Origin of the sequence: Pseudomonas ulcerans, assembly GCF_036324125.1 — a bacterium.
GTDB classification, from domain to species: domain Bacteria; phylum Pseudomonadota; class Gammaproteobacteria; order Pseudomonadales; family Pseudomonadaceae; genus Aquipseudomonas; species Aquipseudomonas ulcerans.
Window position 1 is genome coordinate 224546 of record NZ_JAZDQN010000001.1, and the last position, 115343, is coordinate 339888.

The following is a 115343-nucleotide window of genomic DNA, read 5'->3' on the forward strand; positions in this document are numbered from 1 at the left end:
TGTCGATGTTCGAGACATCGCCGATTTCATCCAGCATGGTCAGCACGGCTTCGTTCGCACCGCCGTGGGCAGGGCCCCACAGTGCGGCGATACCGGCGGCGATACAGGCGAACGGGTTGGCACCCGAGGAGCCCGCCAGGCGCACGGTGGAGGTGGAGGCGTTCTGCTCGTGGTCGGCGTGGAGGATGAAGATCCGGTCCATTGCCTTGGCCAGCACCGGGCTGATCGGTTTGATCTCGCACGGGGTGTTGAACATCATGTGCAGGAAGTTTTCCGCGTACGACAGGTCGTTGCGCGGGTACATCATGGGTTGGCCCATGGAGTACTTGTAGACCATCGCCGCCAGGGTCGGCATCTTGGCGACCAGGCGCACGGCGGAGATCTCGCGGTGCTGCGGGTTATTGATGTCCAGGGAGTCGTGGTAGAACGCCGACAGGGCGCCAACCACGCCGCACATGACGGCCATCGGGTGGGCATCGCGGCGGAAGCCGTTGAAGAAGGACTTCAACTGCTCGTGCACCATGGTGTGGTTCTTCACGGTGCTGACGAACTGGGCCTTCTGCTCGGCGTTCGGCAGTTCGCCGTTGAGCAGCAGGTAGCAGGTTTCGAGGTAGTCGGATTGCTGGGCGAGCTGTTCGATCGGGTAGCCGCGATGAAGCAGGATGCCCTTGTCGCCGTCGATGTAGGTGATCTTCGACTCGCAGGATGCGGTCGCCATGAAACCAGGGTCGAAAGTGAAGTGACCCGTGGCCCCCAACCCTCTAACGTCGATAACATCTGGACCAACGGTGCCGGTTAAAATGGGCAGCTCGACGGGGGCTGCGCCCTCGATGACCAACTGCGCTTTTTTGTCAGCCATGTGGCCTCCTATTAATGCTTGAAATCATCTGACAGACCCCCCACGCAGGGCCCGCACCACTATAGTGAGATAAATTCGAAAGTCAATTTGCCTAAAGCACGGTTGTAATAGGCTTTAGGCCCTGTTTTTCCTCGAAAATCCCGCCCATTTACGCCTTTTGTCCGGTAAAGGCAATGCGCTATTTGGGCTAGCCCTTCACGTTGTCATTAGTAGCCTAACTGTCTATACTCGGCACCCGACCTCCAAGGGCATGCGCGCCCGTCTCTCTGGGGGTCGCCGCTCCCTGGGTGGTGGGTACCTGACCAGTACACTTACCAACAACTTTGCCCTGCTTGCTAGGGGCTCTTCAGTGTGAAAAAAGCCGTGAAAAGCCAACGACCTGTAAACCTAGACCTAAGGACCATCAAACTCCCGATCACCGCTTACACGTCCATTCTCCACCGTATCTCCGGCGTCATCCTGTTCCTGGGCCTGGCCATAATGCTTTACGCATTGGGCAAATCCCTGGGTTCCGAGGAAGGCTTCGGTGAGGTGAAGGCGTGTCTGACCAGTCCGCTGGCCAAGTTCGTGTTCTGGGGCCTGCTGTCCGCCTTGCTGTATCACCTGGTGGCCGGTGTGCGCCATCTGATCATGGACATGGGCATCGGTGAGACGCTGGAAGGCGGCAAACTGGGCTCGAAAATTGTCATCGTCATCTCCGTGGTGGTGATCATCCTGGCGGGAGTTTGGATATGGTAACCAACGTCACGAACCTGTCGCGTTCGGGCCTCTATGACTGGATGGCGCAGCGCGTTTCTGCGGTCGTTCTCGCGGCTTATTTCATCTTCCTGATCGGCTACCTGGTAGCGCACCCTGGCATCGAGTATGCCCAGTGGCACGCTCTGTTCTCCAATAACGCGATGCGTATCTTCAGTCTGCTGGCACTGGTTGCCCTGGGCGCTCACGCCTGGGTCGGCATGTGGACCATTGCAACCGACTACCTGACCCCTATGGCGTTCGGCAAGTCGGCGACTGCGATTCGTTTCCTGTTCCAGGCGGTATGTGGTGTCGCGATGTTCGCGTACTTCGTCTGGGGTGTGCAGATTCTCTGGGGTATCTGATTCATGGCTATCATTCCAACGATTTCTTTCGACGCCATCATTGTTGGCGGCGGCGGTGCCGGCATGCGCGCTGCGCTGCAGCTGGCCCAGGGCGGTCACAAGACTGCCGTGATCACCAAGGTCTTCCCGACCCGCTCGCACACTGTATCCGCCCAGGGCGGCATCACCTGCGCCATCGCTTCGGCCGACCCGAACGACGACTGGCGCTGGCACATGTACGATACCGTCAAGGGTTCCGACTACATCGGTGACCAGGACGCTATCGAATACATGTGTCAGGAAGGCCCGGCCGCGGTCTTCGAGCTGGACCACATGGGCCTGCCGTTCTCCCGTACCGAAACCGGTCGTATCTACCAGCGTCCGTTCGGTGGCCAGTCCAAGGACTTCGGCAAGGGTGGCCAGGCCGCACGTACCTGCGCCGCTTCCGACCGTACCGGTCACGCGCTGCTGCACACCCTGTACCAGGGCAACCTGAAGGCAGGCACCACCTTCCTCAACGAGTACTACGCAGTTGACCTGGTGAAGAACCAGGACGGCGCGTTCGTCGGCGTGATCGCGATCTGCATCGAGACCGGCGAAACCCAGTACATCCGTTCGAAGGCAACTGTACTGGCTACCGGCGGTGCCGGTCGCATCTACTCGTCGACCACCAACGCCCTGATCAACACCGGTGACGGCGTGGGCATGGCCCTGCGTGCCGGCGTGCCGGTGCAGGACATCGAGATGTGGCAGTTCCACCCGACCGGCATCGCCGGCGCAGGTGTACTGGTTACCGAGGGTTGCCGCGGTGAGGGTGGCTACCTGATCAACAAGCACGGCGAGCGTTTCATGGAGCGTTATGCTCCGAACGCCAAGGACCTTGCCGGTCGTGACGTCGTCGCCCGTTCGATGGTGAAAGAGATCATCGCCGGCAACGGCTGCGGCCCTAACGGCGACCACGTGATGCTGAAGCTCGACCACCTCGGCGAGGAAGTCCTGCACAGCCGCCTGCCAGGCATCTGCGAGCTGTCCAAGACCTTCGCCCACGTCGACCCTGTCGTCGCGCCGGTTCCGGTCGTTCCAACCTGCCACTACATGATGGGCGGCGTTGCCACCAACATTCATGGCCAGGCCATCACCCAGGACGCCAACGGCCAGGACCAGATCATTCCGGGTCTGTTCGCCGTAGGTGAAGTCGCTTGCGTATCGGTGCACGGTGCCAACCGCCTGGGCGGCAACTCGCTGCTCGACCTGGTGGTCTTCGGCCGCGCTGCCGGCCTGCACCTGGAAAAAGCGCTGACCGACGGTATCGAATACCGCGACGCCAGCGACACCGACGTGGAAGTTGCCCTGAACCGTCTGAACAAGCTCAACGAGCGCACCACCGGTGAAGACGTCGCAACCCTGAAGCGCGAGCTGCAGAGCTGCATGCAGAACTACTTCGGCGTGTTCCGTACCGGCGAATACATGCAGAAGGGTATCGCCCAGCTGGCCGATCTGCGCGAGCGTATCGCCAACGTCAAGATCAACGACAAGTCCCAGGCCTTCAACACCGCGCGTATCGAAGCGCTGGAGCTGCAGAACCTGCTGGAAGTCGCCGAAGCTACCGCCATCGCGGCCGAAGTCCGTAAGGAGTCCCGCGGCGCTCACGCCCGTGAAGACTACGAAGACCGTGACGACGAAAACTGGCTGTGCCACACCCTGTACTTCCCAGGTGAGAAGCGGGTTGCCAAACGTGCAGTCAACTTCGCGCCGAAGACCGTACCGGCGTTCGAACCAAAAGTCCGGACTTACTAAGGGTGGCTGCCATGTTGCAAGTAGAAGTTTATCGTTACAACCCGGATACCGACTCGGCGCCTAAAACCCAGGTGTTCCAGGTCGATACCGGTGGCAAGGACCTGATGGTGCTGGACGTGCTGGCGCTGATCAAGGAACAGGACGAAGGTTTCTCCTACCGTCGCTCCTGCCGTGAAGGCGTTTGCGGTTCCGACGGCATGAACATCAACGGCAAGAACGGCCTGGCGTGCATCACGCCGCTGTCCGCTGTCGTAAAAGGTAACAAGTTGGTGGTGCGTCCGCTGCCAGGTTTGCCGGTTATCCGTGACCTGGTCGTCGACATGAGCATCTTCTACAAGCAGTACGAGAAGGTGAAGCCATTCCTGCAGAACGACACCCCGGCCCCGGCCATCGAGCGTCTGCAGTCGCCGGAAGAACGTGACAAGCTGGACGGTCTGTACGAGTGCATCCTGTGCGCCTGCTGCTCGACCTCTTGCCCGTCGTTCTGGTGGAACCCTGACAAGTTCCTCGGTCCAGCCGCTCTGCTGCAGGCCTATCGCTTCCTGGCCGACAGCCGCGACACCAAGACCCAGGAGCGCCTGGCGTCCCTGGATGACCCGTTCAGCGTATTCCGCTGCCGCGGGATCATGAACTGCGTGAACGTCTGCCCTAAAGGTCTGAACCCGACCAAGGCAATCGGTCACGTACGTAACATGTTGCTCCAGAGCGGTACCTGATTCTGAAAGTGTGATGTTGCAAACGTGAAGTTGTAACCGCAGTACGCCAAGGTGCGGGCACTAGCCCGCACCGAGGTGCAACCCGAGCGAGGGTCATAAGCCCGAGCTTTTACCTATGAAGATATGAGACCAGCAGGGGCATCCGGGCTGGTACCCGGTAAATCTGCGGGATCTTGCAGGCCTGGTTTTGGTGAGAAGACTCCAGGCTTACGTGGTTCTGCCGATCGAGGCCCCTAACCGAGGGTGACCAAGCATGCAAGAAAGCGTGATGCAGCGCATGTGGAACAGCGCCCACCTGTCAGGTGGTAACGCTGCATATGTGGAAGAGCTTTATGAGCTCTACCTGCACGACCCTAACGCTGTGCCAGAAGAGTGGCGCACCTACTTCCAGAAGTTGCCCGCCGAAGGCAGCACTGCTACCGATGTATCGCACTCGACGATCCGCGACCATTTCGTACTGCTGGCGAAGAACCAGCGCCGCGCCCAACCGGTATCCGCCGGGAGCGTGAGCAGTGAACACGAGAAGAAGCAGGTCGAAGTGCTGCGACTGATCCAGGCCTACCGTATGCGCGGCCACCAAGCCGCGAAGCTCGACCCCTTGGGGTTGTGGCAGCGCCCTGCGCCAGTAGACCTGTCGATCAATCATTACGGCTTGACCAATGCCGATCTTGATACGACCTTCCGTGCCGGCGACCTGTTCATCGGCAAGGAGGAGGCGAGCCTACGCGAAATCTTCGAGGCTTTGCAGCAGACATATTGTCGCACCATCGGTGCCGAGTTCACCCACATCGTCGACTCCGAGCAGCGCAGCTGGTTCCAGCAGCGTCTGGAGAGCGTGCGTGGGCGTCCATCCTTCTCCGCCGACATCCAGAGCCACCTGCTCGAGCGCGTCACCGCGGCCGAGGGCCTGGAGAAGTACCTGGGCACCAAGTACCCGGGCACCAAGCGTTTCGGCCTGGAAGGTGGCGAGAGCCTGATTCCTATGCTGGACGAAATGATCCAGCGTTCCGGCTCCTACGGCACCAAGGAAGTCGTGATCGGCATGGCCCACCGCGGCCGCCTGAACGTGCTGGTCAACACCTTCGGCAAGAACCCGCGCGAGCTGTTCGACGAGTTCGAAGGCAAGAAGAAGGTCGAGCTGGGCTCCGGTGACGTGAAGTACCACCAGGGCTTCTCTTCCAACGTGATGACCGCTGGTGGCGAAGTCCACCTGGCCATGGCATTCAACCCGTCCCACCTGGAAATCGTCTCGCCGGTGGTGGAAGGGTCCGTGCGTGCCCGCCAGGATCGCCGCAACGACGCCGTTGGCGACAAGGTCCTGCCGATCTCCATCCACGGTGACGCCGCGTTCGCGGGTCAGGGCGTGGTCATGGAAACCTTCCAGATGTCGCAGACCCGCGGTTTCAAGACCGGCGGCACCGTGCACATCGTGATCAACAACCAGGTTGGTTTCACCATCAGCAACCCGCTGGACTCCCGTTCCACCGAGTACTGCACCGACGTCGCCAAGATGATCCAGGCGCCGATCCTGCACGTGAACGGCGACGATCCGGAAGCGGTGCTGTTCGTGACCCAGCTGGCCGTCGACTACCGCATGCAGTTCAAGCGTGACGTGGTCATCGACCTGGTCTGCTACCGTCGTCGCGGCCACAACGAGGCCGACGAGCCGAACGGCACCCAGCCGCTGATGTACCAGCAGATCTCCAAGCAGCGCACCACTCGCGAACTGTACGCCGACAGCCTGGTTCAGGCCGGTCGTCTGGACGCCGAGCGTGTCCAGGCCAAGGTCGACGAGTACCGCAACGCCCTGGACAACGGCCTGCACGTGGTGAAGAGCCTGGTCAAGGAGCCGAACAAGGAACTGTTCGTCGACTGGCGTCCATACCTGGGCCACGCCTGGACTGCACGTCACGACACCCGCTTCGACCTCAAGACCTTGCAGGAACTGTCCGCCAAGCTGCTGGAACTGCCGGAAGGCTTCGTGGTTCAGCGCCAGGTCTCGAAGATCTACGAAGACCGCCAGAAGATGCAGGCCGGTGGCTTGCCGATCAACTGGGGCTATGCCGAGACCATGGCCTACGCCACCCTGCAGTTCGAAGGTCATCCGATCCGCATGACCGGCCAGGACATCGGCCGCGGCACCTTCTCGCACCGCCACGCGGTGTTGCACAGCCAGAAGGACGCCAGCACCTATATCCCGCTGCAGAACCTGTTCCCGGGCCAGCCGCGTTTCGACCTGTACGATTCGTTCCTGTCCGAAGAAGCCGTCCTGGCCTTCGAATACGGCTACTCGACCACCACGCCGAACGCGCTGGTGATCTGGGAAGCCCAGTTCGGTGACTTCGCCAACGGCGCGCAAGTGGTCGTCGACCAGTTCATCACCAGCGGCGAGCACAAGTGGGGTCGTCTGTGCGGCCTGACCATGCTGCTGCCACACGGTTATGAAGGTCAGGGCCCTGAGCACTCCTCGGCACGTCTCGAGCGCTACCTGCAGCTGTGCGCCGAGCACAACGTCCAGGTCTGCGTACCGACCACCCCGGCGCAGATCTACCATCTGCTGCGTCGCCAGGTGATCCGTCCGCTGCGCAAGCCGCTGATCGTGCTGACGCCGAAGTCGCTGCTGCGCCACAAGCTGGCCGTCTCGACCCTGGAAGACCTGGCCGAAGGTTCGTTCCAGACCGTGATCCCGGAAATCGATACCCTCGATCCGAAGAAAGTCACCCGTCTGGTCCTGTGCAGCGGCAAGGTCTACTACGATCTGCTGGAAAAACGCCGTGCCGAAGGTCGTGAAGACATCGCCATCGTGCGTATCGAACAACTGTATCCGTTCCCTGAGGACGATCTGGTCGAAATCCTCGCCCCATACACCGAGCTCAAGAATGTCGTGTGGTGCCAGGAAGAACCGATGAACCAGGGCGCCTGGTACAGCAGCCAACACCACATGCGTCGCATCCTCGGCCGTCACAACAAGGCCCTGGTGCTCGAATACGCCGGTCGTGATGCGTCTGCCGCGCCAGCCTGTGGTTACGCTTCGATGCACGCCGAGCAGCAGGAAAAACTGCTGCAAGATGCCTTCACCGTTTAATGCCTCGCGCACCTGAAACCGAATTAAGGAACCACTGATAATGGCTATCGAGATCAAAGCCCCTACTTTCCCGGAATCGGTTGCCGACGGCACCGTTGCCACCTGGCACAAGAAACCGGGCGAAGCCGTCAAGCGCGACGACCTGATCGTCGACATCGAGACCGACAAGGTCGTCCTGGAAGTACTGGCCACCGCTGACGGCGTGCTGGGCGCGATCGTCAAGAACGAAGGCGACACCGTCCTCTCCGACGAAGTCCTGGGTTCGATCGAAGCCGGCGGCGCTGCCGCTGCTGCTCCGGCTGCCGCGCCTGCCCAGGCCGCCGCTGCCGCCGACGCTGGCGAAGACGACCCGATCGCCGCTCCAGCCGCGCGCAAGCTGGCTGAAGAGAACGGCATCGACCTGGCTTCCGTTGCCGGCACTGGCAAAGGCGGTCGCGTGACCAAGGAAGACGTCGTGGCTGCCGTTGCCGCGAAGAAATCCGCTCCAGCCGCAGCACCTGCTGCCAAGCCGGCCGCTGCCGCCGCTGCTCCTGTGGTCACCGCCGCCGGCGACCGCACCGAGAAGCGCGTGCCGATGACCCGCCTGCGCGCCAAGATCGCCGAGCGCCTGGTCGAAGCCCAGTCGAACATGGCCATGCTGACCACCTTCAACGAAGTCGACATGACCGAAGTCATGGCCCTGCGTTCGAAGTACAAGGACCTGTTCGAGAAGTCCCACAACGGCGTGCGCCTGGGCTTCATGTCGTTCTTCGTCAAGGCTGCCACCGAAGCGCTGAAACGCTTCCCGGCCGTCAACGCCTCGATCGACGGCAACGACATCGTCTACCACGGCTATGCGGACGTCGGCGTTGCCGTCTCCAGTGACCGTGGCCTGGTAGTACCGGTACTGCGTAACGCCGAGTCGATGAGCCTGGCGGAAATCGAGAACGGCATCGCCACCTTCGGCAAGAAGGCCCGTGACGGCAAGCTGGCCATCGAAGAAATGACCGGCGGCACCTTCACCATCACCAACGGTGGTACCTTCGGTTCGATGATGTCGACCCCGATCGTCAACCCGCCGCAAGCCGCGATCCTCGGCATGCACAACATCATCCAGCGTCCAATGGCCGTCAACGGCCAGGTCGTGATCCGTCCGATGATGTACCTGGCGCTGTCCTACGACCACCGCCTGATCGACGGTAAAGAAGCCGTGACTTTCCTGGTGACCATCAAGAACCTGCTGGAAGACCCGGCGCGTCTGCTGCTGGATATCTAATACGCAGTCCCGGGTCGCGGGCGACGGGCCTCCCCCGGAGGTTCTCGCCTTGCGGCCCGAGGCTTGCCGCTTGAAGCTATAAAGGAATCTTTTATGAGCCAGAAGTTCGACGTAGTAGTAATTGGTGCAGGTCCTGGCGGCTACGTGGCCGCCATCAAGGCCGCGCAACTGGGCTTCTCCACTGCCTGCATCGAGAAGTACACCGATGCCGACGGCAAGCTGGCCCTGGGCGGTACCTGCCTGAACGTTGGCTGCATTCCATCCAAGGCGCTGCTGGACAGCTCCTGGAAGTACAAGGAAGCCAAAGAGAGCTTCAACGTCCACGGTATCTCCACCGGCGAAGTCAAGATGGACGTCGCCGCGATGGTTGGCCGCAAGGCTGGCATCGTCAAGAACCTGACCGGCGGCGTTGCCACCCTGTTCAAGGCCAACGGCGTCACTTCGATCCAGGGCCACGGCAAGCTGCTGGCTGGCAAGAAGGTCGAAGTCACCAAGGCTGACGGCACCACCGAGATCATCGAAGCCGAGAACGTGATCCTGGCGTCCGGTTCCCGTCCGATCGACATTCCGCCGGCTCCGGTCGACCAGAACGTCATCGTCGATTCCACCGGCGCACTGGAATTCCAATCGGTTCCGAAGCGCCTGGGCGTGATCGGTGCCGGCGTGATCGGCCTGGAGCTGGGTTCGGTCTGGGCTCGCCTGGGCGCCGAAGTCACCGTCCTGGAAGCCCTGGACACCTTCCTGATGGCTGCTGACACCGCCGTCTCCAAGGAAGCCCTGAAGACCCTGACCAAGCAAGGTCTGGACATCAAGCTGGGCGCGCGCGTCACCGGTTCCAAGGTCAACGGCGAAGAAGTCGAAGTGACCTACACCGACGCCAACGGCGAACAGAAGATCGTCTTCGACAAGCTGATCGTCGCGGTCGGCCGTCGTCCTGTCACCACCGACCTGCTGGCCGCCGACAGCGGCGTGACCATCGACGAGCGCGGTTTCGTGTTCGTTGACGATCACTGCGCCACCAGCGTTCCTGGCGTCTTCGCCATCGGTGACGTGGTTCGCGGCATGATGCTGGCGCACAAGGCCTCGGAAGAGGGCATCATGGTCGTCGAGCGCATCAAGGGCCACAAGGCCCAGATGAACTACGACCTGATCCCGTCGGTCATCTACACCCACCCGGAAATCGCGTGGGTCGGCAAGACCGAGCAAACCTTGAAGGCCGAGGGCGTTGAGGTTAACGTGGGCACCTTCCCGTTCGCGGCCAGCGGCCGTGCGATGGCTGCCAACGACACCGGTGGTTTCGTCAAGGTCATTGCCGATGCCAAGACCGACCGCGTCCTGGGTGTACACGTGATTGGCCCAAGCGCTGCCGAACTGGTGCAGCAGGGTGCAATCGCAATGGAATTCGGCACCAGTGCCGAAGACCTGGGCATGATGGTCTTCTCCCATCCGACCCTGTCCGAAGCGCTGCATGAAGCCGCGCTGGCCGTGAATGGCGGTGCCATCCACGTAGCCAACCGTAAGAAGCGTTAACTATAAGAAAACCACGGCGGTCTGCCCGTCGTGAGTCTTGCGTGCATGACTCACCGCGGAAAGTCCGCCGGACTCGAACCCCCGGAGCATACCGGGGGCAAGCGGTCACAGGTGGCGCGGCACCCCTCACGGGCGCAGCGCCGAAGCGCAGTACCTAACGAAGACGGTAAAAAGCATGAATCTTCACGAGTATCAGGGTAAGCAGCTGTTCGCTGAATACGGCCTGCCAGTTTCCAAGGGTTTCGCAGTCGACACCCCTGAAGCTGCAGCAGAAGCCTGCGACAAGATCGGCGGTTCCGAGTGGGTTGTGAAAGCCCAGGTTCACGCAGGTGGTCGCGGTAAAGCGGGCGGCGTAAAGCTGGTTCGCAGCAAGGAAGACGCCAAGGCGTTCGCTGCACAATGGTTGGGCAAGAATCTGGTCACCTACCAGACTGACGCCAACGGTCAACCGGTTTCCAAGATCCTGGTCGAATCCTGCACCGACATCGCCAAAGAGCTGTACCTGGGCGCTGTGGTCGATCGTTCGAGCCGCCGTATCGTGTTCATGGCTTCCACCGAAGGTGGCGTGGACATCGAGAAAGTCGCTCACGACACTCCTGAGAAGATTCTCAAGGCAACCATCGACCCGCTGGTCGGCGCTCAGCCGTTCCAGGGTCGCGAGCTGGCATTCCAGCTGGGTCTGGAAGGCAAGCAAGTACAACAGTTCGCCAAGATTTTCGTAGGCCTGGCCAAACTGTTCAAGGATCACGACCTGGCCCTGCTGGAAGTGAACCCGCTGGTGATCAAGGCCGACGGCGACCTGCACTGCCTCGATGCCAAGATCAACATCGACGCCAACGCCATGTACCGTCAGCCGAAGCTGAAGACCTTCCACGACCCGTCGCAGGACGACGCCCGTGAAGCCCACGCTGCCAAGTTCGAACTGAACTACGTTGCCCTCGAAGGCAACATCGGCTGCATGGTCAACGGTGCCGGCCTGGCCATGGGTACCATGGACATCGTCAACCTGCACGGCGGCAAGCCAGCCAACTTCCTCGACGTAGGCGGTGGTGCTACCAAAGAGCGCGTTACCGAAGCCTTCAAGATCATCCTGTCCGACAGCAATGTCGCGGCCGTACTGGTCAACATCTTCGGCGGCATCGTTCGCTGCGACATGATTGCCGAAGGCATCATCGGTGCAGTGAAGGAAGTCGGCGTCAAGGTACCGGTCGTCGTTCGCCTCGAAGGCAACAACGCCGAACTGGGCGCTAAAGTACTGGCAGAAAGCGGTTTGAACATCATTGCGGCCACCAGCCTGACCGACGCTGCTCAACAAGTTGTAAAAGCTGCGGAGGGCAAGTAATGAGCGTCCTGATCAATAAAGACACCAAAGTCATCTGCCAGGGCTTCACCGGCTCGCAGGGTACTTTCCACTCCGAACAAGCCATCGCCTACGGCACCAAGATGGTCGGCGGCGTCACTCCAGGCAAGGGTGGCACCACCCACCTGGGCCTGCCGGTGTTCAACACCGTCAAGGAAGCCGTGGAAGCTACCGGCGCCGACGCTTCGGTGATCTACGTTCCTGCTCCTTTCTGCAAGGACTCGATCCTGGAAGCGGCCTTCGGCGGCATCAAGCTGATCGTCTGCATCACCGAGGGTATCCCTACCCTCGACATGCTGGACGCCAAGGTCAAGTGCGACGAGCTGGGTGTTACCCTGATCGGCCCTAACTGCCCAGGCGTCATCACTCCGGGCGAGTGCAAGATCGGCATCATGCCAGGTCACATCCACCTGCCAGGCAAGGTCGGCATCGTTTCCCGTTCCGGCACCCTGACCTACGAAGCGGTCAAGCAGACCACTGACGCCGGTTTCGGTCAGTCCACCTGCGTCGGTATCGGCGGCGACCCGATCCCGGGCTCGAACTTCATCGACATCCTGAAGCTGTTCCAGGAAGACCCGAAAACCGAAGCCATCGTCATGATCGGCGAAATCGGTGGTTCGGCCGAAGAAGAAGCGGCTGCCTATATCAAGGCCAACGTGACCAAGCCAGTGGTTTCCTACATCGCCGGTGTGACTGCCCCTGCGGGCAAGCGCATGGGCCATGCTGGCGCCATCATCTCTGGCGGCAAGGGCACTGCGGACGAGAAATTCGCAGCCCTGCAGGACGCTGGCGTGAAAACCGTGCGTTCGCTGGCGGACATCGGCAAGGCCCTGGCCGAGCTGACCGGTTGGGAAGTGAAGAAGTAATTCTTCGCTGACCAGCAGAAAGAGGCCACCTTCGGGTGGCCTTTTTCGTTTATGCGGGATTGATCCGGCGCAACCGTTTGCGACATTCAGGTTCACTCATCGGACAAACTGCCCCAAGACCGTGCGCCAGAGCGGCAAATTGAGTACCATGCGCGTTCATTTCGTGTCCGCTGCCCAAAAGGAAGCGCCACGCTATAAAAGTCCGCCTCAATCAGGGTGGAAAAAACATTTCCCTAACCCAAGGGGAAATCCCTCTCTAAATTCCGATTTACGCAGTGTGGTATTTCCTTAAATGAAAGTTTTGAAAGGCCAGGACATCCTGGCGCTTGGCTTCATGACGTTCGCGTTGTTCGTCGGGGCCGGCAATATCATTTTCCCGCCAATCGTCGGTCTGCAGTCCGGTCCGCATGTATGGATGGCGGCCCTCGGCTTCCTGGTGACCGCGGTCGGTCTGCCGGTGGTCACCGTGATCGCCCTGGCCAAGGTCGGCGGCGGCATGGACGAACTGAGCAGCCCGATCGGCAAGATCGCCGGTGGCCTGCTGGCTGCTGCCGCGTACCTCGCGGTCGGCCCGTTGTTCGCCACGCCGCGTACCGCCACCGTGTCCTTCGAGGTGGGTGTAGCGCCGCTGACCGGCGAGAGCCCGCTGGCGCTGTTCATCTACAGTCTGGTGTACTTCCTGGTAGTGCTGGCCGTATCCATGTACCCGGGTAAGCTGCTGGATACCGTTGGCCGTTTCCTCGCGCCGCTGAAGATCATCGCCCTGGCCGTGCTCGGCATCGCTGCGTTCGCCCTGCCTGCCGGGACCATCGGTGATGCGCAGCCGGCCTACGTCGCCGCGCCGTTCTCGCAAGGCTTCATCCAGGGTTACCTGACCATGGATACCCTGGGCGCGCTGGTGTTCGGCATCGTCATCGTCAACGCGATCCGCTCCCGTGGTGTGGAGTCGCCGCGCCTGATCACCCGTTACGCGGTGATCGCCGGCCTGATCGCCGGTGTCGGCCTGACCCTGGTGTATATCAGCCTGTTCCGCCTGGGTGCCGGCAGCCATGACATCGCCGCCACCGCCACCAATGGCGCCGTGGTCCTGCATGCCTATGTGCAGCACACCTTCGGTTCGCTGGGTAGCGGCTTCCTTGCTGTACTGATTGCCCTGGCCTGCCTGGTCACCGCGGTCGGCCTGACTTGCGCCTGCGCCGAGTACTTCAGCCGCCTGCTGCCGCTGTCCTACCGTGCGCTGGTGGTGATCCTGGCGGCGTTCTCGCTGCTGGTCTCGAACCTCGGCCTGACCAAGCTGATCATGTTCTCGGTACCGGTGCTGACCGCCATCTACCCGCCGTGCATCGTGCTGGTGGGCCTGAGCTTCTGCAAAGGCATGTGGCACTCGCAGACCCGCATCATGGCGCCGGTCATGGCGGTGTCGCTGGTCTTTGGCGTCATCGATGCGATCAAGGGAGCTGGCCTGCAGTGGCTGCCGTCCTGGGCCGAGCACCTGCCGCTGAGCGAGCAGGGCCTGGCCTGGCTGGTGCCGTGCGTGGCGACCCTGGTGGTTGCCGTGGTCTGCGACCGCCTGCTCGGCAAGCCGCGTGAAGTGATGGCCTGACGCAGCACCACAGGGCAGGCAAGGCCACAAGCCATTGACGCCTGTCCGAGGTGATTGCGCAAAGCCCCGTCTCCTATCGAGGAGACGGGGCTTTTTTCATTCTGATCGTTTCGTTCACGTGTCTTTTTCTTTGCATCGACGTCGAAACCCCGTCACTGTCTAACGGGACCGCCCATGAGCTTCATCCAAACCAACCTGACCAACCTGCTGGCTGCCCTCTGGTTCATCGTCTGCTGGGGCGGCTACACCCGCTACGCCATCTGGAAGGGCCGCGACACCGCGTGCCTGGCCAGCGTCATGCACCTCTACCGCGAAGACTGGATGCGCCGCATGCTCCTGCGCGACAACCGCATTGCCGACGCCAGCGTGATCGGCAACCTGGAGCGCAACGCCTCGTTCTTCGCCTCCAGCACCCTGATCATCCTCGCCGGTATCCTCACCGTGCTCGGTGCCTCGGACCGTGCACTGTCGTTGCTGGCTGACCTGCCGCTGGTGCAACAGACCTCGCAGAGCATGTCGGAAATCAAACTGTTATGCCTGGCGATCGTCTTCGTCTATGCCTTCTTCACCTTCAGTTGGTGCATGCGCCAGTACAACTTCGCCGCGGTGCTGGTGGGCTCGGCGCCGATGATCGGCGAGCGCCAGGTCAGCGAGCAGGAGCGCAAGGCTTTTGCCGCGCGGGCCGCACGGGTCATCTCGCTGGCGGCCAACCAGTTCAACTTCGGCCTGCGCTCGTATTACTTCGGCATGGCCTTGCTGAGTTGGTTCGTCAGTCCCTGGGCATTCGTGGCGATGAGCACGGGGGTGGTATTGATTCTTTACCGTCGCGAGTTTCACTCGGATGTTCTGGACGTGATGGTTTATACGCCGACCGAAGCAACGGCGAGCGATCCGGTCAATGAGCCCAATACCTGAACATCACGATAACCTGGCATAAAAAAACCCGACCGAAGTCGGGTTTTTCTATTCCAGCAGTAATTACTGCTTGGCTGGCTCAGCCGGAGCGGCTGGCGCTGGGGTAGCCGGTGCGGCTTCCGGAGCTGGAGTAGCTGGTGCTGCTTCTTCAGCGGCTTTTTGTTCAGCTTCGGCGGAATCTTTGGCGGCTTCGGCGTTTTCTTTAGCGGCCTCGTTCACTTTATCCTGAGCTTCGTCCATCTTCTGCTGGGCTTGCTCGGCATGTTGTTGAGCATCCTGAGCCTTGTTTTCGCTGGCTTTGTCGCAAGCGGCGAGGCCCAGAGCGGCGGCGATCATGACGGCATAAGCAAAAGGTTTACGCATGGGGTGTTTCTCCTTGTGGAATAGCATTACTTAAACCGTTTGAGTTGTCCCTTGTGGTTTAAGTTCCGCGCACCATACAGATATATAAGTTACGGATCCATATAGACTTTTTGCTGGTCTTGTGCAGGTCCGCACAATTATGGAGAAAAGTTCGGGAATGAATGAAACACCACTGCTGGAGCGCGCCAGACGCTTCCTTTCCGCTCTGCGTCATTGCCAGAAATTGAACATTCAAGTTCATTCGGTCGATGCCGAAGGTATTGTCCTGCGCTTGCCTTATTCATCGTCGATCGTCGGTAACCCGCAGACTGGAGCCATCCACGGCGGTGCCATCACCACTCTGATGGACACCGCGCTGGGCATGGCCACCCTCTGTTCGTTGCCCGAATTCGAAGTGTGCCCGACCCTCGACCTGCGCATCGACTACATGAGCCCCGGTGTCGCCGACCAGGACGTATACGGCCATGCCCACTGCTACCGGGTCAGCCGCGATGTGATCTTCATCCGTGGCACCGCCTTCCAGGACGACCCCGAACAGCCCATTGCCCAGGTGGTGGGCACCTACATGCGCCTGGGCAAGGACATCAAGGGCGGCATCAACTTCGCCCGCAAGCTCAAGGGGGAGACGCAATGATCCCCGCCGACATTCACCAGCAACTGCGCGAGGCGCACAGCCGCGGCGACTACTCCGCCTTGCTGCAACTGATCCCCTATGCCGGCCTGATCGGCATCGAATGCAGCCGCGACGGCGATGACCTGCTGTTCCGCCTGCCAGCCAATCCGGACAACATCGGCAACCCGTTGCTGCCGGCCATCCATGGCGGGGTGATCGCCGGATTCATGGAGTTGTCGGCAGCGCTGTACCTGCTGATCTTCAGCGAGAGCGCGAGCATCCCGAAGATCATCGACTTCTCCATCGATTACCTGCGCGCCGGCCACTTCCGCGACACCTACGCCCGCTGCCAGCTATGGCGCCAGGGCCGCCGGGTGACCAACGTGGCGATCACGGCCTGGCAGGGTGATGCCAACGAGCCCATCGCCACGGCCCGCGCGCATTTCAAGATCAAAGAACTGAGTGCGCCCTTGAAATAGTCCATCGCGGCCCCATCTGCTGTTCATCCCGCCGCGACTGGCGTCGGGCGCGCCCGGAAGGCCGCCTGCCAGCGTGACCAATGCCATCAGATCGGAGTTTTGAAGACCATGAGTGTGGAGACTCAAAAAGAAACCCTGGGCTTCCAGACCGAGGTGAAGCAACTGCTGCACCTCATGATCCATTCGCTGTACTCGAACAAGGAAATCTTCCTTCGCGAACTGATTTCCAACGCCTCCGACGCCGTCGACAAGCTGCGCTTCGAAGCGCTGGCCAAGCCTGAGCTGCTCGAAGGCGGTGCCGACCTGAAGATCCGCGTCAGCTTCGACAAGGACGCCAACACCGTCACCCTCGAAGACAACGGCATCGGCATGAGCCGCGAGGAAGTGATCGCGCACCTCGGCACCATCGCCAAGTCCGGCACTGCCGACTTCATGAAGAACCTCACCGGCGACCAGAAGAAGGACTCGCACCTGATCGGGCAGTTTGGCGTGGGCTTCTACTCCGCGTTCATCGTCGCCGACCAGGTCGACGTGTTCAGCCGCCGTGCCGGTGCGCCTGCCGCCGAAGGCGTGCACTGGTCGTCGAAAGGCGAGGGTGACTTCGAAGTCGCCACCGTCGACAAGGCCGAGCGCGGCACCCGCATCGTCCTGCACCTGAAGAAGGGTGAGGAAGAGTTCGCCGATGGCTGGCGCCTGCGCAATATCGTCAAGAAATACTCCGACCATATCGCCCTGCCAATCGAGTTGCCGAAGCAGGCCGAAGCCGCCGAAGGCGAGGAAAAGCCGGCCGAGGAATGGGAAACCGTCAACCGCGCCAGCGCCCTGTGGACCCGTCCGCGTACCGAGATCAAGGACGAGGAATACCAGGAGTTCTACAAGCACATCGGCCATGACTTCGAGAACCCGCTGGCCTGGAGCCACAACAAGGTCGAAGGCAAGCTGGAATACAACTCGCTGCTGTACGTTCCGGCCCGCGCGCCGTTCGACCTGTACCAGCGCGAAGCGCCACGCGGCCTGAAGCTGTACGTGCAGCGCGTGTTCATCATGGACCAGGCGGAATCCTTCCTGCCGCTGTACCTGCGCTTCATCAAGGGCGTGGTCGATTCCAACGACCTGTCGCTGAACGTCTCCCGCGAGATCCTGCAGAAAGACCCGATCATCGATTCGATGAAGTCGGCGCTGACCAAGCGCGTGCTGGACATGCTGGAGAAGCTGGCGAAGAACGAACCCGAGCAGTACAAGGCGTTCTGGAAGAACTTCGGCCAGGTCCTCAAGGAAGGCCCGGCGGAAGACTTCGCCAACAAGGAGAAGATCGCCGGCCTGCTGCGCTTCGCCTCGACCCACGAAGAGGGCGGCGAGCAGAGCGTCTCCCTGGCCGACTACCTGGCCCGCGCCAAGGAAGGCCAGGACAAGATCTACTTCCTCACCGGCGAGTCCTACGCGCAGGTGAAGAACAGCCCGCACCTGGAAGTCTTCCGCAAGAAAGGCATCGAGGTGTTGCTGCTGACCGACCGTATCGACGAGTGGCTGATGAGCTACCTCAACGAGTTCGACGGCAAGAGCTTCGTCGACGTCGCCCGCGGCGACCTGGACCTGGGCAAGCTGGACTCGGAAGAGGACAAGAAGGCCCAGGAAGAGATCGCCAAGGACAAGGAAGGCCTGGTGGAGCGCCTCAAGGCCGCGCTGGGCGACAGCGTCAGCGAAGTGCGTGTGTCGCACCGCCTGACCGACTCGCCGGCGATCCTCGCCATCGGCGAACAGGACCTCGGCCTGCAGATGCGCCAGATCCTCGAAGCCAGCGGGCAGAAGGTCCCGGACTCCAAGCCGATCTTCGAGTTCAACCCGAGCCACCCGCTGATCGAGAAGCTGGACAACGAGCAGAGCGAAGACCGTTTCGCCGACTTCTCGCATATCCTCTTCGACCAGGCCGCGCTGGCCGCGGGCGACAGCCTGAAGGACCCGGCCGCCTACGTGCGCCGGCTGAACAAGCTGCTGGTCGAGTTGTCGGTTTGATGTAGTTGCAGGAAAGCCCGCTTCGGCGGGCTTTTTTCATGGTGCAAGGAGAATCGAATGAGCAATGTGACGATCGAATCGCTGGTCTACCACGTCGGTGGCCACGCCTACGAGAGCCGTCTGGTCTATACCCATGGCGCGCTGCAGCAGCCGGCGCTGGTGATGGCGCCGAACTGGATGGGCATCAGCGAGGGCGCCGAGCGTATCGCCCGTGCCGTGGCTGAAAAGGGTTACGTGGTGCTGATCGCCGACCTCTATGGCCAGTCGGTACGGCCGCAGAACGCCGAAGAGGCCGGTGCGGCGATGATGCCGCTGAAGAACGACCGTGCCGAGCTGCGCAAACGCATGCAGGCGGCGCTGGCGCAACTGCTTGGGCAGTCGAAGGCGGTGCTGGCCCCGGGCAAGCTGGCCGCATTCGGTTTCTGCTTCGGTGGTTGCTGCGCTCTGGAGCTGGCCCGTGATGGCGCTCCGCTGCAGGCGGCGGTGTCGTTCCATGGCACCCTCGATACCCCGAATCCGGCGGATGCGCAGAACATCAAGGGTTCGGTACTGGTGCTGCACGGCGCGGCCGACCCTCTGGTGCCGAAGGAGCAACTGCCGGCGTTCGAGGCCGAGATGGACGCGGCAGGCGTGGATTGGCAACTGCTCAGCTACGGTGGTGCGGTGCACTCGTTCACCGATCCGGCGGCGAATGTGCCGGGCAAGATGATGTACGACGCGCGCACCGCCAAGCGGGCGTTCGCGGCCATGCACGATCTGCTGGACGAAGTGTTCAAGGCTTGATGGCCTCATCGCGGGCGTTGCCCGCGATTGCCGGCTTCAGGGCAGCTCGATTCTGCCGGATTCACCCGGAACCACCGGCCAGTCCTTGGCTGCCCACTTCTGCCGGGCTTGCTCGATCAGGGTCGGGTCACTCGCCACGAAATTCCAGTTCATCCGCCTTGGCCCATCCAGCGGCGCGCCACCGATGATCGCCAGGTGGCACGCGCCATCGGCATACAGGCTCGCTTCCTCGCCCTCGGCCAGTATCACCAGGGTCTGCGGCTCCAGCGCCTCGCCATCCAGGCTCGCCTCTCCGGACAACAGATACACCGCCCGCTCGTGATGTTCGGTCGGCACGCACAGGGTCGTCGCTGCCTCCATGAACACCTCGGCGTAAAGGGTAGGGGAGAGCACCGGCACCGGTGATTCCAGGCAGAAGCCGCTGCCGGCGATCATGCGGATCCGCACGCCCAGCGCCTCGCTCACCGGCAGGCTGGCGGCGCTGTGATGGCTGTAGTGCCCGTCCCCTTGCTCCCGCTCCTTCGGCGAAGCCAGCCAGACTTGCAGGCCATGCAGGCGCGAGCCCTGTTCCAGCAGGTCCGCCGGTGTGCGTTCGACATGGGCGATCGCCGCCCCGGCCGTCATCCAGCTGACTTCGCCAGGCAGCACCCGCTGCTCCGAACCCAGGCTGTCCTTGTGCAGCAGCTCGCCCTCGAACAGATAGGTCAGGGTCGACAGGCCGATATGCGGATGCTGGCGGATATCCATGCCGTGGCCCGGCGCATAGTCGGTCTCCAGCATATGGTCGAAGAATACGAAGGGGCCGACGCTGCGGCACTTCGCCGAAGGCAGCGGACGCAGGATCGGCTGGCCCTCCACCGATTCGGCGCGCGGGCGGATTACCAGGGGCGAGGTCATGACGGCTTCCAGAGGCGATTAGATCGGCCCAGCATAGCGAACCGCTGTCAGAGATGCGCGGTCTACCCTATCCGAAGCATGACGAAGGGGGGTAGGAATGCTCGCACGAACCTTGGCGGGACTGCTGTTCGGAGGGCTCTTGGTCGCCGAAGCGCAAGCCCGGGACTACCGCTACAGCGACGCCCATCTGCATTACGTCGATTTCTTCCAGGAAAGCGAGGGCATGCCGGCGCTGCTGGAGGCCATGGACAAGGCGGGCATCGAGCAGTCGATGATCAGCGGCATCCCCGTGGCGAAGAAATGGCACGAGGACGAGCCCAAGCGTCCGCGCTACTACGCTGGCGATGACGCCGACGCCTACTGGTACAGCGCCACCGACATCTATGTCGCCGCAGCACTGGAAAAGCTGCCGCCCGAGCAGCGCAAGCGCTTCCATCCGTTCCTGTCCGGCTTCAACCCGGTGGACAAGAACGCCGTGACCCACATCGAGCGCATGCTGGAACTGTATCCCGGGCTGTGGCAGGGCATCGGCGAGGTGTTCACCCGCCACGACGACCTCACCGCCCTTACCAGCGGTGACACGCCAAGGGCCAACAACGAGGCGATGACCCGCATCTATCACCTGGCCGCCGAACAGGATCTGCCGGTATTGCTGCACTCCAACATCACCTCCAAGCGCGAGCGCAACCCGCTGTACCTGGCGGAGATCGAGGAGCCGCTGCGCAACCACCCGCACACGCGCTTCATCTGGGCCCATGCCGGCAGCAGCATGGAGATCCACCGGCACCAGACGCAGATGGACTTCCTGCGGCCGACCCTGGAGCGTCTGTTGGAGGACTATCCGAACCTGTATGTCGACCTCTCCTGGAGCGTACTGCAGCCTTACCTGCTCGATGACCAGGGCAAGCCTCGGGCCGAGTGGCTGGCCCTGGTCAAGCGCTTTCCCGAGCGCTTCATGCTGGGTTCCGACGTGGTCGGGCGCTTCGGCAGTCTCGGCGAGCAGTTGCATGGATTCGAGCCGTTCCTTGACGCCTTGTCCGAGGACATCGCGCGCAAGGTGGCTCGCGACAACTTCCTCGCGGTGTTGCCGAAGCCACGTTGAGCGGGACTGTCATCAGCCTGTCATGCCCGAGTCATAGTCTGCCGCGATCCACAACAAAGGAAGCGCAGTATGTTGACGAGCCGTTTTAGCGCCCTGGTCGGGCTGATGTGCATCGCTGGCCTGGCCCACGCCGAAGTCCGCGTGCAGGGACCGGTGGAATACGGGGTGTTCGAGACCAACATCAAGAACCCCCAGCCCGGCGAGCGGGTGATCACCATGAGCAGCCAGAACATCCAGGCCACCGACGTGGTTCCGGCAAAGCTGGGCAGCAAGTTCGGCATCCGCTATCGCCTTGAAGGCAAGACCGCCGACGATACCCCGCTGACCCTGCTATACCTCACCCCGGGTATCGTCACCCCGGACGGCAAGCGCCACGACAAGTTCGAAGTGGTGCAGAAGCTGGTGCCGGGCGCCCCGCAGGACGTGATGGCCTACGAATTCACCGAGCATCACGAAGCGGTGCCGGGCGAGTGGCACTTCATGGTGTTCCAGGGCGATCGCCTGCTGGCGGAGAAACGTTTCACCGTGCGCTGATGCATGGCGGCAATTTGCTGTCGAAATCACCAGGCGATTTGATATCACCATTTCTTCTTACGCAAAAATCCAACGGTCCGATACCTTCTAAAAAGACTGTCAGCTGCCGACCTGCGCAGCCTTTTCGGAAGGAACCGTGCGATGAGTCTGAGAAGCTTGAACATAGCGCCGCGGGCGGGCCTGGGGTTCGGCTTGCTGGCAGTGCTGGTGGTGACCCTGGGCCTGTTCGCGCTGGCGCAGATGTCCAGCATGCGCGAGCAGTCCGACGAGGTGGAGAACAACTGGCTGCCCAGCGTGATCAACGTCGGCACCATGAGCCAGGACATGCTGCGGATCCGCGCGTTGACCTTGCGCCTGCTGGTCAACCGCGATCCGACGGTGCAGCAGCAGAACGTTGCCCGCATCGAATCCCTCAAGCAGGCCCTGGCCAAGGCACAGGGCGAGTATGACGCGCTGATCGTGCTGCCCGAGGAGCGAACCCTGTTCGATCGCTACCGGGAGCTGCAGAAGCAGTATCTGGAGATGCAGTCGCAGGTCGTTCGCCTGGCCACCAGCAATCAGATCCAGGCGGCGGAGACGCTGGTCAACGGTGACATGAACCAGTTGGCCGACACCCTCACCGCCACCCTCAACGAACTGATCGAGCTCAACAACCAGCATGCCCACATGGCGACCGACAAGGCGCAGGCGGTGTACGTCAGTGCGCGGTTGTGGGTGATGGTCCTGCTTGCGGGCTCGCTGGTACTGACGGTCATCCTGGCCTATGTATTGACTCGCAGCATCGTCCATCCCCTGGCGCAGTCGCTGCAGGTGGCCGAGGTGGTGGCCACTGGCGACCTGACCCCGCAGATCAGCATCCAGGGGCGTGACGAGCCGGCGCGCCTGCTGGTGGCGCTGAAGAAGATGCAGCAGAGCCTGCGCGACACCATCGGACGCATTTCCGACTCGTCGAACCAGCTGGCTTCGGCCTCGGAAGAGCTCAGCGCGGTGACCGAGGATGCCACCCGCGGACTACAGCAACAAACCCAGGAAATCGAACAGGCGGCCACGGCGGTGAACCAGATGACCGCTGCGGTGGAGGAAGTGGCCAGCAATGCCGTGGCGACCTCGGAGGCTTCCCGCGAGTCCGATCGCATTGCTCGCGAGGGGCAGGCCCGGGTGCAGCAGACCGTGGTGTCGATCGAAGAGCTGGCGGCGGGGGTGAGCAACAACGTCGACGAGGTCGGGCAACTGGCCGAGCAGGTGCACGGGATTTCCAAGGTGCTCGATGTGATCGGCTCCATCGCCGAGCAGACCAACCTGCTGGCGCTCAATGCCGCGATCGAGGCGGCGCGGGCCGGGGATGCCGGGCGCGGTTTCGCCGTGGTGGCGGACGAGGTGCGGGCATTGGCTCATCGTACCCAGCAGTCGACCCGGGAAATCGAGCAGATGATCGAGGGTATCCAGCAAGGTACGGATCGCGCCGTGGATGGCATGCAGCAAACCCGCGAGCGGGCGCGCAATACCCTGGATGGCGCCCATGCGGCGGGGGCGGCGCTGGAAGAGATCGCCGCGGCGATCAGCCGGATCAACGAGCGCAACCTGGTGATCGCCAGCGCTTCCGAGCAGCAGGCTCAGGTGGCGCGGGAGGTGGACCGCAACCTGACCAATATCCGCGACCTGGCCCTGCAGAGCTCGGCGGGTGCGAGCCAGACGGTGGAGGCGAGCCAGGCGCTGTCGCAGCTGGCGGTGGATCTGAATACCCTGGTGCGGCGCTTCTCTGTGTAAGGGGGCGCGGACCCTGTGGGAGCGGGTTCACCCGCGATTGCTATGGTGGATTCACTACCGTAATCGCGGGTGAACCCGCTCCTACAGGGCCTGTGAGTCCCCTCCACAAACAAAAACGCCCCGAACCAAGTCGGGGCGTTTTCATTGCAAGGGGCTAAGCCTTACTTGCCTTCCCAGCGCTTCAGCACCAGGGTGGCATTGGTGCCGCCGAAACCGAAGCTGTTGCTCATCACGGTGTCGATCTTGGCGTTCTCGCGGGTTTCACGGATCACCGGCAGATCGGCGACTTCCGGATCCAGCTCGTCGATATTGGCGGAACCGGCGATGAACTTGCCTTCCATCATCAGCAGGCAGTAGATCGCTTCGTGCACGCCAGCGGCGCCCAGGGAGTGGCCGGACAGGCTCTTGGTCGAGCTGATGGCCGGGGCCTTGTCGCCGAACACTTCACGCACGCCCTTCATTTCCGCGACGTCGCCGACCGGGGTCGAGGTGCCGTGGGTGTTCAGGTAGTCGATCGGGGTGTCGACGGTGGACAGCGCCTGCTGCATGCAGCGGATCGCGCCTTCGCCGCTCGGGGCAACCATGTCGTAGCCATCGGAAGTGGCGCCGTAGCCGACGATTTCCGCGTAGATCTTGGCGCCACGGGCCAGGGCGTGTTCCAGCTCCTCGACCACCACCATGCCGCCACCGCCAGCGATGACGAAGCCATCACGGTCGGCGTCGTAGGCACGGGAAGCCTTGCTCGGCTCTTCGTTGCGCTTGGTGGACAGGGCGCCCATGGCGTCGAACAGGAACGACTGGCTCCAATGCTCTTCTTCACCGCCGCCGGCGAAGACGATGTCCTGCTTGCCCCACTGGATCTGCTCCATGGCAGTACCGATGCAGTGCGCGGAGGTGGCGCAGGCCGAGGAGATCGAGTAGTTGATGCCCTTGATCTTGAACGGGGTGGCCAGGCACGCGGAAACGGTGCTGCCCATGGTGCGGGTCACGCGGTACGGACCGACGCGCTTGACGCCTTTCTCGCGCAGGGTGTCCAGCGCTTCCATCTGGTTCAGGGTCGAGGCGCCGCCGGAGCCGGCAACCAGGCCGGTACGCGGGTTGGAGATCTGCTCTTCGGTCAGGCCGGAGTCCTTGATCGCGTCCTGCATCGCCAGGTAGGCGTAGGCTGCGGCGTGGCCGACGAAGCGGTAGACCTTGCGGTCGATCAGTTCTTCGAGGTTGAGGTCGATGGAGCCGGAAACCTGGCTGCGCAGCCCCATTTCCTTGTATTCCGGGTTGAAACGGATGCCCGGACGGCTTTTACGCAGGTTTTCGGAGACGGTCTCTTTGTCATTGCCCAGGCAGGAAACGATGCCCAGACCGGTGATTACGACGCGGCGCATACGAATAACCCTTAGAAATTGTCAGTGGAGGTGAAGACACCGACGCGAAGACCTTCGGCGGTGTAGATCTCGCGACCGTCGACGCTGACCGAGCCATCGGCGATGGCCATGTTCAGCTTGCCCTTCAGGACGCGCTTGATATGGATGTTGTAGGTAACCTTCTTGGCCGACGGCAGTACCTGGCCGAAGAACTTCACTTCGCCCGAACCCAGGGCGCGGCCGCGGCCCGGCAGGCCCTGCCAGCCGAGGAAGAAGCCGACCAGCTGCCACATGGCGTCGAGGCCCAGGCAGCCCGGCATCACCGGATCGCCTTCGAAGTGGCAGGCGAAGAACCACAGGTCCGGATTGATATCCAGCTCGGCGACCAACTCACCTTTGCCGTACTTGCCACCCTCGGCACTGATGTGGGTGATGCGATCCACCATCAGCATGTTGGGGGCGGGCAGTTGCGCGTTACCTGGGCCGAACAGCTCACCGCGACTGCAGCGCAGCAGGTCTTCCCGGGTAAAGGCGTTTTGTTTGGTCATGCGAGCTCCTCAATAATCCTCGTGCGGCACGGGGCAGTTCTTCCCGATCCGTCCCAGAGCCCTTGGCCTGAGGCGGCAGCCTACTCATAGACTATTGCGTTGTGGTGAAAGTCACAGCACAGGGACGAAGATGTACACTTGTGCACTGAAATTTTTCCGACAGACCTTTCTTAGGTCGGTTCCGGCCTGTAAGACTGCCGCAATTTAGCATTATTCGCCAGTCGCGACTGCCTGATCGGGTAGCCAACGGTGCAGAATCTGCTGCAAATCGGTCCGTTTGAAGGGCTTGGCCAGGTAATCGTTCATTCCCGCTGCCAGGCAGCGTTCGCGGTCGCCCTGCAAGGCGTTGGCGGTCAGGGCGATGATCGGCAGGTCGCGGCCCTGGGGCATCTGCCGCAGGCGTCGGGTTGCCTCGTAGCCATCGACCACCGGCAGCCGGCAATCCATCAATACTGCAGCGAAGCGCTGCCGGGCCACCAGGCTGATGACCTGGGCGCCATCGGCGACGACGCAGACTTCGAAGCCGAGGCTGCGCAACATGGCCTGGATCACCGCCTGGTTCACCGGATTGTCCTCCACCAGCAGTACCGAGCGGCCGTTGGCGCCGTCGCCCGCCTCGGCATTGCCGGGCAACGCGTCCGGGTGCTCGCGCAGGCGCAGGGTCAGGGGCATTTCCAGGGTGAAGGTCGAGCCTTCGCCCTCACGGCTTTCGGCGCGCAGGCTGCCGCCCATGCGCTCGGCCAGGTTGCGCGCGATGGACAGCCCCAGGCCGGTGCCGCCATAGCGCCGGGAAATCGAGCTGTCAGCCTGCTGGAAGGCGACGAACATGGTTTCCAGGCGGGCGTTGTCGATGCCGATGCCGGTGTCGCGCACCGCGCAGGTGAACCAGATCAACTGGCGGTCGAGCACCTGCCAGCGCGGCATCACCCGCACGCTGCCGTGCTCGGTGAACTTCAGCGCGTTGCCGATCAGGTTGACCAGCACCTGGCGGATCCGCGTCGGGTCGCCGCACACCAGCAATTGCTCCAGGCCCTCCGGCATCTCCAGCTCCAGGGCCAGCTGGCGCTGTTGCGCGGTATGCAGAAATGATTGCACACAATTTCCGATCAGCTCCGCCAGGTTGAAGTCGATCTGTTCCAGCTGCAGCGCCGTGCGCTCGATACGCGAGAAGTCGAGGATGTCGTTGATGACCTTGAGCAGGTGCCCGGTGGATTCGCTGGCCACCGCACTGTATTCCGCCTGCTCGTCGCTCAGCTCGGTGGTCTGCAGCAGTTGCAGCATGCCCAGCACGCCGTTCATCGGCGTGCGCAGTTCGTGGCTCATCATTGCCAGGAACTCCGACTTGGCCTTGTTCGCCTGCTCGGCTTCCTCGCGGGCCTGGACCATCTGCGCCATGGCCTGCTGCTGCTCGTGGGAGGCGAGGGCCAGGCCGCTGGCGAGGTTGTTGATATGCCGGGCCAGGTGTCCCAGCTCGCTGTCGTCCACCACTGGCAGCGGCGTGTCGAAGTCGCCTTTCTGGATCGCCTTGACCGCGTGGCCCATGTCGGCAATCGGCGTCGACAGGCTGCGCGCCAGGCGCCGGGCGAGGAGGAAGGTGAAGAGCAGGGCGAACAGGGCGAGGATCCCGGCCTTGATCACGATTTCCTGCTGGCGCTGGCTGAAGGCGTCATCGGACATGCCGACGATCACCCGGCCCAGGTAGTCGTCGGCGGTGATGCTCGGCGCTGTCCTGGTGTTGTTGATGAAGTCGCTGTCGAGGCTGATGCGTTGCAGGCGGATGGGCGCCTGGAACACTTCCACCTGCTGCGCGCGGTTGACGTGCTCGTCGGGCTGCTCGACATAGACCAGGATGTGGTTGGCGTTGTCCTGCACTTCCAGGAAGCGCACGTGAGGAATGCTCAGGGTGGCGCGCATCAGGCCTTCCAGCACCTCGTCGTTGCCGGAGATCACCCCGTACTCCGAGGCCGGGGCCAACTGGTTGGCGATCAGCTGCCCGGTATGGTTCAGCTCCTGGCGCAGGTCCTGGATCCGTACGAAGGTGAAGAAACTGATCAGCAGCAGGGTCAGCACCAGCGCCGGGCCGAGGCTGATGATCTGGGTGCGGGTACTGATGTCCCAGTTTTTCATCGGGCGGGTTCTCCTGCGGACACGGCCTGGCGGGCCGCCTCGGGATCGATCGACTCGATACCCAGGGCGCGGGCCACCTGCTGGTTGCCGGAAACGCTGAAATGTTCGGGGTAATGCGCGCGCGGCCATTTCTCCGCGGGCTGGTCGAGCAGGCGGTCGAGCACCGCCAGCCAGTCGCTCTGGTCGCTGAGGGTGCTGGCCAGGGCGCCGGCGCGGACGAAGCCGGCGTTGGGCCCGATCAGCGCCATCTGCCGCGAGTAGGCGCTGAGCAGCACGTTCTTCGCGGTCTTCGGGTTGTACAGCTGCGGGTCGTCGAGGCCCAGCAGTACATCGGTGTCCTTGAGCAGGGTCTGCAACGGCCGGTTGTCGCGCAGGTCGGGCCAGGGTTGGGCGTCGATTTCCAGGCCCAGGGGCCGCGCGGCGTGGCGCAGTTCATCGAGGAGGAAGCGGCTTTGCTCGCTGTACAGCACGCCGACCCGGCGCGCCTGCGGCAGCAGGTAGTGGATCAGGCGCAATTGCCGTTCCAGCGGCGGATCGCTCCACAGCAGGCTGAGGTAGGGCGGGCGCAGGCCGCCGAGGCGCTGCTGGGCCTGGACCCGGCTGATGCGCAGCACCAGCGCCGGCGGCCCGGCGGGCTCGCGCAGGCGCCAGTCGAGGGCTTCGGGGTCGAGCAGGATCAGCCGCGTGTCGCCTTTCAGCTGGGCGGGCGAGGGCAGTTGCGCCAGGGGCACGAAGTGCACCTTGTCCGCCGGGCGGCGGGCGCCGAGGGCATCGACGAAGTCGCGCACGCCGCTGCTGTCCTGGGCGCCGGTGAGCAGGATCTCGCCGGCCGCGAGCGCTGCCATGGGCCAGATCAGGACCAGGAGCAGGCAGCGTCGCCACAGGCGCATCAGAATTCCAGCTCCGCGCTGAAATACAGCAGGTGGCGACTGTCGTAGCGGTTGTCGAGGGTGGTGGTGGGCTGGTCGTCGAGCCGTTGCTGCAGGGTGCCGGCCAGTTCCAGGCCGGCGCCGTCGAGGGTGAAGCGCTTGGCCACGCGCAGGTCCAGGCGTTCGAAACGGTACTGGTTCAGGGCGTCGTCTCCGTAATAGAAGAGGGCGCTGGACCAGCCCCGTCCCCAGTCGCGCATCCAGCCGGCGGAGCCGCTGTTGCGTGCACTGAGGCGCTGGTCGTCGGGGTTGCTGGCCGCAGCGTCGACGTAAGCGTAGGTCAGGCGCAGGCGATCGGCGGCGTTCAGGCGCCAGTCCAGTTGCGCCTCGCTGCCCTGGAAGCGGGCCTTGTTGCTGTTGCTGGCGATGTACTGGTTGTTGCGCAGCGGCTCGCTGATCATGCCGCTGATCTCGTCGTAGAACAGCTTGATGTCGACGCTCAGGTCGAGATCGGCAAAGTAACCGTTGTAGCCCAGCTCCCGCGAGCGCATCAGTTCCTGGTCGAGGTTGCCCGGGCCACGGGTCTTGACGAAGTACTCGGCGGTGCTCTGGCCGAACGCCGGCGGCGACAGGTTGCTGACCCGGTAGCTCCAGTTGACGTTGTTCTCGAACATGTCCGGCGAGCGCACCGCCTCGGAGTACACCGCGCGCAGGCCATGGCGCGGGGTGATCAGGTAGTTCACCGCCAGCCGCGGGGTCAGCGAGTCGCGGGCCAGCCGCGAGCTCTCGTACATGGCGCCGCCCTGGACGATCCAGTGCTCGTCGACCCGCCATTCCAGCTGGCCGAACAGGCGCCAGGTCTGGTCGTCGAGGCTGCCGTTGAAGTAGGTCTCGGAGTCGGCACGGTCGTAGCGATAGTTGATCCCGCTGACCAGGCGCAGGTTGTCGGCCAGGCTCAGGGTGTCCTGGATTTCCAGGTCGTAGCGGGTTTCCCGGGTGCTTTGGTCGACGTCGCCGCAGACCACGTTCTTGCCGCCGTTGTTCCACTGCGTGCCGACCTGGTTGGCCAGGCCCTGCAACACCGGATCGGCGTTCGGCGGCGGGTTGTTGGCGTTGCGTGCCACCTGCTCGGCATAGTCCGGGTTGAGCTGCCACAGGCGGGTCAGTTCCGGGCTGAAGGCAATCTGTGCATCGCAGGCGCGCCACACCTGCTGGCGGTCCCAGTGCTGGGCAGAACCCTGCACGTACAGGCTGTGGCTCGAATCGAAATCGATGTTCCAGCGTACTGAACCTGCGTAGTCCTTGGCCTTGGCGTCGGCGTTGTCGCCGCGCTGGGTGACGTAGGGGAACACCGGCTGGTAGGTGTATGGGCGCTGGTTGGTGCCTTCCTTGGCCGACAGTTGCCAGTCGATGCTCTGGCTCGGGTCCAGGGTATGGCTGGCACTGATGTTGAAGCGGGTCAGGCGCCGGCTGTCGCGGTAGTCGTCGCCAAAGCGGTTCTCGTCGAAGCCGTCGTCCTGCATCCCGGACAGCGACAGGCGCAGGTCGCCGCCGTCCCAGCCCATGCCCTGGCTGGCATAGAAGTCATCGATGCCGCGCTGGCCGCGGGTCACCTTGAGGCGGGTGCCGTGGCTGTCGGCCGGGCTGCGGGTAAGGATGTTGACCACCGCCATCAGCGCGTTGGCGCCATAGCTGACGGTGTTCGGCCCGCGGAACACTTCGATGCGCTCGATGTCTTCCATGGCCAGGGGAATGTCGCTCCAGTCCACCGTGGCCAGGCCGGCGCGGTACACCGAACGGCCGTCGATCAGCACCTGCATGCGCCGGGCGTCGTTGACGTTGCTGCCGTGGTAGTTGACCGTCGGCTGGTTGCCGGCGCCGTAGCCGATCATCATCCCCGGCACCAGGCGCAGCAGCTCGGGGATGTCGCGGGCGCCGCTGGCGCGGATCAGCTCGGCATCGAGCACGGTCATGCTGCCGGGTACCGCGGCGGGGGATTGTTTCAGGCGGGTGGCGGTCAATACTTCGGGCAGGGCCTGGCTGTCGACGAACAGATCGTCGGCCATGGCGTGCCCGCCGAGCAGGGCGGCCAGCAGCAGGAAAGGGCGTGGAGTGCGTGGGCCAGGAAACACGGAGCGGCCTTGGTTGGCTGGACAAGCCGGCATGTTAACCGAGTAGCCGGCATTTTCCAGTGATCTGGCGCTGGTGGTGGCACCGGCGCGCCGTATAATGCCGGCTTCGCCACTTATTTATGGTTTTTGACGGATTGGATATGACTGAACAGCAACCTGTTGCAGTTCTGGGAGGCGGGAGTTTCGGCACCGCCGTGGCGAACCTGCTGGCCGAAAATGGCGTCGGGGTACGGCAATGGATGCGCGACCCCGAACAGGCCGAGGCCATGCGCACGACCCGGGAGAACCCGCGTTACCTCAAGGGCATCAAGGTCCACCCGGGCGTCGACCCGGTCAGCGACCTGCTGCCGGTGCTGCAGGGCAGCCAGCTGATTTTCGTCGCCCTGCCGTCCAGCGCCCTGCGCAGCGTGCTGGCGCCCCACGCCGATTTGCTCGAAGGCAAGCTGCTGGTCAGCCTGACCAAGGGCATCGAGGCGCACACCTTCAAGCTGATGAGCCAGATCCTCGAAGACATCGCGCCCAAGGCGCGCATCGGCGTGCTGTCCGGGCCGAACCTGGCGCGGGAGATCGCCGAGCACGCGCTGACTGCCACCGTGGTCGCCAGCGAGGACGAAGAACTCTGCCAGCGCGTCCAGGCCGTGCTGCACGGCCGCACCTTCCGCGTCTACGCCAGCGCCGACCGCTTCGGTGTCGAGCTGGGCGGGGCGCTGAAGAACGTCTACGCGATCATCGCCGGCATGGCGGTGGCCCTGGGCATGGGCGAGAACACCAAGAGCATGCTGATCACCCGCGCCCTCGCCGAAATGACCCGCTTCGCCGTGAGCCAGGGTGCCAACCCCATGACCTTCCTCGGCCTGGCCGGGGTCGGCGACCTGATCGTCACCTGTTCCTCGCCCAAGAGCCGCAACTACCAGGTCGGCCACGCCCTCGGCCAGGGCCTCAGCCTGGAAGAGGCGGTCAACCGCCTCGGCGAGGTGGCCGAAGGGGTCAACACCCTCAAGGTGCTCAAGGCCAAGTCCCAGGAAGTCCAGGTCTACATGCCGCTGGTAGCCGGCCTGCACGCGATCCTGTTCGAGGGCCGTACCCTGGCCCAGGTCATCGAGCTGCTGATGCGCGGCGAACCGAAGACCGACGTCGATTTCATTTCCACCAGTGGTTTCAACTGAACCAGACAGGAGCACCCAGATGAGCGAATCCCCCAACCAGATGCAGCGTGAGTCCATCGTCCTTCGCGTGCTGTGGATGTTGTTGTTCCTGCTGGTCTGGCAGGTGGCCGTGACCCTGCTCGGCGCCCTGGTCCTGGTGCAACTGGTGTATCGCCTGGTCTACGGCGCGCCCAGCGGCAGCCTGATGAACTTCGGCGACAGCCTCAGCCAGTTCCTCGCCCAGATCGGCCGTTTCGGCAGCTTCCACACCGAGCAGAAACCCTGGCCGTTCGCCGACTGGCCGACCCCGCGCCCGGCCGACGGCGAAGCGCCGCACAGCGTGCCACCGGCAGCGCACCCGGTGCGTGACGAGGAGCCGAAGCTGTGAAGGTCTGGGTGCTGCGCCACGGCGAGGCCGAGCCCCAGGCCCGCAGTGACGCCCAGCGCAACCTCACCGACCATGGCCGCAAGCAGGTGCTGCGCAGCGCCGCGCACCTGCTCGGCCAGCCCCTCGATGCGATCCTCGCCAGTCCCTATGTGCGGGCGCAGCAGACCGCCGGCCTGGTGCATGACGCGCTGGGCTTCGCCGAGCCGCTGCGCACCGTGTCCTGGCTGACCCCGGACAGCGATCCCGACCGGGTCGTCGCCGAGCTCGACGCCCTTGGCCTGGAGCATGTCCTGCTGGTCAGCCACCAGCCGCTGGTGAGCTCTCTGCTCGGCCTGCTCGGCCACGGTAGCCGCCACGCCGGCGAACCGATGAGCACCGCCAGCCTGGCCGAGCTGCAAGGCGATGCGCCACTGGCCGGCCTGATGACCTTGCTCAGCCTGCGCCACGCCTGAAGTTACGACGGCGGGCCTGCAGTGCGCAGGCCCGCCGTTGTTCAGTGATAACTGATGGTGAAGTTCAACGCCCCCTTGGCCGACCCCGGCTTCACCGCCTCGCTCGCCTCCGTCTGGTAATAGCGCGCAGTGAAGGGCAACACCGTCTCGCCGCTGGGCGAGATGGCCTGCAGCGGCACGTTCTGGTTGAGCTGCACCGGGGTGACGCCATCGCCCATCAGCATCTGGATCGCCACGCCCTCTGCCGATGAATCGTCACTCAGGCCGAAGATGCCGCGGGCGGCATCGATCGGCTGCGAGCCCAAGGCGCCCTCCAGGCGGATATGCGCGGTGGCAACGCCGTTCTCCGGATCATCCTCGCAGTCGCTGAGGGTGATGGTGAAGGGCACCGCCGGCGTGGCGAAGCCGGGGCCGGTGAAGTCCTGGCTGTCCCATTCGCCCAGTTCCACCGGGTCGGCGCTGACCGGGTTGGTCGGCAGGCTGCACTGCGACTGGATCACCGCGCCGTGCAAACGCCAGCCCCAGGCCCTGCCCACGTCGCTTGCGGTGGCACTCCACAGTTCGCTGCCATCGATGACGTTGATACCCGGCGGGATGGGGCCGATCTTGATCAGGGTGATGAAGCTGCGAATCCCGGCCACTTCGGCGAAGAACTGCGTGAAGTGATCGATGACGGCGTCGAAGGGCACGATCGGTTCGCCGAGCGGCCTCCAGGCATTGGAGTATTCCCCGGCGAAGGGGTGTGCCAGCCTGAGGCGCACGCCGACCCCGGGAATGCTGGTTTCCAGGACCCTGCCGGTGAGGTCCTCGCCGTTGAGCGGCGGCAGCGGATCCGGAAACACCTTGGCCGTGGCCCGGGCATGCAGGTTGAGCACGTGCGGGCCGTCCCAGCGGAAGCAGGACAGGATGGCGCCGACATCGTTGCCGCCATACCACACCGCGTCCACCGGGCCGATGGGCGTGCCGATGGGGGCATCCCGGGGGACGTGGTAGGTGCCGATGTCGATGGTGTAGGTGGACGGTCCCGGTGGCCGGATCTCACTCCAGCGGCAGATTTCCTCGTCATCCGGGATCGGGTTCGGCGGGTCGCTCGCCCGGGCCTGGGGATGGATGAACAGGGTCAGGGCGGCGCAAGCCAGCAAGGCGCGGGTCGGTAGCGTCATGGGATTCTCGAAGAAGGTCACAAGGTCATTGGCAGGTCAGGGATTGCAGGTGATAGCCCTGGCGGTTGGTCATGCGCCGGGTGTCGATCGGCAGGCGGCACTGCTGCACGGGATTGCTGCCCCAGCGGATGTCCAGTTCCTGGCGGGCGGTCTCGCTGCTCAGCATCACCTGGCCGGCCTGGGCCACCAGGCCCAGCACCTCGCCGTCGGTGTTGCGCACCTGGGTGCCGAAGGGCAGGGGCTGGTCGTCGCCGCCGCGCAGGGTCAGCAGCACGCGGTTGATGGTGCGCACCTCGAATGTGGCCTTGACCACCGCACCGCGGCGCGGCACCCATTGCGTGGCACCGTTGGCGATCTCCACTTCCGGGCCGAGCAGGTCGGTTTCCAGGGCGATGCGGTTGACCCGGTACGGGCGCAGGTGCGGCATCAGGGCAAAGCCGCTGGCGTTGGTGCGCAGCCCGTGGCTGTTCATGATGCCGACGCCGGCGGTCTGCGGGACTTCCACCAGGCCCATGGTCTCGCCCAGGTACGGGCCCAGGACCAGGCCGCGGTCATGCAGCAGCAGCGCGCCGCTGGCATTGACCGACAGCGAGCGGTAGTCGCTGCCCTGGGTCAGGCCGCCGCCGACGCTGCCGTAGGTACCCTGATAGCCCAGCGCCAGGGCGCCGGAGCGCCGTTGTTGCGCGTCGCTGGCCACCGAGGCGCGGTAGTTCACCCGGGTCTGGTCGAGGCTGCCGTTGAGGCTGGCGCGCTGGCTGTAGCGCTCGCCATCGTGCAGCAGGTCGAAGGAGGCGCTGGCGGCGCGGCCGAAGTCCAGAGGCAGGGTCACGCTGAGGCCGAACTGGCGATCCGAGTCGTGGCGTTCGTCGCTCAGCGACTGCGAGGCGTAGAAGTTGTAGCTGACGCCCTTGTACTGGGTGTTGAAGTTGAACTGGAACTGGCGCTGCTGGTAGTCGCTGCGCCAGTAGTCTTGCTGCGACAGGGTCAGGTTGATGGCGCTGTGGCTGCCGATGTTCTGGTACAGCGCTGCCTCCAGTCGGCTGCGCCGGCTGCCGTGATAACGGCTGCTGCGGCTGCGCTCGCGCACGGCTTCGTCGAAGTCGCGGTAGCCCTCGGTGGAGTAGCGATAGCCGGCGAAACGCAGGTTGGTGCGGCTGGCGAAGGACTTGCCGTACTTGAGGGCGTAGCTCATGCCGGTCACCTGGTGCCCGTCGAGGGCATCCACGTCCGCCCGGGAATGGGTCAGGTCCAGGGCCAGGGCACCGAAGGCGCCGAGGTCGCGGGCCAGGCCGAGGTTGCCGGCGCGGTAGAAGTCGCTGGCCATCGCCCCGCCATACAGGGTCGAGTCCCAGACGCCGCCGACCGCCAGGGTGCCTTGCCAGAGTAGCGGGCTATCGAGGTTGCCACTGGCGTTGTAGCGCCCGGCCGCCAGGCTGTAGCGCCAGACATCCTCGCGCAACAGGTTGCTCAGGGTCGAGTAGGGCTGGGTGAAGCGCCGCACCTGGCCGTCGGCCTCGGTGAGGATGATCTCCAGCTCGCCGCTGCCGGCGACGGTGCTCAGGTCGTCGATCTGGTACGGGCCGGGGCTGACGTAGGTGGTGTAGATCGGATAGCCGTTCTGGCGGATTTCCAGGCGTGCCCGGGTGTAGGCCACGCCGCGCACGATCGGCGCATAGCCCTGCTGGCGGTCGGAGAGCATGCCCAGGTCGCTGGCCACCAGCGCGCCGGTGATCGGCACGCTGCGAAACACGTCGCCACTGGTGAAGGTTTCGCCCAGGGTGAGGTTGGCGCGGGTGCCGGGAAGGTCTCGCTGCAGGTAGGTGTAGGCGCTGCTCCAGCGCCGTTCACCCTGTTCGTCCTGGCGCAGCGACTGGTTGCTGCGCAGGCGCCAGGCGCCGAGATTGAGCCCGCCGCTGAGGTTCACGTCCTGGCTGTCGTTGTGGCCGGCGTGGCGGTTGTGGCCTTGCTGTGCCGACACCTGGTAGTTGATGAACGCCGCATTGATACCGGCATCCCAGTCCTCCTCGGAGATGCCGGCAGAGGCATCGCGGCGCAGGTAGAACTGGGGGATGGAAATCGCCAGCTGCAGCTGGCTGCCATCGAAGTCCACGCGCGCACCGTCGAGAGCGCCGGGAAGATCGGCGCAACCCTCAAGCAGACGCTGGGGATGTTCCAGGCTGTCGAGGCGGATGCCGAACTGCCGCACCAGCTCGGCGGGCAGGCAGGGCACCAGGCCACCCTTGGCACTTTCGTTGAACTCGACCGGGTGCTGGCCAAGGCTGTGGGCATTGACCAGCACCTCGACCGTGTAGCTGCCCGGCGCCAGCAGGCGGTGGCTGGCCAGGTGCTGCAAGGCCAGGCTGCCGGCATCGGGATCCTGGCCGGGGGCTTGCTGCATGAAGCTGGCCTCGAAGCCCAGCGGGGCGTTGGCCAGGGCCGGCTGCGTGGCGGGGAGGGTGAGGCCGCCGCTGGCGAGCAGCAGGCGAAACAGGGGCGGGCGGGAGATCAGGCTCCATCGCCGTGGAGAGGAAGGCATGGTCATGCTCCTGGCGCTGAAAGGAGGTGGGTCAAGAGCCCGGGCGCACGGCGACGGTGAGCGGTTTGCTGTAGCCGCCGTAATCGTTGATCGCGGCGAAGGTCACCTGCAGTCGGGTGCCGAGCCGCTGGCTGGCCAGCGGGTAGGTCTGGCGTGACAGCGGCGCGACCATGGGCGCGTCCTCGGGGCGGATCGTCCGTTCGCCATCCAGCAGTTCGAGGCGACTGAAGGAAAAGTGGAACGGGGTCGGGTTGTGCACCACCAGCCGGGGCTGGCCGTCATGGCGTTCGATCGACCAGTGCAGTTCGCCGAGGCGGCTCATCGGATCGTTGCCCAATTGCACCGGCCGGTAGAACAGCTTGATGCGGGTGCGCAGGGCGATGTTCAGCACGTTGCTGGCGCCATCCCGCGCCTCGGGGATTTCCTGGACGTTGAAGAAGAACAGCGACTCGCGGTCCTCTGGCAAGGTGGCGGGCAGGGCATTGATCTGCACCAGTTGCTCGGTGCCCGGGTCGAGGCGGAACAAGGGCGGCGAGGCGATCAGTGGCACGGCGGTGGTGGTGTCGTCGGCATCGGTATTGACCCAGGTCTGCACGGCGAAGGTGCTGCGGCTGGGGTTGTTGACCACCAGCGAGACATTGCGCTTGTCGCTGTCGAACACCACGCGGGTGCTGTTCAGGCTCAGGGCGGCGTGGCCGGCCGGCAGCCAGGCGAGCAACGCCAGCGTGGCCGCGGCGAGCGGCCAGGCAGGTCGGTGAAAGAGGGGCATCGGGGGACTACCTGTGCGGGTGGTGGCCCGCGGGCGCAAGGGGGGAACGCTCGCGGGCGCCGGGGTCAGTTGATGGCGACGACGAAGGCGACGTCGGCATCCGCCGCACCGGCGGTGACGGTGGCGGCGGTGGACTGGTACACGGCGGTGAAGTACAGCTCGGTGCTGTCTTCGTCATTCAGGGGATAGGCGGCGGACGCCTCGCCGTTCTTCACCAGGGCACCGCTGCGGTCCTTGATCGCCACGGCGACACCGGTGGCGGCGCCGCCGATGGTCTTGATCGCGTACAGCGAGCCGTCGGCACCGGCGCCGCCCTGGATGCCGTTGAAGGTCACGGTGGCGGTGTTCGGGTTTTCCGGGTCCAGGCCGCAGGCGGCACCGCCCGGCACGCGCATGGCGAAGCTGCGCCCGCCCGACTCGCTGCCGACGGCGGTGAAGTCGCTGGTCAGCGGCGCGCCCATCTGCACCAGGTTGCCGACGGTGCCGCTGTCCGGGTTGACGATCTCGATGGGGCAGGTGCTGCCGTTGATCTTGCCGTTGAAGTTGATGGTGCCGGTGTTGGCGAAGGCGGAAGTTCCGCCGAGCAGGAGGGAAAGTGCTAATAGAGTGCGTTTCATGGGTTTACCTGAACGAAAAGGATTGTCCGAAGTTGAACTTCGGGTGTTGTTTTGAAAATTGTTACATGTAGTAGGAATCTTCCTTTTTGAACAAAGGATCGCCCTACAGGGTGCGGATCTTATGGGGGATTTTTTGAGGGGTATGTAGGAAAAGTTGGCTGTTATTTGTTGAATTAGAGTGCCAGTCAGTGGGAGGGGTATTTACGCATTAAAAAAACGGGACCGAACAGTGATGGTCGGTCCCGGGTAATGTGCGTCGTGATTAGAGATTTATGGCGAGAGGAACGAATGTCCCGGTTCCCTGCCAACGACCCTCAGGTGTGCCTTTGTAGTTACCCACCGAGATGTACGAGGACGCGTGCTTGGGCTGAGTTTGCGCTGGGGCTTTTTGCACTTGTTGCACACTAACCTTTGGCGCTGGCGGGGCAACGGGAACGTCCACTATTGAAGGAGCAGGCGAATTGAATGGCGTGTCGTGAGTGCCTTCGTACGACGCTGCGTTGGAGTTTGTCCGGCTAGGGCTGGGACTAACCGGATTCTGGGTGCGGATCTCCGCGCCTCTTGGCACAGGCCAAAGTTCTGCCGGTCTATATTCCTGGCCCGGTTCCAACGGCTGTTGGCGGAAATCCCTGTTCGGATCTGCTGGCTCGCCGCCACTCTGAGTGCTGTTCCTCCGACTCCCACCCGGCTGATCTTTCGGCGTCTTGTTGCCCCATTTGCTCTTGGCTTTACCCCCCAGGAAGGCCAGCCCGGCAACGGCGCTCAGAGCGTAACCGATGGCCGTCAGTTCCTCGTTTTCCAGGAGTACACCCGCCGCCGAGGTCCCCACGGCAGCTATGGCGACGCCTGTCAGCGCTACGCCCATGGCGAACTTGAGGGTCAATAGGGGGGCGGCCAGCAGTGGCAGGGCGATAGTCATCACGCCCACTGCTGCGATGACTGCCCCAAGCACAGGCAGCCAGTCCATCCAGCTTTTCTTCTTGGTCGGCTGTTCCGGTGGATCGATGTAATCCGGGTCCCAGTCCCGCGCCTGTCCGGTGCTGTGCCCGCTGGGGTCGCGGAAGCGCACCGGGTTGCCCAGGCAATACATGTAGGGGTTGAGCCCGCCTTCGCCGAACGGGCTGAGGGAATCCGGGCTGTGGAAGCGCATCAGCGCCGGGTTGTAGGCGCGGTAGCCGCGGCCCAGCAGGTACCAGCCGGTGCCCGCTTCGCGCAGTTCGCCGTTGAACGCCAGCAGGCATTCCAGGCGCTGTTCCTCGGCCTGTTCGCCATAGGCGCTGTATACCGCCTCGCGCACGCCGGCGGCGAGGCTTTCGCCGATCACGCTGGGGCTGGCGTCGGTGAGCAGGAGCATGGTGCGCTCATGGTCGTTCAGCTCCTGCTGGCCGAGGGGCTGGCCGGCGTGGCTGAAGTAGTGCACCTGCACGCCGTCGCGCAGGGTGTAGCTGACCTCGAAGTCCTTGTAGAAGCGCAGGGTTTCCGGCTCGTCGCCATTGCGCACGCCCACCAGGTGCTGGTGGCCGTCGTAGCGATAGGCGGCGGTGGTGCGGCTGCCGTCGGCGCTGGTCACTTTCAGCAGGCGGCCCTGGCTGTCGTACTCCAGGCCCTGGCCCTGTTCGTCGTTGAGCTGGTTGCCGTCCGCGTCGTAGTTGAAGGCCTGGCTCTCGGGGTAGCCGCCTTCGGTATAGGAGTGCTCCACCAGGGTCAGCTGGCAGCTGTCGTCGTCGGCATAGGTGTACTTGGCGAGATCTCCATCGCCATTGGCGAAGGTAGTCTGGCAGCGCGTGATGTTGTTCAGCGTATCGAGGCGGAACATTTGCGCGGTGATAGCGTTGCCATAGCGATCGGTGGGCAGGCGCTCGCCGGAGCAGTGGTATTCCGTGAGGCGGCCGCGCACGTCATAGGTGAACTCCTCGAACAACAGGCTGCGCCCGCTCATTTCCAGGTGGCGGCTGCACAACTGGTCGTCGTCGCGCCAGACGTGGGTCAGGGTACGTGGCGGGCCGTCGTTGAGGGTCAGGGTGCGCAGATGGATGCGGTCGAGGCTGTCGTACTGGTTCTCGCTGACCAGCTTGTCGCCGCTGCCCAGGTCGGTGGTGGTGGTGAGGTGCTGGCGGCCATCGGCGTCGTATTCGAACCTGGCCTGCAGCTGGCCCTGGGTCATGCATTCGAGGCGGCCGAGGTCGTCGTAGATGTAGTGGGTCTCCAGGCCGTTTTCGACGCGCAGCGTGGCCATGCCGAGCAGCGAGCACTCGTGGCGGGTTTCGTGGGTGCTGCCGTCGGCATCGATCCAGGTTTCCTTTTCCAGGTGGCCGAGGTCGGTGTAGATGTATTCGCGGGCACCGGCGCCGTTGCTGGCGCTGTCGATGCCGCCGTTCTTCTTGTCGTAGTTGAAGGTCGAGGTGCTGTCGGGCGCGACGATCTGCTTTGGCTGGTCGCCGAGGTCGGCTTCGTAGAAGTACTCGATGACATTCTTCGCCGGCGTGGTGCGCTTGCTCACCCGGGTCTGCTGGCCTTCGTACTGGTAGCCCTCGACCCGCGGCCCGACGGTGAGGCTGGTGAGCCGTTGCAGGCCGTCGAAGGTGCGCTCGCCCACCAGCAGCTCGGTCTCCGGGTCGCCGCCGGGGGTGACCTTGATGGCGGTGGCCAGGTCGCCCGTGCTGTGGGCGGCAAAGGTGCGGGCCACCAGGGTGTTGTCGGGCAGGCGGGTGCTCTCGACACGACCGCGGATGTCGTAGGTGTAGTGGGTGGTCCGGGTTTCCTCGGCGAGCTCCTGGTCTTCCTGGACACAGCGGCCCTGGCCGTCGTAGGTGAACACCTGGCGGCCGACCACGTTCTTCCCGTCCCGGCGCTCGATCCAGTCGGGCTTGTCGAAGCGGTTGAACTGGGTAATGGTCATCTGGCTGATGCCGGGCTCCTGCGCCGCGCTTTCCCGCCAGCTTGTGCGCAGGTCGCCGCCCTCGCCGAAGGGTGTGAACTCGGTGACCTGGGCGACCCCGTCCGGCCCGGTGACGCGGCATTGCTCGCCCCAGTCATCGTACTGGTAGGTGGTGGTCCGGGTGATTTCCCGCGTGTCGATCCAGTCATGGCGGCTCTCTTCGCTCAGTTGCCCCATGCCGTCGTAGACCGCGCTGTAGATCCTGCGCCATTCGCTACCTTGCCTGCATTCGGTGAGCACCAGGTGGCCGACGCCGTCGTAGTGGTTCCTGGTCTGCACGCCCTTGACCGTGGTCAGGGTCTGGGTGGCGTGCTGGCCATCGGCGGCAACCAGCTGCTGCTCGACGGTACTGCTGGCGACGAAGTCGGTGTCCGGTGCCACGGTCTGCTGCACCAGGCGGCGCAGGCTGTCGTACTTGAAGACCATCTGTACCCCGTTCTCATCCTCGCCCTGCAGCGGCTCGCCGTGGACCAGCGACTGTTCCTGGACCATGGTCCGGCTCACGCCGTCAAAGCCGGTGAAGGTCTCCTCGCAGTGCAGGGTGTCCTGGTCGAGCAGCTTGTTGCGTGCTTTCTCGTAGCGGAAGTCGGTGGTCGAGCAGGTACCGTTGAAGGTGCTCACCGATTGCAACTGGCGACCGTGCAGGTACGGATTGTCCGGTGTCGAGTAACGCTTGTGCAGGTTGTGCTGCACCAGGGTTTCCTTGTCGCCGCGCTCCTCGTAGAGGAATTCCTCGCACATGCCCAGCATCTCCGGCAACGGTGCGCCGTCCAGGGGCGGCAGGGCCTCGTAGCGGTAGCGGTTGATGACCACGGGGGCATCGCCGCGGGCATCGGCTGGCGGGGTGACCCTGGTTTCCTTGACGTAATGGACGAAGCCATTGGGGTCCGCCGGGCAGCCGTCCTCGCCGTCCTTGTCGTAGTAGGTGGTGCGCTTGGTGACGCCGTTGGCCTTGATCTCCAGCACGATGTTGCCGTGATCGTCGAATTCGGTGGTGGCCGTTTCGCTGCGAGCCTTGGTCGAGTCGTTGGCCATTTCCCAGCGGTTTTCCACGGTATGGGGCGCCTGGAAATTAGTCGGTTGCTGCTCGAACGGCACGTCCTTGGCGTGGTAGGTATTGATGGTTTTCTTGACGCACTGGCCCTGGGTGATCACCTCGTCGGTGAGCAGGTGGAAGCGGTTGTAGACGCGCTTCACGGTGCGCAGCTCCTTGCCGTCGAGCATGTGCTTGGCGGTGCTGTCGTACACGTAGGTGTGGGTGACCTTGTACAGCTGGTCGAGGCCGTCGTCGGTCCAGTCGACGTTGGCGCCATTGCCGAGGAAGTTTTCCACCGAGTACACGTACCGGGTTTCCAGGGCCGCCTTGCCGCTGCCGGGGCTGACCAGGTGGCGGGTGATCCGCGGCAGATTCGGCGGCGGCTCCTTGCCCGGGAACTGGTGTCCCTCGTCGCGGTACTCGATGGTCTCGTGGGCGCCTTGCGGGGTCTTCACCGAGGTGATGCAGGTGCGCCCGCGGATCAGTTCGTAGGCGAAGCGCCAGGACGCCTGCTCTTCCACCGGCAGGATGATTTCCATCACCCGGCGCTCGGTGAGCTTCATCACGTAGCGGGTCAGCGGCTTGTCGTCGAAGGGCGGCAGCAGCAGCTTGACTTCGTGGTCGCTGCGCGAAATGCGCAGCAGGTCACCTTGGGCATCGCCGATGCTAGCCAGGCGCTGCCCGCCGTTGAACGATTCCCAGGTCAGCTCGATGCTGTGCCCGGTGGGGGTGTAGATGCGGTGGGGCACTGCAATGCGCTGGTCCTCGATGCCGCCGGCCTTGAGCACCTCCACCAGGCCACTGCGGTGGACGATGCGCCAGGTGTCGTTGCCGTCGTCGAAGAAGCGGAAGCTATCGATCTTCTTTTCCTTGATCGGCGGTTCGCCGCCGTCGGTGCCGGTGACCTTGAACGATTCGCCGGTGTACAGCGAGAGCATCCGGTTGGGAATGCGGAACTGGCTCAGCCTCAGGGTCCAGCCGATGCCGTAGCCGCTGTCGTCGGGGTTGAGCTGGCTGAAGTCGAGCCTGATCGGCAGGTCGGGGCCGTTCAGGGCGTTGGCCCGCAGCTCGGGCAGCTCGATGGACATCGTGTACTGGCCCGTGCGCGGGTCGACGCTGCCCTTGACCGGATAGTTGAACGCGTTGGAGCTGACGTTGCTGTTGGTGGTCATGTCCAGGACCCTCCTGAAGGTGGATAGACAAGCGGGCGGGCGTTGGCCCCGGCCTGGCTCAGGGCGGCGGCAGGCGGTAGAGGGTGCCGCAGCGGTATTGGGTCTCGGAGTTCTCGTCGTGGCCGTGGCGGCGCCCGATCAGGACCTTGTTGATGTCGCACTCGAACATATGGTTTTTTTCCGGTACCTCCGCGCTCCAGGTGTCAGGACGCACCTCCAGACGGTCGTTGCCAATCCAGGCCTCGGCGCAGGTGTAGCGGGTTTTGCCGGTCTCGCTACCATCATGTTCGCGGCCGGTCATCACGGTATTTACCGGGCAGACGTAGTAGCTGTCGTTCTCGTCCTGCCCCTCGTCCTCGCGGTGATTCTTCAGGGTCACGCCCTCGGACGCCTGGCTGGCGGTGGCGCAGCGGTAGTCCGTTTTCTTCTCTTCGTCCCCGATATGGGCGCGACCGATCATGATGAAGTCGCCTCCGCAATGAAACTTCGAGTCTTCTTCACTCCCTGCCCCCTGCCAGGCACGGGGTGCGGTGCCGATGGGCGCGACTGCCATGGGCCTGGTACTGCGTGAGTTGATCACGCGGATGCACGACAGCTTGTCCAGGGCATTGATGCTGTCGCCGTTGATGTACTTGTCCACCAGCTGTATGCCAACGGCGAGAATCTCGCCATTGGCGTGGGTGTACGGGAAGGCCATGGTGAATGCTTCGGGCTGGGTGACTTTCTTTATGGTCTTCAACTTGAACCAGAAACTGTTCTTTGCCGGTTCCGACGACGTCTGGCAGGTTTCGCTGTCGGTGAAGATGATCTGCGTTGCCGACGGCAGGTTGTAGAAACCGATTTCCCGGGCTTTGTTGTTGAGGGACTTGCATGGCGACAAGTCGGCCGAGAACTCCCACTGGCGGTCCAGGCCGCTGCCGGTGGGGCCGACCGGGATGTTGCAGTGGCGGTTGCTATTGTCGCGCACGCTGACATGGCCCTGGGTATCGTCATTGAGCGGGACGGGCGTCTGGGCGAAGACGGGCGCGACGAGGCCGAGCAACAGACTGCCGATGAGTGTGATGTTCATGGTGACCTGGCCTTTTTGGTTGGCACTCGGGAGCGGTGGAAAGTGCGTCAGGGATCAATACAGCGTGGAGCAGAGATACTCGGTCGGCTTCGTTTCATCGCCTTCGTGCCATCGGCCAGTCATGACCTGGTTGTCCGCGCATTCGACTTCACCGTGGTACTCCTCGTCCTCCACGCGGATCCATTTCACGTTGTGCACGACGCTCATCTGGTTGCCCCAGTAGTCAATGGGCTTTCCGCAGTAATACCAGGTGTAGCCATTTTCATCCTTTGAGTGGCCGCGGCCGACCATGACTTCGTCATCCGGGCAGACAAACCTTCTGCCGTGGTGTTCGGGGATCTTGGTGGATTGATGAATTTCCGTGATCTTTATGTCCTGGTACTGGAAGACCTTGCCGCAACGATACTTGGTGGGGAAGTCTTCGGCGTCCCAGTGGTGTCGCCCGATCAGAACCTCGTCGTTCTTGCACGTGAAGTCGTGGGCAGCTTCATCCACCTCCGCAGACCAAGGCAGCCTGGTTACCGTGGCCGGCGCGCGCGGCTCCCGGGATTCTGGCGGCTGGGCACAGGCGGACAACAGTGAGGCGATCAGCAGGGCGGACAATCCGCCGAACAGCGAGTGATTGGAGAAATGCAGGTTCATGTCGGGCTCCTTGCGGTCCGGTGGTGCGGAGACTGTTGCATTTCAGTAGATACCCGTCCGGAAGGCTTGCCTACTTGGCAGAACTGCTAGGTTGCGCCGGGCAACGGGGGCGGCTGTACTGAGCGGGAACCTCCACCCCGGGGATCGCCGCATGTCCGATGCCTACGCCGAGCTGATCGAGTGGTTGCAGCAGACCTCACGCACCTATGGCTGGGGCGCCCTGCTGGCCTGGGACCGCAGCAAGGTCAACAGCCTGTTGCTGCAGCAGTACATCGCCGCCTTCGACAGTGGCCACTACCTGCCGGCCTTCACCGACCTGATCGTCACCTCGACGCTGACCGCCGAATATATCCACGACTACACCCTGGACTATCCACGGCTGTCCTTCGAGAACGCGACGGTCCTGGACCCCAAGGCACGCCTGCGCATGCAGGTGATCGGCGGCCTGCAACTGTCGCTGCAGCACCTCGGTGGCGACAGTTCGCGGATCTACCAGATCGCGGCGGTGGATGTGCTCGATGGCCGTTCGCTGTACATGAACCTGGCGCTGATGCAGACCCCCGGCAGCACGGGTTCGGCGGGCAAGGTGGTGCTCAACCTGGTGAAGGGCGGCGACTTCGAGCTGACCTTCGCCCGCAGCGAGCAGGAGCGCTGGCTGGGCGGCGACTATTTTCGCCAGCAGTTCGAGTCGCTCCACGACGACCAGAAGATCCTCGTCCTTGGCGAGCTGGGCGCCCCCGACGGGCAGGTACTGGAACCGGCGAGTTTCTATATCAGTACCCATGGCAAGGCCGGTGAGCCGGAGCAGGGTGCGGTGCTGTTCTTCATCAGGATGGCGGACGACGAGAATGGCGGCCTGCCGCCCACCGACGGCGACCTGCGCTACCTGCTGGAGGGCGGTTACTCCTGCGCGATGCTGCTGGGGCGGGATTACCTGATGCGACGGTTGTTCATTCCCGCCTGCAAGCGCTTTGTCGGTAATGGCCGGCCCTTTTCCGCGGCCTCGAACGAGAACGAGCCGGAAGGGCCGACCCATTACCTGCGCGCCGCCAAAGGCGCTCTGCAACACTTCTCCTTTTTGCAAGGCTCGGCGTTTTTCAGCGAAGTGTCCCTCTACAGGGTCGAGTTGCCGCTGAAGGCCGCTGAATGCAGTTTCGAACTGAGTTTCTCGAGCCTGAACATCTATTTGAACTGGCGCGGTATTCATCATGCGGCTGCTTACCTGACGACCCGTGACGGCAAAAGCACGATTGCTGATGCGCGAATCCGGTTCGAGTTCAAGCGCAAGCTGCTTGTCGAACTGGGCAGGAACGAAGGGCGGGTATCGTTCCGGCAGGAGCACGTCGGTACCTTGAACGACTGCCATTTCAGTATCACCAGCGACGCTGGCATTCCCGGCGCCATGAACAAGTTCCGCGAAGAGATCAGCGGCACCCTGGAGCAGAAGCTCATTGGGGAGGTCGACGCTGGGTTCAAGTCCCTCCTTGGCACACTGGTGGAAATCGACCTCGACCAGATGATCGGCCTGCTGTTCCACCGGCGTGAAGACCTGCGGTTCGAGAAAGCCGGATTCACCCGTGACCTGGTGCTGTTCGGCCATATGCAGCCGTTCTCGCAGAGCTTTCACGTGCGACCGATGGAACGGGTCATGGGGCCGGCCGAGAGCCAGCTGTTCATCACCTGGCCGACACGCATGCCGAGTTGGAGTGTGGAAGGTCTTTCCGGCCAGGGCGGCCCGGTTGGCAGCATCAATGGCTTCGGGTTCTATACCGCGCCCGCAGCGGATCAGTTGCCGAGGGGAGGCCTGCGGGTGAAGGTCACGGCCACCTTCGACGGCTACGCCAGCAGTGCCCTGGTCACGGTGTTGCCGGGCGATATCACGGTCAACCCGCTGGTGATGGTACACACCGCCGGCGCGCTCGACGACGGTCGGGAAATGAGCGCGGGTACCCGCGGTGGCGGGCAGTTGATCTGGGAGATGAGCCTGAACTCCGGCGGGCGCATCGAGCCCAGCAGCGAGCCGGACGGCGACCACACCTACTTCCCCGGCCCTGTGCAGCCGGACCTGGTCTACTCGATCGATGAAGTGCGGGTGACCAACCTGGCGACCTCGCGGATACAGACGGCTTATGTGCTGCTGTTGCACCAGGCGCTTGTGGTCGTGGTCACGGCACGTCGCGGCACTGGCGACACGGTGCAGTTGCGGGCGTTCCTGCAGGGTGACGAGCACCCCGAGATGGCCCGTGAATGGGCGGTGCTGCTCGGTGGCGGCAGCGTCGACCAGGCTTCCGGGGTGTTCACGCCGGATGATTCGCCGCATCGCTTCGCCATCGTCACCGTGCGGCTGGAAATCGGAGGGAATGTCTGGCTGGACGGTTTCATCCTGCTGCCGCTGCCATTCATCGAACTGCCGGCCTGGGGCGAGCCTCCCGGGGCGCTGCCTGCCCATCGAGGCTGAAAGCGCTCGCCCGGTGACACGACCTTCTGGTTGGCACTCGGGGGCGGCAGCACTGAGCGGGAACTTCCACCAGGAGATCGCCGCATGTCCGATGCCTACGCCGAGCTGATCGAGTGGTTGCAGGAGGCCTCGCGTACCTATGGCTGGGGCGCCCTGCTGGCCTGGGACCGCAGCAAGGTCAACAGCCTGCTGCTGCAGCAGTACATCGCCGCCTTCGACAGCGGCCACTACCTGCCGGCCTTCACCGACCTGATCGTCACCTCGACGCTGACCGCCGAATACATCCACGACTACACCCTGGACTATCCGCGGCTGTCCTTCGAGACCGCGACGGTCCTGGACCCCAAGGCACGCCTGCGCATGCAGGTGATCGGCGGCCTGCAACTGTCGCTGCAGCACCTCGGTGGCGACAGTTCGCGGATCTACCAGATCGCGGCGGTGGATGTGCTCGATGGCCGTTCGCTGTACATGAACCTGGCGCTGATGCAGACCCCCGGCAGCACGGGTTCGGCGGGCAAGGTGGTGCTCAACCTGGTGAAGGGCGGCGAGTTCGAGCTGACCTTCGCCCGCAGCGAGCAGGAGCGCTGGCTGGGCGGTGATTACTTTCGCCAGCAGTTCGAGCTGCTCGACGACGACCAGAAGATCCTCGTCCTTGGCGAGCTGGGCGCCCCCGACGGGCAGGTACTGGAACCGGCGAGTTTCTATATCAGCACCCATGGCAAGGCCGATGAGCCGGAGCAGGGCGCGGTGCTGTTCTTCATCAGGATGAAGGACGACGGGAATGGCGGCCTGCCGCCCACCGACGGCGACCTCCACTACCTGCTGGAAGGCGGTTATTCCTGCGCCATGCTGCTGGGGCGGGATTACCTGATGCGACGGCTGTTCATCCCGGCTTGCGAGCGCTTTGTCGGTTGGCTCGGGTTCTTTGCTGCGGCGCCGAACGAGAACGAGCCGCAAGGGCCGACACATTACCTGCGGGCCGCCGTCGGCTTCTTGCAGATCTACCGCTTTTCGCAAGGCTCGGCATTTTTCAGGGAAGTGTCGCTGCCGACTATCGAGTTGCCGCTGAAGGCCGCCGAATGCAGTTTCCATCTGAGTTTCACCAGCCAGGTCATCCAGTTGCACTGGCGCGGCATTCATCATGAGGATGCCTTCCTGCTGACCCATGACGACAGGAACACCAGTGTCCAGGCGCGAATCCAGTTCGAGGTCAAGCGCAACCTGCGTGTCGACCTCGAGGGCAGCGATGGGCGGTTGTCGTTTCCGCAGGTGCACATCGGCACCTTGAGCGACTGCGAGGTCACGCTCACCAGCGACGGCACCATTCCCGGCGCCATGAACAAGTTCAGGCTGGAGGTCAGCCGCTTCCTGCAGCAAGAGCTCATGGCCCACGTCGAGACCGGGTTCCAGCGCTTCCTGGACACACTGGTGGATATCGACCTCGACCAGCTGACCGGCCTGCTGTTCCACCGACGTGAAGACCTGCGTTTCGAGACAGCCGGATGCCCTCGCGACCTGGTGCTGTTCGGCAAGATGCAGCCGTTCTCGCAGAGCTTCCACGTGCGGCCGATGGAGCTGGTCATGGGGCCTTCCGAGACCCAGTGGTTCAGCACCTGGCCGACACGGGTGCCGAGGTGGAGCGTGGAAAGCCTCTCCGGCCAGGGCGGCCCGGTTGGCAGCATCAATGGCTTCGGGTTCTATACCGCGCCCGAGACGGATCAGTTACCGAGGGGAGGCCTGCGGGTGAAGGTCACGGCCACCTTCGACGACTACGCCAGCAGTGCCCTGGTCACGGTGTTGCCGGGCGATATCACGGTCAACCCGCTGGTGATGGTGCACACCGCCGGCGCGCTCGACGACGGTCGTGAAATGAGCGCGGGTACCCGCGGTGGCGGGCAGTTGATCTGGGAGATGAGCCTGAACTCCGGCGGGCGCATCGAGCCCAGCAGCGAGCCGGACGGCGACCACACCTACTTCCCCGGCCCTGTGCAGCCGGACCTGGTCTACTCGATCGATGAAGTGCGGGTGACCAACCTGGCGACCTCGCGGATACAGACGGCTTATGTGCTGCTGTTGCACCAGGCGCTTGTCGTCGTGGTCACTGCGCGTCGCGCTACTGGCGACACGGTGCAGTTGCGGGCATTCCTGCAGGGTGAGGAGCATCCCGAGATGGCCCGTGAATGGGCGGTGCTGCTCGGTGGCGGCAGCGTTGACCCGGCGTCGGGGGTGTTCACCCCGGATGATTCGCCGCATCGCTTCGCCATCGTCACCGTGCGGCTTGATACCGGATTCAATTTCTGGCTGGACGGATTCATCCTGCTGCCGCTGCCATTCATCGAGCTGCCGGCCTGGGGCGATCCTCCCGGGGCGCGGCCTGCCCATCGCTGGTGAAAGCGCTCGCCCAGGGACCTTTGCAATCAAGCGTAAACCGCTATAGCGGATTGGCAACCTGATAGTTCTGCCAGTACCGCCGTCGCCGTCCGGGGTGTAAAAAAATCCCATCACGTCGCATGCCTTCGCATGCATTCCGGCACGGTTACAGGACCAGACCATGAGCGAGTTCCCGGCGCCTTCCATCCCGCTGATGGACGAACACAACACCATCGACCTGGACGAGGTGGGTGCTGCCCTGCTGACCTGGGTCAAGTATCCGGGCATGGCCCTGGGCGACGTGGTGTTTCCCAACTGGCGGGGCTGCGCAGCGGACCAGCAGGCCCATGACATGGCCGGGTTCCCCATCGAGGTGTCCGAGGACAGCGGCTACGACCCCACCCTGGGTTTGCCGGTACCCATCCCCATGACCGTGCTCGGCAACCTGGACCAGGGCTGGGTCCTGTATTCCTACTCCGCGGCGTTGCAGGGCGGCGCCGAAGGCCCCGAGTCGCTGCGCCAGTTCTGCTATGTCGGCGTGCGTCCGCAGCTGGCGGCGCTGCTGCCGGTGACACAGATGCGCGACTCCCATGACCTCACGCTGGACCCCGACCAGATCATTGGCACCAGCACTGCTGCGGTGGTCCCGCCCTACCAGGCGATGCGTGTGGATGACAAGGTGACCCTGACCTTCGCCGGCTACTTCGACGACGGTGAGCTCGATGAGAAGTGGACCGAGCACAAGATCCTGAAGGTCGCGGATCTTGGCAAGCCGCTGCTGTGGAAGGTGCCCAAGGGGCAGTTGACCTGGATCGAGGACGGTCATGCCGAGGTCGGCTACCGCATCGACTATGCAAGCGAGCAGGGCAGCAGCCAGTCGCCGCTGCAGACCTTCCGCATCCGTGCCGAGGAAACGGCACGCCTGGCCGCACCCTGGGTCGAGGACCACGAGGCCGGTGAAGACCTCGACCCCGGGCATTTTCCCGAGGGCCTGGTGGTGCGTGTCGAGCCCTGGGCAGACATGCGCGACGGCGACCAGCTGCTTCTGCACTGGCTCTCCGAACGCGAGGCAGACAGTGTGGTCAAGGCCTTGCGCATCGATCCGTCGATGGTCGACAGCGGCATCGTCATGCTGCGCATCGAGCCGGAATGGCTGCTGGCCAATGTCGGCAGCGAAGTGCGCCTGCTCTACCAGTACGCCCGTGAAGGCCTGGCCCAGACTGGCGAAGCCCTGCTCCTGAACATCCGCCTGCCGCTGGACCTGCAGCCGCCTGTCGTTGAAGACGCCACCGCCGAAGGCGGCAGCGGCGAGAACAAGGGCGTCCTGCTGGCGGTTGCAGCCTTGCAAGGCATTCATGTCGACGTGCCGGCGACGGTCATGCTGCCGCCGGGTGCGCGCCTGGAAATGCATTGGGACGGCCACCCGGCCGGTGGCAAACATGTCACCAGCACGCCGGTCGGGGGTGACGGACGGCGCTTCCATATCCCGGCCACTGCCATCGCGGCCAATATCGCTGCGGACGACAGCAGGCGTTTCGAGGTGTTCTACCGGGTGCTGCTCGCCGACGAGCCGCCCCTCGATTCCCGACCCTTCAACCTGCGCATCTCACCGGTGGACGAGGGGCGTTATCCCCCCATGCAATGCGTCCAGGCAGGCGGCACTACCTTGTCCCTTGCCCGGGTGCCGGCGGAGGGCGCCGACCTGACGCTGGACTGGTGGTACTTCATGGCCGAGGGGCAGTTGCTGACCCTGGAAGCCAAGGGCGTTACCCCCGGGGCGCAACCGGTCACCCGGGTGGTGCGCAACGCGCAACCGGTGAGCGCGGACGAGTTCGCCGCGCGGAGCATCGACGCGAAGCTGGACAAGGCGTTCCTTGCCTCCCTGTGGATCGACCAGGACTTCCGCCTCACGGCCCGGGTGAGCTACGACGGCGGCGAAAGCCAGATCCTGTTCCCAGATACCAGTCTCAAGCTGACGGCCTGATGGCGGGCACGGTTGCAGTTGTGAAATGCCACACACTGACAGAGGACAAGCACCATGGAATCCAAAGTGCCCACAGAACAGTTCCTGGACTGGCTTCGCGGGAACCCACGGACTGATGGCTGGGACTGCATCGTCGCCTACGACCGGGCCAAGACCAACAGGGTCCTGCGCCAGGAGTACATCGAGCGCTTCGACAGCGGCTCCTACCTGGAGCCGATCTCCGGCACCATCCAGACCTCCAACCTCACCACCGAGATCATCTACGACTACATCCTCGATGCCGGTCGCCTGTCGTTCGAGAACGCCAGCATCGTCTATTCCGAGGCGCGCCTGACCATGCGCATCGTCAGTGGCGCGCAGGTGTCGCTGGAAAAGGGGCCCGGCAGCCTGGTGAAGCAGGTGGCACGGATCACCGCCATCGATGCGCTGGCGGGGCCGTCGCTGCTCATGAACATCAACCTGCTCGAAGTGGAGGGAGAGATCGAGGATACCGGGCGGGTGTGGATGAACCTGCTGAAGGCCTTCGATGTCGAGTTGACCTTTGCCCGCTACGAGGAAGAAAGGGTTGCAGGCGGCGAGTACCTCATCAACTACTTCAAGGGTTTGGATGAGGATAAGCAGATACTGATTCTCAATGAACTGACGCGCGACCGTAACCAGTACATCAGTCCCAAGCAGTTCTACGTCCGCACCCATCCTGCTCCCGGTGGACGGGATCGTGATTCGGCCTTCTATGGTTCGGGCGCCGTGTACCTGTTCATCACTACCGAAGATGGCGACAACGGCAAGACTCCGGTGGAAGACGAGGACATGACCTACCTTCTGCCGGACGACAGCTCGGCCACCATGCTCCTTGGCCACAAGTTCCTCATGGGCAAGATCTTTGCCGATGGCTGCCGGGCGATCGCCGACGCCGGCAGCGAGTTCGACTATGTGCTGGAAGGACCGGAAGGGGACTTCGTCGATCAGCTCAAGGTGCTCGAAGGGACGCGCACCGGCGAGGAGATCAGCAGCCAGGCCGAGTTCTACAACACCCTCCAGGTCTGGCCGGTGTTCCCCCTGGCTTCCGACCAGTCGCAGATGTTCTGCACCTTCAGTGACGATCGCATTCATGTCGAGTGGAAAGGCCATGCAGAGGCGAAGTCGTACATCGAGACCTCGACCGGTGCCAACTCGGACCTGCCGATCGAGGTGTCCTGGCATGTGATCCGCTCGTTCGGGGTGGTCCTCGACCCGGCCAAGGGCACGGTCAGCGTGGTGCCGCTGGACGACACCGATCTGAAGATCCTCAAGGTGGCGCCTGGTGCCAATTCCGATCGGCTGGACATCTCCGAAAAATTCTACCTGGTCGCTGCTGTCCTGGAGCCGCAGTTGATGGCACAGCTGTGGGACACCCTCGCGGTATTCGGCGAGCCGGCCAAGGAGATCGATGTCTTCCGCCTCAACAGCCTGTTGTTCAAGGGCGGCGACGCAGTGGTGATCGACAGCGTGCACCTGCCCGGGGACATGGCGCTGTTCGGCCAGGTGTCGCCGACCCTGACCGAGTTCGCCATCGAGCCGCTGGAGGCGATCACCGGCCCGGGGCGCCAGTTGCCGTTCAAGACGGTGCCACACCGTGACGACGTGGTGTGGGAGGTCGAGGCCGTGCCGGGCTCCACCGGGCCTACCGGCAGCATCAGCGCCGACGGCGTGTACACCTCGCCGCCGCTGGAGGATATCGAAGGCACCTTCACCCGGGTCAAGGTCCGCGCCACCGCCGGCGAGTACCGCCAGACCGCACTGGCCACCGTGGTGACCCGCGACCTCAATCTCAACCCGATTATCCAGATCTGCCCGGCCGGCGATCCGACCGGACGCCCCCTGTCGGCCAACGGCCTGAACGGCAGCGAGCTGAAGTGGACCATCGCCGACCCGAGCAACGGCGCGCGGGTCGAGCCCAGCGACGAGGAGTACGGCGACCATTTGTTCTACCCCGGCCCTCCCGCAGCCATTCCCGGCGTCACCATCGAGGAGGTGGTGGTGGAGAACCTGGACACCAGGACCAAGCAATCGAGCTACGTAGTGGTGGTTCACGGCGAACCCGCCCTGAGACTCGCCTACGAAGAGGTCGGCACAGGCAAGGTGCAGATGAAGGCTTACCTGCAAGGCCAGGAGCCGGTGGGGGTGCCAATCGAGTGGAAGATCCTGCTCGGTTCCGGAAGCATCGACGCCGATGGGGTGCTGACGGTCGATGACAAAGGGCAATACAAGTTCTGCGTGATCATCTGCGATATCAGCTTCGGCGGCATCCTGTTCACGGGCTGGCTGCTGCTGCCCATGCCGCTGGTCAACCTGGACGAAGCGTTGCGCATCCAGCGGATGTGCATCGGCGGCGACACGAGCGAAACCTGAAGGAGGACCGATCATGTCCGAGCACACCCTGGAACAACTGCTGGCGCGCATGCGCGACAAGCCGATCACCCTCGGCTGGGGGGCGATTGCGGCCTTTGGCCGCGACCGGCTGAATGACTTCCTGCGCCAGCAATTCGTGGCGGGCAATGGCGATTTTCGCCTGGCCCAGCCCTTCAGTGCCCAGGTGGCGCTGGACCCCACCGGGGTGGCCACGGCCACCCTGACCGACCTGGTGTTCGGCCCGCCCCAGGTGTCGTTCGAGTCGTCCGCGCTGCCGGGTTCCCACGTTACCCTGAACCTCGCGGTGGTCGCCGGCAGCTTCAGCGTGATCGGTACAGCCACCGGTATGCCGCCGCGACTGGCCCACAGTTTCGATTTCAGCGAGCAGGGCGGCTTTCGCTTTCACATGAAGCTGGACCTGTCGACCATCGTCGCCGAGGTCGACCGCAGCGGACGCTTTGCCCTCGACCTGGCCAATGGCGAGAAATGGAGCTGCAACCTGGTGGAGGAGTGGCCGGCACAGGAGCTGCTCGGTGCGGCCGTGGCGAATTTCTTCAAGGGGCTGCCGGCCAACAACCGCACCTTCGAACTGGGCGGCCTGGACTTCAACGGCTATCACCCGTTGAGCGCGGTGTCCTTCCACCTCTGTGCCCAGCGTTTGCCGGGCGCCGAGGATGGCGACGGCGCGCTGATGGTGTTCTGCCGCCTCAAGGGCCTCAACCAGAAGGGCGGCCTGCCGGCGGACGAAGACGACCTCCCGTACCTGATTCCCACCGACCGCGCAAACGGCAAGCCACTGTACTCGGCCGCGCTGGTGCTCAACCACGAGCTGATCGAATGGGTCGACGAGGATCAGCTGGAGCTGCTCAGGCACATGCTCTTCCCCGGCCAGCAGGTCTTCGTCGAAGCGGCGGACGGGCGCCATGAGCCCCATGACCTGCTGATTCTCGGCAATGTGCCGGAAACCCCGCAGAGCGTGGCGATCGAGCCGCTCTACTCCAGCGTCAAGGCCGGCGGGCAGCGCCAGTTCCGCCTGCTTCGGGGCGATGGCAGCGAGATCAGCGGCGCCCTGTGGAGCACTCGCAGCCTGGACAGCCCGCTGGCGGTGGGCAGCGTCAGTTCCAGCGGCCTGTACACCGCCCCGGCGGCCACCCTGCTGAGCCGCGACGCCGTACCCGCCCTGGTGGTTGCCGAATACATGCAGGACAACCAGTTGCAGCGCGTTACGGCGATGGTGACGGGGCGCAGCGGGCTGATGAGCGTGTTGCCGCGGATCAGCGTGGTGGGGCACCTGGACGATCCGGTGGATATCCATGCCTCGACCCTGAGTGGCGGCGACGTGCAGTGGGAACTGCTGGAACCGCAACTGGGCACGCTGGAGGTGAAGGCCGACGGTCACGCCGTGTACACCCGGCCCGCCAGCGTGGAGCCGCTGATCACCCTGCAGAAGATCCGCTGTACCGACCGGGTGACCGGCGAGCGCATCGAGTCGGCCATGGTGGTGCTGCGTGCCGGTCCGGCAGGGGTGGTGGAACCCGCGTTCGTGCCGTCGATTCGCCGTGGCAGCGTGGTGCCGTTCCACAGCACCAATATCCCGGACGCAATGGCGCACTGGCGCGTGATCGGTGAGGGGACGGTCGACGAACACGGCCTGTTCACCCCCCCGGAGCACGTCACCTCGCTGGTCAGCCTGGTGCTCTGCGACCTGAAGCCGGACCCGTCGGGACCGGCGGTGATCACCGGCTATGCGGTGGTCCAGCTGTCCGAGGCGCGCGAGCAGTTGCACTGGAGGACACTCGCCAAGTTCAGCGTGACGGCGCCGGGGGACTTGCGCCAGTGCTATATCAACGGCATGCAGCAGATCCCGCTGGTGATCGAGGTGACCACCGATCCGGTCAAGGTCAACGATATCGATATCTATATTCCCCTGAGCGACAGCGAACTGGCCTCGATGCGCCTGGTGGCCCTCGGCAGCAGCGAGATCCCGTTCCTGCCGTCCGCCCAGGACGGCATCGAACACGACAGCCCGGAGCCCTACGCCACCCATTCGCGCAAGAACCGCTTCCACCTGTATTCGCCCACCGTGGCCGGGCTCAACGCGCATCAGCCGTTGCCGCAGACACGCGCCCCCGGCCAGCGTTTTCGCGAAATCTTCCTGCATGTCCGCGCCGAGGGTTCGCGAACCTTCCACGCGCGCTTCCAGGACGACCTGGGTGGCATACACGACTCGAACGAAGAAGTGACCGAGGGACACGAGATCGAGATCACCGGCGAACAGATCCCGGCAGTGGACCCGATCGTGGGGCCCAACCGCGACTTCGACATCGTTCGCACCCGGGTCTTCAACGGCCCCGGCACGGACGGGCCGAACGGCGACGACCCGTTCAACTTCCGCCTGACGTCGGTGGACTACTGGGACGTGATCTACAAGCGAAACAGCCTCTACACGGTGCCGTTCTCGACCCTGGAGGTCGAGAGCAACGCTTCGACCCTGCAGTGGGAAAGCGAGCAGATGGACGAGACCTTCTTCAGCTTCACCGGCTATGGCTTCTATCCGTACCCGGGCCCGGGCAACGACAAGCCGCCGGTCAGGCTGGAGTTCGATCCGTACTTCCGCGCCCTCGACCGCAATGCCGCGGGCACGCCGATTCGCCAGGACTTCGAGGACAGCCACCGACCCTCGCCCGGCGAACTGATGGTGAGCCTGCACCGGTCGATGGACATGACGTACTGGTACGACGAGATGGCCGAGGGTGACGAGAACCGTATGTATCGCCAGATGCTCGACGGCCCGGTGGTGTTCGTCATGCGCGACGTGGAGGGCAACCGTCACCGCCTGCAGGTGGGCTTCCCTTCGCCGAGCCTGATCGACAGTCGCAACACGCTGGTGCTCAACATCCAGTAGCGCCTTAGTCCATGGGTGGGGCCGGCGGCAGGGTGCCGGGCCCTGTCGCCCTTTCGTTTCATGGGGTATTTCGCGATGACCACTTCTTCCGTTGTCAGCTCCAATGCCTTCAACTTCATGAGCTACATGAACAACAGTGTCGACCCGCGCACCGGTCAGTACACCTTGTCCATCGACCTGCCCGAGCTCAAGGCCAATGCCCTGGCGGGGCCGGACGTGCCGCTGCGGCTCGACTTCAACCCGCTCAATACCCTGGACAGCGGTTTCGGCCTGGGCTGGAACCTGCGCCTGAGCCAGTTCAACCCGAACAACCGGATGCTCTCCCTGCATACCGGGGAGAGTTTCAAGGTCACCGGCACCGACGGCAACGAGCCGGTGATCAAGGAGAGGAAACTCGACACCTTCCGCTTTTTCATCGATGACGACGAGACCTACCGGGTGGTGCACAAGTCCGGCCTGGTGGAAATCCTCAAGGTCATGGGCATCGGCGCCAACCGGATCGCCTTGCCGCGCTGGATCCTCGGGCCTTCCGGGCATCAGGTGGAACTGGGCTACGCCAGCTTCAATGGCATGCAGCGCCTGGCCAGCGTCGCCGACGCCAGCGGCGAATTGCTGCGCATCACCCGCACCGACAACAGCCTCAGGCTGCTGCTGCCGCCGTTCGACGACGATCCGTTGAAGCGCTTCGAGATGAAGCTGACCAGTGGCCTGGTGATGGACATCGTCCTGCCGGTGCCCGAGCGCGCGTCCTGGCGTTTTCGCTACGAGCCCATTCGCGGCGTCATTTGCGTGCGGGAGGTCAGCACGCCGCTGGGCGGTCGTGAGTACATCGAGTACAACGACCCCGGTCATGCTTTTCCGGGCAATACGGGGCGGGCGAACCTGCCGCGGGTCACCGAGCATCGCATCGATCCGGGCTCGGGCCAGGATGTGCTGGTCACCCGCTATGCCTATTCGAACGAGAACTTCCTCGGCAACGGCGCCAACATCTCCTGGGATGACGATGGCCTCGACCAGCTGTACAAGGTCACCTACACCTACGAGTACACCAGCACGGCCAGCCACCTGCTCGACGGGCAGAAGGTGCGCGAGGTCAAGCGCACCTTCAACCGCTTCCACCTGATGACCGAGGAAGTCACCCAGCAGGGCAAGTGCGTCAAGCGCGTCGGCACCGAGTATCACCAGCGCGACGTGCCCTTCGACCAGCAGCCGGCGATCTTCCAGTTGCCGAAGCGGGTCGAGACCCGCTGGGAGATGGAGGGGGATGCGACCAGGTTCCGCGTGGAAACCGTCGAGACCGAGTTCGACATCCATGGCAACCCGACCCTGGAAGTCCAGGCCAACGGCGTACGCACCGCCAGCCTGTACTACGCGGCAGACGGCGAAGACGGCTGCCCGCCGGATCCGGACAAGTTCGTCCGCCACCTCAAGGAGCAGACGGTCACCCCGGCCAGCGGCGGCGAGGGTGACGCACCGGTGCTGACCACGCACTACCGCTACCAGGAACTGCCGCCCCTGGCCGGCGCGGCGAAGAATCCCTGGCTGGTGTTGGCCTTTGAAGAATTGTCGGACCGCGGCACGCCGCTGCAGCAGGTTCACCACGAGTACCATGACCAGCCCGCCGACAGCCTGCTGCATGGTCGGCTGTTCAGCGAAGGCAAGACCCTCAACGGGCTGAGCACCTTCACCGACTACCGCTACGAGGTGCTGCCGGCCGAGGGCGTGCTGCAGACCCAGGAAACCCTGACCGGCTTCGACAAGACCAGCAAGACCCTCGTCCTGCAACATGCCTTGCTGATCGGCGAGCCGGTGCAGACCCATGATGACAACGACGTGGTGATCCGCTACGCCTACGACAGCCTGCGGCGCATCACCGCGGAAACCGTGGCGCCGGACAGCGATTTCGAGGCGACCCGCACCTACGCCTACACCCTCACCAGCGTGGATGGGCAGAAGGCGGTGCAGGAGACCACCGACGTCAAGGGCGTGCAGACCCGCAACTGGGTCGACGGGCTCAACCGCCAGGTCCTCGAACAGCGCCAGGATGTCGATGGCGACGGCACCTGGCGCGACACCTCCAGTGCGCACCATGACGGCCTCGGCCAACTGGACGAGGCCTGCGAGTTCGACTGGCTGGCTGAAGGAGCGCTGGCGTTGCGGCACCGCTATGCCTACGACGACTGGGGCCAGCAGCGCGCCGACAAGGGGCCGGATGACGTGGTCAGCATCGAGGAGACCGACCCGATCGGCACGCCGGCCTGGCGCGGGCCTGTCACCCGCACCTGGCAGGAGAGTGCCAATCGCCGCTCGCGCAGCGGCGAGACAGTGACCTGGGTGAACCTGTTCGGCAAGCCGGCGCGCAGCGAGCGTCTCGACAGCAAGGGCGAGCAGGTCAGCCTGCACGAGTATTTCTACGATGGCCTGGGGCGCACCCGGCGCGAGGTGGATGCCCTCGACCACACCACCACCTTCGCCTACGACGCCTTCGACCGGCTGGTGGAGAACGTCCTGCCCGGTGGCGCGGTGGTCAGCCGGCGTTTCGTCGAGCACAGCGACGAAGATCTGCCGACCCATATCAGCGTCGACGGCCAGGAGCTGGGCCAGCAGCATTTCGATGGGCTGTCGCGCATGGTCGAGAGCATCACCGGCGGGCGCAAGCGGGTCTTCGAGTACGAGCCGGGGCGCATGCAGCCGACCACCGTGACCACCCCGGCAGGGGTGCCGATCACCTACGATTACCAGCCGCAGCTCGGCGAGGATCCGATGCGCCGCGAGCTGGCGCCCGGGGTCGCGGCGACCTATGAATACGACCTGCAGAACGCCCGCCTGCTCCATTGCGAAGAGCAGGGGCAGATTCTTGAGCGGGAGTATTTCAGCACCGGCGACCTGAGCCTGGAACGCCGCTTCGAGGATGGCCAGGTCTACGAGATGACCTACCGCTACAGCCTGCGTGGCCGCCTGCTGGGTTACACCGATGTGCTCGGCCAGGTCCAGTCCTACGAGTACGACAGCGCAGGGCGCCTGGTGCGCACCGAGCTGGACGCCATCGCCTCGTCCTTCACCTACGATGCCCTGGGGCGCTTGCACCTTATCGACACCCGGGACAGCGACCAGCAGGTGCAGGTGACCCTGGAGTACGACGACTTCGCCCGGGAGACCTTGCGCCACTTCGACTTCGGCACGTCCACCCAGGCGCTGAGCCAGGAATGGAACGCCGTGGACCGCCTGACCAGGCGGACCCTGCTGGAGGATGGGGAGCTACTGCGCGACGAGGACTACGGGTACGACGAGCGCAACCGCCTGACCGACTACAGCTGCACCGGCGAGCCACCGCTGGACGCCTACGGGCAGCCGGTGCAGGCGCAACTGTTCCGCTTCGATGCCATGGACAACATCACCCGGGTGTTGACCACCTTCCCAGGCGGACAGAACCGCGCCGACTACCACTACGACAATGCCGACGACCCGACCCAGTTGACCAGCGTGAGCAACGATCACGAAGCCTATCCGGCGGAGATCCTGCTGAGCTACGACGCCGATGGCAACCTGGTGAGCGACGAGCAGGGCCGCCAGCTCGACTACGATGCCCTCGGCCGCCTGGTCAGCGTCGGCGAGGGCAATGGCGTGCTGTCCGGCAGCTACCGCTACGACCCGCTGGACCGCCTCGCCAGCCTTGGCGGTGGTGCCGAGGTGGAGCAGCGCTTCTACCGCGAGGAAGAGCTGGCCAATGTGCTGCAGGGCGACAGTGGCAGTACCTTCGTGCGCGGCGCCGGCAACCTGCTGGCGGAGCGGCAGTCCGGGGCAGCCGACCTGCTGCTGGGCTGCGACCAGAAGAACACCGTGCTGCGCGAGAACGTGGCGGGGCAGGGCACCAGCCTGGCCTATACCGCCCATGGCTACCGCAGTCCGGCGGTTCGCGCCCGACTCGGCTTCAATGGCGAATTCGAGGAAAGGGAGGCAGGTGGGCAACTGCTGGGAAAGGATACCGACGCTACAGCCCGGTCTTGATGAAGTTCAGCGGGGCGGACAATCTCAGTCCGTTCGGCGCGGGTGGGTTGAATGCGTATGCGTACTGCAATGGGGATCCGCTGAACTTGAGCGATCCGAGCGGGCATGCGGCTCCCTGGCAACCCCTCCTCGCGATGCTGTTCGGGGTGGTGAGCGTGGGAGCAGGGACGATGGCCGCGTTTTCGGAAGGCGAACAACGCAATGTCCTGATTGGTGTGGCGGCGATTACCGGAGTGATGAGCGTGGGGCTGGCTGGCAGCACCCTGTTGAAAGGTGGTCGGACCGCTCCGGCCGCTGGTTCTGGTCAGCGTGCTGCGGGCGCCGGGAAAACCGCGCCCGCAGCGGGCGGAAAATCTGCGTCGGGGAAAGGCGTGAAAGGAGGAAAAGGGGACGATGGAAGTGAGGCTCGTGCTATCAGTGATGGGATCGATCAATACCAAGAGCTTAGGCCCCGGCTGACGCCGGAAGGTTACGCCCAACTAGGTCTGGATCGCGTTGGGGGAGGCCAGCCGATTCTCGTCAAGAGCAACGTCGCGGTTCCCAACCCCGTCCCGATGGGTAATCGGAACACTCAACTCAGTGGCATCTCCCGGCAGACTTCAAACATCCGATCGTAGTGAGCCCGTTTGCCTGCGCGTTCCCCTGCCGCCTCCTTGAAAAAGGGGCGGCTTTCTCATTTCCTGACTGCTCCCGACCTGTCATTTCTGCCAGTTACGCCCTTTCCCCGCCAGGTTTTAAATGGCTTCACGGCTGTTCGATCCGCAACGGTAGCCACCGTTTCCTCGACGGCCGAACACATGGAGAGGGTGACCACTATGTCCCAGTCTGAACAGCAGCGCCTGGCCGAACAGTCCCGCAGCGCATTCCGCAAGGCCCAGGTGCAGCGCCACCGCACCCGGCAGGACCTGGCGCCGCCAACCCTGGCCGCCGGAATCATCGTCGACCCGGAGGACGGCACATTGGACAAGAACGCCTTGCTCAATGATCTCGCCGTCACCATCCAGGCCTATGACAGTGCCGAAGACCTGTATCCCGGCGATATCGACACGGTGTACCTGGAATGGGCAGAGGCGGGCAGCGGCGATTTCGAGGTGTACGCCCAGACGGAAGTCACCCCGCCGCTCGAGGGTGTGTTCCCGCTCACCTTGCATCTTCCGAAGGAGCAAATGGAAAAGGATGGTGCCTACGACCTGCGCTACCGGGTGCATCAATACAACGACGAACAGGCGGAATCGCCCCCACTCACCGTGATCTGCGATGGCACCGCGCCCTGGGGCTGGACGGACGAAGAACCGCCGGCGATGGTCATGCCCGACGTGCCGATCACCGATCAATACCTGACGGACAATCCGGCCGGCGTGGTCGGGACCATCCCCGACTATGCCGACCGTCAACCCAAGGACTTCGTGGTGTACTGGTGGTTGAAGGACCCGATTCCCGAAGACATCACCGAGATCGACATCGCCGGCTATCACGAAGTGACAGGTACGCCGGCGCAGATCACCGTCGATCCGAGCGTAGTGCAAGCGGTGGGGGACGGCGGCTGTTACCTCGCCTACGCCTTGATCGACAAGGCACACAACCGTAGCCGCATTTCCTTCCCCACGCCGGTGGCGGTCGCTCTCGGGCCGTTGCCCACCAACCTGGCGCCGCCGGAGGTTCCGCTGGCCAGCGACGGCTTGATCAACCTGATGGATGCCTACCTCGGGGTCGTGGTGCATATCCCGCTGTATGCGGGCTGGAAAGCCACCGACCGGGTCGAGGTCAAGTGGGGTGCGACGGATCTCTATGCCGAGGATGTCGGCTCGCAACCGGGGCCGGAGATCCAGGTACGGGTGCCTTCGGCCACCCTGCGTGCGGAGTATGGCGATGCCACCGGGATCAAGAACACCAGCGTCAGCTACCGCATCCTGCGCGGAACCGTGCCGTTCGACGCGCCTGCCGCGCAGGTGGACGTGGACTTTTCCTATATCGGCCCGCCACGGCCGGAGCCCGACCTGACCTGGCCGGATCCGGTGAACGGCGACCTGACCCAGCTCGACACCTATGGCGCTACCGACAATACCTTCAACCACCTGACCAGGGAGGACAGCGGGCAGCCGGCGAAGCAGAATACCTACCTCTTCGCGGGGGCCCAGGTGGACGACTTCATCGAGTTCTACTGGGGAGACGAACTGGCGTTCACCTACACCGTCGCGGGGTTCGAACAGCCCGGGGACGAAATCGCGGCGCAGATTCCCTGGGAGGTCATCCAGAGGAAAGGCAATGGCGCGCAGGTTCCCGTGCACTACCGGATCGGCTCGCCAACCTCCAACAACAAACAGCACTCCAAGACCTACCACGTCCTCGTCGAGGCGGTCGTCCTTACCCCGCCAGCCCCCCAATACCTGGGGCTCAATCCGGCGAATGGCTGGCTGACCTGTGTGTCGCTGTACGAGGACCCGGCCAATCCGCATCCGCTGGAGCCCTGCGTTCGCGTCCAGGTCCCCGATCTCAGCCAATGGCTCCAGGAGGGCGACACCGTGACCTTGACCTGGACCCCCTGGGATCGCCGCGCGCCTGGCGAAGGGCAGGTCATCACCGACGCGATACTCGAAGAGCCCATCGTGCTGGACGCCGAGCATCCCGCCACCGGCTTCATCTGGCGTGTGCCCTATGAAGAGCACATTCTTCCCATCTATCAACCGGGTACAAGTCGCGACGGGCGTGGGGTGACCACGTACACCTTCACGCACGAGGGGGAGCCGGTGACGTCACTGGAAGTCGAGGCGGCGGTCTCGATGCATATCCCTGGGGCTTCATGCCCTATTCCTCCCCCTGTGGGACGCAAATAGTCGGAGGAAAGCCAGCGCCCGCGGATTTCCGCGGGCGCTGGCTTGTCGAATTGGCTGCTATATTCTGAGGATTATTCCTACATAAAATTTGGGTTGTCGTCTGTAGTCTCGCCGGCCTTTGCGAGTGAACCCGGTTGCTTGTCCAGCTTGGTTTGCCGCTGTTGCCAATTGTCCTGCGAGAGCTATTACCGATGCCTATGACTTCACCGTTCACACTCCGCCCGTTGGTCCGCGTGTTGAAACTCGCGGCCATTGCACCGCTGGTGCTGGCCAGCGAACAGGCGTTCGCCGGACTGATCATCGGCGACGAGACCATCGATGGCAGCGATCCTGTCGACAGCTATGTAGTAAGCCCCGGGTCGAGCCTTACGGCCAATGGCGCCACCACGCGGGATATCCGCGTCGAGGCGGGCGGCAGCGTGACACTCAATGGCAGCACGGTGACCGCCACCGGTGCTGCGGGTGTGATCCTGGCCAATGCCACGGGGACCATCTCCGGCAGTACCATCAGCAGCGATAGCACCGGCCTGTCCGTGGGGCGCACCGGAGCGGATGGATCGACTGCGAGTGTGATGAACAGCACCATTACCGGTGGTGATCGCGGCATCGGGGTGTCCACCAACAGCACGCTGTACCTGGAAAACACCACGGTCACCGGCACCGAAGCGAACAGCCAGGGGATCCAGCTGTTCGGCGGCCGCGTCGATGCGGTGGGCAGCACCATCACCGGTGGCGACATGGGCATCCGCATCCGTCTCGACCCGTCCCTGGCCGGCGACGCCACCCTCAACCTGGATGGCACCCATGTCGAGGGCAAGACCGGCGCCGCCATCGTCGTCGGCACCGTTCCTACCCAGGAAGCTACCGCGGAGATCTTCGTTGGCAACGGCTCCACCCTGGTGGGCGGCGACGGCAACGTGCTCAAGGTGCTCAGCGGCTCTACCGGCAACATGACCGTGGACAACAGCCATCTGGTGGGCAACGTGGTCGCCGAGGACGGCGCCACCGCCAACCTGACCCTGCAGAACCACGCCACCCTGACCGGCTCGCTGGAAAACGTCGCCAGCCTCACCCTGGCCAGCCAAGGCCAGTGGAACATGATCGAGGACGACGAGGTCGGCGAACTGATGATGAACGGCGGTGCGGTCAAGTTCGGCGAGGCCGACGCCTATTACCGCCTGACCGTGGAGAATCTCTCCGGCAACGGCACCTTCATCATGGACACCGACTTCTCCACCGGGCAGACCGACTTCCTGGAAATCACCGGTGAAGCCACGGGCGACCACAAGGTGCTGGTAGGCAGCAGCGGTGCCGATCCGACCAAGGACGGGCAGATCCACCTGATCCACAGCGCCTCGGGCGATGCGAAGTTTTCCCTGCTCAATGGCCAGGTCGACCTCGGCACCTTCTCCTACGACCTGATCCAGGACGGCGACAACTGGTACCTGGATGCCTCGATGCGGAGCATCAGCCCGGGCGCGCAGACCATGCTGGGCCTGTTCAACGCCGCGCCGACCGTCTGGTACGGCGAGCTGACCACACTGCGCAGCCGCATGGGCGAGCTGCGCATGAACGGCGGCAAGGCCGGCGCCTGGATGCGCAGCTACAGCAACAAGTACGACGTCGCGGCCTCGTCCGGCACCGCCTACAAGCAGGTGCAGCAAGGCCTGTCGTTCGGTGCCGACGCGCCGCTGCCGTTCGGCGACGGCCACTGGCTGGTGGGCCTGCTGGCCGGCTACAGCGATTCGGACCTGAACCTGGCCCGCGGTTCCACCGGCCAGGTCAACAGCTACTACGTCGGCGGCTACACCACCTGGCTGGATCCGAGCAGCGGCTACTACTTCGACGCGGTGCTCAAGTTCAACCGCCTGCAGAACGAGTCCAAGGTCAACCTCAGCGACGGCAACCGGGCCAAGGGCGACTACGACAACCACGCCGTGGGCACCTCGCTGGAGTTCGGCCGCCATATCAAGCTGGCGCAGGGGTGGTATGTCGAGCCGTACACCCAGGTGTCCGGCGTGGTGATCCAGGGCAAGGACTACAGCCTGGACAACGACATGCGCGCCGAAGGCGAACGCACCCACTCCCTGCTGGGCAAGGTCGGTACCACCGTTGGCCGCAACATCGACCTCGGCGAAGGCCGCCTGATCCAGCCGTACCTGCGGGTCGCCTACGCCCATGAGTTCGCCACCAACAACCAGGTGAACATCAACGACAACCGCTTCAACAACGACTTGTCCGGTTCCCGTGGCGAGCTGGGGGCGGGAGTGGCGGTAGCGCTGGCGCAGAACCTGCAGTTGCACGCCGACTTCGACTACAGCAACGGCGAGCATATCGAACAGCCGTGGGGTGCCAGCGTCGGCTTGCGCTACAACTGGTAAGCCGTGTCCGGGGTCGCGCAAGGCGACCCTTCGACCTGTCGCGGACCCTCGGGTACGCGGCAGGTTTTGCGTTTCTGCGGACCTGATAGTTCTGCCAGTTATGCCCCTGCTGTTCTTGCCGGAAAATGGACTCCGACACCCGTTCGTTCGGGAACCGACCCGCTTTCTTGAGGAGAGCCACCGATGTCGCGTCCTTCCAACACCGAGCCCCTGGTGCTCGCGCCTGCCGTTGTCGAAGCCCTGCTGGACGATATAGAAGGCGGCCAGCCCAACCTGCTGCCGTTCGAGGACACCCTGGCGCCGTTGCGCGTGGAGATTCCGATGTGGGGCAACTCGGACCCCACGGCGGACGCCCCCGAAACCCTGCTTCTGCTGTGGAACGGCAACGAGGTCGGCAAGCGCATCTGGACCACCCCGGTGCAGCCGGGCGAGCTGTTCCTCGACATCGCCAGCGAGCATCTGGCGGAGGGCGTACAGAGCCTCGAGTACTGGGTGAAGATCTACAACGGCGAGAGCGCCTACGGCCAGCCGTTGCCGATCACCATCGACAAGACCGCGCCGGTGCTGGGCGCGGACCAGGGGGCGCTGCTGTTCCGGCAGGAGGTCGTGGACCATGGCGTGACGGTGAAGTACCTGGAGCAGAACGGGGACGAGGTGCAAGCGGAAATCCCCACGTACCGCGAGGCCCGGGCCGGCGATGTGCTCACCTGGTACTGGGACACGCAGCCCTTCGAATTCAACCAGGTGGGCTCGCGCACCCTGGGCCTCGACGACATCGGCCAGCCGCTGTACCTGACCTTCGCTGGCGCGATGATTCGCGAGCGTGGTGATGGCACGCGCTATGTCCACTATCAGGTGCAGGACCGCGCCGGCACTCCACCCGCCGCGTCGCGTCCGGTAGGGCTGGAGGTGTGCGCCACGCCGATCCCGCGTGAGCTGCCGTGGCTGAATGTGATCGAGGCCGATGGCATCGGCGAGCAGCAGGTGCTCGATCCGGACAAGGCCGTGCGCAGCGACATCCAGGTGGCGCTCGATCCGGACACGGTGATCCATCCGGGGGAGGAGGTCTGGGTGCAGTGGGGCGAGCCCGGCACCTTCGGCGCCTTCCGCGGCCGCCTCGACACCGAGGCCGACCCGCGTGCTTGCTGGATCCCCAAGGCCAACATCGCCATCGCCATCGGCAAGACCCCGGTGCTGTACTACGAAGTGATCAGCGCCGAAGAGTTGCTGCCTTCCACGCCGCAGTCGGTGCGCGTGCTGACCTTCCCGGTGGGCAGCATGCCCACGGTGCAATGCGCCGGACACATGGGTAACGGCACCCTGAGCCTGGCCGGGGTGCCGGCCAGCGGCGCGAAACTCACCCTGCAATGGTGGAAGCTGATGAGCACCGACCAGATGGTGCGCATCGTGGTCAGCGGGATCTCGACCACAAGCGGCAGCATCAGCTACGAGGCGCTACGCGATCACCGGGTGACCCAGGCGGAGCTGGGCGTTGGCATCGGCGCGAACGGCAAGGTGGTGATCGCCAAGGCGTTCCTGGCCCAGCTCATGCTCGACCAGGCGTTCAGCGTGAGGGTGTATGTGAGTTTCGACCTGGGGGAAACCTGGCCTCTGGAGGTGGCGCCGAACTTTCCGACGCTCAAGCCACGCCTGGTCTCCTGACATCTGGCCGGGGCCAGCGTGGTCGCTGGCCGCCGCAGTGGGTTCAGCGCAGCTTGATCAGGCCCAGGGCCAGGGCCTTGAGCATCGCCGCGCTACGGGAGGTCACGCCGAACTTTCGGCGGATGTTGCAGAAGTGGAAATTCACCGCCGATTCGCTGCATTGCAGGATGTGGGCGATCTCCCAGGAGGTCTTGCCTTCGGCACTCCACTGCAGGACGACTTTCTCTCGCAGCGTCAGCCGGACCAGCTCCTGCGGAATCAGTTGGGCGCTTTTGGCGGGGGCGCGGAGCTGGCTGGCGCCCAGTGTTGGAGATGCGTACATGGGGAGACTCCTGGCATTTGTTCGAATGTGAATCCTTCGGCAATCGATTCGACCGGGACGGTACGGGGACATTTATATCGCCGTTTGCGCCTGTTGAAACCTGACAAAAATATCAGTCGGCACCCCCTCGAATGTCCCTTCGCCGGCGCTGCCGGGCCAGTGCCCACCTGATATTTTTGTCAGTTGTTGCGCGTCTGGCGACTTGCTAGCGTGAGGCTGTACGAGGTGCACTCTATGCGAGGAGGAAACCATGACTGCACGTGACGGACTGCATACCCGTTCGACGGATCTGCGTCAGGTACTGGATGAGTGCAACTTCAACTACCACCTGGACTTCGCCGAGTTCCAGGTCCTCCACGACGCCGCCGATGCGCGTTTCGACGCCTTGGTCCGGCGTTATGGTCATCGCCGTGAATCCCAGCAATTGCAGCAGTTTCAGCTGGCCTGCGAGCAGATGGCGAAGATGCTCCAGGTGTCCTGCCTGGCCATGCAACGGGCCCAGCTCGGCGAGCAGGAGCGCCACCAGGTGCGCGAGGCCTACGAGTACCAGGTGGCCTATATCCAGGCCTGCATGCACCGTTCGTTCGAGGGCTTCTGAGTCGGCGGGAACCGGCGTTGCCGGCCCTTGCCGCCGCATTCCCTGACCGGAGTGCCATCCCCGATGGCTGTTACAGGCATTGCCGGCGTACCAGTGGTTGCGGACAATCACTGTCAGTTTTTGCCGCCCCGGGCCGTCCGATATGTCGCAACAGATCTTCTTCGCCCACGCCAACGGCTTTCCCTCGGCCACCTACGGCAAGTTGTTCGCCGGACTGGCGCCGGACTACCAGGTCCAGCATTTGCCCCAGCATGCCCATGACCCGCGCTTTCCGGTGGGTGACAACTGGCTGCTGCTGGTCGACGAGCTGATCCACCATCTTGAACAACAGCCCGAGCCGGTCTGGGGCGTTGGCCATTCCCTCGGTGGCGTTCTTCACCTGCATGCGGCGCTGCGTCGACCGCAGCTGTACCGCGGCGTGGTGATGCTCGATTCGCCGGTGCTGACCCTCGCCGACCAGTGGCTGATCCGCCTGGCCAAGCGCCTGGGCTTCATCGACCGGATCACCCCGGCCGGGCGTACCGAGGGGCGCCGCGAGGCCTTCGACGACCTCGACCAGGCCCGTGCCTACTTCTCCGGCAAGTCGCTGTTTCGCGCGTTCGACCCGGAGTGCCTGGAGGCGTACGTGCAACATGGCCTGAAACCGCAAGGCGAGGGCTGGCGGCTGAGCTTCGACCCGGCCATCGAGATGCAGATCTACCGCAGCATCCCGCATACCCGCCCGGCCCATCCGGGGCAACTCAAGGTGCCGCTGGCCATGGTCCGGGGCCGCGACAGCCGCATCGTCCGCGCCCATCATGCGCAGGCGGTGCAGCGCATGCCGCTGGGGGAAAACCACAGTGTTGCCGGCGGACACATGTTCCCGCTGGAACGTCCGCAGGAAACCGCGCAACTGATCCGCACCCTGTTCCAGCGCTGGCAGGAGAAGCAGGCATGAGTCATCCCGTCGAAGAAGTCCGCCTGGACCTGGGCCATATCGAACTGGCCGCGCATCTGTACGGGCCGCCGGACGGGCGCCCGGTGATCGCCCTGCATGGCTGGCTGGACAACGCCAACAGCTTCGCCCGCCTGGCACCCAGGCTGCACGGGCTGCGTATCGTCGCCCTGGATTTCGCCGGCCACGGATACTCCGGGCACCGTCCGCCGGGCGCCGGCTACGCCTTGGCGGACTATGCCCACGATGTCCTGCGGGTGGCGGGGCAACTGGGCTGGGAGCGCTTTTCCCTGCTCGGCCATTCGCTGGGGGCGATCGTCTCGGTGATCCTCGCCGGCAGCGTGCCGGAGCGGATCGTGCGCCTGGCGCTGATCGACGGCGTCATCCCGCCCGGGGCCTCGGCCCAGGACGCTGCCGAGCGCATGGGCATGGCCCTGGAGGCGCAGCTGCGCCACGACAGCAAGCGCAAGTCGGTGTATGCCGAGCTGGATCGGGCGGTGGAAGCGCGCATGAAGGGCATGGTCGCGGTCACCCGCGAGGCCGCAGAATTACTCGCTCAGCGCGGCCTGGTGCCGGTACCCGGCGGTTTCAGCTGGCGCAGCGACAGCCGGCTGACCCTGCCGTCGCCGTTGCGCATGAGCGAGGAGCAGGCGATGAGCTTTGTCCGTCGCGTTGCCTGCCCGACCACCCTGGTGGTGGCCGACGACGGCATGCTGGCGCGCAACACGACCTTGCTGGAGCAGCTACCCTTCACCCTGGAACACCTCCCCGGTGGCCATCACCTGCACCTGAACGATGAAGCCGGGGCAACGCTTGTTGCAGACTGTTTCAATCGCTTCTTTGCCATTCCTTGACTTGTATCGGGCAACTGTCGAGGCTTGGCGGGTTTTGATCAGGGAGACAATCATGACCCAGCACGACAGCCGCCCCCTTTTCCTTGGCCACGCCGGATTCGCCGGCGGGGTTCGCCGATGAGTGCCGTCCGTAGCCTTCTTGCCGGCCTGCTGCTGGTCGCTGGCGCGGCCCAGGCCGCCGGCGAATTGCCGATTCCCCAGGATTCCAAGGTGGTCGACCAACGCTCCGCGACCGACCAGGAGCGCATCTACCCACTGGGTGCGCTGCGCAAGATCAGCGGCCAGTTGCGCATGGACGGCAGGATCGAGGCCCGCGGCGACATCCGCTCGATGACCTGGGAACTGCCGCCCGAGCGGCGCGCCGAGGAGGCCTTCAACGCCGCCCGCGAGGCGCTGCAGGCCGATGGCGGTTACCCGCTGTTCTGGTGCGAGCGACGTGACTGTGGCGAAAACAGCCTGTGGAACAACGAGATCTTCGGCAGCGCCCGGCTCTCCGGTTCCGACCAGGACCAGTTCTACATCCTCCTGCGCCGTTCCGGCGAAAACGACGACACCCTGGTGGCGCTCTACGCCATCACCCGCGGCAACAAGCGGGCCTACCTGCATGCCGAACAGTTCGAGGCCAATGCGCCGCTGGGCGAAGTGCTGCCGACCCCGGCCACGGTCCTGCGCGAGTTGCGCAGCACCGGCAAGCTCGACTATCCGGACCTCGGTGGCGAGCCGCCGCAAGCCTGGGTGGCCTTGCTGGCGCGCAGCCTGAATCTGGACAGCAGCCTGCGGGTCAGCCTGACGGGGGCCCAGGCCACGGCGTGGAGCGAGCAGTTGAGTGGCGCCGGCGTGCGCGCGGCGCGGCTGGAAACTGGTGACAAGCCGGCGGCCGGCCTGCATGTGGAACTGATCCGCTAGATCCTCAGATGCAGAGAACAGGTCTAAAGGGTGACGAGGACCCTGTAGGAGCGGGTTCACCCGCGATTGCGGTAGTGGATTCGCCGACGTAATCGCGGGTGAACCCGCTCCCACAAGTCCTCGCTGAACCAATGAGTCATGCGGTGTTCCATGAGAGCTGGCTCCTACAGGGTCATCTGCGGCAAGCCCGAAAAAATGAATGTTTCTTGAGAGAAGGCCCCATGCTCAACAACGATCGCCTGCTGGTGCAGATTCTCCTGCTGGCACTTCTGGGCGCGGCCCTGTGGGTCATGGCCCCGTTCATTTCCGCGCTGCTCTGGGGCGCGATCCTGGCCTATGCCAGCTGGCCGCTGATGCGTCTGGTGACGCGCCTGTGCGGTGGGCGCGAGACCCTGGCGGCGAGCTTCCTCACCACCCTCTGGCTGATCCTCGTGGCGCTGCCGCTGGTCTGGCTCGGCTTCAACCTGGCCGACCACGTGCGCGACGCCACCGCGTTCATCCGCGACGTGCAGGTCGACGGCCTGCCGGATCCGCCCGCCTGGCTGGGCAGCGTGCCACTGGTGGGGGAGCGCCTGGTGGGCTACTGGAACACCATCGACCAGCAAGGCGCGGCACTGCTGGCCACGGTCAAGCCCTACCTCGGCCAGGTCGGCAACTGGCTGCTGGCGCGCAGCGCGCAGATCGGCAGCGGCATCGTCGAGCTGATCCTCAGCCTGGTCTTCGTGTTCTTCTTCTACCGCGACGGGCCGCGCCTGTCGGCCTTCGTCCTGCGCCTGCTGGAGCGTCTGGTGGGCGATCGCGGCCCGTACTACCTGGGCCTGGTCGCCGGCACCGTGCAGCGGGTGGTCAATGGCGTGATCGGTACCGCTGCGGCCCAGGCCCTGCTGGCGCTGATCGGCTTCCTTATCGCCGGGGTTCCGGGGGCGCTGGTCCTCGGCCTGGTCACCTTCATGCTCAGCCTGATCCCCATGGGCCCGCCGCTGGCGTGGATTCCCGCCACCGCCTGGCTGGCCTGGAAGGGCGAGTACGGCATGGCGGTGTTCCTCGGCATCTGGGGCACCTTCATCATCAGCGGCGTGGACAACGTGCTCAAGCCCTACCTGATCAGCCGCGGTGGCGACCTGCCGCTGGTGATCGTGCTGCTCGGGGTCTTCGGCGGCCTGCTGGCCTTCGGCTTCATCGGCCTGTTCATCGGCCCGACCCTGTTGGCGGTGGGCTACAGCCTGCTGGTGGATTGGTCGAACCATAACCATCCGGAAAACCGCGCCGCGTAGATCGGTCGGCCTTCAATCCAGCTCCAGCTTGGCCTCGATGCGGTCCAGATGCAGGTGCATCAGGCGCAGCGCGGCCTCGCTGTCACCGTCTTCCAGCGCATCCACCAGCGCCGCGTGTTCCTCCCACGCGCAATGCTCGCAACCATGCTGCTCGTACTTGGCGATGATCAGCGAGGTCATCGGCACCAGGCCGTTGAGAAATCGGGTCAGCGGTGCGTTGTCGGCGATTTCCGCAAGTTTCAGGTGGAACTCGCCGCCAAGGCGAATGGCCGTGCAACGCTGCCCCTGTTCGTGGCTCAGGCGCTCGCGGGCGATCAGCTCGCGCAGCTGGCGCAGTTGCCCCGGCCGCGAGCGCCGGGCGGCCAGTTCGATCAAGGTGGTTTCAGCCAGGCGCCGGGCGCTCAACACCTGGCGCGCCTGCTCCGGGTCCGGCGCCGCCAGGCGCGCGGTATGGGCCGGGCGCTGGACGATGACCTGCTGGTCCGACAGGCGTCCCAGCACCCGACGGATCACCGTGCGGCTGACGCCGAAGGCCTCGCCCAGGGCCAGTTCGGTCAAGGGCGTGCCTGGGGTCAGGCGCTGTTCGAGGATGGCGTCGAACAGCTGCGGATAGATTTCTTCCGCGGACATCCGGCGTCCGCCGCCAGCCATGAGGAAGGGCAGGGAGGTGTTCATCTTCGCGCTCCTGGATTCAGTGGCCCGGCTGTTCGTCCGGGATCTTCAGTTCGATGCCCATGCGCCGGCCTTCCTGGAGGATGTGCCGGCGCATCTGCGCGCTGGCCTGGGCGCTGTCCTTGTTGCGGATGGCGCGCACCACCGCTTCGTTCTCTTCCAGCCGCGCGGCCAGGTGCTCGGGAGACTTGCGCAGGACCTGGGCGCTCTGCTTGAGGGCGTTGCTGGTCTGCTGCACCACGCTCTGGAAGATCGGGTTGGAGGTCAGGGCGAACAGCGCCTCGTGGAAGGCGATGTAGGCACTGACCCCGGCCTCGGCATCGTCGGCGTCGAGGGCTTCGCGCATGTCCATCAGGGTCAGGCGCAACTGCCCGGTTTCCTGGCTGCTGATGGATTGCGCCACCAGCCCGACGATGAAGGGTTCGAGGGTGTAGCGCAGTTGCAGCACGTCCTCCAGGCTGGCCTCGGCCACCGTGGCCGGGACCAGCACCGGCTCGGCGCTGTCGGCGTCGAGCACCAGCACGCCCTTGCCGGGCATCGAGCGGACCAGGCCGAGGGTTTCCAGCACGGTCACCGCTTCGCGCAGGCTCGGCCGGCTGATGCCCAGCTGTTCGGCCAGCTCGCGCTGCCCCGGGAGCATCTCGCCGGAGCGCCATTGTCCACGGGCCAGGGCCTGGCGCAGTTTGTCGACGACTGCGTTGACGACGGTCGATGAAGTGATCACGGGGCGCTCCACGAGATATCAGTCATGTTTCAGAACTCTTGTTGATGGGCCGTCTTGCGTGGCTGGAAGCCATAGCCCTGCTTGCCGCTGAGCACGTTGTTGGCGCGCTCCATGTCGATGTCCTTTTCCCAGCGGGCGATGGCCACGGTAGCCACGCAGTTGCCGATGAGGTTGGTCAGGGCGCGGCCGATGCCCATGAACCAGTCCACCGCCAGTACCAGCACCAGGCCGACCACGGGAATCGCCGGGATCGCGGTGAGGGTCGCGGCGAGGATCACCAGGGCCGAGCCCGGAATGCCGTGGGCGCCCTTGGAGGTCACCAGCGACACCAGGAGGATGGTCAGCAGGTCGGTCATGGCCAGCGGCGTGCCGGTGGCGTTGGCAATGAACACGATGGCCAGGGTCAGGTAGATGGAGAAGCCATCGAGGTTGAACGAGTAGCCGGTCGGGATCACCAGGCCCACGGTGGAGCTGCCGATGCCCAGGTGCTCCAGCTTGCGCATGATCTGCGGCAGTACGGCGTCGGATGAAGCGGTACCGAGGACGATGGTCAGCTCTTCGCGCAGGTACTTGAGGAAGGGCAGCATCTTCAGGCCCGACACGCGCATCACCACGCCGAGGATGATCAGCACGAAGCCGGCGCAGGTGAGGTAGAACAGGGCCACCAGGCCGCCCAGGTGCTGCAGCGAGTCGAGGCCGTACTTGCTGGTGGTGAAGGCGATGGCGCCGAACACGCCGATCGGCGCCAGGCGCACGATCATGCCCATGATGCGGAAGATGACGTGGCTCAGCTCGTTGATCAGCCGCGAGATGCCCGAGGCGGACTCGCCCACCAGGTTCAGCGCGCTGCCGAACAGTACCGAGAACAGCAGGACCTGGAGGATGTTGTTGTCGGCGAAGGCACCGATCACCGAAGAGGGGATCAGGTCCATGAGGAACTGCGTGGTGCTGTGGATGTGCTGGCCGCGTTCGGCGAGGGCGCCGGCGTCGCTGGTGGAGAGCTGGTCCAGGTGGATGTTGGCGCCGCTGCCGATACCGGTGCTGAAGGCGAACACCAGGCCCAGGACCAAGGCGATGGTGGTCAGGATTTCGAAGTAGATCACCGATTTCAGGCCGATGCGCCCGACCTTCTTAAGGTCGCCGGCACCGGAGATGCCGCTGACCACGACGCAGAACACGATCAGGCCGATCAGCATCTTGATCAGCTTGATGAAACCGTCACCGAGGGGTTTGAGTTGCAGGGAGAGGTCGGGGAAGCTCAGACCGCAGACAATGCCGAGCAACAGGCCGAGCACTACTTGGAGGAAGATCGAACGCGAGCACCATTTGAGCATGGGAGGGATCTCTGATCGGTGTCCGGCTGCCGCGAAGGGCGCGTCGGACTTAATTATTGTGGTCTTACCGGTATGTCCAGTGCGGGGCCAATATACGCCCGGTTTTTCCGGGTTCGCAAGGGGTTGGCGATAATTGGTTTTACCGGTCTGACCAGTTGAGATGCAATGCGGGTGTTTTTTGTTGGTGCGCGAACCATTCTGTCGCGGCTTCCCTACGGCTCCGACAGCGCCTGATCGACCGCAGCGATCAGCTTGCTCAAGTCTTTGCGGGGGGCTTTGTGGATGACACCGAACAGGTACGCGCGTTGTTGGTCTTCGCTGTCGAGGTCGGTGAAAAAGGCGGTGAGCTGGACGCCCAGGATGCGGGCAAAAACGAACAGGGCTTCGACGCTGGGGGTGTAGGTGCCGGTCTCAAAGCGGCTGATCGTCTTGGGGTCGAATCCGGCTTTCTCCCCCAGCTCAGCCTGGGTGAGCCCGGCGACCTTGCGATAGCGTCGGATGGCTGACCCCAAACTTGAAATTTCCATCGCTCAATTCCCTTTTAGAATCAAGAACTTAACGACAAAATATTTTAGAGGACAACCTCCTGTGCCATCACCTTGGATTGCAAAAGGTGATGCATTTCGTAGAATTTGCAACCTGGACAGGTTTTCCCGCAGCGGGTTTTGCAGAGAACAACCCGAGTTTTTCCTGCGGCTCATGGAGCTTTAACGTGCGTCCCGACTTGCCAATTACTGCCGTGGATCAGACATTTCCGAGGCGGCACCATGGATGAAACCTACCGCACGGCGGTGGATGCCGCTGCGATCTTCTCCGAGACCGACCTCGACGGCCGCATCACCTACGTCAACGACCAGTTCTGTGCCGTCTCCGGCTACAGCCGCGAGGAACTGCTCGGGGCCGACCACCGCATGCTCAATTCAGGCCAGCACGAACCACAGGTGTTCAGTGAAATGTGGCGCGCCCTGACGTCCGGGCAGGTGTGGAAGGGCGAGTTGTGCAACCGCGCCAAGGACGGTTCGCTGTACTGGGTCGACAGCACTATCGTGCCGCTGTTCGATCGCGATACCGGTCAGGTGCGCAAGTACGCCTCGATCCGCTTCGACGTCACCCACAAGCGCCAGTTGCTGCACACCCTGCAATGGCGGGTCGGCCACGACATGCTCACCGGCTTGCCCAACCGCTCCTGTCTTGGCGAGCTGCTCGACGAGGCGCTGCAGCGCGCCCGCGCGACCAAGACCCGGCTGGCCGTGTGCATGCTCGACCTGGACGGCTTCAAGGCGGTCAACGACGGCTACGGGCATGACAGCGGCGACCTGCTGCTGGTGGAGGTGGCGCGGCGCCTGAAGCGCTTCCTCGGCGCGGGTGATGCGGTGGCGCGGCTGTCCGGCGACGAGTTCGTGATGATCCTCGGCGACCTGCAGGGGCCGCCCTGCCTGCAGGACATCCTCGAACGGGTGCTGCGGGCGATCGCCGTGCCCTGCGTGATCCGCGGACGCTCCATCAGCGTCAGCGCCAGCATCGGCGTGACCCAGTTCCCCGGCGACAACGACGACGCCGACACCCTGCTGCGGCATGCCGACCAGGCCATGTACCTGGCCAAGCAGCGCGGGCGCAATCGTTACCACCTGTTCGACGTGTCGCTGGACAAGGAGGTCAAGGCCACCCACCAGACCGTCGAGCAGGTGCGCCACGCCCTGCACCACGGGGACCTGTCGCTGTACTACCAGCCCAAGGTCAACATGCGCAGCGGCGCGGTGGTGGGTTTCGAGGCACTGTTGCGCTGGAACCATCCGGTGCGCGGGGTGATTCCGCCGGGAGACTTCCTGCCGCTGGTGGAGCGTACCGACCTGATTGTCGATATCGGCGAATGGGTGATCGACCGCGCCCTGGCGCAGATGGAGCAGTGGCAGACCATCGGCTGTCGCTGGCCGGTGAGCGTCAATATCGCTGCGCGGCATTTCCAGCGTTCCGACTTCGTTACCCGCCTGCAACGCTTGCTGGCCAGGCATGCCTCGGTGGCGCCGCAGATGCTCGACCTGGAGATCGTCGAATCGGTGGCCATCGAGAATATCCAGCGGGTCAGCGATTGCCTGGAAGCCTGCCAGCGCCTCGGCGTGCGTTTTTCGCTGGACGATTTCGGCACCGGGTATTCGTCGCTGAGCTACCTCAAGCGCCTGCCGACGCAAACCATGAAGATCGACAAATCGTTCATCCAGGACATTCTCCACGACCAGGATGACCTGGCCCTGACCCGTGCGGTGATCGGCCTGGCCCAGGCGTTCGACCGCCAGGTGATCGCCGAGGGCGTGGAGACCGTGGCCCATGGCGAGTTGCTGATGGACCTGGGCTGCGACGTGGCCCAGGGCTACGGCATCTCGCGGCCGATGCCGGCGGGGCAGGTGGTGGAGTGGGTGGAGCGGTTCGAGCAGCCGCGGGAATGGCGGGTCAAGGCGCTGGCTGCAGGGGTATCAACGCGGTCAGTGTAGGAGCGGATTTATCCGCGATCGGCGGCGAAGCCGTCGTAAACCCGGTGTCCTCGGTTTTTCAGGTAGATATGGGACTTAGGTTCTACGACGGCTGCGCCGCCGATCGCGGATGAATCCGCTCCCACAGGGTCGCGGATGCCCGGCTATTTACGTGCGACAGGAAGATACCTAGAGCTGCGGCGCGGTGTTCTTCACCACCGCCAGCTCCGGATGCGCCACCAGCTTGTCGATATGCAGTTCGTCATTATTCATCCAGGTCTCGGTGAGCACCCGGTAATGCTCCATGTCGCGGCAGCGCATGCGCAGGCTGTAGTCGAAATGCCCGCTGATCAGCTGGCATTCGAACACCTGCGGACAGGCCCGTACACAGGCCTCGAACGCCTTCTGCGCCGACCTGCCGCTCTGGTTCGACAACGCCACCAGGACCAGCAGCGACAACCCCGGCGAAACCATCTGCACATCGATGATCGCCCCGTAGCCGCGGATCACCCCGCGTCGCTCCAGCTTGCGCACCCGTTCCAGGCAGGGCCTGGGGGTCAGGTGCACCAGTGACGAGAGCTTCTCGTAGGTGATGCGCCCGTTATGCCGCAGCACGTCGATGATCGCTTCGTCGATGCGGTCCAGCGGCGGCGTGGCGTGGGAGGAGTTGGCCTTGGTATCCATGGTGGCGATGTTTCACTTCAAGCGGTTGGAAAGGAATTGCTGCAGGCGCTCGCTCTGCGGCTGGTCGAGAATGCTCGCGCTTCCCTGTTCCTCGACCAGTCCCTGATGCAGGAACAGCACCTGGCTGGACACCTGGCGGGCAAAGCCCATCTCGTGGGTGACCATGAGCATGGTACGACCTTCCTCGGCCAGCGTCTGTATCACCTTGAGGACTTCTCCTACGAGCTCTGGGTCAAGGGCTGACGTCGGTTCGTCGAAGAGGATGATCTCCGGCTCCATCGCCAGGGCCCGGGCGATGGCTACACGCTGTTGCTGGCCGCCGGAGAGGAACGCCGGGTACTGGTCCGCAGCCCGCGCCGGCAGGCCGACCTTGTCCAGGTAGGTGCGCGCCCGCGCCTCGGCTTCCTGCTGGCTGACCCCGAGCACCCGGCGCGGGGCCAGGGTGATGTTTTCCAGCACGGTCATGTGGCTCCACAGGTTGAAGTGCTGGAACACCATGGACAGGCGCGTGCGCAGGTTCTGCAACTGCGCCGGGTTCGGGCCGCGGCCCGGGCGCATTTCGATGGTCTGGTCGTCGAGGGTGATGGCGCCGGCTTCCGGCTGTTCGAGGAAATTGATGCAGCGCAGGAAGGTGCTCTTGCCCGAGCCGCTGGCGCCGATCAGGCTGATCACGTCGCCCTTGCGCGCTTGCAGCGAGACGCCCTTGAGCACCTCGTGGTCGCCATAGCGCTTGTGCAGCGAATCCACCGTCAGCTTGATCGCGGCGCTGTGGGCGGCGGCGACGGGTTGCGCGGTGAAGGTGGGTTGAATCGACAAGGCGTGTGCGGAAGTGGTCATGGGTCAGCCTCGGGAAGGAACGAGAAAACGCATCCAGCGTCGTTCGGCCAGGCGGAACAGCCCGACCAGCGCGAAGGACAGCAGCATGTACAGGAGCGCGGCGATACCGAAGGCCTGGAAGGTCAGGAAGGTCGCGGCGTTGGCGTCGCGGGCCACCTTGAGCACATCGGCGATGGTCGCGGTGAAGGCCAGCGAGGTGGCGTGCAGCATCAGGATCAGTTCGTTGCTGTAGGCCGGCAGCGAACGGCGCAGCGCCGCCGGCAGGATCACGAACAGGTCGAGCTTCCAGCCATGCAGGCCATAGGCCTGGGCCGCCTCGATCTCGCCATGGGGGATGTTGCGGATCGCCCCGGCGAAGATCTCCACGGTGTAGGCGCAGGTGTTGAGGACGAAGGCCAGCAGGGTGCAGTTCAGCGCGTTGCGGAAGAAGCGGTCGAGCATCTCGTGGTCGCGCACTACTTCCAGGCCATACAGGCCGGTGTAGCAGATGAGCAACTGGATATAGAGCGGCGTGCCCCGGAACAGGTAGGTGTAGAACTCCACCGGCAAGCGCAGCCACGGCTTGCGCGAGACTCGCGCCAGGGCCAGGGGCAGCGAGAGGAAGAAGCCGACGACCATGGTCACCACGAACAGCCACAGGGTCATGGCCAGCCCGGAGATGCCGGCACCATCGTGGTACAGGTAGGCCAGGCCGTATTCCTGAATCAGTTCGATCATGATGTCAGCCCCTTGATGCCGGTGTTGAAGCGCCGCTCAAGCCGCTTGAACAGGCGATTGGAGAGGGTGGTGATCAGCAGGTAGACCAGCCCGGCGATGATCAGGAAATACAGGACGTTGTTGGTACTCTTGCCGGCGTTCTGCGCGGCTTTCACCAGGTCGGCGAGGCCGATGATCGACACCAGCGCGGTGGACTTGAGCAGCACCAGCCAGTTGTTGCCCAGCCCCGGCAGGGCGAAGCGCATCAGTTGCGGGAACAGCACCAGGCGAAAACGCTGCAGGCGGCTCAGGCCATAGGCGGTAGCTGCTTCCAGTTGTCCGGCGGGCACGCTGAGGATCGCGCCGCGGAAATTCTCGGTGAAGTAGGCACCGTAGATGAAGCCGAGGGTCAGCACGCCGGCGGCGAACGGATCGATCTCGAAGTAGCCCCAGCCCATCCATTCGGTGAAGTCGTTGAGCCAGATCTGGAAGGTGTAGAAGATCAGCAGGATCAGCACGAGGTCGGGGACACTGCGGATCAGCGTGGTGTAGAGGGTGGCGGGCAGGCGCAGCAGACGGATCGGCGAGAGCTTGGCGCTGGCGCCGAGCAGCCCCAGCAGCAGGCTCAGGGCCAGGGACAGCAGCGCCAGCTTCACGGTCATCCAGGCGCCTTGCGCCAACAGCGGGCCGAAGCCCTGCAGGCTGAGGGCCTGCAAGCCGACAGAGTGGAGGAAGTCGTTCACGGGAAAATCTCGATGGGCGCTCGCGGTGTCGCCGACCAGGCCCAGGGCCCGGGCGGCGCGCGGCGGGGTTACTCGTTGTAGATATCCAGGTCGCCGACATACTTCTGCTGGATCTTCTGGAAGGTGCCATCGGCCAGCACCGCCGCGATGCCCTTGTTCAGCAGGGCCTTGAGTTCCGCATCGTTCTTGCGCACGCCCATGGCGATGTCCAGTGGCAGGGTCGGGTCCTTGATCGCCGGGCCGCTCTGGAAGTCGGCGCCCTCGGGCTTGGTGAGGAAGTTGAGCTGGGCTTCCAGCTTGTCGGTGACGGTGGCGTCGAGGCGGCCGTTCATCAGGTCGGCGTAGTTCTGGTCCTGGGCCTGGTAGGCCTTCACCTGGGCGCCCAGTGGCGCGAGCTTGGCGCGGGCGTAGGCTTCCTGCAGCGAGCCTTGCAGCACGCCGACGGTCTTGCCCTTGAGGGATTCCGGGGTATCGCCGAAACCGGCGCCCTTGCGCACGATCACCGAGGTCGGGCTGAGGAACAGGCGATCACTGAAGTCGATCTGCTTCAGGCGTGCCGGGGTCACGGCCATGGACGACATGATGGCGTCGAACTTGCGCGCGCGCAGGGCCGGGATCATGCCGTCGAACTCGTTGTGCACCCAGGTGCATTTGACTTCCAGCTTGGCGCAGATGGCATTGCCCAGCTCGATGTCGAAGCCCTGCAGGCTGCCGTCGGCGGCGACGGATTCGAAGGGGGGATATTCGGGGAAGACGCCAAAGCGGATTTCTTTCCATTCCTGGGCCTGGGCCGCGCTGGCGCAGAGTGGCAGGAGCAGGACGCCGAGAAGTTTTCGCAGCGAAGTCATAGTGATGGTCCCTGTGTTTTGTAGTTGGAAATAGGGCAGTGAAACGCTTCGTAGGCCTGGGCCTCGTGGTCTTGTAATGACTCTTCGGTCGGGGCTCAGGATGCGCGATGGCAGCGGTTTTTTTGTGTCGTTCGGGCCGGTGCTGGCTACCGGAATATGCTGTTCCCGAACCATTGACAGCCGATTCGGCTGGAACACCTCCTGTTTTGGCTTTGCAACAGCGTTTTCCGATCCGCCGCAGGCTCGCCGCGGCGGATTCGGCTGGCTCAGGCGCGCTTCTTCTCGACTGCGGATGCCGCGGGTCGAAGCAGGGCGTAGAGGTCTTTCGGATCGTCCAGGTCCGGTACCAGCGCGATCTCGCTGCCGATGTCCAGGGCCTTGGCCACGTCCAGCACATAGCGCAGCGCCGAGTAGTCCTCGATGGCGAAGCCGACGGAGTCGAACAGGGTCACCTGGCCGGCGCTTTCACGTCCCTGGATGTCGCTATTGACGATCTGCCAGAACTCGGTCACCGGCGAGTCGGCCGGCATCTGCTGGATCTCGCCTTCGATGCGGCTCTGCGGCTCGTATTCGACGATCACCCGCGCGCGCTCGACGATGTCGCGGTGCAGTTCGGTCTTGCCCGGGCAGTCGCCGCCGACGGCATTGAGGTGCATGCCTGGCTCGATCATCTCTGGAGTGAGGATGGTGGCGCAGGCCTTGTCGGCGGTTACCGTGGTGACGATGTCGGCGCCACGCACCGCTTCCGCCACCGAGGCAGCCTTGACCAGGCGGATGCCCGGATAGCCGGCGAGGTTGGCAGCCAGCTTGGCGGTGGCCTGCGGGTCGAGGTCGTACAGGCGGATTTCCTCGATGCCGAGCAGGGCATGGAAGGCGATGGCCTGGAACTCGCTCTGCGAGCCGTTGCCGATCAGCGCCATGCTGCGGCTGCCAAGGCGGGCCAGGTAGCGTGCGGCCAGGGCCGAGGTGGCGGCGGTGCGGATCGCCGTGGTCAGGGTCATTTCGCTGAGCAGCAGCGGCTTGCCGGTGTCGACATCGCCGAGGGCGCCGAAGGCCATCACGGTGAGCATGCCGTGGCGGGTGTTCTTCGGATGGCCGTTGACGTATTTGAACGCGTAGAGGTTGGCGTCGGAGGCGGGCATCAGTTCGATCACCCCGTCCGGCGAGTGGTTGGCCACCCGCGCGCATTTCTCGAAGTCGTGCCAGCGCAGGTAATCCTGGCGGATGTACTCGGCCATTTCTTCCAGGCACGTGGTCAGGCCCTTGCGGGCGACCAGGTGGCTGAGGTCGGTCACGTCGATATAGCGGGTCATGATGGCTTCCTTCTTCTGGGCGGTTTCAGTTGCGAACGGGCAGGTGCACTTCGGCGAGCATGCAGCGCGCGCTGCCTCCGCCAATGCGTTCGATATGGTCGATGTTCACCACCACCGGGTGGCTGTGGCGCTCGGCCTGGCGGCGCTGCGCCGGGCTCAGCGAGGTCCAGGCACTACGCGACATCACCAGCAGCGGCTGGCCCTGCTTGTCGTGGACTTCGAGCATGTTGCCGGCGAAACCTTCGAGCTGGTCGAAGTCGAGGGCGAGGATGTCCTTGCCGGTGTCGCGCAGGCTGCGCTCCAGGGTGTAGCGTTCGGCGGCGTTGGGCAGGGCGTCGAGGCAGACCACGGCGAGCTGGCGGCCGACGCTCATCATCACGTTGCTGTGGTAGATCGGTGCCTGGTGACGGTCGACGGCATGGAACACGCAGAGGCGGTAGTCCAGGCGCTCGGCGAACGCGCGCAGGGCCTCGCCGTGGGTGCGCCCGGAATGACAGGCGTAGCTGATGCGGTGTTCGCGGTCGAGGACCATGCTGCCGGTGCCTTCGAGGAAGATTTCCTGTTGCTCCAGCGGGCTGAGGTCGATGGTGTTGCGGATGGCGAAGCGTTCGTCGAGCACCCGCAGCACGCCCTTGTCCCGCTCCAGGCGGCGGTTGCGGCCTTCCATGGGGTAGAGCACCAGGCTGCCGTCGGCGTGGCTGCTCCACCAGTTGTTGGGGAAGATCGAGTCGGGGGTGTGCGGGGCCGGAGTGTCCTGCACCACCAGGACTTCGACGCCGTGCTGGCGCAGGGTGTCGACATAGCCGTCGAACTCTTCCAGCGCTTTCTGCTGTGCGGCTTCGGCGTCCAGCACGGGCTTCTGGAAGCGGTTGTTGAGGGCGGTGTCCGGGTTGAAGGCGAACCGCGCCGGGCGGATCATCAGGACCGTATTTGTTGTTTGCATCGGGGCACGCATCCGGGGTTGGCGATGCGTCCATTGTCCTCCCGCTGGCGCTGCAATCCCGGCTGAAGCGCGTGGGGCGCCCAGCCGGGAAAGCTGAAACCGAGGGTTCGGCAGCCGAATCGGCTGTGGCCGTTCAGTCGTGGATCGTCGCCAGTTCCCGGGCCAGTTGCAGGGCGGTGCGGGCGCTGTGTTCGCCGGCGACCAGGTGGCTGAAAGGGATGTCGATCATGCGGTTCTCGCGCACCGCGCGCAGGTGCGACAGGGCCGGGTGCTTGCGCAGGTAGTCGCGCTTGGCGCTGGCCGGGGACCAGACCGCATCGGCCAGCAGGAGCACGTCCGGGTCCTGGCGCAGCAGGGTCTCGGCATCCACCGTGACCCGGTGCAGGTCGATGTCGGCGAAGATATTGCGCCCGCCGGCCACGGCGATCAGCTCGGTGACGAAGCCGCGGCTGCCTTCGCTGTCCAGGCCCTGGGTCTCGCTATCCAGGTAGAAGACGCGCAGCGGCTTGTGGGTGGCGGCGAGGGTGCGGGCCTGCTGCAGGTCGGCTCGCTGGCGGGCGATCACTGTTTCGGCGCGGTCCTGGCGGCCGAGCAGGGCGCCGAGGGTGCGCAGGTCATGTTCGATGGCGTCGAAGCCGGAAGCGGGCGGGGCGGCGCAGGCGTCTTCCAGCAGGTAGCTGGCGATGCCGAGGCGGACCAGGTCGTGGCGTGAGCCGACGCCGTCGCGAAAGGCGCTGGCGAAGCCTCCGACCACCAGGTCGAAGCGTCCGGCGTAGAAGACTTCCTGGGAGGGGTACTGGCGCGACAGCAAGGGGACGCCGCGGTAGCGGTTTTCCTTCAGGGCGCCGACGTCGTCATCTATATAGCTGACTGCGGCCAGAGCCGGGCCGGCATCCAGTGCCAGCAGCAGGTCGGCGGCGTGCTGGTTGAGGGCAAGGATGCGCTGTGGTCCGGGGGCCTTGTGGGTCCAGGTCTCGCCGCAGTTCTGGTAGTCGAGGGCATTCGCGCTGGAGCAGGCCAGGAGCAATAGCCACGTCAGGTGCTTCATGGGCCGTCTCCGTTGAGCAGCAGGTCGCGTACCGGGCGACCGTCCACCAGGTGTTCGCGGACCAGGCGCCGGGCGTCGTCGTGGCTGGCGATGCGGTACCAGCAGCGGTCCGGATACACCGTTGCCACCGGGCCGAGGTTGCAGGGGAACTGGCAATGGGTGCGGGTCAGCAGGACGCCGTCGGCGGTCTCCATGCGTTGCGCGGCCAGCAGCTCGTTGCGCACCGTCTTCCAGACTTTCAGGGCGCCGCGCAGGGTGCAGCGGGGGCCGGTGCAGAGCATGACGTGGCGGGCGTGGTCAGGGATGTGCGACCACTCGGGGTTGCTGGGGATGTCCTGTTCGTTCATGGGCTGTCCTTCGAATTCCGTCGAGGCGACGCGTACGCTGTGGTAGCCCACGACGTACGCTTCCATCACAAAGCGCCTCAGAAGCTGTAGGTGTACCGCGCTTCGGCCGTGAACGGCCGGCCCAGGTTGCTTACCCGTGGCGAGCTGGAATCCATGCTGGTGGTGTAGTCACGGTCCAGCAGGTTCTCCAGCAACAGGCTCAGGCGATGCTGGCGCTGGCCATCCAGGTAGCGGTAGGCGTCGGCATCGACCACGGTGTAGTGGCCATAGTCGATATCCCGCGGGCTGATCACGCTGCCGATGTAGCGCACCGCCGCACCCGCGCCCCACATGCGGTCGGCGGACTCGTAGCCGATCCGGCTGCGGGCGAAGTAATGCGGGATGTTGTTGATGGTCGCCCCATTGCGCGACTCGGTGAGGTTGCGGGTCATGTCCGCCTGCACCTGCCAGCGGTCGCTGAGCTGCACCTGGCCGTTGAGCTCGAAACCGCGCACGGTGATTTCGCCGTCGCCGTTGACCCACTGGCTGTCGACGATGGTGATCAGGTCCTCGATGCGACGATGGAACAACGTGCCGCTGACGCTGTAGGGCTGGCCGTTGACCAGGTTGCTGTAGTCCAGGCCCAGTTCGGCGTTGCGGCTTTTCTCCGCCTTGAGGTTGGGGTTGCCCATCTCGTCGCCCGGCTCGTTGACGTACAGCTGCTCGGCATTCGGCAGCTTGTAGGCCGAGCCGAACTGGCCGCGCAGCTTGAGGTGGTCGGTGAGGTCGTAGAGCGAGGTGAGCATGCCCACGGTGGCACTGTCGCCGCCGCTCAGGTGCTCGCGGCGCACGCCGATGCTCGGGTGCCAGTCGGGCAGGGCGGTGATCTCGGGGCGCAGTTGCACATACAGGGCATGGGCTTCGGCCTGGTTCTGGTCGATCTTCAGGACATCGTCCTTGCCCTTGTAGAACTGGTTGTCGGTGCCGAACACCAGGGTGTGGTTGCCGGGCAGGATCGCCGTGCCTTCGGCTTGCACGCCCCAGTCGCTGAAGCCCCAGTAGTCGTTGTGGTTGACCACCCGGGTGCTGCCGTCGGTGTTGTTGTAGACCCGGTTGTAGTTGGTGTCCCAGTCGTTCATGTGGCCCTTGACGAAGTAGCTGAAGTCTTCGTTCAGGTGTTGCTGGAAGGTCGCCGTGGCGATCTGCTGGACCCGGTCGTTGGTGGTGTTGCGGTTGGAGGTCGGGCGCAGGAAGTCAAGGCTGGCGGCGCTGTACTGGTAGAACAGCTCCAGACGGCTGTCGTCTCCAAAGCTCTGCGCGGCCTTGGCGCCGAAGGTGTTGACCTCGTAGCTGCGCTTGCGGTCACTCACCGTCGCAGCGATATCGCTGCTGCGGTACGGCTGGTAGCCCTCGGAAATGTTGTGGCTGACGTAGGCGAGCAGGCCGAGGTCGCCGAAACCGTTGCTGAAGATGCGTTCGATGCGCCCGTCGCCGTTGCGCCCGGCGAAGCTGTCGACGCCCAGGTTGACCTGGCCGGAGGCATCGCGGGACTGGGCATTGCGGGTGACGATGTTGATCACCCCGGACACCGCCTGGGTACCGAACAGCAGGCTCTGGCCGCCCTTGAGCACTTCGATGCCTTCGATCGCCGCGGCGGGCAGGGTATCGATGTAGATGCCGCCGTAGAGGCGGTTGTTCAGGCGCACGCCGTCGAGGAGGATCAGCGTGTCGTCGTTGCGCCCGCCCAGCAGCGAGTAGGTACCGTAGTCGAACGGGCCCTGCTTGGGCGCGACGTACAGGCCAGGGATGAACATCTGCAGGACGCGGGTGATATCGGCGCTGGGGCCGGCGCGTTCGATCTGCTCGCGCTCGACCACTTCGACCTTGCTGCCGTAGCGGGCCATCTGCGCGATGGTGTTGGATTCCACTGGCGGCGCCGAGACGATCTGCTGGTCCAGGGTGAGTGCATCGGCCGCGTGCAGCAGCGTGGGGCTGCCGAGCAGGCAACCGAGTAGCGCGCGGGCGATTGGAGTGAAGGATGTGTTGCTCATTGACTTCTCGAAAGGAATTTTCGGGAAGCGCACAGGAGGGTACTGGCGAACGCGCGCCAGGTTACCGGCTCGTGCCCGCCCACCGCAGGTTTGCCAAATGACTGACGAATCCGTTCTCCAGTCGTGATGCTTCAGGCCGGTCTCCGGGCTTGCGAGGATGGAAGCCATTCGCCTTCCCATGCGTCATGCGCACAGTGGCCTGGTTGAATGCTTCACTCGCTTACCGTTGCGGGGGCAGCGCCGGACTGGTCGCAAGGACGCACCGGCTTCCCGTTTCACCTGCCGCGCGGCGGCGGCAGACACCTGAAACGGGCGGCATCTGACCATCGGGATGACCGTTCGTCAACCATGGGCTTTTTTGCGGGCAAAAAAAACGGCACCGCCAAGGGTGCCGTTGCTGTATCGCCGGTCAGCTTATTGATGCAGTTCTTCGGCGGCGTACAGGGTGTTTTCCAGCAGGCAGGCGCGGGTCATCGGGCCGACGCCGCCCGGAACCGGGGTGATCCAGCCGGCGCGGGGCAGGGCGGTCTCGTAGACCACGTCGCCGACCAGCTTGCCGTCTTCCTGGCGGTTGATGCCGACGTCGATGACGATAGCGCCTTCCTTGATCCACTCACCCTTGACCAGGCCTGGCTTGCCGGCGGCCACTACCACCAGGTCGGCACGGCCGACGTGACCGGCGAGGTCCTTGGTGAAACGGTGGGTGACGGTGACGGTGCAGCCGGCCAGCAGCAGTTCCATGGCCATCGGGCGGCCGACGATATTGGAGGCGCCGACGACCACGGCGTTCATGCCGTAGAGGTCCTGGCCGGTGCTTTGCAGCAGGGTCATGATGCCTTTCGGGGTGCACGGGCGCAGCAGCGGGATGCGCTGGGCCAGGCGGCCGATGTTGTACGGGTGGAAACCGTCGACGTCCTTGTCCGGGCGGATGCGCTCCAGCAGCAGGGAGGCGTCGAGGTGGGCCGGCAACGGCAGTTGCAGGAGGATGCCGTCGATGTTCGCGTCATCGTTGAGGCGATCGATCAGGTCGGTCAGTTCCTGCTGGCTGGTGCTGCTCGGCAGGTCGAAGGCTTGCGAAATGAAGCCGACTTCCTCGCAGTCCTTGCGCTTGTGCGATACATACACCTGGGAGGCGGGGTCGGTGCCAACCAGGATCACCGCCAGGCCGGGGGTCCGCAGACCTTGCTGGCGACGTTCAACGACACGTTGGGCGATCTGCTGGCGCAGGCTGGCGGCGATCGCCTTGCCGTCGATAAGTTGTGCAGTCATGACGGGTGATTAACCATCGAGAGAAAAAAAGAGCGCGCATTCTCTCATGAGCAGGGCGAAGGGCAAAGGCGCTTGGTCCGGCAATTGCCCTAAGCCCTTCAATAAAATGAAATTTTCCGAGAAATATGTTGACGGTGTGACAGGTGGTCTATAAGATTCGCCTCACTTGTCGGGCAGGGCCTAGCACTGGTTAGCAAGGTCGGGCAGAATGAGCGGATTTTGGCTTGTTCGGTACGGCTAAACGTTAATTTGTAATCGCAAGCGAAAGCAGATTAAATATGCGCCCGTAGCTCAGCTGGATAGAGCATCCGCCTTCTAAGCGGATGGTCGCAGGTTCGAGTCCTGCCGGGTGCGCCAATCAAGGCAGCTTTGGCACAAGTAGCAGATGCAATATGGTGGACGTAGCTCAGTTGGTAGAGCGCAGGATTGTGATTCCTGTGGTCGAGGGTTCGATTCCCTTCGTCCACCCCATATTCTGAAAGGCGCCTGATGAAAGTCTGGCGCCTTTGCTTTAAATGCTTCACGCGGACGTGGTGAAATTGGTAGACACACTGGATTTAGGTTCCAGCGGCGCAAGCTGTAAGAGTTCGAGTCTCTTCGTCCGCACCATTCAAGTCTTCACCGCCCGTCACTGAGGTGTGAGAAGGTCGCAAGTCAGCAACAAATGGTGGACGTAGCTCAGTTGGTAGAGCGCAGGATTGTGATTCCTGTGGTCGAGGGTTCGATTCCCTTCGTCCACCCCATATTCAGAAAGGCGCCTGGTGAGAACCAGGCGCCTTTTCGTTTTTTGGGGTCGTGAAATGAAAAGGCAGCCTTGGTGTGGCTGCCTTTTTCATTTGTTCGTCGTGCTCTCGTGGCGTTTACTGCGTGTTGACGCTCAGGGTTGCGCGGTCTTGCGTTTTCGGCGCATCGACATCACAGGCGGCCTCGCTGATCGCCCTTGACAGCGAACCTTTGAAGATCGGCGTGGGCTCGTCATCCGGGCGAGCGTCTGCCAGGCCTTTCAGTGACGTGCTGGAGCCCATGAAGCGTACTGTGCGGGAAATGCAATCGAACTGACGGGCGGAGAAGCTCGTTCCGCTGAGGCCTGTGCGTTGGGTGATTACCGAGAGTCTCCCGGGATTGCCGCTGACCTTGACGATCACGTACTGCGCATCTGGGTCGAATGAAGCTTGCAGGGGTGTAGCAGCGGCGATAGAGCAGGGGAAAGCCCAGGCGCTGACCATCAGGAGTTTCTTCAACACGGTTACGTCCTTGCGGTGTTGATCACCAGGCATGTCAAAGTGGTAATTGGGAATGAAACGCATTTGTGGCGTTGATTGATACTAGATTAATGGCCCGGAACACGCATTTGCAAACTTCCTCCCGAGAATTTGTAAGAAAAATCTCTTTTTTGCGTGGATTGTGGATGAGCGGTCGGCGTTTCTTCCGAGCTGTAATGGCTATAAGGTTCGAGCAAAAGCTGATAGATTTCAGCTCGTTGATTAAGTGTCGGTACGCCATCAGGCAGGTAGAAGGATGATTGCGAAAGAGCAACGCCAGGCAGTCGCACTGGAGCGTTTCGCGCAGGCCAATCCGCAGTTGCTGGCGGAAATCGCTTCGTTGAGCGAGGTCGAGCGGCGTCAGCAGCTTGAGTGGGCGTTCGAAGATGAAGCTCGGGGGCAGGGTATCGAGCCTTGGGAACTGGCCTTGCGCCTGATCGCCGAATCGCCGGAAGAACTGCAGGCCATGTGCCTGGAGGTTCATCGCGAGGTGGCGGAGACTCTGGGAATGAGCTGGGATGAGTACTGCGATTTCAATGAAGTCGACGGTCCTGCTTCCTGATCGCCACGCCGAATGTTTTTTATTTGGAAAGAGTGCGCGGCATTTGCTGTGCCACCGTCTGGTTCAATGTCGAAATCAATGAAGGTCGGTGCCATTCGCCTCCGGGTCGAACAGGGTGACTTCTGGTGGCTGAGCTACTAGAATGCTTGCCCTTGATTCTGGAGTCGGGTATCGCCGGCTAACGTCTGTGCAACGAGGAATATTCATGCAAGTTTCTGTTGAAAATACTTCCGCTCTCGAGCGTCGTATGACCATCGCCGTTCCGGCAGAGCGCGTCGAGACCGAAGTCAACAAGCGTCTGCAACAGACTGCCCGTCGCGCCAAGGTTCCAGGCTTCCGTCCTGGCAAAGTGCCTATGAGCGTGATCCGTCAGCGTTATGAAGATGCTGCCCGTCAGGAAGCGTTCGGTGATCTGGTCCAGGCTTCCTTCTACGAAGCCGTGGTCGAGCAGAAGCTGAACCCGGCTGGCGCTCCTGCCGTCGAGCCGAAATCGTTCGAGAAAGGCAAGGACCTGGAATTCGTCGCCATCTTCGAAGTCTTCCCTGAGTTCACCGTTGCCGGCTTCGACTCGATCGCCGTCGAGCGCCTGAGCGCCGACGTCAGCGACGCCGACCTGGACAACATGCTGGAAGTCCTGCGCAAGCAGAACACCCGTTTCGAAGCCGCCGAGCGTGCTGCCCAGAACGAAGACCAGTTGAACATCGACTTCGTCGGCAAGATCGACGGCGAAGCCTTCGCTGGCGGTTCCGCCAAGGGCACTCAGCTGGTACTGGGCTCCGGCCGCATGATCCCGGGCTTCGAAGAAGGCCTGGTCGGCGCCAAGGCAGGTGAAGAACGCGTTCTGACCCTGAACTTCCCCGAGGACTACCAGAACCTCGACCTGGCTGGCAAAGCCGCCGAGTTCACCGTTACCGTCAACAGCGTTTCCGAGCCGAAGCTGCCTGAGCTGAACGAAGAGTTCTTCGCCCAGTTCGGCATCAAGGAAACCGGTCTGGACGGCTTCCGCACCGAAGTTCGCAAGAACATGGAGCGTGAACTGCGCCAGGCGATCAAGACCAAGGTCAAGAACCAGGTAATGGACGGCCTGCTGGCTGCCAACCCGATCGAAGTGCCGAAGGCCCTGCTGGAAAACGAAGTGAACCGTCTGCGCGTGCAGGCCGTTCAGCAGTTCGGTGGCAACATCAAGCCTGAGCAACTGCCGGCCGAGCTGTTCGAAGAGCAAGCCAAGCGCCGTGTCGTGCTGGGCCTGATCGTCGCCGAAGTGGTCAAGCAGAACGAACTGAAGCCGGACGAAGACCGCGTTCGCGAACTGATCCAGGAAATGGCCTCGGCCTACCAGGAGCCAGAACAAGTCGTGGCCTGGTACTACAAGAACGACCAGCAAATGAACGAAGTCCGTTCGGTTGTGCTGGAAGAGCAAGTTGTAGATACTGTCCTGCAGAAAGCGACTGTGACCGACAAGTCGGTCTCGTACGAAGAAGCTGTCAAGCCAGCACAGGCACCTGCCGCCGCTGAGTGATTTCCTCCTTCGTAGGAAAACCCCACAAGCCAGCCTTCGCGCTGGCTTGTGCGTATTCAAGCCATGACTATTTGGGAGTGAGTGCAGGACATGTCCCGCAATTCTTATATTCAGCAGAGCTCTGACATCCAGGCCGCCGGTGGCCTGGTCCCGATGGTTATCGAGCAGTCCGCCCGTGGCGAACGCGCCTATGACATCTACTCGCGCCTGTTGAAGGAGCGTGTGATCTTCCTGGTGGGTCCGGTAGAGGACTACATGGCCAACCTGGTAGTGGCGCAACTGCTGTTCCTTGAAGCGGAAAACCCGGACAAGGATATCCATCTGTACATCAACTCCCCGGGTGGTTCGGTGACTGCTGGCATGTCGATCTACGACACCATGCAGTTCATCAAGCCGGACGTCTCCACCATCTGCATTGGCCAGGCCTGCAGCATGGGCGCGTTCCTGCTGGCCGCCGGTGCCGCTGGCAAGCGTCACTGCCTGCCGAACTCGCGGGTGATGATCCACCAGCCGCTGGGCGGCTTCCAGGGCCAGGCGACCGACATCGAGATCCACGCCCAGGAAATCCTCAATATCAAGTCGCGCCTGAACGAGCTGCTGGCCCATCACACCGGCCAGGATCTCGAGACCATCAAGCGCGATACCGAACGTGACAACTTCATGAGCGCCCAGCGCGCGGCCGAGTACGGCCTGATCGACTCGGTCTACGACAAGCGGCAACTGGCGTCCTGATCCCGGGTGCCAGAGCGGGTAGGCGCGGAAAGTGCCTACCCGCGGACTTGAAAAAGCCCGCAATTGCCTTCATCTTGTGTTGCAAGCCTACCGGATTGGATCGATCGAATGACTGACACCCGTAACGGCGAGGACAACGGCAAATTGCTCTATTGCTCCTTCTGCGGCAAAAGCCAGCATGAAGTGCGCAAGTTGATTGCCGGCCCCTCGGTATTTATCTGCGACGAGTGCGTCGACCTGTGCAATGACATCATCCGTGAGGAGGTGCAGGAAGCCCAGGCCGAGAGCAGCGCGCATAAATTGCCTTCGCCGAAAGAAATCAGCGCCATCCTGGACCAGTACGTCATTGGTCAGGAGCGCGCGAAAAAGGTTCTGGCCGTAGCGGTGTACAACCACTACAAGCGTCTGAACCAACGCGACAAGAAAGCCGACGACGTCGAACTGGGCAAGAGCAACATCCTGCTCATCGGCCCGACTGGCTCGGGCAAGACCCTTCTCGCGGAAACCCTCGCTCGCCTGCTGAATGTACCGTTCACCATCGCCGATGCCACCACCCTGACCGAAGCCGGTTACGTGGGTGAAGACGTCGAGAACATCATTCAGAAGTTGCTGCAGAAGTGTGACTACGACGTGGAAAAGGCCCAGATGGGCATTGTCTACATCGACGAAATCGACAAGATCTCGCGCAAGTCCGACAACCCGTCGATCACGCGCGACGTCTCGGGCGAAGGCGTGCAGCAGGCGCTGCTGAAGCTGATCGAGGGCACCGTTGCCTCGGTTCCGCCGCAAGGTGGACGCAAGCATCCGCAGCAGGAGTTCCTGCAGGTCGATACGCGCAACATTCTGTTCATCTGCGGTGGCGCATTCTCCGGTCTGGAGAAGGTCATCCAGCAGCGTTCCACCCGTGGCGGCATCGGCTTCGGCGCCGAAGTCCGCAGCAAGGAGGAAGGCAAGAAGGTGGGCGAGTCGCTGCGTGAGGTCGAGCCGGACGATCTGGTCAAGTTCGGCCTGATTCCGGAATTCGTCGGCCGTCTGCCGGTCCTGGCGACCCTGGACGAGCTGGACGAGGCTGCACTGATGCAGATCCTGACCGAGCCGAAGAACGCCTTGACCAAGCAGTACGGCAAGCTGTTCGAGATGGAAGGTGTGGACCTGGAGTTCCGCAGCGATGCGCTGAAGTCCGTTGCCCGCAAGGCGCTGGAGCGCAAGACCGGTGCTCGTGGCCTGCGTTCGATCCTCGAGGGCATCCTGCTCGACACCATGTACGAGATTCCTTCGCAGAAGGACGTCAGCAAGGTGGTGATCGACGAGAGCGTCATCGATGGCACTTCGCAGCCGCTGCTCATCTATGAGAACAGCGAGCCGCCAGCCAAGGCCGCGCCAGACGCTTGAGTCTGCAAGGCAGCGAAAACCAGCAAGGGGCCTACGGGCCCCTTTGCTTTTCCTGTCATGGAGCTTGTTTTTTTCCGGGGCTGCCCCCACATTGTCTCCAAGCTCAAATTTCCATCGGATTACGGCCACAAGGCCGCTGTAGAGGCGAAATCATGAAGACAACCCTCGACTTGCCTCTTTTGCCATTGCGCGACGTCGTTGTTTACCCGCACATGGTCATCCCGCTGTTCGTGGGGCGTGAAAAGTCCATCGAAGCCCTTGAGGCCGCGATGACCGGTGAGAAGCAAATCCTTTTGCTCGCTCAGAAGAATCCCGCCGATGACGATCCGGGTGAAGACGCCCTGTATCGTGTCGGCACCATCGCCACCGTCCTCCAGCTGCTGAAATTGCCCGATGGCACCGTCAAGGTGCTGGTCGAGGGCGAGCAGCGCGGCGCTGTCGAGCGTTTCGTCGAGGTGGAAGGGCATATTCGTGCCGAAGTCACCCTGATCGAGGAGACCGACGCCGCCGACCGCGAGTCCGAAGTCTTCGTGCGTAGCCTGCTGTCCCAGTTCGAGCAATACGTGCAACTGGGCAAGAAGGTGCCGGCCGAGGTCCTGTCCTCCCTCAACAGCATCGATGAGCCGGGCCGCCTGGTCGACACCATGGCCGCGCACATGGCCCTGAAGATCGAGCAGAAGCAGGAAATCCTCGAGATCATCGACCTTGCCACCCGTGTCGAGCACGTGCTGGCACTGCTGGATGCGGAAATCGACCTGCTGCAGGTCGAGAAGCGCATTCGTGGCCGGGTCAAGAAACAGATGGAGCGCAGTCAGCGCGAGTACTACCTGAATGAGCAGATGAAGGCCATTCAGAAAGAGCTCGGCGACAGCGACGAAGGTCACAATGAAGTCGAGGAACTGAAGAAGCGCCTCGAAGCCGCCGGCCTGCCCAAGGACGCCTATGCCAAGGCCCAGGCCGAGCTGAACAAGCTCAAGCAGATGTCGCCGATGTCTGCCGAAGCCACTGTGGTGCGTTCGTACCTCGACTGGCTGGTGCAGGTGCCGTGGAAGGCGCAGAGCAAGGTGCGCATGGACCTGGCCAAGGCCGAGGAAATCCTCGACGCCGACCACTACGGCCTGGAAGAGGTCAAGGAGCGTATCCTCGAGTACCTCGCGGTACAGAAACGCGTGAAGAAGATTCGCGGTCCGGTGCTGTGCCTGGTCGGTCCGCCCGGCGTGGGCAAGACCTCGCTGGCCGAGTCGATCGCCAGCGCCACCAACCGCAAGTTCGTGCGCATGGCTCTCGGTGGCGTGCGTGACGAGGCCGAGATCCGTGGTCACCGCCGCACCTACATCGGTTCGATGCCGGGCCGCCTGATCCAGAAGATGACCAAGGTGGGCGTGCGCAACCCGCTGTTCCTGCTCGACGAGATCGACAAGATGGGCAGCGACATGCGCGGCGATCCGGCTTCGGCGCTGCTGGAAGTGCTCGACCCCGAGCAGAACCACAATTTCAACGATCACTACCTGGAAGTCGACTATGACCTCTCGGATGTGATGTTCCTTTGCACCTCCAACTCGATGAACATCCCGCCGGCGCTGCTGGACCGGATGGAAGTCATCCGTCTGCCGGGCTACACCGAGGACGAGAAGATCAACATCGCGGTCAAGTACCTGGTGCCGAAACAGGTCAAGGCCAACGGCCTGAAGAAGACCGAGCTGGAGGTCGACGAGTCGGCGATTCGCGACATCATCCGCTACTACACCCGGGAAGCCGGCGTGCGTGGCCTGGAGCGCCAGATCGCCAAGGTCTGCCGCAAGGTGGTCAAGGAGTACATCGGACAGAAGCAGGTGGTGGTCAAGGTCGACAGCGAGTGCCTGGAGCACTTCCTCGGCGTGCGCAAGTTCCGCTACGGTCTCGCCGAGCAGCAGGACCAGGTGGGTCAGGTTACCGGTCTGGCCTGGACCCAGGTCGGTGGCGAACTGCTGACCATCGAGGCTGCTGTCATTCCGGGCAAGGGGCAGTTGATCAAGACCGGCTCGCTGGGCGATGTCATGGTCGAATCGATCACTGCCGCGCAGACCGTGGTCCGCAGCCGTGCGCAGAGCCTGGGTATTCCGGCCGATTTCCACGAGAAGCGCGACACCCACATCCACATGCCGGAAGGCGCGACGCCGAAGGATGGTCCAAGTGCCGGTATCGGCATGTGCACCGCCCTGGTTTCCGCGCTGACCCAGATCCCGGTGCGTGCCGATGTAGCCATGACTGGCGAAATCACCCTGCGTGGCCAGGTGTTGGCGATCGGTGGCCTGAAGGAGAAATTGCTCGCTGCCCACCGTGGTGGAATCAAGACAGTGATCATTCCGGAAGAAAACGTGCGTGATCTGAAAGAAATTCCTGACAATATTAAGCAGGATCTTCAGATTAAGCCGGTCAAATGGATTGACGAAGTCCTCCAAATTGCGCTGCAATACGCCCCGGAGCCCTTGCCGGATGTGGCTCCCGAGATTGTCGCCAAGGATGAAAAACGCGACGGTGATTCCAAGGAACGGATTAGCACGCATTAATCAGTATTCAGCCAGGTGGTCTGTCTGACCGTTTTCCAGGTCCTTGCTGTAACAGGCACTAAAGTGTCACGGATCACTTGGCATTGATTTCAGCTTTACATTACATAGTTAGAAACAAACTCAAATAGAGATAAGGGGACTTAGAGTGAACAAGTCGGAACTGATTGACGCTGTAGCTGATAACGCTGATATCCCGAAAGCTGTCGCTGGCCGTGTCCTGGACGCTGTCATCGAATCCATCACCGGTGCTCTGAAAGACGGTGACTCGGTGGTTCTGGTCGGCTTTGGTACCTTCTCGGTCACTGACCGTCCAGCCCGTACCGGTCGCAACCCGCAAACCGGCAAGACTCTGGAAATCCCTGCTGCCAAGAAGCCTGGCTTCAAGGCTGGCAAGGCGCTGAAAGAAGCCGTCAACTGAGACGCTTCCTTCAGGCTTTCGCCTAATCGGATCAGCTCCCGCGGCTGATCCGAACGCGAAGCGGACACGAACATGAAGTCGCCCGCTTCGCCGTTACGAGAAGGCGCATCCCCGGATGCGCCTTTCTTCTATCAGGACTCTACCCACGCTCCGCGGTTGTGCAGCCGCCACAGCCGTTTCTGGGGGACGCATGCTGCAAAATATCAGGGACAATTCACAAGGTTGGATTGCCAAGACCATCATCGGTGTCATCGTGGTACTGATGGCGCTGACCGGTTTCGACGCCATCTTCCAGGCCGTCAGCCACAACAAGGATGCTGCCAAGGTCAACGGTGACACCATCAGCCAGAACGAGCTGAGCCAGGCGGTCGACACGCAACGCCGGCAATTGATGCAACGCCTGGGCAAGGACTTCGATCCTTCCCTGCTGGACGACAAGATGCTCCGCGAAGCCGCGCTGAAGGGGCTGATCGAGCGTCAACTGCTGCTCCAGGGCGCTCACGACGCCAAGTTCTCCTTCTCCGAAGCCGCCCTCGACCAGGTGATCCTGCAGACCCCTGAATTCCAGGTGGACGGCAAGTTCAGTGCCGAGCGCTTCGACCAGGTCATTCGCCAGCTGGGCTATGGCCGTATGCAGTTCCGCGAGATGCTCGCCCAGGAAATGCTGATCGGCCAACTGCGCGCCGGTCTTGCCGGTAGCGGTTTCGTCACTGACACCCAGGTCGACGCCTTCGCCCGCCTGGAAAAGCAAACCCGTGACTTCGCTTCGCTGACCTTCAAGGCCGACCCGGCTGCCGTCAAGGTTACCGACGAGCAGATCAAGGCCCACTACGATCAGCACGCCAAGGAATTCATGAGCCCCGACCAGGTCGTCATCGACTACGTCGAGCTTAAGAAGGCCGCGTTCTTCGATCAGGTCAAGGTCAGCGACGACGAACTGCAGGCGCTGTACCAGAAGGAAATTGCCAACCTCGCCGAGCAGCGCCATGCCGCGCACATCCTCGTCGAAGTCAACGACCAGCAGGACGATGCCCAGGCCAAGGCCCGCATTGCCGATGTCCAGCAGCGCCTGGCCAAGGGCGAGGACTTCGCCGCGCTGGCCAAGGAGTTCTCGCAGGATCCGGGTTCGGCCAACAACGGTGGTGACCTCGGCTATGCCGGCAAGGGTGTCTACGACCCGGCCTTCGAAGACGCGCTGTATGCGTTGAACAAGGACCAGGTGTCCGAGCCGGTGCGTACCGAGTTCGGTTACCACTTGATCAAGCTGCTGGGCGTGCAGGCACCTGAGGTGCCGACCTTCGCCAGCCTGAAGGACAAGCTGACCCGCGAACTGAAGACCCAGCAGGTCGAACAGCGCTTTGTCGAAGCCAGCAAGCAGCTCGAAGACTCCGCCTTCGAAGCGTCCGACCTGGCCCAGCCAGCCCAGGACCTGGGCCTGAAGGTGCAGACCTCGGCGCCGTTCGGTCGCGAGGGTGGCGATGGCATCACTGCCAACCGCCAGGTGATCCAGGCCGCGTTCAGCGCCGAAGTGATGGATGAAGGTGCAAACAGCTCGGCGATCGAGCTGGACCCGGAGACCGTCGTGGTGGTCCGCGTCAAGGAGCATCGCAAGCCTGAACAACTGCCACTGGAAGCTGTTTCTGGTCCGATCCATGATCACCTGGCCCAGGAGCAGGCTACCGCCGCCGTGAAGAGCAAGACCGAGGCCCTGGTCGCCGGCCTGCGCGATGGCAAGGTTGCCTACCAGCCGGTGCAGGACGGCCAGGCCTGGAAAGTCCAGGAAGCGGCTACCCGCATGCAGGAAGGTGTCGACCCGGCCGAGCTGCAGGCGCTGTTCCGCATGAGCAAGCCCGAGGCCAAGGACAAGCCGGTGTACTCCACCGTTACCCTGGCCGATGGCAGTGTCGTCGTGCTGCGCCTCAATGGCGTCAACGAAGGCAGCGCGGCCAGTGCGGAAGAGAAGGGCGAATACCGTCGCTACCTCGCTTCCCGTGCCGGTCAGCAGGACTTCGCGGCCTACCGCAAGCAGCTGGAAGCCAGTGCGGAGATCACTCGTTACTGAGTGGTGCCCGCCGCAACAGGAAAGGCCGCGAGAGCGGCCTTTTTTATTGATCGGGGAATGAGCCCGAGAGGGCGACAACAATCCTGCAGACAAAAGAAAAGGCCGCATTCGCGGCCTTTTCCCTTTCCCGGAGTCTTACTCCGAGATATCGCCCATGGCAGTGGTGTTGAAGCCACCGTCCACGTACATGATTTCACCGCTGACACCCGACGCCAGGTCGGAGCAGAGGAAGGCGCCGGCATTGCCGACTTCCTCGATGGTGACGTTGCGGCGCAGCGGGGTCTGCGCTTCGTTGGCGGCCAGCATCTTGCGGAAGCTCTTGATGCCGGAAGCGGCCAGGGTACGGATCGGACCTGCGGAAATGGCGTTGACGCGAGTGCCTTCCGGGCCGAGGCTGCCGGCCAGGTAGCGAACGCCGGCTTCCAGGCTGGCCTTGGCCATGCCCATGACGTTGTAGTTAGGCATGGTGCGCTCTGCGCCCAGGTACGACAGGGTCAGCAGGCTGCCGTTGCGGCCTTTCATCATTTCGCGACCGGCCTTGGCCAGGGCGACGAAGCTGTAGGCGCTGATGTCGTGGGCGATACGGAAGCCTTCGCGGGTGGTGACTTCGGTGAAGTCGCCGTCCAGCTGGTCGCCCGGGGCGAAGCCCACGGAGTGCACGATGCAGTCCAGGCCATCCCACTTCTTGCTCAGTTCCTCGAAGACCTTGGCGATGTCGTCATCGTTGGCAACGTCGCAAGGGAAGCACAGCTCAGGGTTGGAGCCCCAGCCGGCGGCGAATTCTTCGACACGGCCCTTGAGCTTTTCGTTCTGGTAGGTGAAGGCAAGCTCTGCCCCCTCGCGATGCATGGCGGCAGCGATGCCGGATGCGATGGACAGTTTGCTGGCGACACCGACGATCAGGACGCGCTTACCGGCGAGAAAACCCATGTGTTGTTCCTCTTCAGGTTATATCGACAGCCGTGGGAGCCAGGAAAGCGGCCTCCAGCAGCTGCTGTGTATAAGTATGTTGTGGTGCGGCGAAAATCTCCGCGGCCGGACCTTGTTCCACCACCTGGCCCTGCTTGACCACCATCAACTGGTGGCTGAGCGCCTTGACCACCGCCAGGTCGTGGCTGATGAACAGGTAGGTCAGGTTGTACTTGGTCTGCAGCGCACGCAGCAGTTCCACCACCTGGCGCTGAACCGTGCGATCGAGCGCCGAGGTGGGCTCGTCCAGCAGGATCAGTGCCGGTTTCAATACCAGTGCCCGGGCAATGGCAATCCGTTGTCGTTGGCCTCCGGAAAACTCGTGAGGGTAGCGGTGCCGGGTTTCCGGGTCCAGACCTACTTCCCTGAGCGCCTCCATGATGGCCTGTTCCTGTTCCGCCTCCGTGCCTATCCGATGAATGCGCAGGCCTTCCCCGACAATGTCGCTCACGCACATGCGTGGGCTGAGACTGCCGAAGGGGTCCTGGAAGACCACCTGCATCTCCCGCCGCAGCGGGCGCACCTGCTGCTGGCTCATGCCGTCCAGCCGCTGGTTCTCGAAGCGGATGGCGCCCTTGCTGCCGATCAGGCGCAGGATCGCCAGACCCAGCGTAGATTTGCCCGAGCCACTTTCGCCAACGATGCCCAGGGTCTGGCCTTGGGGCAGGCTGAAGTTGATGCCGTCCACCGCCTTGACGTGGTCGACGGTACGGCGCAGCAGGCCTTTCTTGATCGGGAACCAGACACGCAGGTCCTCGACTTCCAGCAGCGGCGCGCCCTCCGGGTTGGCGGCGGGCTTGCCGCTGGGCTCGGCACCGAGCAGCATTTTCGTGTACGGATGCTGCGGCGCGCGGAACAGTTCTTCACACGACGCCTGTTCGACGATGCAACCGCGCTGCATGACACATACGCGGTGCGCAATTCTTTTCACCAGGTTCAGATCGTGACTGATGAGTAGCAGCGCCATGCCCAGCTTGGCCTGCAAACGCTTCAACAATTCGAGGATCTTCAACTGGACAGTGACGTCCAGGGCGGTGGTCGGCTCGTCGGCGATCAGCAGTTCCGGCTCGTTGGCCAGGGCCATGGCGATCATCACCCGCTGGCGCTGGCCGCCAGAGAGCTCGTGGGGCAGGGCCTTGAGGCGTTTTAGCGGATCCGGGATGCCCACCAGCTCCAGCAGTTCCAGGGTCCGCGCCGTGGCTTCCTTGCCGCGCAGGCCCTTGTGCAGCATCAGCACTTCGTTGATTTGCTTCTCGATGTTGTGCAGCGGGTTCAGCGAGGTCATCGGCTCCTGGAAGATCATCGCGATGCGGTTGCCACGGATATGGCGCATCTTCTTTTCGTCCAGGTGCAGCAGGTCCTGGTTGTCGTAGCGGATGCTCCCGGCCGGGTGCCGCGCCAGCGGGTAGGGCAGCAGGCGCAGGATGGAGTGGGCGGTGACCGATTTGCCCGAACCGCTTTCGCCGACCAGGGCCAAGGTCTCGCCGCGGCGGATATCGAAGCTGACGCTTTCCACCACGCGCTGCTGCTGGGCGCCGCTGACGAACTCGACGGCAAGGTCGCGTACTTCGATCAAGGTGTCCTTGTTCATGTCATTTCCTCGGGTCGAAGGCATCGCGGGCGGATTCGCCGATGAATACCAGCAGGCTGAGCATCAGGGCGAGCACGGCGAAGGCGCTGATGCCCAGCCACGGCGCTTGCAGATTGGATTTGCCCTGGGCCACCAGCTCGCCCAGGGACGGCGCGCCCGGCGGCAGGCCGAAGCCGAGGAAGTCCAGGGCGGTCAGGGTGCCGATGGCGCCGGTGAGGATGAATGGCAGGAAGGTCATGGTCGAGACCATGGCGTTGGGCAGGATGTGCCGGTACATGATCGCCGCGTTCTGCATGCCCAGCGCCCGTGCAGCACGCACGTATTCCAGGTTGCGTCCGCGAAGGAACTCGGCACGGACCACGTCCACCAGGCTCATCCACGAGAACAGCAGCATGATCCCCAGCAACCACCAGAAGTTAGGCTGCACGAAGCTGGCGAGGATGATCAGCAGGTACAGCACCGGCAGCCCCGACCAGATTTCCAGGAAGCGCTGCCCGGCCAGGTCGACCCAGCCGCCATAGAAGCCCTGGAGGGCGCCGGCGATCACGCCGATGATGGAACTGAGCACGGTCAGGGTCAGGGCGAACAGCACCGAGATGCGGAAGCCGTAGATCACCCTTGCCAGCACGTCGCGGCCCTGGTCGTCGGTGCCCAGCCAGTTCTGCGCCGAGGGCGGGGCAGGGGCGGGGACCTTGAGGTCGTAGTTGATGCTCTGGTAGCTGAACGGGATCGGCGCCCACAGCACCCAGCTCTGCTTCTTCTCCAGCAGGTCGCGGATGTACGGGCTCTTGTAGTTGGCTTCCAGGGGGAATTCGCCGCCGAAGGTGGTTTCCGGGTAGCGCTTGAACGCCGGGAAGTACCACTCGCCGTCGTAGCGCACCGCCAGCGGCTTGTCGTTGGCGATCAGCTCGGCACCCAGGCTCAGGCCGAACAGGATCAGGAACAACCATAGCGACCACCAGCCGCGGCGGTTGGCCTTGAAGCGCTCGAAGCGGCGGCGATTGAGAGGGGACAGGTTCATCTCAGTGCTCCCGGCTTTCGAAGTCGATGCGTGGATCGACCAGGGTGTAGGTCAGGTCGCCGATCAGTTTCACCACCAGCCCCAGCAGGGTGAAGATGAACAGGGTGCCGAAGACCACCGGGTAGTCGCGGTTGATCGCTGCCTCGAAGCTCATCAGGCCGAGGCCGTCGAGGGAGAAGATCACTTCCACCAGCAGCGAGCCGGTGAAGAAGATACCGATGAACGCCGAGGGGAAACCGGCGATCACCAGCAGCATGGCGTTGCGGAACACATGCCCGTAGAGTACGCGGTTTGGCGTCAGGCCCTTGGCCTTGGCGGTGACCACGTACTGCTTGTTGATCTCGTCGAGGAAGCTGTTCTTGGTCAGCAGGGTCATGGTGGCGAAGTTGCCGATCACCAGCGCGGTGATCGGCAGGGCCAGGTGCCAGAAGTAGTCGCCGATCTTGCCCCAGGTGCTCAGTTCGTCGAAGTTGCTTGATGTCAGCCCGCGCAACGGGAACCAGTCCAGGTAGCTACCACCGGCGAAGACCACGATCAGCAGGATGGCGAAGAGGAAGGCCGGGATGGCGTAGCCGATGATGATCGCCGAGCTGGTCCAGACGTCGAAATGGCTGCCGTGCCGGGTGGCCTTGGCGATCCCCAGGGGGATCGACACCAGGTACATGATCAGCGTGCTCCACAGGCCTAGGGAGATCGACACCGGGAGCTTCTCGGCGATCAGGTCGACCACCTTGGCATCGCGGAAGAAGCTGTCGCCGAAGTCCAGGCTGGCGTAGTTCTTGAGCATGATCCACAGCCGTTCCGGCGCCGACTTGTCGAAGCCGTACATGCGCTCGATTTCCTTGATCAGTGCCGGATCGAGGCCTTGCGCGCCACGGTAGTTGGAGCCGGCCACGGAGACTTCGGCACCGCCGCCGGCAATCCGGCTGGTGGCGCCCTCGAAGCCTTCGAGCTTGGCGATCATCTGCTCCACCGGGCCGCCGGGCGCGGCCTGGATGATGACGAAGTTGATGATCAGGATGCCGAACAGGGTCGGGATGATCAGCAGCAGGCGCCGCAGGATGTAGGCGAGCATGTCACTGCTCCCCGTGCGCGGCGGCTTCTTCCGCCTCTGTCACCGGGGCGGCCGGCGTCACCTCGGGCTTGATCCACCAGGTGTTGATGCCGATGTCGTACTTGGGCGGCGTGGCAGGGTGGCCGATATGGTTCCAGTAGGCGACGCGCCAGGTCTTGATGTGCCAGTTGGGCACCACGTAGAAGCCCCACAGCAGCACGCGGTCGAGGGCGCGGGTGTGGGCTACCAGGCTCTGCCGCGAGTCGGCATTGATCAGCGATTCCACCAGGCTGTCCACGGCCGGGTCCTTGAGCCCCATGTAGTTGCGGCTGCCGGGGTTGTCGGCGCTGCTGCTCTGCCAGAACTCGCGCTGCTCGTTGCCCGGCGAGTTGGACTGCGGGAAGCCGCCGACGATCATGTCGAAGTCCCGCGAGCGCAGACGGTTGATGTACTCGGCGACGTCGACCCGGCGGATGTTCAGGGTGATGCCGAGGTCGGCGAGGTTGCGCTTGTAGGGCAGGAGGATGCGCTCGAACTCGGTCTGGGCGAGGAGGAACTCGATGGTCAGCGGCTTGCCCTGGGCGTCCACCATCTTGTCGTTCTCGATGCGCCAGCCGGCTTCCTGCAGCAGCTTGTAGGCCTGGCGCTGCTGATTGCGGATCATGCCGCTGGCATCGGTGACCGGGTTCTTGAAGGCTTCGCTGAATACCTGTTCGGGAATCTTGCCGCGCAGCGGTTCGAGGAGCTTCAGCTCGTCCTCGCCAGGCAGGCCCTTCGCTGCCATTTCCGAGTTCTCGAAGTAGCTGTCGGTGCGGGTGTAGGCACCGTTGAACAACTGCTTGTTGGTCCATTCGAAGTCCAGCAGCAGGCTAAGCGCCTGGCGTACCCGTACATCCTGGAACACCGGGCGGCGCAGGTTGAAGACGAAGCCCTGCATGCCGGTCGGCGTGCCATTGGGGATCTCCTCGCGGATCAGGCGCTTTTCCCGTACTGCTGGGATGTTGTAGGCCGTGGCCCAGTTCTTCGCGCTGGTTTCGAACCAGTAGTCGAACTGCCCGGCCTTGAGCGCTTCCAGGGCCACGGTGTTGTCGCGGTAGTAGTCGACGGTGATGGTGTCGAAGTTGTAGAAGCCGCGGTTGATCGGCAGGTCCTTGCCCCAATAGTTCCTGTCTCGCTCAAGGCGGATCGAACGCCCGGGCTTGACCTCGGCGACCTTGTACGGCCCGCTGCCCACTGGGGTTTCCAGCCCGCCCTTGGCGAAGTCGCGGCCCTCCCAGACATGCTTGGGCAGCACCGCGATCTGCCCGAGGATCAGCGGCAGCTCGCGGTTGTTGCCGTGCTTGAACTTGAACAGCACCCGCAGCGGGTCTTCGGCGACCACTTCGGCGACGTCGGCGTAATAGCCGCGGAACAGCGGCGCACCGCTTTTCATCAGGGTGTTGAAGGTGAACACCACATCTTCCGCACGCACCGGCTGGCCATCCTGGAAGCGTGCTTCGGGGCGCAGGTAGAAGCGTACCCAACTGTTGTCCGGAGCCTTTTCGATCTGTTTCGCCAGCAGGCCGTACTCGGTGAACGGCTCGTCGAGACTGGCGCGGGCCAGGGTGTCGTAGACCAGCTCGATGTTGTCCGCCGGCACGCCCTTGCTGATGAATGGGTTGAGGCTGTCGAAGCTGCCGAAGCCATTCTGGCGGAAGATGCCGCCTTTGGGCGCGTCGGGGTTCACGTAGTCGAAATGCTTGAAGTCGGCCGGATACTTCGGCGCTTCGTTGTACAGGGTCAGCGCATGTTGCGGTGCTGCCAGGGTCGGCAGGCTCAGGCCAGCCAGCAGCAGGCCGCCGAGCAACTGGCGCAGACGGGGCATTGGCATCATTGGGCGTTCTCCGAAGGCTTGAGCCACCAGGTATTCAGCCCCAGGGTGTAGGGCGGCGTGGTGACGAAGGCGAACCGGTTGCGGTAGGCCAGGCGGTGATAGTCGAGATACCAGTTGGGGATCATGTAGTGCTGCCACAGCAGCACGCGGTCCAGGGCGCGGGTCGCGGCCACCTGGTCATCGCGGGTCTGCGCGGCGAGCAGGGCGTCGAGCAGGTGGTCGACCACCAGGCTGTTCACGCCAGCGTAGTTCTTGCTGCCCTTGGTGCCGGCCTGGCTGGAATGGAAGTACTGCCATTGTTCGAGGCCGGGGCTGAGGGTCTGGGTCAGGGTCATCAGGATCATATCGAAATCGAACTGGTCGAGACGCTGCTTGTACTGGGCCCGGTCGACAGTGCGCAGACGCGCGTCGATGCCGATGCTGGCGAGGTTCTCCACATAAGGCTGGAGAATCCGCTCAAGGTTCGGATTGACCAGGAGGATTTCCAGCTTGAGTGGCTGGCCATTGCTGTTCAGCAGGCGTTGGCCGCTGAGTTTCCAGCCAGCCTGGCCAAGCAGGTCGAGGGCCTGGCGCAGGTTGTCACGGCCGACGCCACGGCCATCGGTCTGGCTCACCGCGAAGGGCTGGGTAAAGAGCCCGGGCGGCAACTGCTCGCGCCATGGCGCCAGCAGCAGCCATTCCTTGCCCACCGGCAGGCCGTCCGCCGTGAACTCGCTGTTGGGGTAGAAACTGGTGGCCCTGCGATAGGCGCTGCTGAACAGGGCGCGGTTGGTCCACTCGAAGTCGAACATCAGGCCCAGGGCCTGGCGGACCCGGCGATCGGCGAAGGCCGCACGGCGGCTGTTCATGAACAGGCCCTGGGTCTGGGTCGGAATCTGGTGCTTGACCTGCGCCTTTATCACATCGCCGCGCCGCACGGCCGGGAAGTTGTAGCCGTTGGCCCAGTTCTTCGCCTGGTGCTCGATATAGATGTCGAACTCGCCGGCCTTGAAGGCTTCGAAGGCCACGTCGCTGTCGCGGTAGAACTCGTACTCGACGCGGTCGAAGTTGTACTTGCCGCGATTGACTGCCAGGTCCTTGCCCCACCAGTCCTTGACCCGCTCGAACACCAGGCGCCGGCCCGGTTGCACTTCGCTGATGCGATAGGGGCCGCTGCCCAGCGGTGGTTCGAACGTGGTGGCCTTGAAGTCGCGACCTTTCCAGTAGTGCTGCGGCAGTACCGGCATCTCGCCGAGACGGAGGATCAGCAAGGGGTTGCCGGCACGCTTGAAGACGAAGCGGATGCGCTGCGGATTGAGCACGTCGACCCGTTCCACCTCCTGCAGGTTGGTGCGGTAGATCGGGTGACCCTCCTTGAGCAGGGTGCGGTAGGAGAACGCCACATCCGCCGCGGTGATCGGCTTGCCGTCGTGGAAGCGCGCTTCCGGACGCAGGTTGAACACCACCCAGCTGCGGTCCTCGCTGTATTCCACGGAGCGGGCGATCAGTCCGTAGCTGGAAGTCGCCTCGTCGCCGGAAGGGTCGTACTGGCCGGTGCCGACCATCAGGGTTTCATTGAGCTCGTTGACCCCGTACTGCAGGAAGTTCGGCGTGGTCACCGGACTGCTGCCCTTGAAGGTGTAGGGGTTGAGGGTATCGAAGGTACCGAATGCCATGGCGCGCAAGGTGCCGCCCTTGGGCGCTTGCGGATTGACCCAGTCGAAGTGGGTGAACTTGGCGGGGTACTTGAGCGTGCCGAACTGGGCGTAACCGTGACTTTCGGTGATGGTGGCGCCCGCGGGAAAGCTCAAGACCAGGCTGAGTGACAGCAGGAGGGGACGTATCAAGTCGGCGATCCGATCCAGGCGGCTTGGGCTTTATGGTTCCTACAGTAACAGCTTGTATCAGCAGGAAAAAGAGCGCGCCCGTGGCGTCCATGCACCGCCCGTGGGCGGTATCAGTGCGGCAGGTAGACGGTCAGGGTCTGGCCTGGCTTCAGTGCCTGGCCGCTGCGCGGATTCCAGCGTTTGAGGTGTTGCATTTCCACGTTGAAGCGTTTGGCGACCAGGTACAGCGAATCGCCCTTCTGTACCTTGTACTGCGTCGCGCGCTGCTTGCCGTTGGCGGTCGATGAAGAGGGCTTGGCCGCAGACGCCACGGTGATCGGCTGCTTGCTCTGCAGAACCAGCGTCTGGCCAGCTTTCACGCGGTTGCCACTGATCTTGTTCCAGCGCTGCAGGTCCTTGACGCTGACCCGGTTGGCCTTGGCGATGCTGCCCAGACTGTCGCCGCGCTTGACCCGGTAGCGCACGCTGCGGGTCGCCGGGGCGCTGGCTTCGGCCAGCGCCGCCTCGAACACTGCGGCCTTGGGTTGCAGGGCCAGCAGTTCTTCGGGTTTCATGCTCGACAGGCTGCTGGTCAGCAGTTGTGCCTTGGCGGTCGGTACCAGCAGTTGCTGGGGGCCGTCCACGGTCATGCGTTTCTTGAAGGCCGGGTTGAGCTGGAACAGCTCGTCCTCGTCGATCTCGGCCAGGGCGGCGACTCGCGAAAGGTCGAGACGGTCCTTGATCGCGACGGCTTCGAAGTAGGGTTCGTTGGCGATCGGGTTGAGGTTCACACCATAGGCATCCGGCGTCAGTACCACTTGGGACAGGGCCAGCAGCTTCGGCACGTAGTCACGTGTTTCCTGGGGCAGGGGCAGGTTCCAGTAGTCGGTGGGCAGGCCGAGGCGCTCGTTGCGCTCGATGGCCCGGCTGACCGTGCCTTCGCCGGCGTTGTAGGCCGCCAGGGCCAGCAGCCAGTCGCCGTTGAACATGTCGTGCAGGCGGGTCAGGTAGTCCAGCGCGGCGTTGGTCGACGCGGTGATGTCGCGGCGACCATCGTAGAAGCGGGTCTGGCGCAGGTTGTAGTGACGCCCGGTGGACGGGATGAACTGCCACAGGCCGACCGCATGGGCGCGGGAGTAGGCCATGGGGTTGTAGGCGCTCTCGATGGCTGGCAGCAGGGCCAGTTCCAGCGGCATGTCGCGTTCTTCGAGGCGTTCGACGATGTAGTGGATATACAGGCTGCCACGGTCGCCGGCGGTTTCGAGGAAGGTCGGGTTGCTGGCGAACCACAGGCGCTGTTGCTCGATGCGCGGGTTGACGCCGATGTCGTCCTGCAGCTGGAAGCCCTGGCGAATGCGCTCCCAGACGTCCTGCGGCGCCTGCTCCGCAGGCTTGGCCTGGACGAACACAGGCTTGGGCTTGACGCGGGGCTGGACGTGCATGCGAACGCTTTCGTTGTCGCCCATGTGGCTGGTGCTCTGGCAGCCCACGAGAGTGGCTGTCAGGCCGAGCGCAACGGCCTGTGCCAGGCGCGTCAGGGCGACGGGGGTGAAGGTTCTGCGGCTATTGGACGACATTGGCTGGGACAGAGTTCCGGGCGAAAATGTCGGGCGATTCTAGAAAGCGCCCCCAACCGGGTCAACCTTTCAGAACTGTGCGGTCATCAAGCGGCCATCTTCAGAAGCTATCCTTCCATGCCCGCAACCCAGCAAAAACAGCACTTGGCGTAGGGTTTAAGCCCCCCGTCCGTTCGTCTGCTTTTTCTTTAACGGATGTTTCGCCGACCCTCAGGAAGGGGTTGGTCAGGCGCTCAAGGCCGATGGTTGATGGCAACGTGATGCGATTTTCGGCCCGCAAACGGGTAACTTCCTCGAATCGTGCGATAACGTGCGGATTGCTCGGTTCGACCGCACAAGCGAAGCGCAGGTTGCCCAAGGTGTATTCGTGGGCGCAGAACACCTGCGTGGCCTCGGGCAGGGCCGCCAGACGCTGCAAGGAAGCGTGCATTTGTGCGGGTGTTCCTTCGAACAGTCGTCCACAGCCGGCGGCGAAGAGGGTGTCGCCGCTGAACAGCAGGGGTGTCGCCGGCTGGTCGCTGAAGTAGGCGATATGCCCCAGGGTGTGGCCAGGCACCGCGAAGACCTGAAAATCCACGTCGAGCACCCGCACCACGGCGTTGTCTTCAAGTGCCGTGTCCCGCCCCGGGATGTGTTCGCTGGCAGGCCCGCAGACCCGCGCTCCGGTGGCGGCCTTGAGCGCTTCGACGCCACCGACATGGTCATGGTGATGGTGGGTGATGAGGATGTCTTCCAGGCGCCAATCCGCATGCTGTCCAAGCCAGGCGAGCACCGGCGCGGCGTCGCCCGGGTCGACCACGGCGCAGCGGCGGCTGGCGGGGTCCTGCAACAACCAGATGTAGTTGTCACTGAAAGCGGGCAAGGCTTCTATCTGTATCATCGAGCGATTCGCCAAACGTGGGACAAGGGTGCATCTTAGTAGCTATGTGCGCTGTCGAGAACCGTCGAGGGATAACGCAATGACCGATCAAGCCTTCGCCCAGGCCGATCCGCAATGGCTCGAACTGATCAGCCAGGCCCGTGACTGGTTCGCCGGTCCCCTGGGGCAATTGATGCTCGCCGAGGAGCAACGCCTGCTGGAAGAGGAACTGGGCCGCTACTTCGGCGGCTATCTGGTGCATTACGGGCCGTGCGCCGAAGCTCCGCCCACCGCGCCGCAAGTGCAGCGCAACGTGCGCCTCGGCGCACCGCTGCCCGGGGTCGAGATCGTCTGCGAGGAGCAGGCCTGGCCTCTGAGCGAGCACGCGGCCGACGTCGTGGTGCTGCAGCATGGCCTGGACTTCTCGCTGTCGCCCCATGGCCTGCTGCGCGAAGCGGCCAGCAGCGTGCGCCCGGGCGGGCACCTGCTGATCGTCGGGATCAACCCCTGGAGCAGTTGGGGCCTGCGCCGGGCGTTCGCCCACGATGCGTTGCGCAAGGCCCGCTGCATCTCGCCGTCGCGGGTCGGCGACTGGCTCAACCTGCTTGGCTTTGCGCTGGAGAAACGCCGGTTCGGGTGCTATCGTCCGCCGCTTGCCTCGCCGGCCTGGCAGGCCCGGCTGGCGGGGTGGGAGCGTCTTGCCGGACGCTGGCAGGGCTCCGGTGGCGGTGTCTACCTGCTGGTGGCACGCAAGATGGTGGTCGGCCTGCGTCCGCTGCGCCAGGAGCGCCGCGAACCGATGGGCAAGCTGATTCCCTTGCCGCTGGCCAAGGTCAATCGACAGGCCCCCCACCCCGAAGGCAGACCCTTCAACGATGAATAAGGCTGTACATGAGCGATAGCGTGGAGATCTACACCGATGGCGCCTGCAAGGGCAATCCCGGCCCGGGCGGCTGGGGTGTGCTGTTGGTCTACAAGGGCGTGGAGAAGGAACTCTGGGGTGGCGAACGCGAGACCACCAACAACCGCATGGAGCTGATGGCGGCGATCAAGGGCCTCGAATCCCTGCGCCGAGAGTGCGAGGTACTCTTGGTCACCGACTCGCAGTATGTGATGAAGGGCATCACCGAGTGGATGACCAACTGGAAGAAGCGCGGCTGGAAGACTGCGGCCAAGGAACCGGTGAAGAACGCTGACCTCTGGCAGTTGCTCGACGAGCAGGTCAACCGGCACAAGGTTACCTGGAAATGGGTGCGCGGGCACATCGGCCACCACGGCAACGAGCGCGCCGACCAGTTGGCCAATCGCGGGGTCGACGAAGTTCGTGGCCTGCGCTGATGAATCTCCGGGACGCGGCGGCGAAGCTGGGTTAAGATTCGCCGCTTTCAGCAACACGGCAGGAGATCACCGACGTGGATTTGCATGACAACAGGTCGGTAGTCCTCGATACCGAAACCACCGGTATGCCGGTCGGCGATGGCCACCGCATCATCGAGATCGGTTGCATCGAGCTGGTCGGTCGCCGCATGACCGGGCGCCACTTCCACGTCTACCTGCAACCGGACCGTCCGAGTGACGAGGGCGCCATCGGCGTCCATGGCATTACCGACGCCTTCCTCGTGGACAAGCCGCGCTTCGCCGATGTCGCCGACGAGTTCTTCGAGTTCATCCAGGGCGCACGCCTGATCATCCACAACGCGGCGTTCGACGTTGGCTTCATCAACAACGAATACGCCTTGCTTGGCCAGCATGATCGCGCGGATATCTCGCAGCACTGCGAGATCCTCGACACCCTGATGATGGCCCGCGAACGCCATCCGGGCCAGCGCAACAACCTCGACGCGCTGTGCAAACGCTACGGTATCGACAACTCCGGCCGTGAGTTGCACGGCGCGCTGCTTGACTCCGAGTTGCTGGCGGATGTCTTCCTCGCCATGACCGGGGGCCAGACCAGCCTGTCCCTGGCCGGTCATGATGGTGAAGGTGAGGGTGCAGGTACCCAGGGCAGCGAGATCCGTCGCCTGCCGGCGAGCCGCCAGCCGGGCCGCATCATCCGCGCGACCCCCGAAGAGCTGGAGGCCCATGTCGCCCGCCTCGAAGCCGTCGCCAAGTCCGCTGGCGGCCCCGCCCTCTGGCAGCAAATGGCAGAAGCCAACTGAGGCATTTCCCGCACGTCATGGCGGCGACCTTCTACCCTGAAATGAACGGCCCACGAGGCCTCCCGCAGGAAGAAGGTAGCGCCGTCCATGTACAAGGACCTCAAGTTTCCCGTTCTCATCGTTCACCGTGACATCAAGTCCGACACCGTAGCCGGCGACCGCGTCCGCGGTATTGCCCAGGAACTGGCCCAGGACGGTTTCACCATCCTCAGTGCCATCGACTATGCCGAAGGCCGCCTGGTCGCCGCGACCCACCACGGGCTGGCGTGCATGCTGATCGCCGCCGAGGGCGCGGGTGAAAGCACCCACCTGCTGCAGAACATGGTCGAGCTGATCCGCCTCGCCCGTTCTCGCGCACCGCATCTGCCGATATTCGCCCTGGGCGAGCAGGTCACCCTGGAAAATGCCCCTGCCGATGCCATGAGCGAACTGAACCAGTTGCGCGGCATCCTCTATCTGTTCGAAGACACCGTGCCCTTCCTCGCCCGCCAGGTGGCCCGCGCCGCGCACAACTACCTGGATGGTTTGCTGCCGCCCTTCTTCAAGGCGCTGGTGCAGCACACCGCGCAATCCAACTATTCCTGGCACACCCCGGGCCACGGCGGCGGTGTGGCTTACCGCAAAAGCCCGGTGGGGCAGGCCTTCCATCAGTTCTTCGGCGAGAACACCTTGCGCTCCGACCTGTCGGTCTCGGTGCCGGAACTGGGTTCGTTGCTCGACCACACCGGTCCGTTGGCCGAGGCCGAGTTCCGTGCAGCGCGCAACTTCGGCGCCGACCACACCTTCTTCGTGATCAACGGAACCTCGACGGCGAACAAGATCGTCTGGCACTCGATGGTCGGTCGCGACGACCTGGTGCTGGTGGATCGCAACTGCCACAAGTCGGTGTTGCACGCGATCATCATGACCGGCGCGATTCCCCTGTACCTGTGCCCGGAGCGCAACGAACTGGGGATCATCGGGCCGATTCCGCTCAGCGAGTTCAGTCCCGAGTCGATCCAGGCCAAGGTGTTCGCCAATCCTCTGACCAAGGATCGCGAGCCAAGGGTGAAGATGGCCGTGGTGACCAACTCCACCTACGACGGCCTGTGCTACAACGCCGAACTGATCAAGCAGACCCTTGGCAACAGTGTCGAAGTGTTGCACTTCGACGAGGCTTGGTATGCCTATGCCGCCTTCCACGAATTCTTCACCGGGCGCTATGCCATGGGTACCTCGCGCAGCGCAGACAGTCCACTGGTGTTCAGCACCCACTCCACCCACAAGCTGCTCGCTGCCTTCAGCCAGGCCTCGATGATCCATGTGCAGGATGGCGGGCGCCGGCAACTGGATCGCGACCGTTTCAACGAAGCCTTCATGATGCATATCTCCACCTCGCCGCAATACAGCATCCTGGCTTCGCTGGATGTGTCCTCGGCGATGATGGAAGGGCCGGCGGGGCGTTCGCTGCTCCAGGAAATGTTCGACGAGGCCCTGAGTTTTCGCCGCGCCCTGGCCAACCTGCGCGAGCACCTGCCAGCAGAGGACTGGTGGTTCAGTGTCTGGCAGCCGCCGCGGGTCGAGGGCATCCACCGCGTTGCCACCGAGGACTGGCTGCTGGAGCCGCAGGCGCAATGGCACGGCTTCGGCGATGTCAGCGAGGACTATGTGCTGCTCGATCCGATCAAGGTGACCCTGGTCATGCCCGGCCTGGATGCCGGCGGCAGCCTCGATCGGCACGGCATTCCGGCGGCGGTGGTGAGCAAGTTCCTCTGGGAGCGCGGGCTGGTGGTGGAGAAGACCGGGCTGTATTCGTTCCTGGTGCTGTTCTCCATGGGCATTACCAAGGGCAAGTGGAGCACGCTGCTCACCGAACTGCTGGAGTTCAAGCGCAACTACGACGCCAATACCGAGCTGAACCAGAGCCTGCCCTGCGTCGCCAGCCAGGACCCGCAGCGCTATCGCGGCATGGGCCTGCGGGACCTCTGTGACCAGTTGCATGCCTGCTACCGCAGCAACGCCACCGCCAAGCAGCTCAAACGCCTTTACACGCGCTTGCCGGAGGTGGTGATGAAACCCGCCGACGCCTACGACAAGCTGGTGCGTGGCGAGGTCGAAGCGGTACCCATCGAGCACCTGCTTGGGCGTATCGCCGCAGTGATGCTGGTGCCGTACCCGCCGGGCATTCCGTTGATCATGCCTGGCGAACGCTTCACCGAGGCAACGCGCTCGATCATCGATTACCTCGCCTTCGCGCGTGCCTTCGACAGTGGATTCCCTGGCTTCGTGGCTGACGTCCACGGTCTGCAACATGAGGAAATAGATGGCCAGCGGCTCTACACCGTGGACTGCGTCAAGGAGTAGCGGACCCGGTTGGCGGCGTGGTGCTAGAATCCGCCGCTTGAATTCAGGAGGTACACGCGTGCGCAAAGTGGCGGTGGTAATGGCGTTGCTGGCCCTGGCCGGTTGTGACAACGATGCGGAGCGGGTGCACAAGCAGGTCGCCGAACAGCTGCAGAACCCGAAGACGGCCAAGTTCGCCAACGTGCGGTTCAACACCCAGGGCGATATCTGCGGTCAGTTCCGCGGCAAGGACGACGCTGGCAACTACCTGCCGTATCGCAGCTACGTGGCCATCAAGAAGGGCGCGGAATACGACATCATCATCGACGACGGCAGCAACAGCCTGCGCATCCGCGAGGTCTGCGGTGGCGCCGACCTGCAGCGCCGCGCCGATGCCATCGCCGCCGAGCCGGCACCGCAAGGCTGGGATGTGGAGATCGTCCAAGGGCCGAACATGGGCGCGGTGACCGACATGACCGCCCGCCTGATCGAGAAGGGCATCCCGTCCTCCGTGGTCTATCGCGACGGCAAGCCGGTGGTCCTGCTCGGTCCCTACCAGGAAAAGGCCGAGGCCGAGGCCAGCAAGACCGATGTAATGGCTCGCCTGGGTACCGATTCTGTGGTGATCCAGCACGACGCCCCGCGCTGATCAGCCCCGCAGCGCTCTGCGACAGGTGCTCCCGCGTTTGTCGGGCTATGCTCAGGATGAAGCAGTTCCATCGATGAGTGCAGCAACGGTGAGGAGGGGGCCATGTCCACGCTGGAGCGAGCCATTGCGGTTGCAGCCCGGGCCCATGAAGGGCATCGGGACAATGCAGGTGCGGCGTACATCCTGCATCCCTTGCGGGTGATGCTGCGGGTCTCCACCACCGAGCAGCGCATCGTCGCGGTGCTGCACGAGGTGCTGCGGGAGTCCCCCATGACCCTGTCCGACCTGGCGCGCGAGGGGTTCGCGCTGAAGATCCTCGCTGCGGTGCAGGCCCTCAGCCCGCGTGGCGGCGAGAGCGACGAGGATTTCGTCGTGCGCGTAGGCAGCGATCCGCTGGCACGGGTGGTCAAGCTGGCGGACCTGGCCGATGAAAGCGACCTGGCCCGCATCGTCATCCCCGGCCCCGCCGATATCGCCCATCTGCAACGTTGCCAGCAGGCCAGCGCCTACCTGCAGGCGCTGGCCTGAGGTTCAACTGCAGGCCTTGAGAT

General features: G+C 63.8%; 91 protein-coding genes, 4 tRNA genes, 1 pseudogene and 1 riboswitch (2 of these 97 running past the window's edge). Of the genes and pseudogenes, 55 read left to right on the forward strand and 41 right to left on the reverse strand.

The window, feature by feature from the left end:
• Positions 1-859: the 5' portion of a citrate synthase gene (gene gltA / locus V0R59_RS01080; protein ID WP_330074228.1), read on the reverse strand. 431 nt of this gene lie to the left of the window's left edge; only the first 859 of its 1290 coding nucleotides appear in the window; the start codon lies at positions 857-859; its stop codon lies off the left edge, out of view.
• A gap of 351 nt (positions 860-1210) precedes the next feature.
• On the opposite strand from gltA, the gene sdhC reads away from it, so the two are divergent.
• The 11 genes from sdhC to V0R59_RS01135 all read left to right on the forward strand — a co-directional run bounded on the left by sdhC (position 1211) and on the right by V0R59_RS01135 (position 15065).
• Entirely contained in the window at positions 1211-1597 is a 387-nt protein-coding gene (sdhC, locus tag V0R59_RS01085) for a succinate dehydrogenase, cytochrome b556 subunit (protein WP_330074229.1), read from the forward strand.
• Complete coding sequence (sdhD, locus tag V0R59_RS01090; RefSeq protein WP_009396297.1) at positions 1591-1959, forward strand: succinate dehydrogenase, hydrophobic membrane anchor protein; 369 nt, start codon at positions 1591-1593, stop codon at positions 1957-1959. Before sdhC ends, sdhD begins: the two co-directional genes overlap by 7 nt.
• Positions 1960-1962: 3 nt before the next feature.
• Complete coding sequence (sdhA, locus tag V0R59_RS01095; RefSeq protein ID WP_330074230.1) at positions 1963-3735, forward strand: succinate dehydrogenase flavoprotein subunit; 1773 nt, start codon at positions 1963-1965, stop codon at positions 3733-3735.
• A gap of 11 nt (positions 3736-3746) precedes the next feature.
• Complete coding sequence (locus tag V0R59_RS01100) at positions 3747-4451, forward strand: succinate dehydrogenase iron-sulfur subunit (protein ID WP_330074231.1); 705 nt, start codon at positions 3747-3749, stop codon at positions 4449-4451.
• A gap of 253 nt (positions 4452-4704) precedes the next feature.
• On the forward strand, positions 4705-7536 hold the full coding sequence (locus V0R59_RS01105) for a 2-oxoglutarate dehydrogenase E1 component (protein WP_330074232.1): 2832 nt from the start codon (positions 4705-4707) through the stop codon (positions 7534-7536).
• Between the two features lie 40 nt (positions 7537-7576).
• A complete protein-coding gene (gene odhB / locus V0R59_RS01110; protein ID WP_330074233.1) occupies positions 7577-8791 on the forward strand; it encodes a 2-oxoglutarate dehydrogenase complex dihydrolipoyllysine-residue succinyltransferase in 1215 nt (404 codons plus the stop codon).
• Between the two features lie 93 nt (positions 8792-8884).
• On the forward strand, positions 8885-10321 hold the full coding sequence (lpdA, locus tag V0R59_RS01115; protein WP_330074234.1) for a dihydrolipoyl dehydrogenase: 1437 nt from the start codon (positions 8885-8887) through the stop codon (positions 10319-10321).
• Positions 10322-10496: 175 nt separating this feature from the next.
• Entirely contained in the window at positions 10497-11663 is a 1167-nt protein-coding gene (gene sucC, locus V0R59_RS01120) for an ADP-forming succinate--CoA ligase subunit beta (RefSeq protein WP_023629628.1), read from the forward strand.
• Entirely contained in the window at positions 11663-12547 is an 885-nt protein-coding gene (gene sucD / locus V0R59_RS01125; protein ID WP_004376004.1) for a succinate--CoA ligase subunit alpha, read from the forward strand. Before sucC ends, sucD begins: the two co-directional genes overlap by 1 nt.
• Positions 12548-12839: 292 nt before the next feature.
• Positions 12840-14150, forward strand: coding sequence for a branched-chain amino acid transport system II carrier protein (gene brnQ / locus V0R59_RS01130; protein ID WP_330074235.1), 1311 nt, complete (start codon positions 12840-12842; stop codon positions 14148-14150).
• 174 nt (positions 14151-14324) lie between these two features.
• Positions 14325-15065: a DUF599 domain-containing protein gene (locus V0R59_RS01135; protein ID WP_330074236.1), complete on the forward strand. Its 741-nt coding sequence runs from the start codon at positions 14325-14327 to the stop codon at positions 15063-15065.
• 63 nt (positions 15066-15128) lie between these two features.
• Here V0R59_RS01135 and V0R59_RS01140 read toward each other — a convergent pair whose 3' ends face one another.
• Complete coding sequence (locus V0R59_RS01140; protein WP_330074237.1) at positions 15129-15428, reverse strand: hypothetical protein; 300 nt, start codon at positions 15426-15428, stop codon at positions 15129-15131.
• Positions 15429-15585: 157 nt separating this feature from the next.
• Between V0R59_RS01140 and V0R59_RS01145 the strand changes: the two genes are divergently transcribed.
• From V0R59_RS01145 to V0R59_RS01160, 4 genes are all read left to right on the forward strand, one after another.
• Entirely contained in the window at positions 15586-16062 is a 477-nt protein-coding gene (locus tag V0R59_RS01145; protein WP_330074238.1) for a PaaI family thioesterase, read from the forward strand.
• The gene (locus tag V0R59_RS01150; RefSeq protein ID WP_330074239.1) at positions 16059-16520 is read left to right on the forward strand and encodes a PaaI family thioesterase; all 462 of its coding nucleotides are present in this window, start codon (positions 16059-16061) and stop codon (positions 16518-16520) included. Before V0R59_RS01145 ends, V0R59_RS01150 begins: the two co-directional genes overlap by 4 nt.
• Positions 16521-16628: 108 nt before the next feature.
• The gene (htpG, locus tag V0R59_RS01155) at positions 16629-18533 is read left to right on the forward strand and encodes a molecular chaperone HtpG (RefSeq protein WP_330074240.1); all 1905 of its coding nucleotides are present in this window, start codon (positions 16629-16631) and stop codon (positions 18531-18533) included.
• 57 nt (positions 18534-18590) lie between these two features.
• On the forward strand, positions 18591-19316 hold the full coding sequence (locus V0R59_RS01160) for a dienelactone hydrolase family protein (protein ID WP_330074241.1): 726 nt from the start codon (positions 18591-18593) through the stop codon (positions 19314-19316).
• 36 nt (positions 19317-19352) lie between these two features.
• Here V0R59_RS01160 and V0R59_RS01165 read toward each other — a convergent pair whose 3' ends face one another.
• On the reverse strand, positions 19353-20213 hold the full coding sequence (locus tag V0R59_RS01165; protein WP_330074242.1) for a pirin family protein: 861 nt from the start codon (positions 20211-20213) through the stop codon (positions 19353-19355).
• A 97-nt stretch (positions 20214-20310) separates the two neighbouring features.
• Between V0R59_RS01165 and V0R59_RS01170 the strand changes: the two genes are divergently transcribed.
• The 4 genes and pseudogenes from V0R59_RS01170 (at position 20311) to V0R59_RS31820 (ending at position 23616) form a co-directional block, all read left to right on the forward strand.
• The gene (locus tag V0R59_RS01170) at positions 20311-21315 is read left to right on the forward strand and encodes an amidohydrolase family protein (protein WP_330074243.1); all 1005 of its coding nucleotides are present in this window, start codon (positions 20311-20313) and stop codon (positions 21313-21315) included.
• Between the two features lie 69 nt (positions 21316-21384).
• Positions 21385-21849, forward strand: a complete 465-nt coding sequence (locus tag V0R59_RS01175; protein WP_330074244.1) for a DUF3859 domain-containing protein — start codon at positions 21385-21387, stop codon at positions 21847-21849.
• A gap of 141 nt (positions 21850-21990) precedes the next feature.
• Positions 21991-22761 (forward strand): annotated as a pseudogene (locus V0R59_RS31815) (MCP four helix bundle domain-containing protein); the annotation flags it as partial.
• Positions 22753-23616, forward strand: a complete 864-nt coding sequence (locus V0R59_RS31820) for a methyl-accepting chemotaxis protein (RefSeq protein ID WP_408005189.1) — start codon at positions 22753-22755, stop codon at positions 23614-23616. The pseudogene V0R59_RS31815 and the gene V0R59_RS31820, both read left to right, overlap by 9 nt.
• 161 nt (positions 23617-23777) lie before the next feature.
• On the opposite strand, the gene fabB is transcribed toward V0R59_RS31820, so the two are convergent.
• From fabB to V0R59_RS01205, 5 genes are all read right to left on the reverse strand, one after another.
• Positions 23778-24998, reverse strand: a complete 1221-nt coding sequence (gene fabB, locus V0R59_RS01185) for a beta-ketoacyl-ACP synthase I (protein ID WP_330074246.1) — start codon at positions 24996-24998, stop codon at positions 23778-23780.
• 11 nt (positions 24999-25009) lie between these two features.
• The gene (gene fabA, locus V0R59_RS01190; protein ID WP_330074247.1) at positions 25010-25525 is read right to left on the reverse strand and encodes a 3-hydroxyacyl-[acyl-carrier-protein] dehydratase FabA; all 516 of its coding nucleotides are present in this window, start codon (positions 25523-25525) and stop codon (positions 25010-25012) included.
• 210 nt (positions 25526-25735) lie between these two features.
• Entirely contained in the window at positions 25736-27652 is a 1917-nt protein-coding gene (locus tag V0R59_RS01195) for a response regulator (RefSeq protein ID WP_330074248.1), read from the reverse strand.
• Complete coding sequence (locus V0R59_RS01200; protein WP_330074249.1) at positions 27649-28542, reverse strand: ABC transporter substrate-binding protein; 894 nt, start codon at positions 28540-28542, stop codon at positions 27649-27651. Before V0R59_RS01200 ends, V0R59_RS01195 begins: the two co-directional genes overlap by 4 nt.
• A complete protein-coding gene (locus V0R59_RS01205; protein WP_330074250.1) occupies positions 28542-30653 on the reverse strand; it encodes a TonB-dependent receptor plug domain-containing protein in 2112 nt (703 codons plus the stop codon). The genes V0R59_RS01200 and V0R59_RS01205 overlap by 1 nt, the downstream gene beginning before the upstream one ends.
• Before the next feature lie 140 nt (positions 30654-30793).
• Between V0R59_RS01205 and V0R59_RS01210 the strand changes: the two genes are divergently transcribed.
• The 3 genes from V0R59_RS01210 to sixA are packed head-to-tail and all read left to right on the forward strand — an operon-like array spanning position 30794 to position 32638.
• A complete protein-coding gene (locus V0R59_RS01210) occupies positions 30794-31819 on the forward strand; it encodes an NAD(P)H-dependent glycerol-3-phosphate dehydrogenase (RefSeq protein ID WP_330074251.1) in 1026 nt (341 codons plus the stop codon).
• A gap of 19 nt (positions 31820-31838) precedes the next feature.
• Positions 31839-32186: a DUF4389 domain-containing protein gene (locus V0R59_RS01215; RefSeq protein WP_330074252.1), complete on the forward strand. Its 348-nt coding sequence runs from the start codon at positions 31839-31841 to the stop codon at positions 32184-32186.
• The gene (sixA, locus tag V0R59_RS01220; protein ID WP_330074253.1) at positions 32183-32638 is read left to right on the forward strand and encodes a phosphohistidine phosphatase SixA; all 456 of its coding nucleotides are present in this window, start codon (positions 32183-32185) and stop codon (positions 32636-32638) included. Before V0R59_RS01215 ends, sixA begins: the two co-directional genes overlap by 4 nt.
• 41 nt (positions 32639-32679) lie before the next feature.
• Here sixA and V0R59_RS01225 read toward each other — a convergent pair whose 3' ends face one another.
• From V0R59_RS01225 to V0R59_RS01255, 7 genes are all read right to left on the reverse strand, one after another.
• Positions 32680-33801, reverse strand: a complete 1122-nt coding sequence (locus V0R59_RS01225; protein ID WP_330074254.1) for a fimbrial protein — start codon at positions 33799-33801, stop codon at positions 32680-32682.
• 25 nt (positions 33802-33826) lie between these two features.
• A complete protein-coding gene (locus tag V0R59_RS01230) occupies positions 33827-36337 on the reverse strand; it encodes a fimbria/pilus outer membrane usher protein (protein WP_330074255.1) in 2511 nt (836 codons plus the stop codon).
• Between the two features lie 31 nt (positions 36338-36368).
• A complete protein-coding gene (locus V0R59_RS01235) occupies positions 36369-37106 on the reverse strand; it encodes a fimbrial biogenesis chaperone (RefSeq protein ID WP_330074256.1) in 738 nt (245 codons plus the stop codon).
• 65 nt (positions 37107-37171) lie between these two features.
• A complete protein-coding gene (locus tag V0R59_RS01240) occupies positions 37172-37723 on the reverse strand; it encodes a fimbrial protein (protein WP_330074257.1) in 552 nt (183 codons plus the stop codon).
• 262 nt (positions 37724-37985) lie between these two features.
• Positions 37986-42869, reverse strand: coding sequence for an RHS repeat domain-containing protein (locus V0R59_RS01245; protein WP_330074258.1), 4884 nt, complete (start codon positions 42867-42869; stop codon positions 37986-37988).
• Between the two features lie 58 nt (positions 42870-42927).
• The gene (locus V0R59_RS01250; protein ID WP_330074259.1) at positions 42928-43938 is read right to left on the reverse strand and encodes a hypothetical protein; all 1011 of its coding nucleotides are present in this window, start codon (positions 43936-43938) and stop codon (positions 42928-42930) included.
• Between the two features lie 54 nt (positions 43939-43992).
• The gene (locus V0R59_RS01255; protein WP_330074260.1) at positions 43993-44580 is read right to left on the reverse strand and encodes a hypothetical protein; all 588 of its coding nucleotides are present in this window, start codon (positions 44578-44580) and stop codon (positions 43993-43995) included.
• Between the two features lie 151 nt (positions 44581-44731).
• On the opposite strand from V0R59_RS01255, the gene V0R59_RS01260 reads away from it, so the two are divergent.
• The 10 genes from V0R59_RS01260 (at position 44732) to V0R59_RS01305 (ending at position 67573) form a co-directional block, all read left to right on the forward strand.
• Complete coding sequence (locus tag V0R59_RS01260) at positions 44732-47038, forward strand: hypothetical protein (protein WP_330074261.1); 2307 nt, start codon at positions 44732-44734, stop codon at positions 47036-47038.
• Positions 47039-47122: 84 nt separating this feature from the next.
• Positions 47123-49429: a hypothetical protein gene (locus V0R59_RS01265; RefSeq protein ID WP_330074262.1), complete on the forward strand. Its 2307-nt coding sequence runs from the start codon at positions 47123-47125 to the stop codon at positions 49427-49429.
• Between the two features lie 160 nt (positions 49430-49589).
• Entirely contained in the window at positions 49590-51392 is a 1803-nt protein-coding gene (locus tag V0R59_RS01270; RefSeq protein ID WP_330074263.1) for a hypothetical protein, read from the forward strand.
• A gap of 54 nt (positions 51393-51446) precedes the next feature.
• Positions 51447-53783: a hypothetical protein gene (locus V0R59_RS01275; protein ID WP_330074264.1), complete on the forward strand. Its 2337-nt coding sequence runs from the start codon at positions 51447-51449 to the stop codon at positions 53781-53783.
• A gap of 13 nt (positions 53784-53796) precedes the next feature.
• Complete coding sequence (locus V0R59_RS01280; RefSeq protein WP_330074265.1) at positions 53797-56688, forward strand: hypothetical protein; 2892 nt, start codon at positions 53797-53799, stop codon at positions 56686-56688.
• 75 nt (positions 56689-56763) lie between these two features.
• A complete protein-coding gene (locus tag V0R59_RS01285; protein ID WP_330074266.1) occupies positions 56764-60696 on the forward strand; it encodes an RHS repeat domain-containing protein in 3933 nt (1310 codons plus the stop codon).
• Positions 60696-61313, forward strand: coding sequence for an RHS repeat-associated core domain-containing protein (locus tag V0R59_RS01290; RefSeq protein ID WP_330074291.1), 618 nt, complete (start codon positions 60696-60698; stop codon positions 61311-61313). The genes V0R59_RS01285 and V0R59_RS01290 overlap by 1 nt, the downstream gene beginning before the upstream one ends.
• A gap of 198 nt (positions 61314-61511) precedes the next feature.
• Positions 61512-63530: a hypothetical protein gene (locus V0R59_RS01295; protein ID WP_330074267.1), complete on the forward strand. Its 2019-nt coding sequence runs from the start codon at positions 61512-61514 to the stop codon at positions 63528-63530.
• A gap of 197 nt (positions 63531-63727) precedes the next feature.
• Positions 63728-65911, forward strand: coding sequence for an autotransporter outer membrane beta-barrel domain-containing protein (locus tag V0R59_RS01300; RefSeq protein WP_375547355.1), 2184 nt, complete (start codon positions 63728-63730; stop codon positions 65909-65911).
• Positions 65912-66094: 183 nt separating this feature from the next.
• Positions 66095-67573, forward strand: coding sequence for a hypothetical protein (locus tag V0R59_RS01305; protein ID WP_330074269.1), 1479 nt, complete (start codon positions 66095-66097; stop codon positions 67571-67573).
• Between the two features lie 43 nt (positions 67574-67616).
• Here V0R59_RS01305 and V0R59_RS01310 read toward each other — a convergent pair whose 3' ends face one another.
• Complete coding sequence (locus V0R59_RS01310; RefSeq protein WP_330074270.1) at positions 67617-67895, reverse strand: LuxR family transcriptional regulator; 279 nt, start codon at positions 67893-67895, stop codon at positions 67617-67619.
• 250 nt (positions 67896-68145) lie between these two features.
• On the opposite strand from V0R59_RS01310, the gene V0R59_RS01315 reads away from it, so the two are divergent.
• From V0R59_RS01315 to V0R59_RS01335, 5 genes are all read left to right on the forward strand, one after another.
• Positions 68146-68493: a hypothetical protein gene (locus V0R59_RS01315; RefSeq protein WP_330074271.1), complete on the forward strand. Its 348-nt coding sequence runs from the start codon at positions 68146-68148 to the stop codon at positions 68491-68493.
• 142 nt (positions 68494-68635) lie between these two features.
• Positions 68636-69430, forward strand: coding sequence for an alpha/beta fold hydrolase (locus tag V0R59_RS01320; protein ID WP_330074272.1), 795 nt, complete (start codon positions 68636-68638; stop codon positions 69428-69430).
• On the forward strand, positions 69427-70281 hold the full coding sequence (locus V0R59_RS01325; protein WP_330074273.1) for an alpha/beta fold hydrolase: 855 nt from the start codon (positions 69427-69429) through the stop codon (positions 70279-70281). The genes V0R59_RS01320 and V0R59_RS01325 overlap by 4 nt, the downstream gene beginning before the upstream one ends.
• Before the next feature lie 117 nt (positions 70282-70398).
• Entirely contained in the window at positions 70399-71187 is a 789-nt protein-coding gene (locus V0R59_RS01330; RefSeq protein WP_330074274.1) for a DUF4892 domain-containing protein, read from the forward strand.
• 221 nt (positions 71188-71408) lie between these two features.
• The gene (locus V0R59_RS01335) at positions 71409-72461 is read left to right on the forward strand and encodes an AI-2E family transporter (RefSeq protein WP_330074275.1); all 1053 of its coding nucleotides are present in this window, start codon (positions 71409-71411) and stop codon (positions 72459-72461) included.
• Between the two features lie 12 nt (positions 72462-72473).
• Here the strand turns inward: V0R59_RS01335 and V0R59_RS01340 are convergent, their stop codons facing one another.
• From V0R59_RS01340 to V0R59_RS01355, 4 genes are all read right to left on the reverse strand, one after another.
• Complete coding sequence (locus tag V0R59_RS01340; RefSeq protein WP_330074276.1) at positions 72474-73136, reverse strand: GntR family transcriptional regulator; 663 nt, start codon at positions 73134-73136, stop codon at positions 72474-72476.
• Positions 73137-73152: 16 nt separating this feature from the next.
• Positions 73153-73857, reverse strand: a complete 705-nt coding sequence (locus tag V0R59_RS01345; protein ID WP_330074277.1) for a FadR/GntR family transcriptional regulator — start codon at positions 73855-73857, stop codon at positions 73153-73155.
• A gap of 29 nt (positions 73858-73886) precedes the next feature.
• Positions 73887-75191, reverse strand: coding sequence for a C4-dicarboxylate transporter DctA (locus tag V0R59_RS01350; protein WP_330074278.1), 1305 nt, complete (start codon positions 75189-75191; stop codon positions 73887-73889).
• 212 nt (positions 75192-75403) lie between these two features.
• On the reverse strand, positions 75404-75718 hold the full coding sequence (locus V0R59_RS01355) for a helix-turn-helix domain-containing protein (RefSeq protein ID WP_330074279.1): 315 nt from the start codon (positions 75716-75718) through the stop codon (positions 75404-75406).
• Between the two features lie 240 nt (positions 75719-75958).
• Here V0R59_RS01355 and V0R59_RS01360 point away from each other — a divergent pair, with 240 nt between their 5' ends.
• Positions 75959-77680 carry a putative bifunctional diguanylate cyclase/phosphodiesterase gene (locus V0R59_RS01360; RefSeq protein WP_330074280.1) on the forward strand — a complete coding sequence of 574 codons (1722 nt, stop codon included), beginning with the start codon at positions 75959-75961 and terminating at the stop codon, positions 77678-77680.
• A 168-nt stretch (positions 77681-77848) separates the two neighbouring features.
• Here the strand turns inward: V0R59_RS01360 and V0R59_RS01365 are convergent, their stop codons facing one another.
• The 11 genes from V0R59_RS01365 to folD all read right to left on the reverse strand — a co-directional run bounded on the left by V0R59_RS01365 (position 77849) and on the right by folD (position 88417).
• On the reverse strand, positions 77849-78343 hold the full coding sequence (locus V0R59_RS01365; protein ID WP_330074281.1) for an Lrp/AsnC family transcriptional regulator: 495 nt from the start codon (positions 78341-78343) through the stop codon (positions 77849-77851).
• A 12-nt stretch (positions 78344-78355) separates the two neighbouring features.
• On the reverse strand, positions 78356-79180 hold the full coding sequence (locus tag V0R59_RS01370) for an ABC transporter ATP-binding protein (protein ID WP_330074282.1): 825 nt from the start codon (positions 79178-79180) through the stop codon (positions 78356-78358).
• 3 nt (positions 79181-79183) lie between these two features.
• A complete protein-coding gene (locus V0R59_RS01375; protein ID WP_330074283.1) occupies positions 79184-79897 on the reverse strand; it encodes an ABC transporter permease in 714 nt (237 codons plus the stop codon).
• Positions 79894-80619: an ABC transporter permease gene (locus V0R59_RS01380; protein WP_330074284.1), complete on the reverse strand. Its 726-nt coding sequence runs from the start codon at positions 80617-80619 to the stop codon at positions 79894-79896. The genes V0R59_RS01375 and V0R59_RS01380 overlap by 4 nt, the downstream gene beginning before the upstream one ends.
• A 68-nt stretch (positions 80620-80687) precedes the next feature.
• Positions 80688-81467, reverse strand: coding sequence for an ABC transporter substrate-binding protein (locus tag V0R59_RS01385; RefSeq protein WP_330074285.1), 780 nt, complete (start codon positions 81465-81467; stop codon positions 80688-80690).
• Positions 81468-81733: 266 nt separating this feature from the next.
• A complete protein-coding gene (locus tag V0R59_RS01390) occupies positions 81734-82780 on the reverse strand; it encodes an ornithine cyclodeaminase (protein ID WP_330074286.1) in 1047 nt (348 codons plus the stop codon).
• Between the two features lie 25 nt (positions 82781-82805).
• The gene (gene ctlX / locus V0R59_RS01395) at positions 82806-83723 is read right to left on the reverse strand and encodes a citrulline utilization hydrolase CtlX (RefSeq protein WP_330074287.1); all 918 of its coding nucleotides are present in this window, start codon (positions 83721-83723) and stop codon (positions 82806-82808) included.
• A gap of 133 nt (positions 83724-83856) precedes the next feature.
• Complete coding sequence (locus V0R59_RS01400; RefSeq protein ID WP_330074288.1) at positions 83857-84771, reverse strand: ABC transporter substrate-binding protein; 915 nt, start codon at positions 84769-84771, stop codon at positions 83857-83859.
• Positions 84768-85118: a (2Fe-2S) ferredoxin domain-containing protein gene (locus V0R59_RS01405; protein ID WP_330074292.1), complete on the reverse strand. Its 351-nt coding sequence runs from the start codon at positions 85116-85118 to the stop codon at positions 84768-84770. The genes V0R59_RS01400 and V0R59_RS01405 overlap by 4 nt, the downstream gene beginning before the upstream one ends.
• A gap of 77 nt (positions 85119-85195) precedes the next feature.
• Complete coding sequence (locus V0R59_RS01410) at positions 85196-87148, reverse strand: TonB-dependent receptor plug domain-containing protein (RefSeq protein ID WP_330074289.1); 1953 nt, start codon at positions 87146-87148, stop codon at positions 85196-85198.
• Between the two features lie 117 nt (positions 87149-87265).
• Positions 87266-87470: riboswitch (cobalamin riboswitch) on the reverse strand.
• Positions 87471-87562: 92 nt separating this feature from the next.
• A complete protein-coding gene (folD, locus tag V0R59_RS01415; RefSeq protein ID WP_330074290.1) occupies positions 87563-88417 on the reverse strand; it encodes a bifunctional methylenetetrahydrofolate dehydrogenase/methenyltetrahydrofolate cyclohydrolase FolD in 855 nt (284 codons plus the stop codon).
• A gap of 280 nt (positions 88418-88697) precedes the next feature.
• Between folD and V0R59_RS01420 the strand changes: the two genes are divergently transcribed.
• The 4 genes from V0R59_RS01420 to V0R59_RS01435 all read left to right on the forward strand — a co-directional run bounded on the left by V0R59_RS01420 (position 88698) and on the right by V0R59_RS01435 (position 89160).
• Positions 88698-88774, forward strand: a tRNA-Arg gene (locus V0R59_RS01420).
• Between the two features lie 38 nt (positions 88775-88812).
• Positions 88813-88888, forward strand: a tRNA-His gene (locus V0R59_RS01425).
• A gap of 53 nt (positions 88889-88941) precedes the next feature.
• Positions 88942-89026 (forward strand) — tRNA-Leu (locus V0R59_RS01430).
• A gap of 58 nt (positions 89027-89084) precedes the next feature.
• Positions 89085-89160: transfer RNA gene (locus tag V0R59_RS01435), tRNA-His, on the forward strand.
• Between the two features lie 117 nt (positions 89161-89277).
• Here V0R59_RS01435 and V0R59_RS01440 read toward each other — a convergent pair.
• Complete coding sequence (locus tag V0R59_RS01440; RefSeq protein ID WP_330075342.1) at positions 89278-89658, reverse strand: hypothetical protein; 381 nt, start codon at positions 89656-89658, stop codon at positions 89278-89280.
• A gap of 277 nt (positions 89659-89935) precedes the next feature.
• Here V0R59_RS01440 and V0R59_RS01445 point away from each other — a divergent pair, with 277 nt between their 5' ends.
• The 7 genes from V0R59_RS01445 (at position 89936) to V0R59_RS01475 (ending at position 98913) form a co-directional block, all read left to right on the forward strand.
• Positions 89936-90241, forward strand: a complete 306-nt coding sequence (locus V0R59_RS01445; RefSeq protein WP_330075343.1) for a DUF6388 family protein — start codon at positions 89936-89938, stop codon at positions 90239-90241.
• Positions 90242-90446: 205 nt separating this feature from the next.
• Positions 90447-91760 (forward strand): trigger factor, encoded by a 1314-nt coding sequence (gene tig / locus V0R59_RS01450; RefSeq protein ID WP_330075344.1) that lies wholly within the window; start codon positions 90447-90449, stop codon positions 91758-91760.
• A gap of 90 nt (positions 91761-91850) precedes the next feature.
• Positions 91851-92492: an ATP-dependent Clp endopeptidase proteolytic subunit ClpP gene (gene clpP, locus V0R59_RS01455; RefSeq protein WP_009400269.1), complete on the forward strand. Its 642-nt coding sequence runs from the start codon at positions 91851-91853 to the stop codon at positions 92490-92492.
• A gap of 108 nt (positions 92493-92600) precedes the next feature.
• Complete coding sequence (gene clpX, locus V0R59_RS01460) at positions 92601-93884, forward strand: ATP-dependent Clp protease ATP-binding subunit ClpX (protein ID WP_330075345.1); 1284 nt, start codon at positions 92601-92603, stop codon at positions 93882-93884.
• Positions 93885-94036: 152 nt separating this feature from the next.
• Entirely contained in the window at positions 94037-96433 is a 2397-nt protein-coding gene (gene lon, locus V0R59_RS01465; RefSeq protein WP_330075346.1) for an endopeptidase La, read from the forward strand.
• 145 nt (positions 96434-96578) lie between these two features.
• Positions 96579-96851, forward strand: a complete 273-nt coding sequence (locus tag V0R59_RS01470) for an HU family DNA-binding protein (protein ID WP_330075347.1) — start codon at positions 96579-96581, stop codon at positions 96849-96851.
• Positions 96852-97041: 190 nt separating this feature from the next.
• Positions 97042-98913, forward strand: coding sequence for a SurA N-terminal domain-containing protein (locus V0R59_RS01475; RefSeq protein WP_330075348.1), 1872 nt, complete (start codon positions 97042-97044; stop codon positions 98911-98913).
• 135 nt (positions 98914-99048) lie between these two features.
• Here V0R59_RS01475 and fabI read toward each other — a convergent pair whose 3' ends face one another.
• The 8 genes from fabI to gloB all read right to left on the reverse strand — a co-directional run bounded on the left by fabI (position 99049) and on the right by gloB (position 109683).
• Complete coding sequence (fabI, locus tag V0R59_RS01480; RefSeq protein ID WP_042126258.1) at positions 99049-99843, reverse strand: enoyl-ACP reductase FabI; 795 nt, start codon at positions 99841-99843, stop codon at positions 99049-99051.
• 13 nt (positions 99844-99856) lie between these two features.
• On the reverse strand, positions 99857-101473 hold the full coding sequence (locus V0R59_RS01485) for an ABC transporter ATP-binding protein (protein WP_330075349.1): 1617 nt from the start codon (positions 101471-101473) through the stop codon (positions 99857-99859).
• 1 nt (position 101474) lies between these two features.
• Positions 101475-102494, reverse strand: coding sequence for an ABC transporter permease (locus V0R59_RS01490; protein ID WP_330075350.1), 1020 nt, complete (start codon positions 102492-102494; stop codon positions 101475-101477).
• A 1-nt stretch (position 102495) separates the two neighbouring features.
• On the reverse strand, positions 102496-103569 hold the full coding sequence (locus tag V0R59_RS01495; RefSeq protein ID WP_330075351.1) for a microcin C ABC transporter permease YejB: 1074 nt from the start codon (positions 103567-103569) through the stop codon (positions 102496-102498).
• A 1-nt stretch (position 103570) separates the two neighbouring features.
• Positions 103571-105421, reverse strand: coding sequence for an extracellular solute-binding protein (locus V0R59_RS01500; protein ID WP_330075352.1), 1851 nt, complete (start codon positions 105419-105421; stop codon positions 103571-103573).
• On the reverse strand, positions 105418-107247 hold the full coding sequence (locus tag V0R59_RS01505) for an extracellular solute-binding protein (RefSeq protein WP_330075353.1): 1830 nt from the start codon (positions 107245-107247) through the stop codon (positions 105418-105420). The genes V0R59_RS01500 and V0R59_RS01505 overlap by 4 nt, the downstream gene beginning before the upstream one ends.
• A gap of 110 nt (positions 107248-107357) precedes the next feature.
• Positions 107358-108803, reverse strand: coding sequence for a lytic transglycosylase domain-containing protein (locus V0R59_RS01510; RefSeq protein WP_330075354.1), 1446 nt, complete (start codon positions 108801-108803; stop codon positions 107358-107360).
• Between the two features lie 100 nt (positions 108804-108903).
• Positions 108904-109683, reverse strand: a complete 780-nt coding sequence (gloB, locus tag V0R59_RS01515; protein ID WP_330075355.1) for a hydroxyacylglutathione hydrolase — start codon at positions 109681-109683, stop codon at positions 108904-108906.
• 79 nt (positions 109684-109762) lie between these two features.
• Here gloB and V0R59_RS01520 point away from each other — a divergent pair, with 79 nt between their 5' ends.
• The 6 genes from V0R59_RS01520 to V0R59_RS01545 all read left to right on the forward strand — a co-directional run bounded on the left by V0R59_RS01520 (position 109763) and on the right by V0R59_RS01545 (position 115320).
• Entirely contained in the window at positions 109763-110545 is a 783-nt protein-coding gene (locus V0R59_RS01520; RefSeq protein WP_330075356.1) for a class I SAM-dependent methyltransferase, read from the forward strand.
• Between the two features lie 8 nt (positions 110546-110553).
• Positions 110554-111000, forward strand: a complete 447-nt coding sequence (gene rnhA, locus V0R59_RS01525) for a ribonuclease HI (RefSeq protein WP_330075357.1) — start codon at positions 110554-110556, stop codon at positions 110998-111000.
• A 74-nt stretch (positions 111001-111074) separates the two neighbouring features.
• Entirely contained in the window at positions 111075-111821 is a 747-nt protein-coding gene (gene dnaQ, locus V0R59_RS01530; RefSeq protein WP_330075358.1) for a DNA polymerase III subunit epsilon, read from the forward strand.
• Positions 111822-111908: 87 nt separating this feature from the next.
• Positions 111909-114164: an arginine/lysine/ornithine decarboxylase gene (locus tag V0R59_RS01535; RefSeq protein ID WP_330075359.1), complete on the forward strand. Its 2256-nt coding sequence runs from the start codon at positions 111909-111911 to the stop codon at positions 114162-114164.
• A gap of 58 nt (positions 114165-114222) precedes the next feature.
• Positions 114223-114792 carry an SPOR domain-containing protein gene (locus V0R59_RS01540; protein ID WP_330075360.1) on the forward strand — a complete coding sequence of 190 codons (570 nt, stop codon included), beginning with the start codon at positions 114223-114225 and terminating at the stop codon, positions 114790-114792.
• A gap of 102 nt (positions 114793-114894) precedes the next feature.
• Entirely contained in the window at positions 114895-115320 is a 426-nt protein-coding gene (locus V0R59_RS01545; protein WP_330075361.1) for a GTP pyrophosphokinase, read from the forward strand.
• Positions 115321-115323: 3 nt separating this feature from the next.
• Here the strand turns inward: V0R59_RS01545 and V0R59_RS01550 are convergent, their stop codons facing one another.
• Positions 115324-115343 carry the end of an endonuclease I family protein gene (locus V0R59_RS01550; RefSeq protein ID WP_330075362.1) on the reverse strand. Its footprint extends 670 nt past the window's final position, so 20 of the gene's 690 nt are visible here — the last part of the coding sequence; its start codon lies beyond the right edge, outside the window; its stop codon occupies positions 115324-115326.

Bases quoted from the DNA above. Each gene is read 5' to 3' on its own strand.
- V0R59_RS01490 (WP_330075350.1), bottom strand. From the start codon at position 102,494: ATGAACCTGTCCCCTCTCAATCGCCGCCGCTTCGAGCGCTTCAAGGCC.
- V0R59_RS01195 (WP_330074248.1), bottom strand. From the start codon at position 27,652: ATGAAAAACTGGGACATCAGTACCCGCACCCAGATCATCAGCCTCGGC.
- V0R59_RS01225 (WP_330074254.1), bottom strand. From the start codon at position 33,801: ATGACGCTACCGACCCGCGCCTTGCTGGCTTGCGCCGCCCTGACCCTG.
- V0R59_RS01280 (WP_330074265.1), top strand. From the start codon at position 53,797: ATGTCCGAGCACACCCTGGAACAACTGCTGGCGCGCATGCGCGACAAG.
- V0R59_RS01160 (WP_330074241.1), top strand. From the start codon at position 18,591: ATGAGCAATGTGACGATCGAATCGCTGGTCTACCACGTCGGTGGCCAC.
- V0R59_RS01500 (WP_330075352.1), bottom strand. From the start codon at position 105,421: ATGATGCCAATGCCCCGTCTGCGCCAGTTGCTCGGCGGCCTGCTGCTG.
- V0R59_RS01350 (WP_330074278.1), bottom strand. From the start codon at position 75,191: ATGCTCAAATGGTGCTCGCGTTCGATCTTCCTCCAAGTAGTGCTCGGC.
- V0R59_RS01295 (WP_330074267.1), top strand. From the start codon at position 61,512: ATGTCCCAGTCTGAACAGCAGCGCCTGGCCGAACAGTCCCGCAGCGCA.
- tig (WP_330075344.1), top strand. From the start codon at position 90,447: ATGCAAGTTTCTGTTGAAAATACTTCCGCTCTCGAGCGTCGTATGACC.
- fabI (WP_042126258.1), bottom strand. From the start codon at position 99,843: ATGGGTTTTCTCGCCGGTAAGCGCGTCCTGATCGTCGGTGTCGCCAGC.
- V0R59_RS01445 (WP_330075343.1), top strand. From the start codon at position 89,936: ATGATTGCGAAAGAGCAACGCCAGGCAGTCGCACTGGAGCGTTTCGCG.
- V0R59_RS01405 (WP_330074292.1), bottom strand. From the start codon at position 85,118: ATGAACGAACAGGACATCCCCAGCAACCCCGAGTGGTCGCACATCCCT.
- V0R59_RS01520 (WP_330075356.1), top strand. From the start codon at position 109,763: ATGACCGATCAAGCCTTCGCCCAGGCCGATCCGCAATGGCTCGAACTG.
- rnhA (WP_330075357.1), top strand. From the start codon at position 110,554: ATGAGCGATAGCGTGGAGATCTACACCGATGGCGCCTGCAAGGGCAAT.
- V0R59_RS01355 (WP_330074279.1), bottom strand. From the start codon at position 75,718: ATGGAAATTTCAAGTTTGGGGTCAGCCATCCGACGCTATCGCAAGGTC.
- V0R59_RS01105 (WP_330074232.1), top strand. From the start codon at position 4,705: ATGCAAGAAAGCGTGATGCAGCGCATGTGGAACAGCGCCCACCTGTCA.
- V0R59_RS01145 (WP_330074238.1), top strand. From the start codon at position 15,586: ATGAATGAAACACCACTGCTGGAGCGCGCCAGACGCTTCCTTTCCGCT.
- V0R59_RS01150 (WP_330074239.1), top strand. From the start codon at position 16,059: ATGATCCCCGCCGACATTCACCAGCAACTGCGCGAGGCGCACAGCCGC.
- V0R59_RS01510 (WP_330075354.1), bottom strand. From the start codon at position 108,803: ATGTCGTCCAATAGCCGCAGAACCTTCACCCCCGTCGCCCTGACGCGC.
- V0R59_RS01235 (WP_330074256.1), bottom strand. From the start codon at position 37,106: ATGCCCCTCTTTCACCGACCTGCCTGGCCGCTCGCCGCGGCCACGCTG.
- V0R59_RS01545 (WP_330075361.1), top strand. From the start codon at position 114,895: ATGTCCACGCTGGAGCGAGCCATTGCGGTTGCAGCCCGGGCCCATGAA.
- clpP (WP_009400269.1), top strand. From the start codon at position 91,851: ATGTCCCGCAATTCTTATATTCAGCAGAGCTCTGACATCCAGGCCGCC.
- V0R59_RS01265 (WP_330074262.1), top strand. From the start codon at position 47,123: ATGTCCGATGCCTACGCCGAGCTGATCGAGTGGTTGCAGGAGGCCTCG.
- V0R59_RS01230 (WP_330074255.1), bottom strand. From the start codon at position 36,337: ATGCCTTCCTCTCCACGGCGATGGAGCCTGATCTCCCGCCCGCCCCTG.
- V0R59_RS31820 (WP_408005189.1), top strand. From the start codon at position 22,753: ATGCAGCAGAGCCTGCGCGACACCATCGGACGCATTTCCGACTCGTCG.
- V0R59_RS01135 (WP_330074236.1), top strand. From the start codon at position 14,325: ATGAGCTTCATCCAAACCAACCTGACCAACCTGCTGGCTGCCCTCTGG.
- V0R59_RS01300 (WP_375547355.1), top strand. From the start codon at position 63,728: ATGACTTCACCGTTCACACTCCGCCCGTTGGTCCGCGTGTTGAAACTC.
- folD (WP_330074290.1), bottom strand. From the start codon at position 88,417: ATGACTGCACAACTTATCGACGGCAAGGCGATCGCCGCCAGCCTGCGC.
- V0R59_RS01170 (WP_330074243.1), top strand. From the start codon at position 20,311: ATGCTCGCACGAACCTTGGCGGGACTGCTGTTCGGAGGGCTCTTGGTC.
- V0R59_RS01325 (WP_330074273.1), top strand. From the start codon at position 69,427: ATGAGTCATCCCGTCGAAGAAGTCCGCCTGGACCTGGGCCATATCGAA.
- V0R59_RS01255 (WP_330074260.1), bottom strand. From the start codon at position 44,580: ATGAACCTGCATTTCTCCAATCACTCGCTGTTCGGCGGATTGTCCGCC.
- brnQ (WP_330074235.1), top strand. From the start codon at position 12,840: ATGAAAGTTTTGAAAGGCCAGGACATCCTGGCGCTTGGCTTCATGACG.
- clpX (WP_330075345.1), top strand. From the start codon at position 92,601: ATGACTGACACCCGTAACGGCGAGGACAACGGCAAATTGCTCTATTGC.
- V0R59_RS01100 (WP_330074231.1), top strand. From the start codon at position 3,747: ATGTTGCAAGTAGAAGTTTATCGTTACAACCCGGATACCGACTCGGCG.
- sdhA (WP_330074230.1), top strand. From the start codon at position 1,963: ATGGCTATCATTCCAACGATTTCTTTCGACGCCATCATTGTTGGCGGC.
- htpG (WP_330074240.1), top strand. From the start codon at position 16,629: ATGAGTGTGGAGACTCAAAAAGAAACCCTGGGCTTCCAGACCGAGGTG.
- V0R59_RS01250 (WP_330074259.1), bottom strand. From the start codon at position 43,938: ATGAACATCACACTCATCGGCAGTCTGTTGCTCGGCCTCGTCGCGCCC.
- V0R59_RS01385 (WP_330074285.1), bottom strand. From the start codon at position 81,467: ATGACTTCGCTGCGAAAACTTCTCGGCGTCCTGCTCCTGCCACTCTGC.
- odhB (WP_330074233.1), top strand. From the start codon at position 7,577: ATGGCTATCGAGATCAAAGCCCCTACTTTCCCGGAATCGGTTGCCGAC.
- V0R59_RS01330 (WP_330074274.1), top strand. From the start codon at position 70,399: ATGAGTGCCGTCCGTAGCCTTCTTGCCGGCCTGCTGCTGGTCGCTGGC.
- sucC (WP_023629628.1), top strand. From the start codon at position 10,497: ATGAATCTTCACGAGTATCAGGGTAAGCAGCTGTTCGCTGAATACGGC.
- V0R59_RS01165 (WP_330074242.1), bottom strand. From the start codon at position 20,213: ATGACCTCGCCCCTGGTAATCCGCCCGCGCGCCGAATCGGTGGAGGGC.
- V0R59_RS01240 (WP_330074257.1), bottom strand. From the start codon at position 37,723: ATGAAACGCACTCTATTAGCACTTTCCCTCCTGCTCGGCGGAACTTCC.
- ctlX (WP_330074287.1), bottom strand. From the start codon at position 83,723: ATGCAAACAACAAATACGGTCCTGATGATCCGCCCGGCGCGGTTCGCC.
- V0R59_RS01315 (WP_330074271.1), top strand. From the start codon at position 68,146: ATGACTGCACGTGACGGACTGCATACCCGTTCGACGGATCTGCGTCAG.
- V0R59_RS01485 (WP_330075349.1), bottom strand. From the start codon at position 101,473: ATGAACAAGGACACCTTGATCGAAGTACGCGACCTTGCCGTCGAGTTC.
- sdhD (WP_009396297.1), top strand. From the start codon at position 1,591: ATGGTAACCAACGTCACGAACCTGTCGCGTTCGGGCCTCTATGACTGG.
- sucD (WP_004376004.1), top strand. From the start codon at position 11,663: ATGAGCGTCCTGATCAATAAAGACACCAAAGTCATCTGCCAGGGCTTC.
- V0R59_RS01375 (WP_330074283.1), bottom strand. From the start codon at position 79,897: ATGATCGAACTGATTCAGGAATACGGCCTGGCCTACCTGTACCACGAT.
- V0R59_RS01270 (WP_330074263.1), top strand. From the start codon at position 49,590: ATGAGCGAGTTCCCGGCGCCTTCCATCCCGCTGATGGACGAACACAAC.
- V0R59_RS01475 (WP_330075348.1), top strand. From the start codon at position 97,042: ATGCTGCAAAATATCAGGGACAATTCACAAGGTTGGATTGCCAAGACC.
- fabA (WP_330074247.1), bottom strand. From the start codon at position 25,525: ATGACCAAACAAAACGCCTTTACCCGGGAAGACCTGCTGCGCTGCAGT.
- V0R59_RS01210 (WP_330074251.1), top strand. From the start codon at position 30,794: ATGACTGAACAGCAACCTGTTGCAGTTCTGGGAGGCGGGAGTTTCGGC.
- V0R59_RS01245 (WP_330074258.1), bottom strand. From the start codon at position 42,869: ATGACCACCAACAGCAACGTCAGCTCCAACGCGTTCAACTATCCGGTC.
- V0R59_RS01200 (WP_330074249.1), bottom strand. From the start codon at position 28,542: ATGCGCCTGTGGCGACGCTGCCTGCTCCTGGTCCTGATCTGGCCCATG.
- gloB (WP_330075355.1), bottom strand. From the start codon at position 109,683: ATGATACAGATAGAAGCCTTGCCCGCTTTCAGTGACAACTACATCTGG.
- V0R59_RS01535 (WP_330075359.1), top strand. From the start codon at position 111,909: ATGTACAAGGACCTCAAGTTTCCCGTTCTCATCGTTCACCGTGACATC.
- V0R59_RS01360 (WP_330074280.1), top strand. From the start codon at position 75,959: ATGGATGAAACCTACCGCACGGCGGTGGATGCCGCTGCGATCTTCTCC.
- lpdA (WP_330074234.1), top strand. From the start codon at position 8,885: ATGAGCCAGAAGTTCGACGTAGTAGTAATTGGTGCAGGTCCTGGCGGC.
- V0R59_RS01390 (WP_330074286.1), bottom strand. From the start codon at position 82,780: ATGACCCGCTATATCGACGTGACCGACCTCAGCCACCTGGTCGCCCGC.
- V0R59_RS01340 (WP_330074276.1), bottom strand. From the start codon at position 73,136: ATGAACACCTCCCTGCCCTTCCTCATGGCTGGCGGCGGACGCCGGATG.
- V0R59_RS01290 (WP_330074291.1), top strand. From the start codon at position 60,696: ATGAAGTTCAGCGGGGCGGACAATCTCAGTCCGTTCGGCGCGGGTGGG.
- V0R59_RS01410 (WP_330074289.1), bottom strand. From the start codon at position 87,148: ATGAGCAACACATCCTTCACTCCAATCGCCCGCGCGCTACTCGGTTGC.
- V0R59_RS01275 (WP_330074264.1), top strand. From the start codon at position 51,447: ATGGAATCCAAAGTGCCCACAGAACAGTTCCTGGACTGGCTTCGCGGG.
- lon (WP_330075346.1), top strand. From the start codon at position 94,037: ATGAAGACAACCCTCGACTTGCCTCTTTTGCCATTGCGCGACGTCGTT.
- V0R59_RS01140 (WP_330074237.1), bottom strand. From the start codon at position 15,428: ATGCGTAAACCTTTTGCTTATGCCGTCATGATCGCCGCCGCTCTGGGC.
- V0R59_RS01400 (WP_330074288.1), bottom strand. From the start codon at position 84,771: ATGAAGCACCTGACGTGGCTATTGCTCCTGGCCTGCTCCAGCGCGAAT.
- V0R59_RS01260 (WP_330074261.1), top strand. From the start codon at position 44,732: ATGTCCGATGCCTACGCCGAGCTGATCGAGTGGTTGCAGCAGACCTCA.
- V0R59_RS01175 (WP_330074244.1), top strand. From the start codon at position 21,385: ATGTTGACGAGCCGTTTTAGCGCCCTGGTCGGGCTGATGTGCATCGCT.
- V0R59_RS01365 (WP_330074281.1), bottom strand. From the start codon at position 78,343: ATGGATACCAAGGCCAACTCCTCCCACGCCACGCCGCCGCTGGACCGC.
- fabB (WP_330074246.1), bottom strand. From the start codon at position 24,998: ATGCGCCGCGTCGTAATCACCGGTCTGGGCATCGTTTCCTGCCTGGGC.
- V0R59_RS01335 (WP_330074275.1), top strand. From the start codon at position 71,409: ATGCTCAACAACGATCGCCTGCTGGTGCAGATTCTCCTGCTGGCACTT.
- V0R59_RS01285 (WP_330074266.1), top strand. From the start codon at position 56,764: ATGACCACTTCTTCCGTTGTCAGCTCCAATGCCTTCAACTTCATGAGC.
- V0R59_RS01310 (WP_330074270.1), bottom strand. From the start codon at position 67,895: ATGTACGCATCTCCAACACTGGGCGCCAGCCAGCTCCGCGCCCCCGCC.
- V0R59_RS01305 (WP_330074269.1), top strand. From the start codon at position 66,095: ATGTCGCGTCCTTCCAACACCGAGCCCCTGGTGCTCGCGCCTGCCGTT.
- V0R59_RS01215 (WP_330074252.1), top strand. From the start codon at position 31,839: ATGAGCGAATCCCCCAACCAGATGCAGCGTGAGTCCATCGTCCTTCGC.
- V0R59_RS01320 (WP_330074272.1), top strand. From the start codon at position 68,636: ATGTCGCAACAGATCTTCTTCGCCCACGCCAACGGCTTTCCCTCGGCC.
- V0R59_RS01495 (WP_330075351.1), bottom strand. From the start codon at position 103,569: ATGCTCGCCTACATCCTGCGGCGCCTGCTGCTGATCATCCCGACCCTG.
- V0R59_RS01370 (WP_330074282.1), bottom strand. From the start codon at position 79,180: ATGACCACTTCCGCACACGCCTTGTCGATTCAACCCACCTTCACCGCG.